At 49.7% G+C, this 115343-nt stretch carries 100 protein-coding genes and 4 tRNA genes (2 of these 104 only partly in view); 36 read left to right on the top strand and 68 right to left on the bottom strand.

All coding sequences use genetic code 11. From position 1 onward, the window contains the following. From SPIBUDDY_RS04605 to SPIBUDDY_RS04595, 3 genes are all read right to left on the bottom strand, one after another. Positions 1 to 564, bottom strand: the 5' portion of a protein-coding gene (locus SPIBUDDY_RS04605) for a DUF6675 family protein (protein WP_155816055.1). It extends 267 nt beyond the left edge of the window; 564 of the gene's 831 nt are visible here — the first part of the coding sequence; its start codon is at positions 562 to 564; its stop codon lies beyond the left edge, outside the window. Positions 565 to 577: 13 nt separating this feature from the next. Further along, positions 578 to 1951, bottom strand: a complete 1374-nt coding sequence (locus tag SPIBUDDY_RS04600) for an undecaprenyl-phosphate glucose phosphotransferase (protein WP_013606592.1) — start codon at positions 1949 to 1951, stop codon at positions 578 to 580. A gap of 91 nt (positions 1952 to 2042) precedes the next feature. After that, positions 2043 to 2330 (bottom strand): Trp family transcriptional regulator, encoded by a 288-nt coding sequence (locus tag SPIBUDDY_RS04595; RefSeq protein ID WP_013606591.1) that lies wholly within the window; start codon positions 2328 to 2330, stop codon positions 2043 to 2045. Positions 2331 to 2440: 110 nt separating this feature from the next. Between SPIBUDDY_RS04595 and SPIBUDDY_RS04590 the strand changes: the two genes are divergently transcribed. From SPIBUDDY_RS04590 to SPIBUDDY_RS04580, 3 genes are all read left to right on the top strand, one after another. After that, positions 2441 to 3319 carry a VIT1/CCC1 transporter family protein gene (locus SPIBUDDY_RS04590; protein WP_013606590.1) on the top strand — a complete coding sequence of 293 codons (879 nt, stop codon included), beginning with the start codon at positions 2441 to 2443 and terminating at the stop codon, positions 3317 to 3319. Continuing rightward, positions 3319 to 4275: an aldo/keto reductase gene (locus SPIBUDDY_RS04585; RefSeq protein ID WP_013606589.1), complete on the top strand. Its 957-nt coding sequence runs from the start codon at positions 3319 to 3321 to the stop codon at positions 4273 to 4275. Before SPIBUDDY_RS04590 ends, SPIBUDDY_RS04585 begins: the two co-directional genes overlap by 1 nt. An 82-nt stretch (positions 4276 to 4357) precedes the next feature. Then, positions 4358 to 5266, top strand: coding sequence for an AEC family transporter (locus SPIBUDDY_RS04580; protein WP_013606588.1), 909 nt, complete (start codon positions 4358 to 4360; stop codon positions 5264 to 5266). Here the strand turns inward: SPIBUDDY_RS04580 and xylA are convergent. After that, positions 5263 to 6591, bottom strand: coding sequence for a xylose isomerase (gene xylA / locus SPIBUDDY_RS04575; protein ID WP_013606587.1), 1329 nt, complete (start codon positions 6589 to 6591; stop codon positions 5263 to 5265). The genes SPIBUDDY_RS04580 and xylA overlap by 4 nt on opposite strands. A gap of 9 nt (positions 6592 to 6600) precedes the next feature. Further along, the gene (xylB, locus tag SPIBUDDY_RS04570; RefSeq protein WP_013606586.1) at positions 6601 to 8079 is read right to left on the bottom strand and encodes a xylulokinase; all 1479 of its coding nucleotides are present in this window, start codon (positions 8077 to 8079) and stop codon (positions 6601 to 6603) included. Between the two features lie 87 nt (positions 8080 to 8166). Between xylB and SPIBUDDY_RS04565 the strand changes: the two genes are divergently transcribed. Together SPIBUDDY_RS04565 and SPIBUDDY_RS04560 are read left to right on the top strand one after the other, a co-directional pair. Further along, positions 8167 to 8958: an AraC family transcriptional regulator gene (locus SPIBUDDY_RS04565; RefSeq protein WP_013606585.1), complete on the top strand. Its 792-nt coding sequence runs from the start codon at positions 8167 to 8169 to the stop codon at positions 8956 to 8958. A 356-nt stretch (positions 8959 to 9314) separates the two neighbouring features. Then, positions 9315 to 9551: a hypothetical protein gene (locus SPIBUDDY_RS04560; protein WP_013606583.1), complete on the top strand. Its 237-nt coding sequence runs from the start codon at positions 9315 to 9317 to the stop codon at positions 9549 to 9551. 115 nt (positions 9552 to 9666) lie between these two features. On the opposite strand, the gene SPIBUDDY_RS04555 is transcribed toward SPIBUDDY_RS04560, so the two are convergent. From SPIBUDDY_RS04555 to SPIBUDDY_RS04545, 3 genes are read right to left on the bottom strand one after another with little or no spacing between them, the layout of a single operon-like run. After that, on the bottom strand, positions 9667 to 10551 hold the full coding sequence (locus tag SPIBUDDY_RS04555; protein WP_013606582.1) for a ribokinase: 885 nt from the start codon (positions 10549 to 10551) through the stop codon (positions 9667 to 9669). Between the two features lie 8 nt (positions 10552 to 10559). Continuing rightward, the gene (cls, locus tag SPIBUDDY_RS04550; protein ID WP_013606581.1) at positions 10560 to 12095 is read right to left on the bottom strand and encodes a cardiolipin synthase; all 1536 of its coding nucleotides are present in this window, start codon (positions 12093 to 12095) and stop codon (positions 10560 to 10562) included. Positions 12096 to 12153: 58 nt separating this feature from the next. Further along, complete coding sequence (locus SPIBUDDY_RS04545) at positions 12154 to 12678, bottom strand: epoxyqueuosine reductase QueH (RefSeq protein ID WP_013606580.1); 525 nt, start codon at positions 12676 to 12678, stop codon at positions 12154 to 12156. 86 nt (positions 12679 to 12764) lie between these two features. Between SPIBUDDY_RS04545 and SPIBUDDY_RS04540 the strand changes: the two genes are divergently transcribed. Next, positions 12765 to 13841, top strand: a complete 1077-nt coding sequence (locus tag SPIBUDDY_RS04540; RefSeq protein WP_013606579.1) for a tetratricopeptide repeat protein — start codon at positions 12765 to 12767, stop codon at positions 13839 to 13841. Here the strand turns inward: SPIBUDDY_RS04540 and SPIBUDDY_RS04535 are convergent. Then, entirely contained in the window at positions 13838 to 15880 is a 2043-nt protein-coding gene (locus SPIBUDDY_RS04535) for a patatin-like phospholipase family protein (protein WP_013606578.1), read from the bottom strand. The two genes, SPIBUDDY_RS04540 and SPIBUDDY_RS04535, sit on opposite strands and share 4 nt — an antisense overlap. A gap of 118 nt (positions 15881 to 15998) precedes the next feature. On the opposite strand from SPIBUDDY_RS04535, the gene SPIBUDDY_RS04530 reads away from it, so the two are divergent. From SPIBUDDY_RS04530 to SPIBUDDY_RS04520, 3 genes are all read left to right on the top strand, one after another. After that, a tRNA-Leu gene (locus tag SPIBUDDY_RS04530) sits at positions 15999 to 16083 on the top strand. Between the two features lie 231 nt (positions 16084 to 16314). Further along, complete coding sequence (locus tag SPIBUDDY_RS04525; RefSeq protein ID WP_013606577.1) at positions 16315 to 16608, top strand: autorepressor SdpR family transcription factor; 294 nt, start codon at positions 16315 to 16317, stop codon at positions 16606 to 16608. Continuing rightward, positions 16583 to 17242, top strand: coding sequence for an SdpI family protein (locus SPIBUDDY_RS04520; protein WP_013606576.1), 660 nt, complete (start codon positions 16583 to 16585; stop codon positions 17240 to 17242). Before SPIBUDDY_RS04525 ends, SPIBUDDY_RS04520 begins: the two co-directional genes overlap by 26 nt. Here the strand turns inward: SPIBUDDY_RS04520 and mltG are convergent. Then, positions 17226 to 18638 carry an endolytic transglycosylase MltG gene (gene mltG / locus SPIBUDDY_RS04515; RefSeq protein WP_013606575.1) on the bottom strand — a complete coding sequence of 471 codons (1413 nt, stop codon included), beginning with the start codon at positions 18636 to 18638 and terminating at the stop codon, positions 17226 to 17228. The two genes, SPIBUDDY_RS04520 and mltG, sit on opposite strands and share 17 nt — an antisense overlap. Next, positions 18631 to 19713, bottom strand: a complete 1083-nt coding sequence (locus SPIBUDDY_RS04505) for a coiled-coil domain-containing protein (protein ID WP_013606574.1) — start codon at positions 19711 to 19713, stop codon at positions 18631 to 18633. Before SPIBUDDY_RS04505 ends, mltG begins: the two co-directional genes overlap by 8 nt. Before the next feature lie 182 nt (positions 19714 to 19895). Here SPIBUDDY_RS04505 and SPIBUDDY_RS04500 point away from each other — a divergent pair, with 182 nt between their 5' ends. Then, entirely contained in the window at positions 19896 to 20702 is an 807-nt protein-coding gene (locus SPIBUDDY_RS04500; RefSeq protein WP_013606573.1) for a DbpA RNA binding domain-containing protein, read from the top strand. Positions 20703 to 20705: 3 nt separating this feature from the next. After that, a complete protein-coding gene (locus SPIBUDDY_RS04495; protein ID WP_013606572.1) occupies positions 20706 to 21353 on the top strand; it encodes an MBL fold metallo-hydrolase in 648 nt (215 codons plus the stop codon). 78 nt (positions 21354 to 21431) lie between these two features. On the opposite strand, the gene SPIBUDDY_RS04490 is transcribed toward SPIBUDDY_RS04495, so the two are convergent. The 10 genes from SPIBUDDY_RS04490 to cobT all read right to left on the bottom strand — a co-directional run bounded on the left by SPIBUDDY_RS04490 (position 21432) and on the right by cobT (position 30166). Continuing rightward, a complete protein-coding gene (locus SPIBUDDY_RS04490; protein WP_013606571.1) occupies positions 21432 to 21794 on the bottom strand; it encodes a TraR/DksA family transcriptional regulator in 363 nt (120 codons plus the stop codon). A gap of 119 nt (positions 21795 to 21913) precedes the next feature. After that, a complete protein-coding gene (locus SPIBUDDY_RS04485) occupies positions 21914 to 24547 on the bottom strand; it encodes an energy-coupling factor transporter ATPase (protein ID WP_013606570.1) in 2634 nt (877 codons plus the stop codon). Between the two features lie 39 nt (positions 24548 to 24586). Next, positions 24587 to 25153, bottom strand: coding sequence for an ECF-type riboflavin transporter substrate-binding protein (locus SPIBUDDY_RS04480; protein WP_013606569.1), 567 nt, complete (start codon positions 25151 to 25153; stop codon positions 24587 to 24589). Positions 25154 to 25181: 28 nt separating this feature from the next. Next, positions 25182 to 26066 (bottom strand): SAM hydrolase/SAM-dependent halogenase family protein, encoded by an 885-nt coding sequence (locus tag SPIBUDDY_RS04475; protein ID WP_013606568.1) that lies wholly within the window; start codon positions 26064 to 26066, stop codon positions 25182 to 25184. After that, positions 26044 to 26265, bottom strand: coding sequence for a hypothetical protein (locus tag SPIBUDDY_RS04470; RefSeq protein WP_013606567.1), 222 nt, complete (start codon positions 26263 to 26265; stop codon positions 26044 to 26046). Before SPIBUDDY_RS04470 ends, SPIBUDDY_RS04475 begins: the two co-directional genes overlap by 23 nt. Beyond that, a complete protein-coding gene (thrH, locus tag SPIBUDDY_RS04465) occupies positions 26262 to 26867 on the bottom strand; it encodes a bifunctional phosphoserine phosphatase/homoserine phosphotransferase ThrH (protein WP_013606566.1) in 606 nt (201 codons plus the stop codon). The genes SPIBUDDY_RS04470 and thrH overlap by 4 nt, the downstream gene beginning before the upstream one ends. Positions 26868 to 26915: 48 nt before the next feature. After that, positions 26916 to 27656: an adenosylcobinamide-GDP ribazoletransferase gene (cobS, locus tag SPIBUDDY_RS04460; protein WP_172634185.1), complete on the bottom strand. Its 741-nt coding sequence runs from the start codon at positions 27654 to 27656 to the stop codon at positions 26916 to 26918. A 2-nt stretch (positions 27657 to 27658) separates the two neighbouring features. After that, entirely contained in the window at positions 27659 to 28306 is a 648-nt protein-coding gene (gene cobU, locus SPIBUDDY_RS04455) for a bifunctional adenosylcobinamide kinase/adenosylcobinamide-phosphate guanylyltransferase (protein ID WP_013606564.1), read from the bottom strand. Positions 28307 to 28322: 16 nt separating this feature from the next. Continuing rightward, the gene (gene cbiR / locus SPIBUDDY_RS04450) at positions 28323 to 29123 is read right to left on the bottom strand and encodes a cobamide remodeling phosphodiesterase CbiR (RefSeq protein ID WP_013606563.1); all 801 of its coding nucleotides are present in this window, start codon (positions 29121 to 29123) and stop codon (positions 28323 to 28325) included. Then, a complete protein-coding gene (cobT, locus tag SPIBUDDY_RS04445; RefSeq protein ID WP_013606562.1) occupies positions 29120 to 30166 on the bottom strand; it encodes a nicotinate-nucleotide--dimethylbenzimidazole phosphoribosyltransferase in 1047 nt (348 codons plus the stop codon). Before cobT ends, cbiR begins: the two co-directional genes overlap by 4 nt. Positions 30167 to 30225: 59 nt before the next feature. On the opposite strand from cobT, the gene SPIBUDDY_RS04440 reads away from it, so the two are divergent. Continuing rightward, complete coding sequence (locus tag SPIBUDDY_RS04440) at positions 30226 to 31131, top strand: DMT family transporter (RefSeq protein WP_155816053.1); 906 nt, start codon at positions 30226 to 30228, stop codon at positions 31129 to 31131. On the opposite strand, the gene SPIBUDDY_RS04435 is transcribed toward SPIBUDDY_RS04440, so the two are convergent. Both SPIBUDDY_RS04435 and SPIBUDDY_RS04430 read right to left on the bottom strand, forming a co-directional pair. Further along, entirely contained in the window at positions 31121 to 31987 is an 867-nt protein-coding gene (locus SPIBUDDY_RS04435; RefSeq protein ID WP_245523809.1) for an HhH-GPD family protein, read from the bottom strand. The two genes, SPIBUDDY_RS04440 and SPIBUDDY_RS04435, sit on opposite strands and share 11 nt — an antisense overlap. Before the next feature lie 14 nt (positions 31988 to 32001). Beyond that, a complete protein-coding gene (locus tag SPIBUDDY_RS04430; protein WP_013606559.1) occupies positions 32002 to 33234 on the bottom strand; it encodes an AI-2E family transporter in 1233 nt (410 codons plus the stop codon). A 55-nt stretch (positions 33235 to 33289) separates the two neighbouring features. Between SPIBUDDY_RS04430 and SPIBUDDY_RS04425 the strand changes: the two genes are divergently transcribed. The 3 genes from SPIBUDDY_RS04425 to SPIBUDDY_RS04415 are packed head-to-tail and all read left to right on the top strand — an operon-like array spanning position 33290 to position 35973. Continuing rightward, positions 33290 to 34033: an RNA methyltransferase gene (locus SPIBUDDY_RS04425; RefSeq protein WP_013606558.1), complete on the top strand. Its 744-nt coding sequence runs from the start codon at positions 33290 to 33292 to the stop codon at positions 34031 to 34033. Beyond that, on the top strand, positions 34026 to 34832 hold the full coding sequence (locus SPIBUDDY_RS04420) for a glycerophosphodiester phosphodiesterase family protein (RefSeq protein ID WP_013606557.1): 807 nt from the start codon (positions 34026 to 34028) through the stop codon (positions 34830 to 34832). The genes SPIBUDDY_RS04425 and SPIBUDDY_RS04420 overlap by 8 nt, the downstream gene beginning before the upstream one ends. A 31-nt stretch (positions 34833 to 34863) precedes the next feature. Next, positions 34864 to 35973, top strand: a complete 1110-nt coding sequence (locus tag SPIBUDDY_RS04415; protein WP_013606556.1) for a DUF362 domain-containing protein — start codon at positions 34864 to 34866, stop codon at positions 35971 to 35973. A gap of 46 nt (positions 35974 to 36019) precedes the next feature. Here the strand turns inward: SPIBUDDY_RS04415 and nagB are convergent, their stop codons facing one another. The 4 genes from nagB to SPIBUDDY_RS04395 all read right to left on the bottom strand — a co-directional run bounded on the left by nagB (position 36020) and on the right by SPIBUDDY_RS04395 (position 38281). Then, positions 36020 to 36832 carry a glucosamine-6-phosphate deaminase gene (gene nagB / locus SPIBUDDY_RS04410; protein ID WP_013606555.1) on the bottom strand — a complete coding sequence of 271 codons (813 nt, stop codon included), beginning with the start codon at positions 36830 to 36832 and terminating at the stop codon, positions 36020 to 36022. 52 nt (positions 36833 to 36884) lie between these two features. Continuing rightward, positions 36885 to 37955 (bottom strand): tRNA 2-thiouridine(34) synthase MnmA, encoded by a 1071-nt coding sequence (gene mnmA / locus SPIBUDDY_RS04405; RefSeq protein WP_013606554.1) that lies wholly within the window; start codon positions 37953 to 37955, stop codon positions 36885 to 36887. 74 nt (positions 37956 to 38029) lie between these two features. Then, positions 38030 to 38103: transfer RNA gene (locus SPIBUDDY_RS04400), tRNA-Asp, on the bottom strand. A 104-nt stretch (positions 38104 to 38207) separates the two neighbouring features. Next, positions 38208 to 38281 (bottom strand) — tRNA-Asp (locus tag SPIBUDDY_RS04395). A gap of 103 nt (positions 38282 to 38384) precedes the next feature. Here SPIBUDDY_RS04395 and SPIBUDDY_RS04390 point away from each other — a divergent pair. Continuing rightward, positions 38385 to 39284 carry a phosphatase PAP2 family protein gene (locus SPIBUDDY_RS04390; protein ID WP_013606553.1) on the top strand — a complete coding sequence of 300 codons (900 nt, stop codon included), beginning with the start codon at positions 38385 to 38387 and terminating at the stop codon, positions 39282 to 39284. Here the strand turns inward: SPIBUDDY_RS04390 and SPIBUDDY_RS04385 are convergent. The 8 genes from SPIBUDDY_RS04385 to SPIBUDDY_RS04350 form a co-directional block, all read right to left on the bottom strand. Beyond that, positions 39244 to 39837, bottom strand: coding sequence for an exonuclease domain-containing protein (locus SPIBUDDY_RS04385; RefSeq protein WP_013606552.1), 594 nt, complete (start codon positions 39835 to 39837; stop codon positions 39244 to 39246). The genes SPIBUDDY_RS04390 and SPIBUDDY_RS04385 overlap by 41 nt on opposite strands. Then, complete coding sequence (locus SPIBUDDY_RS04380; RefSeq protein ID WP_013606551.1) at positions 39834 to 41108, bottom strand: L-cysteine desulfidase family protein; 1275 nt, start codon at positions 41106 to 41108, stop codon at positions 39834 to 39836. Before SPIBUDDY_RS04380 ends, SPIBUDDY_RS04385 begins: the two co-directional genes overlap by 4 nt. 57 nt (positions 41109 to 41165) lie before the next feature. After that, positions 41166 to 42377, bottom strand: a complete 1212-nt coding sequence (gene manA, locus SPIBUDDY_RS04375; protein ID WP_013606550.1) for a mannose-6-phosphate isomerase, class I — start codon at positions 42375 to 42377, stop codon at positions 41166 to 41168. Between the two features lie 94 nt (positions 42378 to 42471). After that, entirely contained in the window at positions 42472 to 44091 is a 1620-nt protein-coding gene (locus tag SPIBUDDY_RS04370; protein WP_013606549.1) for a Na+/H+ antiporter NhaC family protein, read from the bottom strand. Between the two features lie 205 nt (positions 44092 to 44296). Beyond that, the gene (locus tag SPIBUDDY_RS04365; protein ID WP_013606548.1) at positions 44297 to 45559 is read right to left on the bottom strand and encodes a hypothetical protein; all 1263 of its coding nucleotides are present in this window, start codon (positions 45557 to 45559) and stop codon (positions 44297 to 44299) included. 12 nt (positions 45560 to 45571) lie between these two features. After that, on the bottom strand, positions 45572 to 47005 hold the full coding sequence (locus tag SPIBUDDY_RS04360) for a hypothetical protein (RefSeq protein WP_013606547.1): 1434 nt from the start codon (positions 47003 to 47005) through the stop codon (positions 45572 to 45574). A 250-nt stretch (positions 47006 to 47255) separates the two neighbouring features. Then, the gene (locus SPIBUDDY_RS04355) at positions 47256 to 49178 is read right to left on the bottom strand and encodes an AMP-dependent synthetase/ligase (RefSeq protein ID WP_013606546.1); all 1923 of its coding nucleotides are present in this window, start codon (positions 49176 to 49178) and stop codon (positions 47256 to 47258) included. A 115-nt stretch (positions 49179 to 49293) separates the two neighbouring features. Next, the gene (locus tag SPIBUDDY_RS04350; protein WP_013606545.1) at positions 49294 to 50031 is read right to left on the bottom strand and encodes a GntR family transcriptional regulator; all 738 of its coding nucleotides are present in this window, start codon (positions 50029 to 50031) and stop codon (positions 49294 to 49296) included. Between the two features lie 372 nt (positions 50032 to 50403). Between SPIBUDDY_RS04350 and SPIBUDDY_RS04345 the strand changes: the two genes are divergently transcribed. Together SPIBUDDY_RS04345 and SPIBUDDY_RS04340 are read left to right on the top strand one after the other, a co-directional pair. Next, the gene (locus SPIBUDDY_RS04345; RefSeq protein WP_013606544.1) at positions 50404 to 50748 is read left to right on the top strand and encodes an encapsulin-associated ferritin-like protein; all 345 of its coding nucleotides are present in this window, start codon (positions 50404 to 50406) and stop codon (positions 50746 to 50748) included. 19 nt (positions 50749 to 50767) lie between these two features. After that, positions 50768 to 51553: a family 1 encapsulin nanocompartment shell protein gene (locus tag SPIBUDDY_RS04340; protein ID WP_013606543.1), complete on the top strand. Its 786-nt coding sequence runs from the start codon at positions 50768 to 50770 to the stop codon at positions 51551 to 51553. A 102-nt stretch (positions 51554 to 51655) separates the two neighbouring features. Here SPIBUDDY_RS04340 and SPIBUDDY_RS04335 read toward each other — a convergent pair. From SPIBUDDY_RS04335 to SPIBUDDY_RS04305, 7 genes are all read right to left on the bottom strand, one after another. Continuing rightward, positions 51656 to 51727: transfer RNA gene (locus SPIBUDDY_RS04335), tRNA-Gly, on the bottom strand. 58 nt (positions 51728 to 51785) lie between these two features. Then, the gene (locus tag SPIBUDDY_RS04330) at positions 51786 to 52211 is read right to left on the bottom strand and encodes a hypothetical protein (protein ID WP_013606542.1); all 426 of its coding nucleotides are present in this window, start codon (positions 52209 to 52211) and stop codon (positions 51786 to 51788) included. Between the two features lie 63 nt (positions 52212 to 52274). Continuing rightward, on the bottom strand, positions 52275 to 54275 hold the full coding sequence (locus SPIBUDDY_RS04325; protein WP_013606541.1) for an alginate lyase family protein: 2001 nt from the start codon (positions 54273 to 54275) through the stop codon (positions 52275 to 52277). Between the two features lie 9 nt (positions 54276 to 54284). Further along, positions 54285 to 55433 carry a glycoside hydrolase family 88 protein gene (locus SPIBUDDY_RS04320; protein ID WP_013606540.1) on the bottom strand — a complete coding sequence of 383 codons (1149 nt, stop codon included), beginning with the start codon at positions 55431 to 55433 and terminating at the stop codon, positions 54285 to 54287. A gap of 2 nt (positions 55434 to 55435) precedes the next feature. Beyond that, positions 55436 to 56272, bottom strand: a complete 837-nt coding sequence (locus SPIBUDDY_RS04315; RefSeq protein WP_013606539.1) for a carbohydrate ABC transporter permease — start codon at positions 56270 to 56272, stop codon at positions 55436 to 55438. A gap of 11 nt (positions 56273 to 56283) precedes the next feature. Beyond that, entirely contained in the window at positions 56284 to 57162 is an 879-nt protein-coding gene (locus SPIBUDDY_RS04310) for a carbohydrate ABC transporter permease (protein ID WP_013606538.1), read from the bottom strand. A gap of 69 nt (positions 57163 to 57231) precedes the next feature. After that, complete coding sequence (locus tag SPIBUDDY_RS04305) at positions 57232 to 58518, bottom strand: ABC transporter substrate-binding protein (protein WP_013606537.1); 1287 nt, start codon at positions 58516 to 58518, stop codon at positions 57232 to 57234. Positions 58519 to 58763: 245 nt separating this feature from the next. On the opposite strand from SPIBUDDY_RS04305, the gene SPIBUDDY_RS04300 reads away from it, so the two are divergent. The 5 genes from SPIBUDDY_RS04300 to SPIBUDDY_RS04280 all read left to right on the top strand — a co-directional run bounded on the left by SPIBUDDY_RS04300 (position 58764) and on the right by SPIBUDDY_RS04280 (position 66427). Further along, positions 58764 to 60539 carry a sensor histidine kinase gene (locus SPIBUDDY_RS04300; protein WP_013606536.1) on the top strand — a complete coding sequence of 592 codons (1776 nt, stop codon included), beginning with the start codon at positions 58764 to 58766 and terminating at the stop codon, positions 60537 to 60539. Continuing rightward, positions 60524 to 62122, top strand: coding sequence for an AraC family transcriptional regulator (locus SPIBUDDY_RS04295; protein WP_013606535.1), 1599 nt, complete (start codon positions 60524 to 60526; stop codon positions 62120 to 62122). The genes SPIBUDDY_RS04300 and SPIBUDDY_RS04295 overlap by 16 nt, the downstream gene beginning before the upstream one ends. Before the next feature lie 2 nt (positions 62123 to 62124). After that, positions 62125 to 63921, top strand: a complete 1797-nt coding sequence (locus SPIBUDDY_RS04290; RefSeq protein WP_013606534.1) for a heparinase II/III domain-containing protein — start codon at positions 62125 to 62127, stop codon at positions 63919 to 63921. A 161-nt stretch (positions 63922 to 64082) separates the two neighbouring features. After that, a complete protein-coding gene (locus SPIBUDDY_RS04285; protein ID WP_013606063.1) occupies positions 64083 to 65090 on the top strand; it encodes an IS1/IS1595 family N-terminal zinc-binding domain-containing protein in 1008 nt (335 codons plus the stop codon). A 242-nt stretch (positions 65091 to 65332) separates the two neighbouring features. After that, the gene (locus SPIBUDDY_RS04280; protein WP_013606533.1) at positions 65333 to 66427 is read left to right on the top strand and encodes an ABC transporter ATP-binding protein; all 1095 of its coding nucleotides are present in this window, start codon (positions 65333 to 65335) and stop codon (positions 66425 to 66427) included. Between the two features lie 102 nt (positions 66428 to 66529). Here the strand turns inward: SPIBUDDY_RS04280 and mmsB are convergent, their stop codons facing one another. The 5 genes from mmsB to SPIBUDDY_RS04255 form a co-directional block, all read right to left on the bottom strand. Further along, a complete protein-coding gene (mmsB, locus tag SPIBUDDY_RS04275; RefSeq protein WP_013606532.1) occupies positions 66530 to 67717 on the bottom strand; it encodes a multiple monosaccharide ABC transporter permease in 1188 nt (395 codons plus the stop codon). A gap of 67 nt (positions 67718 to 67784) precedes the next feature. Continuing rightward, positions 67785 to 69332, bottom strand: coding sequence for an ATP-binding cassette domain-containing protein (locus tag SPIBUDDY_RS04270; RefSeq protein WP_013606531.1), 1548 nt, complete (start codon positions 69330 to 69332; stop codon positions 67785 to 67787). 117 nt (positions 69333 to 69449) lie between these two features. Continuing rightward, complete coding sequence (locus SPIBUDDY_RS04265) at positions 69450 to 70547, bottom strand: substrate-binding domain-containing protein (protein ID WP_013606530.1); 1098 nt, start codon at positions 70545 to 70547, stop codon at positions 69450 to 69452. 299 nt (positions 70548 to 70846) lie between these two features. After that, positions 70847 to 71356 carry a DUF2179 domain-containing protein gene (locus SPIBUDDY_RS04260; RefSeq protein ID WP_013606529.1) on the bottom strand — a complete coding sequence of 170 codons (510 nt, stop codon included), beginning with the start codon at positions 71354 to 71356 and terminating at the stop codon, positions 70847 to 70849. Positions 71357 to 71565: 209 nt separating this feature from the next. After that, positions 71566 to 72873, bottom strand: coding sequence for an aspartate kinase (locus SPIBUDDY_RS04255; protein ID WP_013606528.1), 1308 nt, complete (start codon positions 72871 to 72873; stop codon positions 71566 to 71568). Between the two features lie 140 nt (positions 72874 to 73013). Between SPIBUDDY_RS04255 and SPIBUDDY_RS04250 the strand changes: the two genes are divergently transcribed. Continuing rightward, complete coding sequence (locus tag SPIBUDDY_RS04250) at positions 73014 to 74294, top strand: MFS transporter (RefSeq protein ID WP_013606527.1); 1281 nt, start codon at positions 73014 to 73016, stop codon at positions 74292 to 74294. Between the two features lie 78 nt (positions 74295 to 74372). Beyond that, a complete protein-coding gene (locus tag SPIBUDDY_RS04245) occupies positions 74373 to 75728 on the top strand; it encodes an MATE family efflux transporter (protein WP_013606526.1) in 1356 nt (451 codons plus the stop codon). 258 nt (positions 75729 to 75986) lie between these two features. Here the strand turns inward: SPIBUDDY_RS04245 and SPIBUDDY_RS04240 are convergent, their stop codons facing one another. From SPIBUDDY_RS04240 to mnmE, 13 genes are all read right to left on the bottom strand, one after another. Continuing rightward, entirely contained in the window at positions 75987 to 76448 is a 462-nt protein-coding gene (locus SPIBUDDY_RS04240) for a VOC family protein (RefSeq protein WP_013606525.1), read from the bottom strand. 173 nt (positions 76449 to 76621) lie between these two features. After that, complete coding sequence (guaA, locus tag SPIBUDDY_RS04235; RefSeq protein ID WP_013606524.1) at positions 76622 to 78175, bottom strand: glutamine-hydrolyzing GMP synthase; 1554 nt, start codon at positions 78173 to 78175, stop codon at positions 76622 to 76624. Positions 78176 to 78233: 58 nt separating this feature from the next. Next, a complete protein-coding gene (locus SPIBUDDY_RS04230; protein WP_013606523.1) occupies positions 78234 to 78755 on the bottom strand; it encodes an ECF transporter S component in 522 nt (173 codons plus the stop codon). 13 nt (positions 78756 to 78768) lie between these two features. Continuing rightward, positions 78769 to 79536, bottom strand: coding sequence for an energy-coupling factor transporter transmembrane component T family protein (locus tag SPIBUDDY_RS04225; RefSeq protein WP_013606522.1), 768 nt, complete (start codon positions 79534 to 79536; stop codon positions 78769 to 78771). After that, entirely contained in the window at positions 79533 to 80957 is a 1425-nt protein-coding gene (locus SPIBUDDY_RS04220) for an ATP-binding cassette domain-containing protein (protein ID WP_013606521.1), read from the bottom strand. The genes SPIBUDDY_RS04225 and SPIBUDDY_RS04220 overlap by 4 nt, the downstream gene beginning before the upstream one ends. A 7-nt stretch (positions 80958 to 80964) precedes the next feature. Next, positions 80965 to 81705, bottom strand: coding sequence for a lysophospholipid acyltransferase family protein (locus tag SPIBUDDY_RS04215; protein ID WP_013606520.1), 741 nt, complete (start codon positions 81703 to 81705; stop codon positions 80965 to 80967). A 15-nt stretch (positions 81706 to 81720) separates the two neighbouring features. Then, positions 81721 to 83439: an ABC transporter ATP-binding protein gene (locus tag SPIBUDDY_RS04210; protein ID WP_013606519.1), complete on the bottom strand. Its 1719-nt coding sequence runs from the start codon at positions 83437 to 83439 to the stop codon at positions 81721 to 81723. A 1-nt stretch (position 83440) separates the two neighbouring features. After that, positions 83441 to 85081 carry a DEAD/DEAH box helicase gene (locus tag SPIBUDDY_RS04205; RefSeq protein ID WP_013606518.1) on the bottom strand — a complete coding sequence of 547 codons (1641 nt, stop codon included), beginning with the start codon at positions 85079 to 85081 and terminating at the stop codon, positions 83441 to 83443. Between the two features lie 128 nt (positions 85082 to 85209). After that, positions 85210 to 86022 (bottom strand): aminotransferase class IV, encoded by an 813-nt coding sequence (locus tag SPIBUDDY_RS04200; protein ID WP_013606517.1) that lies wholly within the window; start codon positions 86020 to 86022, stop codon positions 85210 to 85212. Between the two features lie 12 nt (positions 86023 to 86034). Further along, a complete protein-coding gene (locus tag SPIBUDDY_RS04195; RefSeq protein WP_013606516.1) occupies positions 86035 to 88887 on the bottom strand; it encodes a DNA translocase FtsK in 2853 nt (950 codons plus the stop codon). Between the two features lie 48 nt (positions 88888 to 88935). Further along, complete coding sequence (rsmG, locus tag SPIBUDDY_RS04190) at positions 88936 to 89595, bottom strand: 16S rRNA (guanine(527)-N(7))-methyltransferase RsmG (RefSeq protein ID WP_013606515.1); 660 nt, start codon at positions 89593 to 89595, stop codon at positions 88936 to 88938. Continuing rightward, complete coding sequence (gene mnmG / locus SPIBUDDY_RS04185) at positions 89585 to 91396, bottom strand: tRNA uridine-5-carboxymethylaminomethyl(34) synthesis enzyme MnmG (RefSeq protein WP_013606514.1); 1812 nt, start codon at positions 91394 to 91396, stop codon at positions 89585 to 89587. The genes rsmG and mnmG overlap by 11 nt, the downstream gene beginning before the upstream one ends. A gap of 1 nt (position 91397) precedes the next feature. Then, on the bottom strand, positions 91398 to 92726 hold the full coding sequence (mnmE, locus tag SPIBUDDY_RS04180) for a tRNA uridine-5-carboxymethylaminomethyl(34) synthesis GTPase MnmE (RefSeq protein WP_013606513.1): 1329 nt from the start codon (positions 92724 to 92726) through the stop codon (positions 91398 to 91400). Between the two features lie 67 nt (positions 92727 to 92793). On the opposite strand from mnmE, the gene SPIBUDDY_RS04175 reads away from it, so the two are divergent. The 5 genes from SPIBUDDY_RS04175 to SPIBUDDY_RS04155 all read left to right on the top strand — a co-directional run bounded on the left by SPIBUDDY_RS04175 (position 92794) and on the right by SPIBUDDY_RS04155 (position 97800). Then, complete coding sequence (locus tag SPIBUDDY_RS04175; RefSeq protein WP_013606512.1) at positions 92794 to 93786, top strand: amino acid--tRNA ligase-related protein; 993 nt, start codon at positions 92794 to 92796, stop codon at positions 93784 to 93786. An 18-nt stretch (positions 93787 to 93804) separates the two neighbouring features. Then, entirely contained in the window at positions 93805 to 94368 is a 564-nt protein-coding gene (gene efp / locus SPIBUDDY_RS04170; protein ID WP_013606511.1) for an elongation factor P, read from the top strand. Positions 94369 to 94682: 314 nt separating this feature from the next. Beyond that, the gene (locus SPIBUDDY_RS04165) at positions 94683 to 95960 is read left to right on the top strand and encodes an ABC transporter substrate-binding protein (protein WP_013606510.1); all 1278 of its coding nucleotides are present in this window, start codon (positions 94683 to 94685) and stop codon (positions 95958 to 95960) included. Positions 95961 to 96035: 75 nt separating this feature from the next. Continuing rightward, positions 96036 to 96950, top strand: a complete 915-nt coding sequence (locus SPIBUDDY_RS04160; protein ID WP_013606509.1) for a carbohydrate ABC transporter permease — start codon at positions 96036 to 96038, stop codon at positions 96948 to 96950. 1 nt (position 96951) lies between these two features. Continuing rightward, positions 96952 to 97800, top strand: coding sequence for a carbohydrate ABC transporter permease (locus tag SPIBUDDY_RS04155; protein WP_013606508.1), 849 nt, complete (start codon positions 96952 to 96954; stop codon positions 97798 to 97800). Here SPIBUDDY_RS04155 and SPIBUDDY_RS04150 read toward each other — a convergent pair. Continuing rightward, complete coding sequence (locus tag SPIBUDDY_RS04150) at positions 97797 to 99872, bottom strand: glycoside hydrolase family 88/105 protein (protein ID WP_013606507.1); 2076 nt, start codon at positions 99870 to 99872, stop codon at positions 97797 to 97799. The two genes, SPIBUDDY_RS04155 and SPIBUDDY_RS04150, sit on opposite strands and share 4 nt — an antisense overlap. 126 nt (positions 99873 to 99998) lie before the next feature. On the opposite strand from SPIBUDDY_RS04150, the gene SPIBUDDY_RS15625 reads away from it, so the two are divergent. The 4 genes from SPIBUDDY_RS15625 (at position 99999) to SPIBUDDY_RS04130 (ending at position 105007) form a co-directional block, all read left to right on the top strand. Continuing rightward, positions 99999 to 100580 carry a TetR/AcrR family transcriptional regulator gene (locus SPIBUDDY_RS15625; protein WP_013606506.1) on the top strand — a complete coding sequence of 194 codons (582 nt, stop codon included), beginning with the start codon at positions 99999 to 100001 and terminating at the stop codon, positions 100578 to 100580. Positions 100581 to 100649: 69 nt separating this feature from the next. Further along, positions 100650 to 102959 (top strand): efflux RND transporter permease subunit, encoded by a 2310-nt coding sequence (locus SPIBUDDY_RS04140; RefSeq protein ID WP_013606505.1) that lies wholly within the window; start codon positions 100650 to 100652, stop codon positions 102957 to 102959. Further along, a complete protein-coding gene (locus tag SPIBUDDY_RS04135; RefSeq protein ID WP_013606504.1) occupies positions 102956 to 103744 on the top strand; it encodes an outer membrane lipoprotein-sorting protein in 789 nt (262 codons plus the stop codon). The genes SPIBUDDY_RS04140 and SPIBUDDY_RS04135 overlap by 4 nt, the downstream gene beginning before the upstream one ends. A gap of 3 nt (positions 103745 to 103747) precedes the next feature. Next, positions 103748 to 105007 (top strand): DUF1302 family protein, encoded by a 1260-nt coding sequence (locus tag SPIBUDDY_RS04130; RefSeq protein ID WP_013606503.1) that lies wholly within the window; start codon positions 103748 to 103750, stop codon positions 105005 to 105007. Between the two features lie 82 nt (positions 105008 to 105089). Here SPIBUDDY_RS04130 and hcp read toward each other — a convergent pair whose 3' ends face one another. Further along, on the bottom strand, positions 105090 to 106724 hold the full coding sequence (hcp, locus tag SPIBUDDY_RS04125) for a hydroxylamine reductase (protein WP_013606502.1): 1635 nt from the start codon (positions 106722 to 106724) through the stop codon (positions 105090 to 105092). A gap of 26 nt (positions 106725 to 106750) precedes the next feature. Then, positions 106751 to 107074, bottom strand: a complete 324-nt coding sequence (locus tag SPIBUDDY_RS04120; RefSeq protein ID WP_013606501.1) for a cupin domain-containing protein — start codon at positions 107072 to 107074, stop codon at positions 106751 to 106753. 168 nt (positions 107075 to 107242) lie between these two features. Between SPIBUDDY_RS04120 and SPIBUDDY_RS04115 the strand changes: the two genes are divergently transcribed. After that, positions 107243 to 107818: a manganese efflux pump MntP gene (locus tag SPIBUDDY_RS04115; protein WP_013606500.1), complete on the top strand. Its 576-nt coding sequence runs from the start codon at positions 107243 to 107245 to the stop codon at positions 107816 to 107818. On the opposite strand, the gene SPIBUDDY_RS04110 is transcribed toward SPIBUDDY_RS04115, so the two are convergent. Continuing rightward, a complete protein-coding gene (locus SPIBUDDY_RS04110; RefSeq protein ID WP_013606499.1) occupies positions 107815 to 109113 on the bottom strand; it encodes an MFS transporter in 1299 nt (432 codons plus the stop codon). The two genes, SPIBUDDY_RS04115 and SPIBUDDY_RS04110, sit on opposite strands and share 4 nt — an antisense overlap. Positions 109114 to 109227: 114 nt before the next feature. Here SPIBUDDY_RS04110 and SPIBUDDY_RS04105 point away from each other — a divergent pair, with 114 nt between their 5' ends. Next, the gene (locus SPIBUDDY_RS04105; protein WP_013606498.1) at positions 109228 to 110319 is read left to right on the top strand and encodes a KamA family radical SAM protein; all 1092 of its coding nucleotides are present in this window, start codon (positions 109228 to 109230) and stop codon (positions 110317 to 110319) included. On the opposite strand, the gene SPIBUDDY_RS04100 is transcribed toward SPIBUDDY_RS04105, so the two are convergent. The 4 genes in view from SPIBUDDY_RS04100 to SPIBUDDY_RS04085 are tightly spaced (at most 25 nt apart) and all read right to left on the bottom strand, a layout consistent with a single transcriptional unit that may run on beyond the window. Beyond that, positions 110285 to 111478 (bottom strand): hypothetical protein, encoded by a 1194-nt coding sequence (locus SPIBUDDY_RS04100; protein ID WP_013606497.1) that lies wholly within the window; start codon positions 111476 to 111478, stop codon positions 110285 to 110287. The two genes, SPIBUDDY_RS04105 and SPIBUDDY_RS04100, sit on opposite strands and share 35 nt — an antisense overlap. A gap of 25 nt (positions 111479 to 111503) precedes the next feature. Next, entirely contained in the window at positions 111504 to 112112 is a 609-nt protein-coding gene (gene coaE, locus SPIBUDDY_RS04095) for a dephospho-CoA kinase (RefSeq protein ID WP_013606496.1), read from the bottom strand. After that, complete coding sequence (polA, locus tag SPIBUDDY_RS04090; RefSeq protein WP_013606495.1) at positions 112112 to 114958, bottom strand: DNA polymerase I; 2847 nt, start codon at positions 114956 to 114958, stop codon at positions 112112 to 112114. The genes coaE and polA overlap by 1 nt, the downstream gene beginning before the upstream one ends. Before the next feature lie 2 nt (positions 114959 to 114960). Then, positions 114961 to 115343, bottom strand: partial view of an MBL fold metallo-hydrolase gene (locus SPIBUDDY_RS04085; RefSeq protein WP_013606494.1) — the final stretch only. 391 nt of this gene lie beyond the right edge of the window; the window shows 383 of its 774 coding nt (coding positions 392-774); its start codon lies beyond the right edge, outside the window; the stop codon is at positions 114961 to 114963.

The raw sequence follows: 115343 nt of genomic DNA, 5'->3' as shown, positions 1-115343 counted from the left end.
CTTGTCGGTATTGGTATAGGTGTGAAGATATCGGTTGCCGCCAAAGGAAGAATCCCTCTGATAGACATAGCTTTGTTCTGTAAACGGAAATACCGTTGCCACAGGATCAGTTACCAGCTTATTCAAATTCTTGGAATCTTCCATGTAGGAGGACTTCTCGATGAGAACTTTCTCCTTGTTTCCAGCGCGCCATGAAATATAGGTCAGACCTTCCTGAGTGGAAATAGCCCTGATGGCATTAAAAACTGCCAGTTGACGTTCTGATGGATCCATTGCTTTCAGCTTTGGCCCATAGGGGATGTAGCTGACCGCCCCGATGGAAAATCCACTCTCTTCCTGTTGTGCCAACTCTGCACGTTTGGAAGCCTCTGTACCCTGGACGAAGAATTGGGCGATTTTACCCCCATCGAGGGTACGGCCATAGACCATTTCCCCAGCATCGAGGGCCTGATATTCAGCCTCCGATAAAAGAGGAAGTGCTTCTCGAACCTCAACGGATGAAGCAAAAAGCCCGGCCAAGCTCAGCAAACAGAAAAACAGCACCACGAGAAACCGTTTATTCATCAAATTCTCCACATCAATATGCATTTTCATTAACAAAACCTCTGAAGAACGTATACAGCACAATCTTCAGATCAAAAAGCATGCTCCAGTTTCGGATGTAGAAGAGATCAAACTCAATACGCCTTTCAAGCGATGTGTTGCCTCTCCATCCATTAACCTGGGCCCAGCCGGAAATTCCAGCCTTCACCCGATGGCGCATCCGGTACCCGGGAATCTCAGAATTGAACTGTTCCACCAATTCCGGGCGCTCGGGTCTGGGACCGATCAAGCTCATCGAGCCGCCGATAACATTAAACAATTGGGGAAGCTCGTCAAGACTGGTCTTGCGTAGGAACTTTCCAATTCTCGTCACTCTCGGATCATTCTCTTCCGTCCAATGAGCGGTTCCTTCAGCAATATCGTTGCGCATACTCCTGAATTTGTACATGGTAAAGATTTTCTCGTCCCGCGTCACCCGTTTTTGCTTGTAAATGACAGGACCGGGGGATGAAAGTTTCACCAGTACAGCGAGCAATAGAAGAATCGGAGAAATCAGGGTAATGCCGATACTGCACGTCACGATATCGAACAAGCGTTTGGCGATCCGCTGAAACGCGCCGATATCAGCTGCATTCAAGGTAAACATGGGAATCCAACGGAAGTCAGAAATCTGCGTACCGATATACGACTCCGGCAGAGAGGGAATCAGGACCACTTTCTCGTTGAGCAGGTCCAAACCCTGGGCTACCATGGCTTGCTGTTTCTCATACTCACTGCCCGGGTACGAAATGACCACCAAGTCAGGCTTCGTCTGCTCTACTGCAATACGAAGCGATTCAGCCTCTAGCTGCCTTGCCCCCCCGATTGCAATCCCTTGTCCATCGAACTGACCAGCCAAGTTAATCCCAAGAATACTCTTGCTATGCAGCGCACGTTCATAGTTTTGCAGGTTTTCACCATACCCGACCAAAAGTATCCTTCGGTTATACTTTCCTTTGCGGTAACAGCTCATGATATAGCTAGAGATAATGGTTCTTTCGGTCACTAAAAAGATCACAAGCAGGATGAAATGCAGACCGATAGCTAAACGGCTGACCTTCTGTATAAACACAAAATAGAGCGTAATTACCAACAACAAAAAACCTTCGAACGCGCTTATCATCAGTTTATTGGTTTCTTTGCGCCAGGAGTGCTCTAGGTCCTCTATATACAACCCATTCCGGCTGATGAAAAAAAGCGTGTAGGACACGACTAGGATAGAAACCTGCAAGAACATCGTAAATGAAGCCCGAACACCTCCGGGTATGATAAAAAATCTTAAATATCCTGCAAGCAACCAAGAAAGAAGTATTGCCAAAGCATCACTAATCAATTTTAAAGCTAGCAACGAACGTCTCGAACTCTTCATATCAATATGGAACCTTCTTCATACACGCTTGGAGATATCGTTAACCATGGTATCATATACCACTGGATTGAGGAACTCCTTATTCTGGCTCCTAGATATGGAGATGGTCATCGTAGCGGTCACTGAGCAGCCGCTTGCAATACGAGTCCTTCTGTTTCAAAATCTTGGAGCCCCTGGTAATCTTACACAGTGAAATACCATAGGAAGCGGCAATTTCACGCTGGGGGAGACCGCGATAGAGATCCTTCATCAGGTTCCATCTGAGCAGCAGATCCTTTCTCTCATTCGGAGTCAACATTTCCTCAAGCAGTCTCTGCATATCCTGTACATCCGTAGTAGAAGCAAAAACCTTGATCAAGTCCTCATAATTTGTATCCATGTCTCCTCCCGAGCTCTGCATCAATACTACAAAGAGAACCGAGTGCGGTCAAGCAAAGCTATTTCCAAAACCAAACCCGCTGGGTATACTTGGCTGAGGGAGCAAGTACAATGGAACAAAAAACAATGAGCCGGAAAACCATGCTGATCCTCCTCTATCTACAGCGGGGAGAATTGACTGAACACCTAATCTATAAAAGCCTCGCAAAGCGTGTGAAAGATGAGCATAACAGTGACATACTTCGTCGCATAGGGGAAGAAGAACTTAGGCATGCCAAAATCTGGGAGAAAATGACTGGTAAACAAGTCAAGCCCAATCGGGTGAAAGCATGGTTTTACAGCATGCTTGCCCTCCTGCTCGGCTACACGTTTGTTTTAAAGAAAATGGAAAGGGGTGAAGACAAGGCAACCAAAGGCTATGCCGCCCTGATCGCGGAAGTACCGCAGGCAAAACAAATCTCCGAGGATGAGGACCGACACGAACAACAGCTGCTGGCAATGCTCGATGAGGAGCGCCTGCAATACATTGGTTCGATGGTTCTCGGTCTCAGCGACGCCCTGGTCGAACTTTCCGGCACTTTGGCAGGTCTCACCTTCGCTTTGCAAAACACCAGACTCATCGCACTCTCGGGCCTTATCACCGGTATATCGGCAACACTGTCCATGGCCTCCAGTGAATATCTATCGGCAAAGAACAGCGGCGACAAGAATGCAGCAAAAAGCAGCATGTACACCGGCATCGCCTATCTCTTTACGGTCACCTTCATGGTCCTTCCCTATCTGCTTTTGGAAAGCTATGTACTCGCCTTGATCCTCATGCTGGTCGTTGTGGTAGTCATAATCATGCTGTTCACCTACTACACTTCAGTTGCAAAGGATCTTCCCTTCGGCAAGCGTTTCACGGAAATGGCGCTCATCAGTCTTAGTGTGGCTGCCATCTCGTTTGTGATCGGAATCTTGGTCAAGCGATTCCTGGGAATTGAAATTTAATGAAATACCTCAACTTTTTTGGAAAACAGATCGCCCAGATTTCTCTGGGCTGCGACCACTATGGTGCTGCTGTCAGTGAAGAAACTGCAATGCGGCAGCTTGACATCTATGTACAGCAGGGCGGCAATCTGCTGGACACCGCCCACATCTACGGTCAGGACAAGGCAGGTGGACCTTCCACCAGCGAACAGGTGCTGGGCAAGTGGTTGAGGGCAAACAACCTACACGAAAAAATCACGGTCGCCTCAAAGGGATGTCACCCGTATAAGGAGGATATGAGCCATAGCAGGATCAACGAGAAGGACATGATGCTGGACATCAGCCAAAGTCTGGACCAACTAAAAACCGACTGCCTGGATATCTGGTTCTTCCACCGCGACAATCCATTGATGGGCAGCGATGAGATTATCGACCTTGCGTCCATGCTTATCGACAAGAAGCTGGTCAAACATCTGGGCGTCTCCAACTGGAGAACCGAGCGAATAGAAGCAGCCAACACGTGGGCTAAAGCCCATGGAAAACCAACCTTTGAAATAAGTGAAATCCAATGGAGCCTCGCCCGTTGCACACCTGAAACCTGGGGTGATGACACATTGGTATGCATGACCGAACAGCAACGCCTGTGGTATGAGAAAGAAGCTATGCCGGTAATGTGCTTCGCCCCCCAGGCAAAAGGGTTGTTCTCAAAACTCTTGTCGGGAAATGAGGATAGGCTCAGCTCCAATGCCAAACGCAGATTTCTTACCGAGGAAAATCTTGCCTTGGCTCCCAAAGTGCAAGCATTGAGTCAGCATCTCCGAGTCACCCCGGCCGCCATCGCAATGGCCTATCTGACCAGCCAGAAGAATCCGACCATTGCCATCGCAGGTTCCAGCCGGGTTGAGCAGATCACCGAAACCCTTGGAGGAGCAGACCTCACCCTGACAGAAGAAGAACTTGCATTCCTGCAAAGCTAACCAAGAACTACTCAGGTGAAAAATTGAAGAGTTGACCACCACCCTCTTGCGTTACCACCTTTGTGAAGATAGGATGCACCCTATGGCGCAGTCATTATTGCAAGTTGCACTCTTTCTCTTTCTGATCGCCCTGGCGAATTTTCTTAAACGCATTGGGCTCTTTTCAGAAAAAGAAGGGGCAACCCTCTCAAAAATTACCTTGAACATCACGTTGCCTGCAGCAATTGTAGCCAGCTTCAACACGTTCAAACTCGATTATTCGCTTTTAGTCCTCATATTCTATGGAATCCTTGCCAATGTAGTGATGATGGTGTTGTCCTACATCGCCATGAGGAAGGAGTCAAACAGCCAGAAAGGCTACGCTCTGCTCTGCGGTTCGACGTACAACGTAGGCAATTTCTCCTTCCCGTTCGTCCAAGCCCTTTTTGGCGCCCCCGCTTTGGTAGCCGCTTCCCTGTTCGACCTTGGCAATGCCCTTATGACTACCGGCTTTACCTACTCGCTTGCTTCCAACACCGTAAGTGGAACAAAACCCAATACCAAGGATTTGGTCAAGAAACTCTTTACCTCGGTACCGTTTGTCACCTACCTTGTCATGATCAGCCTCTCATTTGCAAACCTCACCCTGCCCCTCTTCCTGCAGAATTGGATGCAGACCATTGGAAAAGCAAACCCGATCATCGCTATGTTGATGATCGGGTTCATGTTGGATATTCGTTTTCAACCGGGCTGGATCAAAAAATCAGTAGTGCTGCTTTGTATCCGCTATGGCGTGGCAACCGTGTTTGCGTATTACTTCCTCAAACACACCCAGTTCAACCAGGTCATTCGCGTCACCTTGGCTCTGGCGGTGTTCTCCCCGATCTCAAACAGCTCGGTGGCATTCACCGAGAAAATTTCCGATCAGGGAAAACTTGCCTCCTTCACCTCATCGCTGTCGGTGTTGATCAGCGTTCTTTGTTATTTCGTCCTGGCACCGCTTCTCTCTTAGCCGAAGAGGTAGGAATTCAACAGGTTGTTCAGATACTCCTGCTTACCGCTCTTCTTCTCAATCTTGGCATTGCGTCCAAGCTCTGCGAGTTCTGCCAGACTAAGCTTGCCTTCCTCAAACTTCTTGCCGTCTCCCTTATCGAAGGAGCTATAGCGTTCCTTCACAAAGGAATCGATTACGCCGTCGTCCAAAATTTTCTGGGCTACCTCAAGACCAAGAGCAAAACTATCCATGCCACCGATGTGGGCGATGAACAAATCCTCAAGGTCGGTGGAGTTGCGCCGTCTCTTGGCATCGAAGTTAAGACCGCCGTTGCCAAGTCCACCGTTTCTGAGAATGACCAACATTGCCTGCGTGGTTTCATACACATTGCTGGGGAACTCATCGGTGTCCCAACCATTAATCGAGTCGCCCTGGTTGGCATCAACGCTGCCGAGCATGCCATTGTCGGCGCAGACCTGCAAATCATGGCTGAACGTATGACCGGCCAGTGTTGCATGGTTAGCTTCAATATTGCACTTGAAATCCTTCTCCAAGCCCCAGTTCTTCAAGAAACCGATGGTGGTTGCCGCATCGTAGTCATATTGGTGCTTGGTCGGTTCCATCGGCTTGGGTTCGATCAGGAAGGTACCCTTGAAACCGATGCTGCGTCCATAATCCCTGGCCATCGTCAAGAAGCGTGCAAGGTGCTCCTGCTCGCGCTTCATATCCGTATTGAGCAGGCTCATATAGCCCTCACGGCCTCCCCAGAAAACATAGTTGGAACCACCGAGCTTGACGTTCACGTCAAGGCTGTTCTTAACCTGTACAGCAGCGCGTGAAACCACCTTGAAATCAGGATTGGTAGCCGCACCATTCATGTAGTTGGGGTGTGAAAACACATTGGCGGTATTCCACAAAAGCTTGATGCCACTGGCCTTCTGGCGGGCAAGCAGCTCATCGGCAATTTTATGATAGGTCTTCTCGTACTCGGCTGCCACTTCATGATCGGGAGAAGCATCGATGTCATGGAAGCAATAGAACGGAGTACCGAGCTTGGTAAAGAATTCGAATGCAGCATCAGCCTTGGCTACAGCATTCTCATATTTATCCGCCTTGCGGAAGGGAAAGTCGATGGTGGAGTTGCCGAACGGGTCGGTGCCATCAGCGCAGAAGCTATGCCAGTAGGCGGTGGCAAAACGAAGATGTTCTTCCATGGTCTTGCCGGCAATTACCTTCTTAGCATCATAATATCTGAAAGCCAAAGGGTTCTTGCTCCCCTTTCCTTCGAACTGAATTTTACCGATTCCTTTGAAATACTCTTCTTGTCCAACAAAATACTGCATTGTATCCTCCTATGCAAACAGAGGCGTCATGGCCTCTACATACGCTTGATAACGGGCATAGGCTACTTCATACTGCTTGCCCGCTTCCTTATCCGGTGTACATGATTTCGACTCGTCAAAAAGCACGTGCTCCTTGGCAAGATCCACAATACTGGTACCCTTTAGTGTCCATAATGCCTGCAAGGCAGCACCAAAAGCGGCACTTTCTGCAACCATCGGAACTGCTAGCGGCAATTGCATGACATCACAAGCGATCTGCCTCCAGATGGCGCTTTTTGCACCGCCACCGGTGAGAATAATCCGTTGGGGAACAAAACCAAGCTCCCTAAACGCATCCAGGCCGCCTTTCATAGCATAGATGGAACTCTCAAGAGCCGAACGGGCTATGTTCTGCACCTTCATATTGCTCATATCCAGGCCTGCAATCACACCCTTGCCATGGGGCAGGTTGGGAACGCGTTCCCCATTGAAGAATGGCAACATCGTAACACCCTCACATCCGATCGGAGCTTCACCGGCCAACGTGTCAAGCTGTTTGACATCGTAGCCGAACAGAGAGCGGACCGACTCGGTGGTAATGGTACAATTCATCGTGCACAGCAGCGGCATATACCCGCCGGTTGACGAGCAGAAGGCCGCAAGACGTCCCTTAGGATCGGTAATGCAGCTGTCGCTGTATCCGAACAAGGTCCCGCTGGTACCCATGCTCATGGTCAAATCACCCTTGCCGACACACCCGGTCCCTATGGCTCCTGCCATGTTGTCACCCGCTCCACAGGAGACGGGAATACCGAGTGGGATACCCAGTTCCTTAGCCGTAGAGGCTTGCACCTTGCCACAACTCTTGCCCGCTTCCACCAAGGGAGGCAACAGGCTGTACAAGTCGCGATTCTCATCGACAGCCTCAAGAACTTCACGGCTCCACTTCTTATGCTTCACATCGAAGAAGGCGCTACCGGAGGCATCACCCGCCTCGGCGGTATACTCGCCGGTAAGATAGTAGTTGATATAATCGTGCGGCAACAGAATATGTGCAAGCTTGTCATAGGCATCCTTGCGATGTTGCTTGAGGTGTAGAATCTTGGAAAGCGTATAGCCTGGCAAAATCTGGTTTCCCAGCAAGGCAAATACCCGTTCTTCCCCGCCAAGCCTCTCTGTCAGTTCATCGCATTGGGCCTTCGTCGAGGTGTCACACCAGAGTTTCACCGGGGCAAGCACTTCCCCATCCTTTCCAACAGGAACGAAACCATGCTGCTGCGCTGAAACACCGATACCGCTAATCTGACTTTTAATGGCAGGGTCTATTTGATCAAAACAGGACCTGATGGCATCCAAGTACCATACGGCTTCTTGCTCACGGGTCCCGTCATCCGAGCTGAACATCTGGTGAGACGCACTGACGGTCAACAGAACGCTCTTTGTGTCAACGTCATAACAGAGCACCTTGGTACTCTGCGTTCCAGTATCAATTCCTGCAACAACTTGCATATTACTCCGTCTCCTTTGCTACAGCATCCTCCAACAGAAGGGGTATTACCATAGACAAGATTGGAAAAACATATGTATTATTGACTTATGGAACTATTGGACGCAGTTTTTGTCTTTCAGATGCATGAACAACAGGAACTCTTATGGCACCAACGGGTACACAGCCATGAGAAGGGGCAATTTGAGCTCCATTACTTTGTAAGCGGCAGTGGCACGTTTTCCAATGCTCACAACCGCTATAGCATCTCCCCAGGCTCATTGTTCGTCACCACAGGAGAGACCATCCACAGCATTGAAGCGAATGAGGAGGAGAGCCTTACGTACTATGCCACCCTCCTCTTCTGTCCCGAGGAGCTTGAACTTGCCAAAAGATTGGAAACCATGAACCCGATAAAAGTTGGAACCAACTGGCGATTCTTCTTCGAGGAAGTCAGGGATAAAGGATTGAGCCAAACCAGGGAACTGCGCATCAGTGCATGCCATCAAGTACTGGGGCTTCTGTACAACCTTGCTGCTGGAACGAAAATTGAAGAGGTTAAGGGCGAAAACATCCGGCTCGAAAAAGCCATCCGCTACATGCAACGCCATGTCTTCGACAAGGTCGACCTGCAGATGATCGCAAACCATGTACAACTCGATCATTCCTATTTTGTACGCCTTTTCAAGAAGCGCATGAACACCACCCCGATGCAGTACTATTCCAACTTACAACTTGAGGCGGCAAGGGCATTGCTCACCAGTACCAATCTCTCGGTCAAGGAGATTGCAGACAGACTCCAGTTCTGTTCTGAATTCCACTTCTCCAAACGATTCAAGCAGTCTACGGGAACCAGCCCCTCGGCGTATAGGAAAACACACCTGCAACTTCTCGGCTCCTAATTCTGGGAGAAGTTCAGTTCACTTTGCTCACCGCTCTCCTGTCAGAAGCGGTGCAATACTTCGTTCATGTCTCTTGTCACAGCAAAGGATATGCCACAAGCACAAAGGATGCCGTATGTGCGAATGCCTGCAAATTCAGCGTATTGTCTCTGTCACAAGTGAACAATCGCGATTGCTAAACCGGTTAAAACTTGTGCTATGTTATATGTTATTGGTAGATGTTATAGGTCACTTCTTCGTACATATGACATTCGCTAATTTCTTTTATTATAATAAATTATAGTATTTCGTGTATTGACATCTTCTCACATATTCCCTATTCTTCAAGTACAACAACGACAAGAAGGAGAGAGCATATGAAGAAGTTAGCTACCATCGCACTTACCATCATCCTCATGGCATTGCTCTCTTCCTCTCTCTTCGCCGCCGGCATGAACGACACCGTGACTCTCAAGCTGCATGCATACATCCCGGAGAGGACCACCTTCAGCGCCGACGAGTTCGGCTTTACGGTCGCCTCCAATGCCTACAACTTCACCTACTCGGTCGCCGTGCAGGGAATGGACAGGACCTTGTTCGTGGTTGCCAATTGAATTGCTTCTAGATAGCGCGTCCGGACAGACAAGCTTGCAAATAATCAGAAGCCAGTGTTGCGGGAAACATCACTGGCTTCTCTTTTTTATGTGAGAGATACTGCTTGAATCTGGTTTAGGAAAACACCTCGAAAGCAAGGGGGATGGAAGCCATTGCACCGGGCCGTGAAACAGCAAGGCCGGCAGCCTTGCTTGCATATTGCAACGCTTGGCGGATTGAATAGCCGCGGGCGATCGAGGCAAGGTAGAATCCTATGAACGTATCGCCGGCTGCGGTTGTATCGACAACCTGTGTCTCATAAATACCGTGATGGATCCTAAGATCCTTGAAAGCATACCAACAACCCTGCTTACCGATGGTAAGAAGAATCTCGGAATTTGGGTACCGGGTGACCAACCTTTCAAGAATGGTTTTGTAGTCGGCAGTCATTTCCATACCGGCAAGACCTGCACCCTCAATCTCATTGGCAACCAGGATGTCCACCAAATCCAAGGGAAGGGAGAGCAAGGAGGAATCGAAAGGAGCAGTATTCATACAGACTTTCATACCCCGTTGTTTTGCCTTTCTGATCAGATACTCGGTATGCACAATCTCATTCTGCAATACCAGCATATCGCCACTGTTGAATTGTTCAAGGGTACGGTCGATCTCCTCGGTCGTAATGGCCCCATTACCGCCGCTATACAGGATGATGGCATTCTGTTTGTTGGAATCCAATTGGATCAGGGCTTGACCGGTCGCTCCCTCATAGGATTGGATATTCGAGACATCCACACCATACCCAGAGAGCAGCTCAAGTAAAAACGCACCATCGAAGCCGACCTTACCTGCGTGAAATACTGAAGAGCCGGCCTTGGCCAACGCTGCACTCTGATTGGCACCCTTGCCACCTGCACTCCTGGTAAGCGAGGTACTTTGCAGCGTCTCCCCTCCCTTGACGATATGATCGACAGTAAAGACCAAATCGATGTTAACCGATCCATAGTTTAGAAACCTCATCACTCCTCCTACATCAGCGGTGCGGCAATCTTGAGAATCAGGCCTAGCAATCGCTTGTACCATGGCCTTTTTTTATGGAAATCCTGTGCAATACGTTCACTAATCTGTAAAGTATGCTGGATATCCTCATATACTTTGCGAATCACGGAAGAACCATAAAAGGCAACCCCGTTTTCGAAATGCAAATAGAATGAACGATAGTCCATGTTGATCGTTCCAATAATTGCCACCCTATCATCACTGACGAACATTTTCGCATGCAAAAAGCCAGGTGTATACTCATAAATCTTTACCCCTGCTTCCAAAAGCAGACGGTAATTCTCCCTGGTCACCGCAAACACATACCACTTGTCCGGCATATGGGGTGTGATGATTCTCACATCCACACCACTTTGCGAGGCAATCTTGAGGGCAGTAAGCATTTCATTATCCAAAACCAGATAGGGCGTAGTAATCCATACATACCGTTTGGCCATGTTGATAATCTGGATATACGCATTCTCCGCAACATTCTCGTTATCCAAGGGATTATCGGCAAACGGCTGGACGAATCCATCCATCTTGGTGGTAATTGTCGGCCTATGCTTGGCAAAATCTTCGAACTTCCCGGTCGAGAAGGCCCACAGCTGAAGGAACATCTGGGAAAGGCTCCACACAGCATCACCGCGCAGTTTTACCGCCGTGTCTTTCCAATGCCCGAACTTCAGCTTCCGGTTGGCGTACTCGTCAGCGATGTTCATACCGCCTGTGTACCCGATATTGCCATCGATGACCAACACCTTGCGATGGTCACGGCTATTGAGCTTGCTGTTCAGGTGAGCCCTGAGAGGATTGAAAGCGACTACTTCCAACCCAAGCGATCTGAGTCGGCGATCCAGATGGGAGGGAATATCCAAAATTGAGCCGACATCGTCATACATAAGACAGATTCTCACACCCATTTTCTGCTTTTCGAGCAACACTGCGAGGAATGAATCCCAAATCTCGCCTTCGCTGATAATGAAGAATTCCATGAAAATAAAGGATTTTGCTTTCTTCATTTCAGAAAGGACATCGAGAACCCAAGCCTCACCCGAACTGAAATACTCTACCTCGGTATTTCCCCAGACAGGAAACCCGGTAATATTCGCAATGTATTGGGCTTGTCGTGCAAGGGTTGGAGAATAAGAAGCCAACGCTTTCATCGGGAGAAGTTCGCTGTAGGCTCCTCCTTCCACTCCCTTCTGATAGAAAATATTGAGTTGTTCAAGACGTGATCGAAGTCGCGCATTAAGCCGACGATTACCAAAAAACAGGTAGAATATGCCACCGTAGACTGGAATGGACATAAAAATGAGCATCCAGCCGATTTTATAGGCAGGGTTGAGGTCGCGGGAGATTACCACCAACGTCATGAGAATGGAAAGAGCTGAAAGAAACTGTATCCAAAGCGCACTATTTTGGGCAAACGAGAAAATATTGACCAAAATTCCGATTTGCAGAGAAATAAGCACAAAGGAGATGAACAATCTTCCTGTGAAGAACTTCAACAGTTTTCGCAGCATACCCACCTCCTCCAGATTGAAGAGTATAGCATCAGAACAGAATGCAGGCAAAGGGGAGCTAGTGCATGCTGAATTCGCATCCACAATACTGCTGGCGGTAGATTCCCAGCTCTTTGCTCAACTGTACGCTCTTCTCAAAGCCGCCTTTTTTCTTGAAATCGATACACTCAAAGCCCTCAAGCTGCTGGCCGACAGCAAAAATGAGCTTGCTGTTCTTGAACCGACTGACAGTCAACGTTGTGGTGAAGTGGGAGAACCCGAGAGCCTGTGCCTTAGCGGCAGCTTGTGAAAGGTTGTAGGCAAAGCACTTCTCGCACCGCAAGCCGCCTTCTTTTTCCATTTCATGACCCTGGATGGATTGCAGCCAACTCTCATGATCATACCGTTCATGAATTACCTGGAGCTGATAGCTGTGGGCAACCTGCAACAAGGCCTCATACCGGCGCTCGGCTTCCTCTTGGGGGAAAATATTACTATTTGAAAAGTACAATACTGGATTCCAACCATCTTCGAGCAATCGCTCGATGCTGGCGGTGCTGCAGGGGCCGCAACAAGCATGTACGAGAATATCACGTGCTTCCATAGCTATACGATACGGCAAATAAACCCACTCTTGCAACCACCTTCCATTCCTTGTAGAGTACAACCGTACAGGGGAGGCCTTTACGCATGAAACGCACTAAGAATTATGGACTATGGTTGTCTCTTTTGGTTACCATCATTATTTTCACCCTCAAGATTCCCACCTACAGCAAAATGCTTTTGCTCGCAATCTTCATGCTTGGTTTGCTCTACCTCAGACGTAGTATCTATTATTATGTAAAGGCCAACAGGACGATTACCAGCGAGAATCCCCAAGATTGGGAGAAAGCTTGGCCTCTCTATCGCAAAGCCATAAAAGCAGGATTGCAGAAATCGTATGTCGTCACTTCTGCAAGTATGTTCCTACAGCGCGGAGATGCCGCTGAAGGGAAAGCAATACTACAACAGTACCTTAGCGCCTCAAAAGGCAAAGAACCCAATCTGGACAACATTGCCAAGACTATGATCAGCATGGCGTACTGGATGGAGGGAGACCTGGGAAAAGCTTTGGAGGCAGTAGAGCAAGTCTATGAAAGCGGATACCGGGACAAGAATCTCTTCATCAACTACACCACTTATGCCTTGGAAAGCGGCAATCTCGCCAAGGCCAAGGCATTGATCGACGAATCCGGAGAAATGGAGAATACCAGCCCCGGCATCAGGGACAATCGCGGATGGCTTTATCTGCTGCAAGGCAAATGGGAACAAGCCGATGCCCTCTTCGCCGAACTTGTAAAGAAAAGCCCCAGGTTTCCAGAACCGTATGTGCACTATGCACAGGTCCTCATCCACTACGGGGAGGCAAAAGAAGCGATTGACATGCTCAAGACTGCCCTTCAATCCCGTTTTTCCAATACTTCAGGAATGAAACAAGAGCACATTCAGAGCTTGCTTTCACTGTTGGAAGCAGGCGAAACCAGGCTCAAGACAGCCAAGGAAATCGATGCCGACCCAGTGAATGTGGCCTCCGGCAGAATGCCAAAGCCTATAACGGGTGCTTTTGCCGTACACGAGGGAGATACCTTGGAAGGTTTTGCTGTTCGCCCGATTAAGGCTACAACACCCAAGGTTGTTGAAGAGCAAGACGAAGAGCGGCTGCCCAACACCGATTTGACTGAAGAGGATTTGGAATATATCAGAAAGCACAATCTCGAGGAAAACTAGAAACTCATAGTGAAGAAGAATCCCCAGACAATGGTATTCACACTCTGATCCCATCCCCCATAGACGGTCAACGGGAGGGTGCGAATACCTAAGAGGGAGATGTCGGTATGCATTTCCAATCCCAAGGAGAGCGCCGGCTTGAAGCTATTCTGATACCACAACAAATCGGCATACACTGCTACTGAAGAATTTTGGAAGAGGAAAAGCTCAGCCATGGTTGGCCTGAACGAAACGGGTCGGTACCCGATCGTCAGATTCAAACCGACCAAATGATTTGCAGGATTCACCGAGAGACTCAAATCGTGCCCCTGTGCTTTAATCAGGGTATTGGTCGTGCGAAAACCATCAGAAATAAAGAATGGGACATCACCATTGCCATCAGCGGCAAAGCGCGCGTAACTTACCATTGAACCAAACATGTCCCATGCATTCTGTACGAGCTCGGTCTCAAGCCGAGTCGAGAGGAACGACCTGTTGATTGTATAATCACCAAGGATTTGATAGTTGAAAGCCAGCGAAGTATCGCTCAAACTCCATCCCTGCTTCTCCTGTGCTGCAAGCAATCCTTGCAACCGAACAGTATAGAGATAGGTATGCCCGTCCCAAGCATCCGTAAAGGTGCTGTTCTTGGTATTGCTCATCTGTTCTATGGACTGCATTAGACTCAGCCGGAGTTTATTTTGGAAGGTAAAAACCCTACCTTCCAATACTGCACCAAACGAGAAAATCGGAGCGGCATCGGCGAAATCAAAGAGAACCGATGCATATCCGGTCGCTTTCAGATGTTTCAGCATATGATAGTCAACTTGCGTCCTGATCGCAGGAACGGCGGAGAACTGGTCATTCGTCACAAAATTGAAAGCATATCCCACATTGGCCGACAGGGCGAGATTGCCTGTTTTCCACTGATATTTCAACCCTAAGGTTGTATCATCCCTGAGAGCCGAGGTATCAAAGAAGGTGTAGTCGCTGTCCAGGCCTGCTCCAAGCAGGTGCGAAGGGACATTGACCGGTACATGCTTGAATAAATCGTATTGGCTGCTGCTTACCAACAGGTTTTTCTGCAGTTGCACCCGCAACTGGGAAAGTTCCTCGCTGATACCACTCTTATACAAACCAGAAAGGCTTTGTTCCTGCAGTTTTGCAGACTCATACCCTTTTTGGGTGAGGTATTCGGCCTTGGAGAACTCCATGAAGGAGACAGACTCAACATTGTTGCGAATCCAAATGACATCGTCCAGAGCCTGCTTAAGTTCATCCACTCCCCTTCTTCGCTTTCCGATATCCAGTGAGACATTCAGAATAGTCAGGGGATTCTTCAGGTTCAGGGTATCCACATCATAAAACGTAGTAGAAACAATGACCGAGTCGGCAAATTCATACGCAAGATTAACGGGAACAATATTGGTCACACCGCCGTCAAGGAGCAGATGTCCTTGGTACTCGACCGGGGGAAAGTAAACCGGGAGGGCATAACTGGCTCTGAGTACTGTGTAGAAGTCACCCTCGCTGATATGGATCTGGCGTTTGGTTACCAAATCTTCAGCGATGACGATGATGGGTAGTACAAGCGTTTCAACTCGTAGGTCCTCGCCAAGAATTGATGCGACTTTTGCCAGGAAACGTGAGGAATCGAGCATTCCGCCTTGAAGAGGAAGGGTGGTATCGAAAAGGCTCTGCAGGGAGACTCCTGTAACGCAGTCTAGAATCTGATCAGGAGAGAGGCCGGCAGCGTACATAAGGCCGACAATACTTCCCATTGAATTGCTGATGATGAAATCTACAACAATGCCCTGTTCCTCGAGGTACTTAAGCACTCCGATATGGGCAAAAGCACGGGCCGATCCACCGCTGAGCACCAAACCAATAGGAGAACGCTCCCCGTTGGTCCGTTCCAATATACGTTGTCTGAACTGGGCATCACCATAGGCGATAGGAAGGTTGGCACTGAGAATATCATCTGCATCCATGCCTGCCAAATTGGAAACAACCATACAAAACAACAGCAGCATGGCCAGGAATGTCTTAAACCTCTTCACAATTCCCTCCGTGTACGTTCTACTCTAAAGCAATTGAGCTGAAAAGACAATCTGCCTCTAATTTTTTAAAACTGTGTTGCTTTTTCCAACCGGATTTGATAGCATGAAGTTCGCTAATGCCGGCGTGGTGAAATTGGTAGACACGTCAGACTCAAAATCTGATGGATGAGTAATCCGTATCGGTTCGATTCCGATCGCCGGTAAACATAGTATCTGATAATTTGTTTATCAACAACAAATTAAGAATGCACACCGATGTACACAAGTACAAACGTGTGCATTTTTTATGAAAAAAATGAAGAAACCCAATCCCCTACCCGCTTATGGCCCTTACATTGCACTGACTCGGTATTGCGCAGGCTATGGGATATACTTGACGAACTTTTTTGCTACGGATACTATCTATTTAGAAATATTTCGAAATAGGAGCATCCATGGGGTTCTCAGAAACCATGAAAGCCATTTCCGACCCCCAGCGGCGAGAAATGCTCTCACTACTGAAAAAAGGCAAACTGAGTGCGGGAGAAATTGTAACTAATTTCCCCAATCTCTCCGCTGCCACCGTTTCATACCATCTCTCGTTGTTGAAAAAGGCTTCTCTCATAACAGAAAGCAAATTCAAGAATTTCATTTATTACGAACTCAACGCCTCAGTCTTTGAGGAAATCATGCTTTGGTGCGCCCAGTTTACGGGAGGATCTGATGAAACAAAAACGCTCTCTTTTTGATCGTACGCTTATTATTACCACAATTGTATGCCTGCTGCCGCTGGTATTCTCGGTGATGGTCTATCAGGACCTGCCCGACCAAGTGGCAATACACTTCAATGCAGCCGGCGATCCGGACGGCTATGCGTCAAAGGCTTTCGCTGCCTTTATACTTCCCCTTTTACTCACGCTTTTGAATGTCGTACTGCAAGTAGCATTAAAATCCGATCCCAAGCGCGATCCCAGCGAACGGATTTATCACATCTCTCGGTGGATTATCGCACCGCTGAATCTTTTTCTGTGTCCCCTTACCCTCTTGATAGCACTCGGGAAACCCATTCAGGTTGAACGCGTCGTTCCCCTGGCGGTTTCCATTCTCTTTCTGATCATTGGAAACTATTTGCCGAAATGCAAACTCAACTATACCATCGGGTTCAAGCTCCCCTGGACACTTGCCAGCGAATACAACTGGAAAAAAACCCACCGGTTTGCTGGCTGGCTTTGGACAGGGGTAAGCATTGTCTGCATCCTGGGCATGTTGGTTGGCTTGAGTGCGGTACCACTTTTTTTGGTTGGCATCCCGATTATCGCCATCGCTCCGGTACTCTATTCGTTCATCCTCTACAGAACAGAACAAGCTACCGATACTGTTTGATATTTTCTTTGTGCTGTTCGTAGGTAAGAGCAAAATGAATCTGCTTATTCTCATCGTGCAAGTAGTAGAAATAGGGAGTGTCCGCCGGAAAGAACGCTGCATGCACAGCCTCGGGTGAGGGACTGCATATTCCACTCGGCGGCAGCCCCACCTTTCGCCGGGTATTGTAGGGAGTCTTCGTTTCCAAGGCATGGGTGGGAATGGGATTGACCCAGTCATCCAGCTCATAGCGGGTGGTTGCATCGATCCCAAGCGGCTCCTCATTCTTCAACCGATTGAAAATTACCGATGAAATCTCTTGCATTTGGCCGGCTTCCTGGGTTTCGGCCTGAATCATGGAAGCAATGATCAACAACTCCTGGATCGAGTACACCTCCAACTGGGGAGAACTCAGGTGCTTCTGAATCTCGTTGAGCATTGCCTCATACATAGCCAAAGCCAAATCATTGGCAGCTCGCTGCCGGTTTACCGTATAGGTACCGCCAAGCAACCAACCTTCTGCAAATCCGAGACCGTAAGCGGTAGCCAAATCGTGCGCAGATTGGAGGAAAGTTCCCTCTGCAAAACCCAATCGGTTGACCAAGTAATCATCGATAGTCTTGAGTGTAAAAGCTCCCGGAATGGTCAACTGCACCATCTGCGGCTCGGCGGTGAGCATGGTCCCTATTTCCGGAAAACTCAATGCGCTGTGCATCAAATAGGAACCGGTCTTGAGAATTGTCGCAAGATTGTTCTCAACGAAGTAGGAGAGCAATGCCTGAGCATCCTCAACCACCCCCAATTGCTCCAGCAACAAGCTTACTGAGCGGGCAGTCATACCACGCTCGATCGTGAAGGCAATAGCCGGCCTGTCCTCAATGAGCGAACTAGGCTCAACGCGTTGCTCTTGCTGATCGGACAGCACCCACCACAGGATTGCAAAGCAAAACAAAAGGGTTGCCGCAAGCAGCGGAATAAGAAACATGGCAGCTTTTGATGTACGATATCCTTTTCGTTTGCCAATCGGGGGAGGTTGCACCTTCGGTCGCGCAACGGTATTACTTTTTGGCCGTATCACATGTGTTTGCACCAAGTGAGGATTCGGCTGCTCCGCAGTCCTGATCGTCTGTACGGCAGCTTTAGGACGTCGTACAACGGCTGTGCCGCCCTGTTTTGCGGGAGTAGCCTTGGGCTTTTGTGCAGGTTCCTCTGCTTTCTTCGAAGACGATATTTTTACCGTCATGCTGCGGGTTGTCACCGAAGTCTTTTTTCGCACGACTGGACGAGGTGCTTTTGTATCCGGTTCATCCTTCAATACCACTTTGTACGAGGAAGTATTGGCTTTGCTTGGCGCCGCAGTTTTGGTCTCTTCCAAATCCAAGGACAACTGCGTTGGTTCCTTTTGTTTCTCAGCCATCGGTTAGTTGTGCGGGGGGAAGCAAGGTTGCAATGCGTTTATGCTTCCCGTCAATGGAGGCTGCAATTTGGCTGATCTGCCGATTGCAGGTATCAATTTGTGAACGAAGCAATTCAATCTTCTGGTTTTCCAACTCAATCTGAGCCTGTAGCTCCTGCACCTGAATCAGGTTCTCCAGTTGCTTGATTTCGCGTTGCAGACTCTTGGTCCGCTTGCGATGCAACGTTATCTGGTCCATCAATAGGATTGCTTTTTGACCGATTTGATCGGCATGCACATCCTCTGGCAGTGTCTCATACAAGGCCTTTCCATACACCGAGGCCGCCTTCTCAGCAGCTTTCTGGGCCGATTTCATCTCACTTGCCCGTTCTTCCAGGCGGGCCTTGGGGCTTTGCACCTCCTGAGACTGCAGCTTTGCCATGGCACTATGGTGGAGCTCCAGCTCCTGGCCCAGCTCCTGCTGCCGCTCTTTCAGATGCTGTAGCTCATCCAGCAACGATTGTCTGTGTATAACGGGAAGATCTCTCTCACATTCGATGGCCACCAAATGCTGGCCTGCTTTAACCAGCAAGCCCGGTAGAACTTTGCGCTGCAAATCCAGTTGCACGTTGATGATTTGACGACCAACAAACCCGGTATGTACTTGTTTGCGGTTTTCCAGTTTCCGGGTTTTCTTTGCATGGTCCTCAAAGAACGGGAAACAAGCTTGTCTGACATGCTCCCTAAGCGTCTGGGAGATGTAGGCTTCATAGGCTATCGCCCCGAGTTGGGCATACACGCTTGCGAACGGTTTCTCAAGCAAACGAATGTCCTTTTCAATCTCCTTGATCTTCCTTGAACGGTCCTCGATCTGGCTGATGTATCCTAAAAGCTGTTCGTAGGAATGTTTTGCACTCTCATAGCGTTCCAGCTCTGAACAGAATTTTGCATACTCGTTGACGGCATACCTTAGGCTGGAAATCTGCTGAACAAGCGCTACGCTCCTGCCTAAATCGGCATAAAGTGAGAACACATCACTAAAATGTTGCTCTATCTCCTTCTGCTTTTGCTGAATGTCCGCCTGCAAATTACCCATATTCCGATAGTACCACAGCTAGGGCCTTATACGCAAAGAGAGAAAGGAAGAGCAACCGCATTCTTTCGTTCCTTGACAAAGCCGGAAGAGGTTGAGTATTCTGAGGACAAACTGCCCGTGGGATGGGGACCTTTACCTCATGCATAGTATGGTTCTCCCGCAGACAGGGCTGGAGGAAGCCCGTGTATGTGCCAGCATGCACCTTCCTACCTTTGAGTGTGACCGCCTTGCGGTATCCGCTTACTTTCGTCATCCGCCTGTTTCTTGCAGGTGGCGAAGGAGACAGTTCGCCCTTCCTTCCCTCTTCCCTGCCGCGGCCGGCAAAAAGAGGCAGAGGTGCAGCTACGTATCCAGGAAACAAAATGCCCGCCGCTGGCATCCAAAGCGAGGCAAATCACTATCAAGGAGAATTGCTCATGGACAATGAAAACAAGAGCACCCCGAACGAAGAAGACCTGTTGACCGGCACTATCCAACTGCTGGCAGCAAAGGTCAAGGCCGACGCCAGTCCCGATGAATTGGAAAGACTGAAGAGGCTGATCAAGAAAAACGTACCCTTCACCCTGCGCGGCTATTTCATGGCCTACCTCTTGAGGGAAATCCTGCAGGCTAACAATCCCAGAAGGGCCAACAGCCGAGAAACGGCGAGACCGGCAAAAGTAAAGCGCGAGAGCAAAGCCCCTTCCAAGGCCGAGGAACCACAGGCAAAGCCCCAGGAAAAAGTCAGGGAAGAGAAAGCCCTGCCCGAAGGCGCACGAACCCTGTACCTGAACATCGGCAAGATGAAGCGCCTGTATGCAAAAGAGTTGAGCCAACTGCTGCAAACTGAACTTGAAATCACCCGTGATGACATTTACAGCATCCGCATTCACGACAAGTACTCCTTCATCAGCATGAGCGAGGAGAACTGCGAGAAAGCCATCGTCAAGCTCAATGGAATGGACATCAAAGGCAGAACAGCCGCAGTGAGCTATTCCAACAAGGAGTAAAGGATGTTTGTCGAACGACTTGTGGTGGGACCTTACCAGACGAACTGCTATATTTTGGGCGATGAGGAGACCTCAAGCGCCTGGATCATCGATCCGGGTAGTGACGAGAGCGCCATCATCCGCCGCATCGAGAAGCGTAACGTCACACCGGTCGCCATCCTTCTGACCCATACCCATTGGGACCATATCACTGCACTCGGCGCTTTGAAAAACCATTGGCCGGAGCTGGAAATACTGGTCAGCGAAGAGGATTCCCTCTACTTGGGTCCAGACGGATACGACAACCTCAAACAAGTATGTTTCGACAAGAGTTTTTGGGACAAATATGAAGAAGAGCTGAGCAATCTTCCCCAACCTACCGCCTTTTTACATGATGGACAGCTTCTGCAAGACAGCCACCTGAGCGTATTGGTAACTCCCGGACATACCCCTGGAGGCCTTTGTTTTTACCATGAAGAGGGTCAGTTCATGTTCACCGGCGATACCTTGTTCGCCGGAAGCATCGGCCGCACTGACCTACAAGGTGGATCCTATTCACGTATCGTTGAAAGCTGCCAGCGCTTGCTGAAGCTCCCCGAGGAAGTCCAGATACTTCCCGGTCACGGGCCTGCAAGCACCATAGCACGCGAGCAACACAATCCCTATCTCTAACATTCTCAGACAAAAAAAGAACAGAAGGTTGCCCAGCATTTGGATTTCCTTCTGTTCTTTTTTATGCTAAAGCGAGCTTTATCGTCTTCCTGGTACTTCCTCGGCATTCTTGCAATCTACGCACAATACTGCATAGGGAATTGCCCGCAGGCGCTCTTCAGGAATCTTTTTCAAACATTTCAAGCAATGGCCGTACTTGCCGTTATGAATTCGGGCCAGAGCATTCTCAATCGAGCGCAGGCGGTTTGCCTCATGCTTGTTGATTGCTTCCATCTTCTTGAAGGCTATATCATCCGCTGCAACATCGATGCTGTCCTTAATACCCATGGCATTGACCATCTCCCGAAAGTCACTGTTGTCTTCGGTCAACTTGTCCAGCAATTCCTTTCTCATGGCAATAAGCTGCTCTTCCATCTCTAGTACAAACGTATCGGACACCATATGCCTCCTGCAAAAGTCAAACTTCGACCCTTGGATTTTTATTCAATATAAGATGGGGATAACCCGGCCATCTGTCAAGCTCTCTACCACACTTTTTGCATTATTAGTGTCTCTTTGTCCTAGAAAGGATACCAAAACATGACTTTCGTTCCTAACCGCACCCAAAGACTCACAGTCACCAGAAGCACAGCCAGTCCAAGGGCGACATAATCTCGTGCCTTCAGGCAACGACTCATATACCAGGTTCGCCTCTCCATACGTCCAAAACCCCTGAGGATCATGGCATTGGTTATCACCTCTATACGGTCGAGGCTGGAGAGTACCAACGGGGCAAGAATCCTGCTTACCGATGCAATTCGCTTACCCAAGGAGACTGCTTTAGAGATATCCACCCCACGCGCCATCTGGGCGTGAAGAATATGCAGATAGCTGGAGGTGACCTCCGGCAGGTAGCGAAGGGCAAGTCCTACTGCATAACTGATCCTGTAGGAAAGCCCCAGACGATTGAGCGAAGAGGCAAATTCAGAAGGATGGGTGATGCTGACGAACAGAAGCGCCATGGGAAAGAGTGAGAAATACTTGAGGCAGACCACCAACAAGTAGAACAGTGTCTCCTCAGTCAGGGCATACCGCGCACTTTCAGAACCGAAAACTACCGTCCTGGTCCCGAGATAGCGGGTTCCTTGGTCGGGAGAGAAGAGGTAGATAAAGAGGGCATTCAGGGCAATGATGGTGCACATACCCAAAATATAGGGTTTGAATTTGCGTAGCGGAATTTTGGAAGCGAGCAAAAGCGTAAAGGAACAGGCAGTGCCAAAGACTAAAAACCGTAGATCGAAGGTGGTGAGGCTAAAGATGATCCACAGCAGGAACACTCCCAGTTTTGTCACTCCATTGAGAGGATGCAACAAAGAATCGGTACTTTCGTAGGAGAGGGTGAATCCAAACTTTCGTCCCCCCTTTTGCACTCGTTTCTTTGGTTTCTCCTTCTGAACAGACGCAAGCGGAGTCAGGGGTTTCCAAGGAATCTGGGCGACATCGGTAACCACACTCCGTCCCATTGCCTCGGCTTGCACAAACGTATCGATGAACGAGGGGATATCGTCAATGCCACACCGCTTGGCAAGGGTGTAGAGGCTGGTAACCTTCAGATTTGCTGTAGCCAGGAGTGCTTCATCGCTGAAGACTTCCGCGGTGCTCTTGTCGCATAGAAGCGAACCCTCATGCAAAACCAGGGAACGCTGGGTATACTCCAGAGCCAGATGCATGTCGTGCGTTATGAACACAATCGTAAGGCCGATGGTACGATTGAGATGACTCAAAAACTCCATCAAGGCGGTATAGCGTACATAATCCTGTCCGCTGGTCGGCTCATCAAGAATAAGCAGCTTGGGCTGGGTGACTAGAATGGATGCTATGGTTACCCGTTTCTTCTGCCCATAGCTGAGAGCCGAGATCGGCCAATGATGGAAGGGGCGCAAGGCACACAGGCCAAGCACATCCATCACCCGATCGTGTATATCCTGTTCACGGTAACCGCGTTGGCGCAGGGCAAACGCCACCTCATCGTAGACCAAATCGCAGCTGATCATATGATTGGGATTCTGCATCACAAACCCGATCATCGAGGAGCGTTGGCTGGACGAATAGTCGTTGAGCAGCTGGCCTTCAAACAGAATATCCCCACTATCCTGCCTCAGCACTCCCATCAGAAGTTGGGCGAGGGTCGACTTCCCTGCCCCGTTACTTCCAAGGATGCTTACCATTTCTCCCTGATGCAGGGTTGCATTCATCGATTGCAAGGCACCCTTGATGCCATCGTAGGAGTAACAAAGGTCCTTGATCTCCAACTGGACGGGACGGGTCAACGACCGGTGTTCCTTGCGGCTTTTCGTATACCAAGACGCAAGGTTGGGTGCACAGCTCTCCACGGTCATTGCATCGAGACGGCTTGCATCACCAAGGGAGGCAATGTCACAGCCGGCCAACCGCAAAGCAGCCAGATACAGAGGATCGCGGATGCCCATGGAAGGAAGGAGTGCCGAACTGAGCAGCTTCCCTGGAGCGGCATCAACAACGAGGCTGCCCTCCTGCATCACCAATATCCTATCGACTGGGCAGGAAAGCACATCCTCGAGGCGATGTTCGATGATGATAATCGTCGTATCAGTTGTCCTATGGAGCTCGTCGATCAAGGAAATGGCAACCCTGCCGGTTTCAGGATCAAGGTTGGCCAGCGGCTCGTCAAAGAGCAGCACCTGAACATCGTCCACCAAAACACCGGCAAGCGAAACACGTTGTTTCTGTCCACCGGACAAATCCTGCGGACTATGGGTGAGGAAATCCTCCATATCGACAACACGTGCCATATTCCTGACCAAGGTTTGCATACTTTGCTGCCCCATGCACTGGTTTTCCAGAGAAAAGGCAATATCCTCGGCGGTGCTCAAGGCAACAAATTGTGCATCGGTATCCTGCATCACCGTCCCGACTTTCTGGTTGACCGCATAGATATCCGAGCTTTGGATATCCAAGCCGCACACCGTGACACTGCCTTCCATAGTCCCACCGAAGGCGTGGGGAATGAGGGCATTTATACAATAACCAAGCGTGCTTTTCCCACTGCCCGACGGACCAGCTATCAGTATTTTCTCACCTTTCCTAATGCTGAGATTGATATGCTTGAGCGTGGCTTCCGTCTGGGCTTGATAGGTAAAGCTGAAGTCGTTGAACGTGATGAGATCTTCTTGCATGCATGCACCCGGGGCTATAAGAGCCCGTGCGTACTCCTTTTATGCCTCGTTGTCTTTGGCTAGATTCTTGTTGCTTGCATTGCGTCTCACGACGAGCATGAGTAGCAAGGTGCCAAGGATTGCGATGACGATGGTATTGGAGAAGGCGATGATCAACTGCTGGGTGATGACCTTGTCCATGGGTTCGGCAAAGAAAAGGTAGTCAAGCAGGGCGCTGATCATATAGCCGATGAAGTTACCCAAGAAAGAGAGCAGGATGAACAAGCCGATCGAAGACCGGGGAAGCTCTCCCTTATCAATGGTATGGTTGCTCATTTTTCCGAACAGGCCGATGGCAGCACCTACGATTCCGCTACCGAGCACCCAAGTAAGCCAAACACCCCAACCTGCAAACAAATCAGTAAGCAGATGCCCGAGAAAGCCGACCAGAAAGCCGATGACAGGCCCGTAAACTGCGGCAAACAGAGCCAAAATCGCCATTGCCGGCTTAATGGTTGTGTTGGCAAACACCGGGATGCTGATCAGACCGCCGACTCCATAGAGTGCTGCACCGATGGCGATAATCACCACCATTTTTACCGCCTGCATACCTTTTGATGTACTCATAAACAAACCTCCTTGAAAAAAGCTCTAGTCATGATACCACTGAAAAGGTAATTTTCCACCCTTCACCCGTGCCGATTTGATAGGTTGCAGCAAAACTCCCCTGATTGACGGCAATTGCAAGCTTAAGCAGGCTGTTGACATAAATCAACGGCTCCCCTTTGTCCACATCAGTGAACGCCTTGCAGAGGGGCAGATGGTAGCCGTACACGATTCTTCCGTTCTTGGTAATCACCACTTGCAGCTGATCGCCCCAGTCTACGCCCAACTGAGACAAGAATTCATTGCCGATATTCGTCCACAACGAACCGTAGCGGCTATCATGAATATCGATGGAACCAATGAGGGACGTGCTTTCAAGGCGTGCCCGCTCAATCTTCAACTTGACCAGTTTGGGAAGAATCGGACCTAGTTGCTCAAATTCTATGAGTCCGGCAGCAAGACGGGCCCCTGTATATGCATAGACATCGCGACCGAAAAACGTGTAACTCATCTGGCTGCCGCTAAGCCGGTTATCCTCCACGTTGATCGTACGTACTTCCACCAATCCGATGCGGTCGGCAACATGGGTAAGGGTCCCGTTGTCAGGCGTCACCACCACATGCCCACTTTCGGTCAGGGCGGCAATACTCTTGCGGTCTGAACCCACCCCGGGGTCGACCACACACACAAATACGGTACCGGCAGCCCAATACGGCAAAGCTTGGGCAAGCCGGTAGGAAGCTTCCCAGATGTTGAATTGAGGGATGTCGTGGGTCAAGTCGTCCAACCGAATGCTGTTGGAAATGCTGTTGGCCACCCCGTGCATGGCAGAGACAGCTCCATCGCCGGTACCAAAATCACTGAGGAAAACTACGGTCTTCCGTTCTTTCCATGCTTGGTTTGCTATAAGCTCATTTTTGAGTCGACTCTTCATGCGCTTTCTCCCGCCCTCTCATCTGACGGTCGAATTTCACGGCATAGACAAGAAGGGCAACTGCCATACTTAACACTACCAATCCTAGCACGAGCACCATCAATAAGGAAGGCTTGTATACCAAGCCAAGCAGGGAGAACCCAACCAGCATGGAAAGTACAAGCATGACTATGGTGGGAGTCAGACGTTCTCTCTTCATGCTTTCAGGAAATCCTCGATCTCAGAAAGAAACTCTTCGTACGTGTTGGTGATGCGTAGATCGGGACACTGGGTGAGTATGGTTTGGGGTGCACGGAAAAGACAACCGCCATCAGCTTCCCTGATCATATTCAAATCGTTGTAGGAGTCGCCTGCTGCAAAGGTACGATAGTTCAGGACCTTCAGCGCCTGAATTGCCTTTCGCTTGCCGTCATGCAGCCGCATACGGTGGCGCACAATCATATTCTGATCGTCGACCTCAAGGCTGTTGCACCAAATCATAGGATAGTCGAGTTGGCGCATCAGAGGCTGGGCGAACTCGGTAAAGGTGTCACTGAGGATTACCACCTGAGTCATCGACCTAAGAGCCTTGAGGAACTCATAGGCACCTTCAAGCGGTCCCATACCGTCGATTACCTGCTGGATATCGGAAAGATGCAGGTTGTGCTCTTTGAGAATCCTAATGCGGTTGGCCATGAGCTTGTCGTAATCAGGCTCCTCGCGGGTTGTAATCTTCAGCTCTTCAATGCCGGTACGCAAGGCAACATTAATCCAGATTTCCGGTACGAGTACCCCTTCCATATCAAGACAGACAATATCCATCACCCTACCTCTCATGTTGTGTAAGGTAGTATTACCGACACGCCAAATTCATGCAAGAGGGAGAAGGAAGCCGAGAAGCGATGCACTTTCACAAAGTACCTCGATTGCTCCCAATACATCCCCTGTAACCCCGCCAAGACGCTTCTTTGCAACCCGCATGACGACAAGGTTCATCACCAAGGCGCACCCCAGCGAGAGCAAAGCCCTCAAGGCGAATGTTTCATTACAGAAGTAATACAGGAGCACCAACGCGACAACTACTTGGAGCGTAGGTGCAATGCTGTGTTTCCTGGTCGAACGTCGTACCAGAAGAGAAGCTGTGCCTTCGCCTTCTCGTGCATAGGAAAGAAACGAGGCTGCAATAACCTGCATCAATCGCCCGATGGCAGGAGCAAAAATAAGAGCCAACGGCAGCGTTTGGACAAGCTCGGTTATACATGCATACTGCACAAGCAATACGGTGATAAGCACAATCACTGCAAAAGCGCCGCTATGGCTGTCACGCATTATCGCCAAAGCCCGCTCACGACTGTACCCGCCCCCTAAGCCGTCGGCAAAATCAGCAAGACCGTCGAGGTGAAAGCCCCGAGTCAGATAGGCACCTGCTGCAATAATCAAGGCAGCGCAAACGGTATCAGTGAGAGGGAGCAAGGAGATGCCGTATGAGCATAACCCAAGAACGGCCCCCACAAGGGGAAACCAAAATAAACTCTTCTCAGGCTTATCCTCACCGTTGCCGGGTAAGGGGAATCGAGTAAGGGTCCTGAAGGCAAAACTCAGGCTATGCAAGGTCACAACACCTTGCCCTTGAGGGCAAGCGGCAGCCCTGCCACGAGCAGAATGACATTCTGGGCGATCTGGGCGATATCCTGATTCATCCATCCTGCGAGGTCACGGAAGGAACGGCTCTCGGCATCGGCAGGAATCAGACCCAAGCCCGTTTCATTGGTCACCAACAGAATCTCGCAAGGAGGGTTGCGAAGCACCTCATACAGTGCATCCATCTGCACAAACCGCTTGGAAGGTATCCCATAGTGATGCAAGAGATTCCCCAGCCATACAGTCAGGCAATCAACTACGCATACTTCAACTGAGGGTGGAAGGTCCCTGATGGCCTTAGCCAAGTCAAGATTTTCCTCGATGGTGATGAATCGTTCTCCCCGGTCCTGCTGATGGGCGGCAATCCGCTGTTTCATCTCCTCATCAATCGGTTCGGCTGTTGCGATATAGGCTCTCGATTCAGTCCCTTCACAGATATTCAGTGCATAATCCTGGGAATAGGAACTCTTGCCGCTTCGCCCTCCACCTATGATAAGGCTCACTTGGCTCTTGAGACGGGTATGAATTCTCACTCCCCCGGTTGTAGAAACAAGCGTTCCTTTTCCAGGATGAAGCGGATATCCCATTATCTGGGTCTTTTTCAGGTCAATGGTAGCCATGGCGCCCTCCCCAATTTCAGTTCATCATAGCATGGGTTTGACCCAAGAGGGAGAGGGAAGCATGGAACTGTTCCTCGGAAAACACTTCCAACGTAAGAACACGCTCCCTACCGTCGCAGTTTCCTTGCGAAACGAGACGATGCAAAAAATGCTCGATAGCGGCTTGATCCCCCTGGTCCAAACCCAGGTGGTCGGTCTTTTCACGCACTCCATGCAGATGGCAGATGCGAGTCCTTCTAAAAAGGGCATCCATCGCCTTGTCGCTGTCATACCCCATCAGCCAGATATGCCCGATGTCCAGCGTTACCGAAAGATTGTAGCGTTCAACCAAGTCCTGCACAGAGGAAAACGGATAGCTGAGCGTTTCAATGCAGAACATGCTTGGATCCACATCCGTACGTTTCAGCAACGTCTGCAAGGTCTCATCCACACAAACGTGCCAACGTCCGACATCCAAGGAAGGCAGTGGCCCATACAGTTCAGGAGTGAGATGCAGTACATACCCGAAAGGTTTGAGGCTTCGAGTCAGTTCGATGATGGAAAGAAGGGAGGAAACACACGCTGACCGAAGAGAGGGATCACTGCTGCCGGGATATAGGTCCAAAGGGAAATGCACCGTATAGGTAAGGTCATGCTGCGTAGCAAGAGCTGCCAATTCATCAATGACCTGCTTGGATGGTAGATTACTCATCCCTTCGCTTTCGAACAGGACCAGTTCAATATCATCGACTAGGGGGGCGAGGTAGCGGACATTGGGAAGAATGTCGTCAGCCAGAATATAGCTGGTGGTCCCGATACGGAGATTTGGAGTTTTCATAGTACCCCCAACTCTTGCAGGAGCGCGGTGCTGTTCGTAACCCTACCCTGTTCGAAGCTGGTCATCTCAAAGAGAATATGGCTTGCAAGCCGAACCAGCGGCCAGGCCGCCAAGGCTCCTGTTCCTTCTCCCAGCTGCATTCCCAGGTCAAGAAGTGCCGCTTTGCACCCGATGGCATCCAGTATTGCCTGATGACCCTGCATTGCAGAGCGATGGCAGGCAATCAGGTAGTCAGCCAAGGCTGGCTCCATTCGTACCGCCACCAAGGCTGCACTGCTTACCACAAACCCATCAAGCAGGATGGGCAGGCCCAGCCGGGCCGCCTGCCACATGCCACCACAGATGGCTGCCATCTCATATCCCCCAAGGTTGCAAAGCACCTCAAAGGGTTCGCGCTGGGAATGCAACGAAAGGGCTCTCTTAATTACGGCTATCTTATGCATGAGCTCCTCATCGCTTAAGCCCGAACCTTTACCGGTGAGCGAGGCCACAGGCAAGCCGGTGAGGGCTGCAGCCACGCTGGAAGCACTGGTGGTATTCCCTACTCCCATCTCACCGAAGGCAATGGCATCAAAGCCTTGCGTAAAAGCATTTGAAACGGCCTTTTGTCCCGCTTCAATTGCCTGCAAGCAAGCCTCTTTATCAAGAGCCTTTTCATACAGGAAATTCCTGCTTCCCCAAGCAACTTTCTCATCCAACACGCCGTCAGAGGGAGAGAACGTATGCTTGACTGCTACATCGATGACACAAAGCGAAACATTGTTCAGACCTGCAAACAGGGAACATGCACCACCACTGGCGGCAAAATTGCAGCACTGCTGATAGGTAATCTCAGGAGGGCTGTGCGTAACCCCTTCCTCAACAATACCATGATCTGCAGCAAAGAGAATAAGTGCAAGATGCTTCAGCGGACGGGACCTGATCAGGGCGAGGTCCAGGGCAAGGTCGGAGAGCCTTCCCAGGCTGTGGGGGGGCATCGCTTTACCAAGCAACATCTGCTGGTACATACAAAGGGAACTTCGGTCGACTGGGGGTATGGACATATCGCCATTGTAGGAAGGTTATGCTGGCATGACAAGGCATGAAAGGATACAATACCCTCATGAACCTCGCACTGTATCTCATTTTGGATGTCATCACCGGCATGGTCATTTCAATCATGGTTGTTGCAAACACCCTGTACGGGCAAGCAACGACCATGGGCGTCTCGCTGATCGTCAATCATACCATTGGATTGACTATTCTTTCGCTTATCCTGATAGTCGGAAGAAACAAGCCTGCAATCAGGGGGCCCGGGCTGAAAGCTCCATGGTATCTCTATTTCAATGGTTTGTTCGGTTTGGCCATTTTGAATCTGAATTACTATACGGTCATCAACACCGGAGCATCGCTGGCTATGGCTTCCACCGTCTTCGGTCAGAGCCTCTGCTCGCTTGTATTTGATCTTACCGGCTGGATGGGTATGCAAAAACGTTCCTTGAACAAGGCCAAGGCCCTCAGTCTGGGAGTCAGTCTGGTCGGCATTATCATTATGGCCGGCAGCGGTGAAGGGACGTTCGCCTTGCTCTTCATTGCACTGGGCATTCTTGCAGGCGCCCTTACCATGACGCAAATGGTGCTCAACAGCACGCTTGCCATCTACAAAGGAGCCATCAGGGCCAGCCATCAGAATTTCATCGGGGGCCTGGCTGCTGGTCTGGTTTTTTACTTCCTCTTGCAGGGAAAGGAGACACTTGCAGGTCTCATCACCACACCAAGCCTCCCCTTGTTGCTGTTCTTCTCCGGCGGTACGCTTGCGGTATTTGTGGTGGTAAGCACCAGTTACGTCATCGTGAAGATTCCTGCGGTCTATTCAGCTTTATTGCTCTCTTCCGCCCAGATTCTCATGAGCCTGGCTATCGATACCCTATTCTTTGACAGCTTCTCGCTGCCGCTGTTAGTTGGTTCGCTGTTGATGCTTGCCGGTATGGCCGGAAATTTGTTCGTAGATAAGAAGGCTAATCCTTAGCAATACGGTATATGCCGTCCATCTCCTCGACAAACCCCTCGCTTTGCAACTGTCCAAGGCATGCATAAATGCGATTTTCCTCAAAACTTGCGAGCATCGTAGCTATCTGGTCGCGCTCTTTGGGTCCGGTATCGGAGAGCAGGTGGATCAGGGCCCCGCGGATCTGGCGGTTTGAATTCTCAAAGGTGCTCTGCTTTGCATAGTGGGCGCTGCGAACGTTTGCGTTGGGAAGCAACTGCTTGAGCAACACCCCATAATCCATCAGGGCGTAGTACCAGCTCTTCATATCCTGTACCCCGTCGGCCAGTGAGGCAAGCAGGTTTTCCAGTTGCCTGTCTTTCACCGCTTCCTCTTCTGCAAAGAAACAGGTTAGCAGAACCCTACGTATGTTTGTTTCCAGGTAAATTGACTTGTGATGGTAGCAAAACGCAAGTAAAGCTGCCGCGGTTGACTTCCCCACCCCGGGAAGCGATGCAATCAAGAGAGGGTCATCAGGAATGGTCCAGTTCCAGGCTTCGGTCATTTTTGCACTTTTTCTGAGGTTCAATGCCCTTCGGTTATATCCCAAACCTTTCCAGTGAAAGAGCAGCTCATCCAGCGAACTGCCAGCCAAATCGGCGAAAGTAGGCCATAGAGAGAGGAATAGCTCGTATTTAGGCTCGACTCTGGAAGTCTGTGTTTGCTGAAGCATCACTTCTGAAAGCAGGATATGGTACGGGTCGCTGGTCTGTCGCCACGAAAAATGACGACCATGCCGTTCGTAGAAGGAGAGAATCCGCGAGCGAAACTCCTCTAGTGAGGAGCTTTCAAGCGAAAAGGCCGGCCAAAGATAGGTAGCCGCCTCTTGTTCTGTCAAGAAAGGGAAACCGTTCATTTTTTGTCGCCGAAACTCTCAGGCAACACAAAATCGCCCTTATGGTAATCGTTGGTCGCTTCGGCATTCTCCGCCTCAGCCATGTGGGCCGCCGTAGGATGCTCGCCGCGCTTGAGCTTATCCTGCTTTCTCAGATATCGTTCCAAGGTCCGTTGTTTGGTACTCTCCCGTTGGTAACTCTTGCCGCTTGAAATGAGGATTGCCACAGGCCTCAGACTCTTGATATTGGCGCAAAGGATTTGCAGGACGCTGGTCAGCGGAACGGAGATGAACATCCCAGGAATACCCCAGATAAATCCCCACAATGACAAGGAAACCAGAATAACAAAAGGAGAGAGGTTGAGCTGTCCTCCCTGAAGGCGAGGATCGATGATGTTGCCCAATATCATCTGGGTGCTGATGGTAAGGATGCCCACGTACATTACGTTAGTCCAGTCAGGGGCAAATTGGATCAGGGCCATAAAGATGGTCAATGTAGTGACAATGACCGATCCGACAGAGGGGATGAAATTGAAAACAAAGGCCAACACACCCCACAGGATGGGTAAGTCGAGCCCGGTAACTATGGCAGCCAAAAAGAAAAACAGTCCGGTGAAAGCACTGATCACAGCCTTAAGAAGCAGATATTTGGATATCTGGCGGGTGATGCGTTCAAACATCACGGCAATTTTCATACCTTTGCTCTTGGGTATAGCTGCAAGCAACTTGGGAATGACGCTCTGTCGCTCCAAGAGCAAAAAGAGAAAGAATATGTAGACCAGGGTCGCTACCTTGGTTATGTCCAGGAACTTGTTTGAAATGGAAGTAAGACTGCTGATCGCAAGACTCGACCAGTTTACCGGCAGAAGGGAGAGGAAACTTGTTCCTAAAGGAAGATCGACGAAGGTAGAAACCCTGCTGGAGATCAGCCGATCCAGCGACACCACTTTCTCGGCATAGAAGGGTATCAAGCGAACCAAGGTGTCCACGGTCATGATTACAAACCAACCGGCCAGCACAAATATGAAAAGCAAAAGAGCCATCACAAAGGTTACTGAAAAAATCTTGGGGATGTGCAATTTATCGAGCCGACGCAATAAAGGACTGAATAATAGGAAACAAAAGAAAGAGAGGACCAAGGGGATGGTAACATCCTTGGAGACTTTCAGTACTGCAAGAATGGCCAAAACTGCGAGTATTCCAAGAAAGATATGTGAATACTTGTTGTTGCCGGACGATGTTTCTGTCATGGAACAACTATAGACTAGCTTGGAAAAACCTTCAATATCTGGTACTACTGGATTTATGGACCAACAAAGCAATCTCGCCAGGATTCAAATTGTACTTGTGGACACACAGGATGGAGCCAATATCGGCTCGACGTGTCGCGCTATGAAGACGATGGGAATCACCCGTCTCGTCCTAGTAGGAGAGCGTGAGTATGATGAGAATCGCGTACGAACACTTGCCCTGCACGCCAGCGATGTGTGGGACAATGCAAAGCGATTTCCAACCCTCAAGGAGGCACTTGCGCAAAGTGTACTCTCAGTTGCTGCCACCCGAAGACGTGGCAAGTTTCGCAAGAATAGTGCACTCAGCCCCCTGCAACTTGCATCCACCATACAACAGACTGGACAGGGTTTGGTCTCCATTGTCTTTGGCAGGGAATCGGACGGATTGACCGACGACGAGGTCGCCCAATGCTCGCAGGTGGTTACCATTCCCACCAGCGACCAATTCCCTTCCCTCAACCTCTCCCAAGCTGTCCAAATTGTCACATTCACTCTGTTCGACACCATCAAGACATATCCTGTCGAGGCCAATCCGGTAACTCAGGACCGATGTGAAAAAGCAGCCCTCGCCTCTTGTGAGGCACTCGATGAAATCGGGTATTTCAAGCTCGCCCAGGAAAAGCTTTGGACATTCAGATTCCTTAGGGACACCTTTGTTCGTGCAGGGTTGACTGAAAGCGAAATCCAGAAAATGGTGAAGGTCTTTGTGAAAATGTCCCGCATCAAGGCTCATAAGGAGACGGAGGACGATGTTTAAGTCTTTTTTTGATCCAATTCCCCGCGTAGTCGCCCATCGGGGTGACAGCGCCCACTTTCCTGAGAATACTTTGCCGGCCTTCGAAAGCGCCTGTAAAATGGGTGTGGATGTAATCGAGACCGATGTACATTTGAGCAAGGACGGCTACTTGGTAATTTGGCACGACCCAACGCTGGAACGCAATACCAACGGCAGCGGCAGTGTCGAAGATCACACCCTTAGGGAACTGAAACAACTGGATGCCGGGTACACATTCACCCCCGATGGAGGAAAAACCTTTCCTTTCCGAGGCAAGGGAGTACAGTTATGCACCCTTCAGGAGGCACTGAAAACCTGTCCAGCGATGCGTTTCAATGTCGATTTGAAAAGCGAGGGCCCCGACACTGTGGATGCCTTCATTAGGGTAATCGAAGAGGAGCAGGCAACCAAGCGCGTTGTGGCAGCGTCATTCAATCTTGCGAATCTACAGTTGCTTAGGAAAAAAGAGCCAAGAATCCAGACCAGTATCACCACAAAGGAAGTGGCTCCCTTGCTTGCATTGCAAAAACTGCATCTTCTGCCTACGTGGACAACTGCAAGGTCAAAGGTGATTTTTCAGGTTCCTGTCCGCCAATGGGGGATTGAAATCATAACCAAGCAGTTTGTAGAGGTAATGCACAGGCGGGGATCCATTATCCAGGTATGGACCATCAACGAGGAAGCAGAGATGCGCCGCCTTTTAGGGTTGGGTGTTGACTCGATCATGACAGACAGACCACAGCTGGCTATCAAGGTAGTCAGTGAGATGGGACTACGATAACAAATAAAAATCAAAAACCGGGGTATTTTCCGTGAACACTTCCAAAGTCTACTACACAAATCTTCGTTGCCATAATGGAGACTCACGCCTTATCAAACTTGAAAGACTGATCAAGCAAGCCGGCATTGCTTCCATCGATTTCAAGAATAAGTTCACCGCCATCAAAATGCATTTCGGCGAGCCGGGGAACTTGGCTTTTCTCCGACCTAATTACGCAGCAACCGTGGTCGATGTAGTCAAGCAGCTGGGAGGAAGACCCTTCCTGACTGATTGCAACACCCTGTACGTAGGAGGGAGAAAGCACGCCCTGGACCACTTGGACAGTGCATACAAGAACGGGTTCATGCCGTATGCCACCGGTTGTCACCTCATTATCGCCGACGGATTGAAAGGAACCGATGAAGTCCTGGTTCCCGTCGTTGGCGGGGAGTATGTGAAGGAGGCAAAGATTGGAAGGGCCCTGATGGATGCCGACGTTCTGATCAGCCTTACCCACTTCAAGGGACATGAAAGCACAGGCTTTGGCGGGGCTCTGAAAAACATCGGGATGGGTGGAGGATCACGGGCTGGTAAAATGGAGATGCACTGTGATGGAAAACCCCAGGTGGACCAGAGTTTGTGCATCGGTTGCGGCAACTGCGTGGACATTTGCGCCCACGATGCCCCGATGATCACAGAGGGACTTTCCTGGATCGACCAAAACAAGTGTGTCGGTTGCGGCCGCTGTATCGGTGTCTGTCCCACTGATGCCATTTCCAACAACGACAACAGCTCCAACGACAAGCTGAATTGCAAGATTGCTGAGTATACCCATGCAATCTGTTATACCAGACCTTGTTTTCACATCAGTATCGTCATCGAGGTCTCCCCCGACTGTGATTGCCACAGCGAGAATGATCTGGCTATTGTCCCGGATGTCGGGTTCTTTGCCTCATTCGACCCGGTAGCCTTGGACCAAGCCTGCGTGGATGCAGTAAACAACATGCCCCCCATTCCTACTGCCAAGCTGGGCCAAGTGAGTCAGAAACAGTGCGACAACCTTACAACCAGCCATCCGACCACCGATTGGCGGGTAGGACTGGAACATGCAGAAAAAATTGGATTGGGGAGCACCAAATACCAGTTGATCGAAGTGAAATAAGATGATTCAGGCTCAGCAAAAAATGCTGAGCCTGCTTTTCTTTAGGTTACTTGAGCATCGCTGCAACTGAAAGATTATCGCCTTCAATATCCTTGAAGTACTTGTAGGTATCCACCTTCAGTTCTCCGCAGGCAGCTTCATCGCAGACGATGAGAGCCTTGGGGTGCAGTTGCAATGCACTGCAGGTCCAACTCTGGCTGACGCCCCCTTCGATGGTCGCCTGCAAGGCCCGTGCCTTGTTATGGCCATTGACCAGAATGATGACCTCGCGGCTGTCAGAGACTGTCTTGACACCGACGGTCAGGGCCTGGGAAGGAACCTTGCTCATATCGTGGTCGAAGAACCGGCTGTTCATAACCTTGGTGTCGTAGGTAAGACTCTTGATGCGCGTCCGGCTGGAAAGGCTGGAGAACGGTTCGTTGAATGCGAGATGTCCATCGGCTCCTATGCCACCGAGAAACAGCTCGATACCACCAAAGGCGGCAATGGCATCCTCATAGGAGCGGCATTCCTCTTCGAGGTCTTTGGCTGTCCCGTCCAGGATGTGCACATTTTCGGCTTTGATATCGATATGGTTGAAGAAATTCTTCCACATGAATGTGTAGTAGCTCTGCTCGTGGTCCCGAGCAAGTCCGACATACTCATCCATGTTGAAGGTAACAACATTGGCAAAGGAGACATACCCTTCCCTATTCAGCCTGATCAACTCAGCATAGGTTCCCAGCGGGGAGGATCCAGTAGGGAGGCCAAGGACAAATGGCCGATTTGCATTTGGTTCAAACGCCCTGATTCTGTTGGCAATATACCGTGCTGCCCAGAGGGACAGATTCTCATAATCGTTTTGGATAATGACTCGCATTGATCGCTCCTTGTCATTTCATCATAAACCGAAAGCAGGAGGTGAGCAACACTCAACAGGCTTGGACGATAATGCCTCCGCAAAGAATGACAGGCCCATCATAGAGGACCAACGACTGTCCGACGGTGGCGGCTTTCACTTCATCACTGAAGATTGCAGTAATGCTCCCATCGGGATTCTGATGCGCTTTTGCCTCGGTAGCAAAGCCGGTTGAGCGGATTTTTGCCTGAACCATGACCTCCTGCTGAAGCGTTTGGACGCTCGACCAAACAACATCGCCAGCTGTTACGGTGCTTTGCAGAGTATCCTCTACAAAACCGACCACTACTTCATTGGTATCAGAGCGCAATGCAAGCACATAGAGAGGCCTTTCTGCTGCAATACCCAAGCCCTTGCGTTGGCCGATGGTATAATGCCAAATACCTTCATGCCGACCCAACACACGGCCTTGCCTGTTTACAATGTTGCCGGGGCGGGACGTAATGTCCAACAGGTCCGTGTAATCACCATCGTAGAAGTCCTGGCTTTCTTCTTGATATACCTTGTGAAACCCTTGGGCAACATCGATGCGCCGGACTTCTTCCTTGGTCATTGCACCAAGAGGGAACAGGGTACGGGCAAGCTGTTGCTGGTTGAGCCGATAGAGGAAGTACGACTGGTCCTTTTTCAAGTCTACAGCCTTTGCAACTGCATAGCGGCCATTCTCTTCAACAATTCTTGCATAGTGACCGGTAGCGAACCGATCAAAGTCCAGTCCGCTTTCCTTGGCGTACTCCACCATGGCTCCGAACTTAATCTTGGAATTGCACCAGACACAGGGATTGGGAGTCCTTCCATCCATGTATTCCGTCTTGAAATTGGCTAGCACAATTTCTTCAAAGAGGTCACTGAGTTCAAGCACCTGGTGCTCGATTCCAATTTTCTCACAGATTTTCTTGATGGCGATAATATCTTCAGTCTTATCGGGAGCAAAGCAACTGGTGGAGTTCAAGGGACGAGTCAGATGGGAGCGTTTATTCCAGATGGTCATCGTAACGCCCATCACCTCATGCCCCTGCTGCTTCAATAAGTAAGCAGCGACTGAAGAGTCAATCCCACCGCTCATGCCGACCAGTACCTTCATCGTTCCTCCAAAATCAGGATATACCTGCATATAATAAATGAAACCGCCCTGGAATCCAAGGCGGTTTCTGAAAGCGAGAGTGACGGGACTCGAACCCGCGATCTACGGCGTGACAGGCCGTCGCGATAACCAGCTTCGCTACACCCTCATAGCAAGAGTGAAACTACACTATCCTTGTAGTTTTGTCAACAACCCACAAAGCGTTTTCAAAAAAGTACAGCCACCTTGGAAGTCCCAAAGCGGCTGCAGAAACGAGAGTGACGGGACTCGAACCCGCGATCTACGGCGTGACAGGCCGTCGCGATAACCAGCTTCGCTACACCCTCAAAAAGCACTCTTGGAAACTACACGAAACGCATTTTTTTGTCAACTACATTGCTGGTTGTCAGAGATATTTTCCTCCCGTATACTGGCTCCAAGGAGTTATCCATGCAAGAAGCCATCATGCTGTTCTTTCTCAATATTGCAAACCCAGTCCTCGATTTCTTGGCGAACATTGCTTCAGCGGTAGGCGAGCAGACTTTCGTCATAGCAGTCATTCTCTATGTCTTCTACAACTATGACAAGAAGAAGGGCTTTGCGCTCTTCACCTCGGTCCTGTTTGCTGTTCTTGGCATGGGGATCCTCAAGGCCATAGTCCGTGCACCAAGGCCTTTCCAGGTACTCCAGTCCATCGATGGGAAGCGATTGGAAACGGCAACAGGCTACTCGTTCCCCAGCGGTCATACCACCACCGGAGCGGCCTTTTATACCGCATTGGCTCTCACCTTCAAAAAAAGGCCTCTGAGCATCCTATGTGCCGTGATGATGGCTCTCGTAGGACTGAGCAGGCTCTATTTGGGAGTTCACTGGCCTATAGATGTTTTTGCTGGCTTGTTGTTGGGTGTGGCCATCAGCTTCGTGGTGAGCCACTATCTGAATGCTCTCTACGACGACAAGCAAAAGCGTATCCGTCTCAGCATATGGATCGGAACCCTTTCCTTCATTGCAGGGACCATCACGGCTATCCTGCTCAATTTGGGCCTGATCGATGAAGTTGCCTTCACCGACCTCATGAAAGTCTTTGCCCTGGGCGGCGGTGGCTACTTGGGCTTTGCCCTGGAGAATGTGAAAGTCAACTTCGTTGTCCAAGAGAAGCGAAGCAAGCAAATCCTTCGCTACGTAATCGGGCTTATCGGCATTCTGCTGTTCATGGGAGCCAAGGCAATTATTCCTGAATCGCTGTACGCAGTTGGAGCTTTTATGCGCTATACGCTGGTAGGATTCTGGGCAACCGGACTCTATCCACTTATAGGAAAAAATCTGCGTCTTTTCGCTGGTTCTCGATAAATTTCGGCTCAATGCCCTTGGTGATCAAAAAGCGGCGTAGGTCGAGCATCTCGTACAGGTGCCCGTAACAAAGCTTGTGCATCATTTTCCCGCACATGATTGCATCATCAAGGGCATAATGCGCCTGATATTCCATTCCATAGTAGTCCACCAAGTAGCTTAGTTTGTAGCTGAGCATCTTCGGCCAGACTTTCCTTGCAATAGTCAGCGTACAGAGATAGGTCATTTGCCGTGCTTCCAGGTCATACACCTCAAAGCATCCTTTGAGTACGCCCATATCGAAGACTGCGTTGTGGGCCACCAACAAATCTTTTCCGATGAAGTCCCGCATCTGCGGCCAAATCACATCGAATTCGGGAGCGGCAAGGCATTCTTCGTCCTTGAGTTGGTGCACCGCTGTCATGCTTGGATCGAAATACGGGTGCTTTGGATGAATAAGTGAATAATACGTGTCCAGCAACATCCCTTCTTCATCAAATCGAGCCAAAGCGACCGAGCAAGCGCCGCCCGGATATCCATTCGCCGTTTCAAAATCTATTGCAACATAGTTCATGCTTGTTTTCCCAACATGATGGAAAGAATCGTTTTATCCGTTTCTTCCATACCTTCATGGCTGATTCTCGATAGGAAATCCATACTCTCTTTACTGGTCTTTCCAACAATACCGCTCTCATTTCCCGGAGACATTCCCCTGAAAGCAAGCTTGCACGCGAGGTTTGCAGCTTCTACACAGCTGTAAATCTTCAGCGCACACGTCATTTTCGCCCCATCGCAAATAATACCGGTAAGGTTGCCCACCATGGTATTGAATGCCCTATCCATTTCCAACAGAGTGCCGTCGAGCAGGTACACCAGTCCGCAGGCAGTACCGATGGCTGCGGTAAAGGCCCCACACAAGGCACTGAGTCTATTCTTTTTCGCCGTCAAGGCAAGGCCAATCAGTTGACTGAGCAATAAAGCCCTACCCAGTTTCTCATCACTGCACTTCAAATAGGAACCAACAACCCCCAGAGGAACCGTAAGGGTAATCCCCTGGTTGCCGCTGCCGCTGTTGATAATAACCGGAAGCGGACAACCAGCCATTCTTGCATCACTGGCTGCAGCAGCCATAGCCGAAGCAAGACTGAACGCTTCAGACAGGCTTGAAGGTTCCTTACCAATGGGTTCAGAAGCAATCCTCCCCACAGAAAGCCCATAGGAATGCTCCATGGCATGCTTGGCTATCGCCATATTGGTTTCTTTCGCTTCCAGGACCAAATCCAGAGCTTCTTGTGGTGCACTCTGTACCCATGCAAGCAATTCAGACAAGGAAGTATTTCCCAGAAACTGGGCATCCTCCTCTTCCAAGGAAGAGCCACAGGCATCGACAGCCAAACTGAGCAAGACCTGTCCATGCTGCTCAAGATAACTAAAACGGTCATGCTCACCGCTGATGACAGCAATCGCATACCCTTCATCATTCTTGGCGATCACTTTGATATAGAGTGAAGGAACCTCTGTTTCGATGGAAAGCAAAACAGGCAACGCACTTGCCCGCTGAATTTGCTCTGGGCAAAGATCACTGAGAATACTCAAACCTTTCTCGACATCCCCACCGGAGGCACCGAGTGCAACAGCAGCTTGAATACCTTTGAGTGAGCAATTGGGCAGTCCTACTCCCATGGCATTCTTTACCATGTCCCTACTGGTAATTACTTCCAGGGATGTAGGATAACCAGTCAACAGCTGTGCAGCCTTAGCACCGGCAAGGGCTGAGGCTGCAGGTTCTGTGCAGCCCATCGCAGGGCGCATTTCTTTGCGTAATACCTTCAGATACTTATCCATACAAGGACTATAGCATTCTAATAACAGGCTATCCAAGCCTAAATTGAGAAAAGTTCTCTAGCGCGGAACATCGGCGATAAAGAGCGTTCCCTCAACCTTCAAGGTATAGGAAGCAAGAGATGCAGCGACTACATGGCAACTTCCCTTTTCCAACGTACGAGTCTCCGTTTCCGACTCAAAGGAAGCCTGTCCTTCGGTAACAAACAACATCTCGATACTTCTTCTCTCATTGATATGATAGGTTCCTGACTTGAGGACCATAAGGTGGAACTCTTCCGTGGGGGTAAGTACATGAAGTCGTCCTGAACGGCCGATGAGCATCGGCGCTTTTTCAACTTCTCTGCCCTTGATCTCCAAAATTTTCATCAGCTCTTTCACATCAACTTTCTTGTTGGTAAGCCCCCCGCGCAACACATTGTCCGAGGCACTCATCAACTCAATGCCGTTGCCCAGTACGTAGGCGTGCAATGTCCTCGGTTCGAGATAGAGGGCTTCACCCGGATACAGATGCTTCACGTGCAGCAGGAAGGGGCAGAAAAGCCCCGGGTCTTTTGGATAGGCCCCATAGCAAGAGAGCACAATCCCTTTGCTTTCCAAGAAAGCACCATCGCCGGTGGCAAACGGAAGGTCCTCATGAACTTTCAACGAAGCAATGTACTCTTCTATCAGGACAGAGAGATCTTCCATCTTCATCGTATAGAGCTCTTCAAAGAGTCTTGCCAAAAGCTTGTCTGAGGATTCTTTCTCTGTTTCCAAATAGGAAAAGTGCAGAGCAAACCCATCTGGAATAAGGAGTTTCAACATAGGAATTATCTGAGCAAGCGGTCTGAACCCACACATGGCAGTAATGGGGGTAAGGGCATAAATAACTTCGGCCTTTCGGTTGGGATCCTTATAGTTCCACAGGTCCTTGCTCAGATGGGCTCTGATGGCCTCTTCCTTGGCCCACCCATCCTCGGCTTGTGCCTTGGTGGGATGCACCTGTATGGATAGGGGGCGATCGATGGCCAGGACCTTCAACAAAAGAGGAAGTTGATCACCGAAACAATCCAGATGTTCCTGGCCGAACCAATGAAGACTGTCCTGTGAAAGGAATGTAGAAAGGGCTTCACCATTCTCAACGACTTTGGCATCACCACTGGGATGAGTCCCGAACCAAAGCTCTGCTTTACTCTTTGTATCCTCTTCCTGGGAGAGAAGTGCGGGAATGAACGAGCTGTTGCCCCACTCGTACTCCTTGATGTGTCCTTGAATCTGTACTATATCCATGCCGTCCTCCCCATACATATAAGTATAAGTGGCTTGCGGCCTCAGGGCAAGACAAAGCCCGCCAAACGGCGGGCTAAGCAGCAGAAACGGTCCCTTACTTCTTGTAGTAACGGGGCAGGAACACCATTGCTGCGGCGAAGCAAATGAGTGTTGCCAACCAAGCTACGAAGACATTGAGGGTTATACCACCGAAAATGAAACCTACCAACGTACAGATTGCTGCAGTAACTGCATAGGGCATCTGGGTTGCTACGTGCTCAAGGTGAGGGCATCCTGCACCGGTTGAGGAGAGAATGGTAGTGTCGGAGATCGGGGATGCGTGGTCACCGAAGACCGCGCCGCCAAGCACCGCACTGACGCTGATCATAGCTGCATTGAGCAGTGAGGAATCAGCAAGACCCTTTGCTTGGGCAAGACCAACGGCGATGGGCATTACAATCGGGATCATGATGGCGAATGTGCCCCATGAGGTTCCGGTTGAGAAGGCGATCAGGGCAGATAGGGCGAAAGCGATTACCGGCACCAAGGCAATGGGGAAACCACCGCCGACAACGACATCACTGAGGAAGGAGGCAAGGCCGAGGCCGCCGTCTTCGGGGCTGCTCTTGATAACCGTTCCGATAGTCCATGCCATCGTCAGGATGATCAGGGCGGGCACCATCGATTTGATACCATCACCAATGGCTTCGCTTGCAGACTTTATGGAGAAAAGCTTGCGGACCATGTAGTAAATATAGGAAATGACCAACGTAAAGATGACAGCATAGAAGAGGGCCATGGATGCGTCGGTGTTGTTAAAGGCATCACCAACGGACATGGAGGCGGCTGCTGCACCCAAGCTGGTAATAGTCTCTCCATCGATGGCACCAAGGTAGGTGGTAACCGGAAAGAATGTGACTGCGGTAATAATGAGAACAATGATGGGGAAGAGCATGTCCAGGGGTCTGGCTTTGGCCGCATTCTCGTTGCCATCGATGTCGACTTCACCAGGAGCGGGCCCATACGCCTCGTTGTAGAGCTTTCCGGTTTCCTTTGCATAGGCGATACTGCCGGCCATCGGACCAAAGTTTCTCCCTGACAATACGATGAACAGTACCATGAATACCGTAAGCAATGCATAGATATTATAGGGTACCGACCGCATGAAGAAGGAGAATTCACTTACTCCAAGTACTTCAAAACCTTCAGAGCCTTTTACAATCGACATGACCGTGATCACCCAGCTGGAGATGGGTACGAGGATACACACAGGAGCTGCCGTGGAGTCGAGAATATAGGCCAGCTGAGCACGGGACACCTTGTTCTTGTCGGTAATGGGGCGCATGACCGTTCCGACGGCAAGACTGTTGAAATAATCGTCGATGAAAATCAAGAGGCCGCAGACCCAAGTCATCAAAAGCGTGCTTTTCTGCGTGTGAAGCTTCTCTGCAGCCCACCGGCCAAAGGCGTGGGCGGACCCGGTCTTGCTGAGCATGCCGACCAAGCCGCCGAGCAATGCACAGAAGAGGAAGATGCGGATGTTCCAACCATCGTTGAGGGAACCTGCAATCATGTCGGTAAGGTTGATGATTGCAACCAGGGGATTCCCGCCGGCTACAATGATTGCTCCGGAGAAAATGCCGAGAAACAGAGAGACCATTACATCCTTGGTAATAAATGCAAGGGTAATGGTGAGAACGGGAGGAATGAGTCCCCAAATTCCAAAACTTGTCATGTTGACCTCTCTCAAATAGGGTGAAAGACCCTGTATGTGTGATATAGCGAGACTATAACACGGGTTTCGTTACAAAGTATAGGTCGAAACATGCACAATTATGGAAATTTACACAGAATGTTACTTAGATAACAACACCAATCCCTAGACGTGGAAATGCCCTCCTTTGCAGGGAGGGCATTCCAGTTGAGTAGAGGAAACGATACTAGCGAGAGAAAAGCGAGAACCGGAGGGAGAGTGCATCGATGGGCTTGTCTCCGATACTCGGACCATACTCTTGGGTGTAGTATGCAGCATCGATATGGAAGACCAAAAGGTCAAACCCAACACCAAGCGACTGATACCCCTTATTCAAACCATAGCGGAAATCAAACAAGCTGAGCAGTCTCACAGAAGCTCCAAGGCGGGTCTGTTCAAAGAAGGCTCGGGTAAGATCCTCGCCTGTCTTTCCAGACATCGCCAAGACGTCAACAACATCAACTGCGACAATCGGTCTGAGCAAGGAACCAATGTTCGGAGCCCATGTAAGACCGGCATCGAGTCTCCAAGGAACTTCAATAGTCCACTCGGGTTCAATGGCAGCTGTACTTGCATCGTCGTCAGCATCTTCAGTCAACCGTTGCCCAAGAACTTCTTCTGCCCAGTCGTTCATGGAATCATAGGTGTTCATGGTGTAGTTGCCATTGAAATTCTTAGCAACGACAGAGACGGTCAGTCCTACCGGCAGGTTCACATTGACACCAGCGGAGAGAGGTAGTGCATACCCAGCCATCAACGGGGTCTCATTCATGAAGGTCTTGGCTGGATCAAAGTTCTCATCCGCTACAGCAGACGTGATGGTCGATGCGCTCTGAGCCTTGAGATACGCTTTATACACTGCCTTTGCTGATACACCAAGGTCGATACTCATCGTTTCAGCAAGGTTAATCCTGAATCCATATCCGACGGTTGCAGCAGTTGTTACTTGAGCAATCAAATTCAAGGAAGAACTGTCTGCAGTCTTCTGGAAACTCATCAAGCGTTCTTGAGCCTCAAGAGAGAGTGCAAAGCTACCAAATGACATACCCATTGAAAGATCGGTGGTGAGAATATCACCATAACCTTGCGTAATGGTCTTCAGGAATTCAGCAGCTGCACCAGCAGGATCATCATCCTCAATTTTGTCAAACATCTGGCTTTCAAGAATCTTGACCGGGTTGTAGGCAGTTACCGTCACAGCCGGGAATGAAAACTTGAAACCAGCTTTCGCAGCATTGGCAGGGTTCATCAACCAGCTATCGTAGTACCCACGAACACCCAAGCCTGCTCCGCCCATGCTCAAGACCCTTACGCTGGTACCTTGGAACGATTCTCCAGCAGCCTTATATCGTTCGACGGTAGCAGGATCATATACACTGACCGCAGCAAATGCGCCAGACAGCCCAACCAACAGCAATAACACAACCAGGAGTATTGTAATCTTTTTCATTCTGTTTTCCTCCTACTCTTCGAACCATTCGTCAATGGTAGTCGGTAGGTCATCGAGCATTTTATCCAAATCTGCGTTTTCAAATCCAGTCATCTCAACAAGCGTCTTTGCCCTGTTGGCCAAATTGGTAAGTATTTGATCATTTGTTTGCTTACTACTCAAATAGGTGCCCATTGCTGTGAAAATCTTCTTGAAATCACCAGGAATAGTCATAGTCCCGGGAGTTGTCTCATCCAAGGTCCCTGAAGCCATTGCCTTATTAGCATTTACAAACGCCAAGAAGGTTTCTGGCTTCGTCAAACTCGGAGTTGTTGACTCCGCGTCGTAGAAATCGTCGAAGGTAGTAACCATGAATGCAATCAGATACTTAATCAGCGTACCTACATCCATCCTATCATCTTCAAAGTTGCTTATGTTACCGGCCTCATAGAATGCAATCGCATGATTCATGGATGCCAGATATGCTCTCTGATTCAGCAGGAATTTCTTATATTGCTCTGCGGTATACGTAAAGGTGTCTTCAGACTTCTGAATGCCAAACATCCCAACAATCTGGGGCATGAGAGTATTGACCACCTTAACCCCGATGGAATCTTTCAGATCATCCAAAGGAACAGTATCATCACCTCCATTTCTTGAGCTCTTATCTCCGCTGTCATCCATCAAACCCGTGAGGCCTGTGATCAGGTCCCCTGAGAAGTTGATGGTTGAAGCTCCGGAGAGCTGCTCTGCAACCTGGGCGGTGAACAAGGCATCGCCGAGAATTGCCAGGGCTGTGTCAGAGTCTACAGTCGCAGCATCAATACCACCCGACCCATCGGACAATTGCGTGATGGTATTGTTGACCAGGTTCGTCATCATCTGAAGGATGAGGATATCACCCTGGGTAATATCATCAGTTGCACTGAAATCAGGAAGCGAAAGCTCTGCAATAGCTGCTCCAAGCGTTGGGTTGTCTGTTGTGACTTGGGCTGCCAATGAGGTTATCACAGCATTAAAGACGGCAGTCGTGCCAGCTGCAGCAGTTTTCTGTTCAGCAGTTGCCGGTTTACTGAGTTCTACAATCAGTGTAGCGGTCTGTGTCGGAGAAGTCAGCGCCGATGCAACTGAATTCTTCAACGCATTTTGATCATCAACTGACTGGGGTGCCAAGATTGTGGCTCCAGATGTCAATCCGCTAAGATCAACTCCATTTATCCCAAATACCGTTTCAGCTGCAGTGTTTGATGTTGTTGCAGTTGACCCTGCAGTACCGAGCGAGGCAATTGCGGTAACCGCCGCCTCAGCATCAGCTTTATTGGGCTGCACCCATTCGTTGTCGATATAGACGTTTCCACCGAAGCCGCCCATGAGACCGGCTATGTCGGAACGTATATCAGCGTCACATGAAATCATTGCAATTGTTAGAATCGGTACTAACAAAACCAGTACGACCACTCTCTTCATGATGCCCTCCTCTGTGGGGGAACCCATTCGTTATCTTCCCACTCCCTCACCCATACAAGTAAAGGATATCTCTCGATAGCAATCAGGCGATATGCTTAGGTATGTCATATCGTCGTACTTAGAAAACTAACTCACAGCTAAAGCGTTACACATTTTTTTAGTAATGTCTACTATTGACCACCAAGAGAACAAGCGGAGACTCTCGTCCCCGCTTGTATACCGGTTTTACTTCCTTTGCGAGGATTCTTTCTTACTTGAAGAACAGGTGCTTAATTACTTCAATATTGGCTTTCTTATTCGCCGCTTCACTTTCGTACAGTTCTGCAATCCTGTCTTTGTAGAATTCGGTAGTCTTGTAGCGAACCAGCTTCATCGTCGAATTGACCAAACCATCAGCTTCACTGAACGGTTTTTCGATGATGGCAAACCGGGAAGGAAGCCATATGTTGGGAATGGACGTAGCCTGGGATTCATAGGACTTCAGTTCTGTCACAAGCATATCCAAAGTCTCTTCAGCAGTCTTGCAGCCTTTTTCCTCAATGAGATGGGTAACTACATCCTCCTGCAACGTAACCAAGGCAGTAGTAATCATCTTATGATCATTGTACACCATCAGCTGGTTCAGGACCGAAAGGCTGTTGACCATTACTTCCTCAACTTCCTCAGGACTGTACTTCTCGCCATCCTTGTTGATCAAAAGCGCCTTCGCACGGCCGGTTACGACCAAGAACCCATCCTCATCATAGTACCCGAGGTCGCCGGTCCAAAGCCAACCATCCCGCAGAACCTCGGCACTGGCAGAGGGGTTCTTGAAATAGCCTTTCATGACATTCTCGCCCTTTATGACCAATTCGCCTCTCTGCCCTACCTTTGCCTCGGTAGTCTCATCGACCATGATTTTACAGATTTCACTCTTGGCAACCATGCCGCTGGTACCGAACTTATAGCGATGGGGAGTATTGCTGCTGATGATAGGAGCGGCTTCAGTAAGCCCGTAGCCTTGGAACACAGGGATGCCGATAGCAGCAAAGAAACGCTGTTGCTTGGCCTCAAGCAACGCACCACCACCTACACAATAGAGCATTCTGTCACCAAAAATCTTGCGCAACTTGGGGAATACCAGCAAGTTGGCCAAGGTATACGGCAGCCATGTCTTGATGCGGATCCACGTCCCACCCTTATGAAAGCCATCACCATTGCGAAGCATGCCTGCTTCGAGCCCTCTGTTGAAAATCCCTTCGACAAAGGCACCCTTTTGATGGATACCCTGAATCATTTTCTTCATGAAGTTTCCGGTAATGGAGGGAACCGTCATCAAGAACACGGGGTTCAATTCCACGAGGTTCTTGGGGAAGTTGCGGATAATTGCAGCATTGGCACCGCGGGAATCGACAAAATGGAGGGTAATGCCCCGAAGCAAAGCCGTATAAATACCCACGGTATGCGCAAAACTATGATCAACTGGGAGCACAACCAATGTCTCAAACTGAGCATCGGGGAGCTGGAACAGATCAATGGCATCATGCACATTGGTGTAGTAGTTGACATGGGTGAGCATGATTCCCTTCGGATTGCCTGTTGTACCACTGGTATAACAGATGTTGATAGTATCCTGCTCGCTGATTTGTGCCTCTACATCCTTTACAAGATTCGGCTGCTTTACCAACAGGGCCTCACCATCCATCTGCATGGTGGAGTAGGGAACGTAATCCACATCCTGCTTCCAGTTTGCTTGGCTGATCTGGCTTTCCAGGCGGTCATCCTGCTCATCGAGGTAGACGAACATCACATGATGGTCGAAGAACGGCAGAGCCTTAGCAGCATTGCCCAACGTATTGGCAGAAACCGCCAGGATGACTGCCTCGCTATGGTTGATGCGAAAAGCAATCTCCTCAGGTGTCAGCTTTATGGACAAAGGGACGCTGATCATTCTTGCCTTAATGACGCCATGTTCAAATGTAACCCAGGAATTCTTGCCTTCACTGAGAATACCGACCGCTTGCTCGGCTTTGAATCCATGATTGAGCAAGTATGCAGCAACATAATCCGACTGAATGTCCGTTTGCTTGAATGAGCTGGGCTGCCAGCCTGAATCAGCTCTTGAATTGGTGTATGCCCGGTCCCCGTATTTCTGAGCTGCATCGTGCAGCATCTGAACAATAGTTCTTTGCATGCTAAGCCTCTTTATGATGTACAAGTGTCTTATACTTACACGTATACTCCAGTTGTCAAAAAAACACAAGGAAATCAAAGAGGCTTATCGTGAATTAACAGGTATTCGTCAATTGTTACACTCTTGCAATATTGAAATTTCCCCCACTCTCTACTGCAAACTCGTACATCAGTCCATTGAAAACCTTTGTACTGCGACCGACAACAGTCCCATCGTCGAGTACGCACATACCCCTACACCAGAGGCTTGCAGATTTACAATCGATACCAAGCTGATTGCAGATTTCCTCATTGGGATTTATCGCAGCCACCTTGCCGTTTACAAAGTGACACCGTTGGCCGGATCGCTTACTCACCACCTCAAAGAAGGATTCATTACCCATCTCATCCAGCGCGGCTATCTGAGCCCCGAATCGGGGAGCAACATAAAAGTCACTGAGTACCGACGGCTTGCCATCGACAATATGCAGGCTCTTGAAGTGCCATACCATGCTGTCTTCAGGACGGTCGGAAAGATTGAATTGCACTTTGTCGGTTTGTGATGCTACCACTTGTTCTTTAAGCAGAAGCTTGTAGATGCCCTTTGGGGCAACCTCTGTTTCGGATTCAATAATCTGGGGATAGCCCAATCCAACCACTGATCGCTTGAACAATACAAATGAACCACGACCCCTTGTACGGGAGATATACCCTTGAGTCACCAAACCATCGAGAGCCCTTCGAATGGTAACCCTCGAGACTCCATATTGGTCACACAACTCCATTTCTGTTGGAATTCTATAGCCCTCGGGCCATTCGCCAAAAATGATCTTCATCTGAAGCTGGGTAAAAACTGATTTGAATTTCAATGCCATAAAAAGCCTCCGTTTAGTGCAAGTTTAGGAGTAGGTTTGTATGAAAAGTATAATACAAATTTTGTATTTAATCAGTAAGGATTTTGTCTTAATTAGGATACGTTTTACACACCTTTAAGAATATATTTATTACTTTTAGTACACTATTTGAAATACTAATATTTCATTACACTGCCAAAGATGGTACTTTCCCATGAGTTTCAATACACATGGCTCGTCATTTTTTCCTGTGCTATCCACCTGGACTTACATACAAGGAAGATGGAGACGACGAATCTATTTCCCTTTGGAAAACTGCTATCCAGCATCTTTCTTTCTCACAAAAATATGAGTATTATAGATATTGATACATTGTCTTAACAGGAGGATAGCATGGCTTACACTGAACCGTTTGATGCAATAGACGAAAAAACGAGAGATATCTCTCGTGCAATCACCAGTCTCAGGGAAGAACTTGAAGCGGTTGACTGGTACAACCAGAGAGTTAACACATCCAAGGATTTTGAACTCAAAGGAATCATGGCCCATAACCGCGACGAAGAGATTGAACACGCCGTGATGACCTTGGAATGGCTCAGAAGGAATATGGATGGATGGGATCATGAACTGAAAACCTATCTGTTTACCGAAGGTTCGGTACTGGATGTCGAAGAAGGCGGTGCAGAAGACGCTTTAAGCCAATCTTCCACATTATCGATCGGCGACCTGAAGCAATAACATTGGAGGATAATTGACTATGGATATGTTTAAACGAGAACTTGCCCCGCTCTCTGCACAAGCATGGAGTGAAATAGAAAAACGAGCAAAGGAAGTATTGCTCTCCCGTCTTACCGCCCGCAAGGTCGTTGATGTCGATGGCCCGAAAGGCATTGACTTCACAGTTATCAGTGAAGGCAGGCTTACCTTGGTCGATGACGGCGAAGTAAAGGCCGGTACCTATACCGCCAAGCCGCTCACCGAAGCAAGAATCCGTTTCTCTCTTAATAAGTGGGAACTGGACAACCTTGCCCGTGGTGCAAAGGACATCGATTACGATAACCTCGATGCCGCGTTGGAAAAGCTCGCTCTCTTTGAAGAAAACGCCGTGTATAACGGCTATGCAAAGGGTGGCATCAAGGGTTTGAAAGAGTCGTCCGAGCATAAAGTGCTCACATTGGGAAGTGAGCCCAACGATGTTCTGACCTCGATCGCCGAAGGCGTTCTGCTGCTCAAGAAGGGATTCATCCACGGACCCTACACCCTGGTAGTAAGCAAACAGGTCTGGCTGATGCTCAGTCGGGATTCATACGGAAAAAGCCTTTTGGACAGGGTGGAGAAAATGCTTGGCTCCAAGGTTGTCCTGGCTCCCAGCATTGAAGGTGCCCTCTTGGTTCCCTATAACAATGAGAATCTCGAGCTGACCATCGGACAGGATTTCGCCATTGGCTATGAAACCCATGACACCAAGGAAGTCACCCTCTTTGCAACCGAGTCCTTCACCTTCAGGGTGTTGGAGCCGAAAGCCATCGTAGTATTCAAATAAGCTGGTTCCACGAGTATGTGCTCTCGAAGGCCGGGTCTTGCATCCGGCCTTCGTCTTTCTATATACAACAAACCCCCTCAGTCCGAAGACCAAGGGGGTAAGAGCGCCAGAGGGGAATCGAACCCCCGTCTCATGCTTGGGAAGCACGAGCACTAACCATTGTGCTACTAGCGCAACTGTCTAGGCATCATAGCAAAATCGCAAGGGGTTGTAAATAACTCCTTTTCACTTCTTACCGAATATGCAGGAGGATGGTTTCAGATCTATTCACATCAGTGCCGTTCGTAGTGCCTACCAAGGTGTAGTCCCTTCCTCTAATAAGGGGGCCGGTGGCATACTCCTGGACCACGTGCCAATACGCATCAAGTTTGGCTACCGACTTGGTTCCATCCGTTGCAAGAGCCACGCCATCCAAAGTCAAGGAAAAATCTGTCAACACAATTTGACTTTGCGCCTCAGACTGGGTATACCCTGTACCTTCCCTTCCCTTGCTCATGAAAATTGTGTATCCGCTGGAAGTAGAACGCAATTCGAATTCATAGGGTGGGTCCTCAGTTCCATCAAACATACTATAAAAATAATAGGTGTCCTGCAAAAAGAGAGAACAGCCGGACAGAACCAGCAATACCAGGATAATCGCTGTTGTAATTCGCCTCATTGCTACCTTCGAATCATGCGGTATCCAAAGGTATTGTTGCATGGGAGAACAGAGTTGTGAACCCTAGCAGAACAATCTCGTCCCGATCTCCTTCTCCCCTGCTGCAGTATCAAAGACTACAACCGAACCGAATCCGGTGCAACCATCGGCGTTGAAGGTATCGGTGGGGGTCGCCCACTCCTGATGGGCAACAACGACGGTGAAGGACTGCTTGCCACGCTCGACCTTGACAGCCTCAATCCAATCATCACCGAAGCGGATTTTCTTGAAATTGCTCATCACCCGAACCTTTGAGAGTTTAGCCGGAACAAACCGGTCCGCTTTGTCAACGGAAATCAGGGTGAACAAGGAGCCGAATCCAACCGTCTCTATTTCACTTACCAACGTCTTATTATCAGAAAGTTGGTTGTAATGCCATGACATCCTGGTAGCCTTGACAAACTGGGTGACCCCACCTCCCGAGCAGACTAGCACCTGCACCTTGGAATTCGGGCTTTCAAAGAACGTACCATCATCTGTTAATTTCACCTTGCCACTGGCATTGAAATGCAAATAACTCTGATAGGTATGCTCTGTCACACTCAAGAAGGCATCACTAAGGAGAATCAAGCCCTCACCAAGGGTGATAATGGTTCGTTTGGGCAGTACCCCAACATCCAAGTATCCCTGATGACTACCCTGTAGAGCACAATAGGGCCCCTTCTGCACCGCCCTAAAACCAAGGGGAGCAGAGAGCTTGGAACACTCCCAGCTATCCTTACAGACGGTAAAATTCTTTCTATCTACGGTGGTAGTATTGTGGGCGGTACTGTCCTTGAACTCATATCGCTCAGCCTTCGGGACATAGGTGAACCTACCTGCGTCGACGAAAATATCCTCTCCATTGGCATACAGGTCGAAATGAAGCTTGTCACTATGTCCGTGTCCTGCTCCCAAGGTGCCGCAGTGGAACCTCAAGTACGTATCGTTATCCCTGACGATTGCATTCCCGCTTTCTGTGAGGACTGTCAATGTTTGCTGCATTCTGGTGCTGGGAAGCCGGTCGTACGCTTCTATCGCCTTGGCACCCAAATCCCAGACGCAATCGAAATCCAGATGAGGATAGCCTGCTGCCTTGAGACGCCCGTCACCAAACAGATAGGCACCTTTACTTACGATATCCCGCTGATCGATTCGATCGCTGTCCCCCATGCAGGGTTCAGTCCCATCGGGTTTCTGCCAAGCCATGCTGGCAAGGCACATCAGGTGAGTCTTCTCCACAATAGCGTCATCGATGGGAAGCGAGAGCCGCTTGGCCATCAGCACCACATCCAGAAAATCATGTGCGACCTCATTGTGGTACATCGGGGATTGCTCCCACTGCACCCCGTCGTCATAGACCTGTATTTGGATCTCCAAGGCAAGGCGCCTGAGCGCTTCCTTGGTATAGGAATCACTTGTTTGACTCTTCGGCATGGCAAGGGAAGCAAGAAAAAGTCCATGGTTCTCCAGTACTCCCCAGTTGCTCATCAGATGGTAACTGTCCCACACCGAATAGAGAAATTGGGCATGTTCAGTAATTGAACAAAGAAATACATCAACAACTTCTTCCGTAATTGAAGGACTATCCAAAAAGTACTGCATGGCTTTGGTCCAGTATTCCATGCGTAAGCCTGCCTCGATGGACCTCCAGGCCTTTGCACACAAGGGATCGGTGCGCTTCACCCGTTTGACCCAGTCGCACATTTGGTGCGCAAAGGTTCTGGCATACTTTTCATCCTTGGTGCAGGCATACGCCTGTCCCAGACAAATCCAGAATCGCATCCGGTTGAATGCAAACACCCACTCGCTGTCGTCACCGGGCTGATGAAGCCAATCGATTTCATCGGTAAATACCACAGGTTCAAAGGTCCGTTCCATATCCCATCGCAGATTGAAAAGAAATGATTGGTTGACTACATCATCGGCGACGGTGAGAATTTTCTTCAGCTCAGCTTGCTCACACGTTTTCACATAGTGGGCAACTGCATCCCGGTCATCCAGAAAGCAGATTCTTGTCTGCTTTGCATATTCGCTTCTTGTCATCCAATCCCCCTACCAGTAGGAAACCCAATCACCGCCTAGGCGGGTCAGAGCTTCCATGTAGAAATAATCACCCCACGAGACGCATTCATCAACCCCTTCGGGAGTACAGGTATTATAGGGTGATTTCTTAGAATACGTACCATGTAATACCAAGCCATTGGAAAGACCGGGATCGGTGACGCGATAGGAATCATACAGGCTTTGCATCAAGGCCTTGGCCCAGGCGATGTAAAACTGCGCTTCTTTCTCATCGTCAAGCAACGATGCCATCTCCAAAAACCCGCAGGCGACAATGGAGGCTGAGGATGAGTCGCGGGGCTCATCCCCTTCGGTGAAGATAAGGTCCCAGTAGGGGATCAAATCTGAAGGAAGCTTGGAAAGATAGTAGGCGGCAGCCTTTCTAAACTGAGCGACGCACACCGAATCGGCAGTATAGCGATAACTCATTGCAAGGCCGTATATTCCCCATGCCTGACCGCGGGCCCAGGATGAGTCGGCCCGATAGCCTTGGCACGTCTCACCTCGTACCGGCTCACCCGTCACGGGATCCATGAAGAAGGTATGAAATGTCGAACCGTCGGGGCGGAAAGAGTTAGCGAGACAGGTTTGGGTATGCCTGAGGGCGATCGATCGGTACGTTCCATCCCCAGTCTGCTCACTAGCCCAGTAAAGCAACGGCAGGTTCATCAGACAGTCGATGATGAAGCGGTAGTTTTCCCGTGCCCCCATCGGTCCCCAAGCCTGCAGGAAGGAGCCCTTTTCCTGAAATCGGGTAAGCAATTGGTCGGCAGCAAGCAGGGCTGCCTTGCGTGCCCTGAGACTTGTATCAAGCTTGTACAAGGAAACACAAGAGGGCGTATAGAGAAAGCCCATATCGTGATGGTCCACCTCAATTTTTCGCTCGATTCTTGAGAGAAAACTTTCACTCAGAATATGCGCTGCATGCAAAAACACCGGGTCCTGTGTATGCTCATAGGCAAGACAGACTTCCCCCGGCCAGAATCCGCAGGTCCACTGGTTGTTTTCAACTGCAGGATACCAATTGTTGACCGATGAGTGATTCTGGCATTGATAGGTGAACGAAGGCAGGTTCCTTCTGACTTGGCATGCAGCTTCATCGAGAGCCTTCTTTACTGTCTGTTCTGTGATTTCTCTCATTGCTACCCCTTCAACCCTGCCGTTGCAACACCCTGGACGAAGAACTTCTGCAAGGTAAGAAACACAATGACTACAGGAATGAGAGCGACAACACTAGCCGCCATAATGAGGCCATACTCGCTTGAGTACTGGCTGATGAACATTCTCAACCCGATTTGGATGGTCTTCAACTCCATCCTCGTCAAATACAACAAGGGACCGAGAAAGTCATTCCATGTATTGACGAAGGTAAAAATCGTCAAGGTGGAGAGAGCCGGCTTGGAGAGAGGAAGCATGATCTGAGCCCAGATCCGATACTCGCTCATACCATCGATTCTTGCAGCCTCACACAGCTCATCAGGCACACTCATGTAAAACTGCTTCATCAAGAAAACACCGAAAGCGCTGAAGGCCTGCAGGCAGATGATTGCCAAATGGGTATTGTTCAAGCCAAACGAGCGTATCATCATGAACTGGGGGACCATATAGACCTGCCAAGGCATGGCGATGGTAGCTATATATCCCAAGAAGAGAAAATCACGACCCTTGAACTGCAACTTAGCAAAAGCATAGGCTGCAAAGGAAGAAGTCAACAACTGCAAGAAGGTGACAATAAGGGTGAGCTTCACCGTGTTCTTGAGAAATTGCCCCAAAGGGATGGTAGTCCAAATTTCTGCATAGTTAATCCAGCGTGGATTGGAAGGAATCCATTCTATGGGGAAGGTAAAAACATCCTTGTCAAGCTTGAGCGAGGAGCTGAGCATCCAGATGAATGGTACCAGCATCGCCAATGAGCAAAGAACCAAGAGTGTGTACAAAAGAGCCATCGTTACTTTTTGTTTGTTGGAATGTACTTGCATGCCTTACCTCCCTACCGAATCCGCTTCTCAGCCCTGAATTGGATCAGGGTGACAGCAAGGACGAGGGCGAAGAGCACCATGGCTACTGCACTTGCGGAGCCAAGATTCCAACTGACGAACGCTTTATTATAGATGTCGTAGACCAGAACCAGCGTAGCCGTTCCCGGACCCGCCTGGGTTACCATGTAGACGATATCATAGACTTTGAAGCACTGGATGGTGAGCATCACCAGAATAAAGAAGGTCGTTGCACTGAGCTGAGGGACAGTCACATAGCGAAATCGTTGCCAGGTGTTTGTTCCATCAAGGTTTGCAGCCTCGTAGAGTTCCGGATTAATTCCCTGCAGTCCAGCAAGGTAAATAATCATGTAATATCCCATATATTTCCAGACACTGAAAAGGATGATGGTAATCATCGCCCAATCCTTGTCTGCAGCCCATCCGGGGACATTTTCAAAACCAAGAGAATACAAAAGCATGTTGACCGGTCCTTTGGAGGGATTGAAAATCATATTCCAAACAGCGGCAACCGCAACCAGCGATGCAATATAGGGGAAAAAACTTACCGTTCGAAAAAAATTGCGGGCTTTGATTCCCTGATTGAGAATAACCGCAAGAAATAAGCTGGCCAGCAAGGTAAAGGGAACCGTACCAGCGGTGTAGACAATAGTATTTTTCAGTGCTGCCTTGAACTGGTCGTCATCGAACAGTTCGGTAAAGTTGGATAAGCCTGCCCATTCAATGGGGTTTGCACCATCCCAGCGAAGAAAAGCCAAGACAACGGCAAACACAATGGGAACCAGTGTAAAAATGGCAAAACCGATGAAGTTGGGAGCTAAAAAACTATACGCCACCAACTGTTTTTTGAAGTTAGCTTTCTTTGAGGCCATGAAACCATCCTCTCGTAACCATGAGGGTACAGGGAGCACAAGCCCCCTGTACCTGATACTGCATAAAACTTATTTGGCCAGAATCTTCTGAACCTGCTCGTTCAACTTTGCAAGACCTGCATCAACACTGATGTTGTTGGTCATGATCTCATCATGGACCTGATTGAGAACAACCTCGATTTCGCCGGCTCTCTCGTGCAAGGGCATCTCGAGATAGGTCTTTGCAACCTGCAAGGCGTCCTTGCTATTCTGGTCAGCGGGGAAGCCAGGCTTGGAAGCGATGATCTTTACGACTTCAGCATCCTTGATGGAGGGAATCGTTCCGGTCTTGGCGATGATCTGAGCACCTTCGGGACCAGTGACGAACTTCACAAAATCAAATGCTGCATCCTTTTTCTTGGAAGCATTGCTGACGCCAAGGCTGGTAATGGTTCCCAGTGTGGTTCCGGCAGGAACACCTTCAGCATGAGGATACTTGACCAGACCCCAGTTCTTAACCTCGGTCTTGCCCTGGTCGATCTGATTGATGAGGGTGGCGATGAACCAGGAGCCCATGTTCATCATGGCGACGCTATTGTTGTAGAAGACACCGCTATAGTGGGTGGAAGAGGTCCTGAGGGTGGCATAATTCTGTACAATGCCGTCCTTCTGCTGGCTGAGGATCATCTCATAGTAGGGCTTGAGGAAGTTATAGGTGCCATCGACGATGGTGTTCTTGCCATCGAGGATACCGAAGAGCTGGACTGCAGATCTCCAGGTATGATAATGGGCGCCATATACCTTGCCGGCTCCGGTTCCGCTGGTCATTTTGCGAGCAAGGGCATCGTACTCAGCAAACGTCATATCATTGTCCGGATATGCTACGCCGGCCTTGTCAAAGACATCCTTGTTGTAGAAAACAACCCAGAAGTCACTGCGGAACGGAATGCCGTAGAGCTTGCTGTCGACAGAAATCTGGTCGGTGGTGCCGCCATAGAGGGAGAGGTCGACGTTCTCACTCTTGATTTTGTCGTTCAGGTTCATCAAGAGATTGCCCTTGACCAAATTGTTGTATCCAGGGATGTCCTTGATGGTGACTACGTCGATCGAAGAGTCTCCACCGGAAAGCTGAGTCCTCAACATGGTCATAAAGTCGGCAGAGCCGAGGTCAAGCATCTCAATCTTGACGTTCGGGTTCTTTGCTTCGTAGGCCTTGATCAACGGTTCATAATAGGTAGTGGATGCGATATCCCACAATGCCCACTTAAGAGTGGTCGTGCCTACTGCTGTGGTTGCTGCTTCTTCCTTGGTTCCCTGTGCGAACACAGAACTGAACACAAGGCAGAGTACCAGAATGATTGTAAGTGCCTTTTTCATGAATAAACCTCCTTACGGTTCATACAAGCTGAGGATATTCCTCGCTTCTATCATCAAGGGTACGGCCCATTTTTGCACAACGCTATGCAATTCGCTTCACAAAATATCGACAATTTTCCGCAAGAGGGGAAAATACTGCACTTTTATCCTCAAACCTGTAGAATTTTCCGAAGATAATCCTGTCCATCTGCTTTCTGGTTGCGGAAACCAAGACTCTGGTCTCATACTCTAGCAAGGAGGAGCCTATGCGACTGAAAACCCTGAAGGGGAAAATTACACTGATCACTGTAACATTCACCCTGACCCTTGCCATACTGGTGGCAACCTTCAGTTTTTTCCTCTTTCGGTCGTTTGCTCTGCAAAGTCAGATTTCCTCCACCGAATTCAACCTGCAGTTCATCGGGGCGAAGGCCCGGGAGAGCATGATCGCCATCGACTCACTGGTACGCTGGAGTACTACCAACACCCAAGTCCTTGCCTATCTGGAAACCGAGGGAACCCAGAATGCCCTGGTCACCTATGAACGGGTCAAGGAGGAGGTGATGAACAACCTTGCCCAAAGCTATGTGAGCAGGATCATCATCACTGACATACACCATACCAAGCTCATCCATACCGGACTTTCCATGAGTGACAGCAAACCGGTAACGGTTTCAAACGTGCAACAGGTCCTTCCCCTTTCCTATACAGAGAATGCCGGTTGGAGCCCCATCGGTGAAGACCCCTTCCTGCTCAAGGATGAGCAAGTACTGCCGATCAGACGGGTGATCAACCGCTCATCCTCAACACAAGTGACCGGTCAGCTCTATCTGGCCGTTTCAGCATCCCTTATTCTTGATTTGATCAAGGATTATACCCTCAGTGAGGATTCATCACTCTACCTGACCATCGGGGAATATTTCTATGAAATCAGGGACAACAAATTTCATCGCATCACGACTCCACAGCTTGACCAGCAGAATTTCGATACTGCAGGGGAACAAACCACGGTCAATGCGGTACGGATGGAGGGCGGAAAACACTTGTTGGTAACATGTCCCACGGGGTTCCAGGATATTTCGCTCTCCCAAAGCCTGCCTTCAGGCAAGGTCCGCTTCGAACGCACGCTGTACTTTGGCCTGCTTGCCATTATTATGGTTGTAGTTTTGATGTTCGGTTTGTTGCTGACACTATTGCTCAACCGTCTATTCAACCGCCCCATCGCAAAAATCCAGGAAAGAGTCAAAGCTATTGCCCATAGCGACTTCTCCAGCGACCCATCCATCGAGTGGGACGACGAATTGGGAGATATCGGCAAAGGAATCAATGATCTGGCATTACGAATCGACTCACTGCTGGAGCGCCGCATCGCCGATGAGAAGAAGAAACAAGAGTTGGAATATCGGATGCTCCAAAGCCAGATCAATCCCCATTTCCTGTACAACACCCTGAACTCCATCAAGTGGATGGCAACGTTGCAGAAGGCTCCCGGCATTGCAGAAATGACAACAAGCCTTTCGAGACTTATGAAAAACGTAAGTAAGGCGGACGAGCCGATCATCAGCTTGGAAGCGGAACTTGCACTGCTTGACGACTACTTCGTCATCCAGAAGTATCGGTACGGGGGAACCTTGGTTCTGCAGAATCTTATCGAGGGAAGGTTCCTTAGTGTTGGTATACCTCGTTTCACCCTGCAACCCTTGGTGGAGAATGCCATTTTCCATGGCATCGAACCCAAGGGAGGAGCGGGCACGGTTACCCTTACTGCATATGAGGAGAATGAGCATTCCGTTACATTGGTCATCAAGGACGACGGGGTGGGTATGAATGAGAAGACCATCGCAGAAGTTTTTAGTACTTCAAGCTCTCCTGCCAAAGGCATGTTCCGTGAAATCGGCATCCGAAATGTCGCAAAACGTATTGAGTACACCTATGGAAGTGACTTTGGACTATCCATCGAAAGTGAGGTGGGTTTGTACACTAAGGCAGTAATTCGTTTGCCGAAACGCACCAAGGAGGGCCGGCCATGGCCACAAAACTGATCATTGCCGACGATGAGCCGTTGGTATTGGTAGGTCTGCAATCCATGCTCTCATGGAATGAACTGGGCATAGAGATTGTAGCCGTAGCCCGTAACGGCAAACAATTGGAAGATGCCATCGCCAAAGAGAGGCCGGACCTTGTCATCACCGATATAAAAATGCCGATCAAAAGCGGTCTGGAAGTCCTGAAAGCGAGCTCTAAGACGTATGGAAGAATCCCATTGTTCATATTGTTGACAAGCTATGAGGAATTCAGCTTTGTGAAAGAAGCCTTGACCTACCAGGCGGTAGACTATTTGGTTAAGCTTGAGCTGACTGAACAGAGTCTTCGTTCGAGTGTAACAAAGGCGCTGCAGTTGCTTGAGACCTTGCAAGCAGAAAGCGGCCATACATTTCCCCTGCTCGAACGCAGTGCCATGCAATCCTTCCGAGACAAGTTCTTCGTTCGCCTCTTCAATGGCCTGATCGACTCCCGCCAAAGCTTTGAGAAACAGAAGCAGGAGTTGCAAATCTCCTTCGACGAAAGCTGGTATGCAGTCTGCTATGTCGAGATCAAATCCAAGCAGGAAGAAGCGGAAGTCAATTTGTATTACAGTACGGTAGGAATGCTCAAGGAAACCCTTGGCCGGTATTTAACCACCTACATTACCAGTCTCGACCTGCATCACTTGGCCATCACCTTCTGCTTGACATCTGAGCAAGCGGAACATTACAGAACCATCATCCGCCAAGTGCTCGAGAAAACCTTGCAGGTCATCTACAACTATTTCTCAGTGCAGTTGGTCTGCTCCGTGGGGCTTACGGTGCAAGATCCCTACCATATCAATGAATCCTTCCTTTCGGCACGGCAGTTGCTGGCATCCTCAAGCGATGGACACACCATCCTGATGGCGGAACGAAAGAATACTGAAGGTTCTAGCTTCGACCTCGGTCCATTCAAGGTCCGTCTGACCCGTGCCTTTGAAGAGTTGGATGCCGACCAATTGGCGAAGGTCATCGAGGATATTGCCAAGGAAATGCAGGACCAATGTATCTCAGCCTTGCAAGCAGTTGAGACTGCGAGCAACATACTCTACATGGCCATTACGTTGCTGCCGGACGGCCAGAATCTGGTCCAAAGCGCTTTTGCGGACGAGAGCGGGGGATATCGGCAGATTTACAGCTCTGCAACCACCGCCCAATGCAGCACTTACCTGAGGCAGCTGGCTCACGGACTGGTAGAACAGCTGCAGTCACGCAAGCAGGATTATCGGGCCAAGGTGGTTGCCAACATCCAACAGTACATAAAGGAGAATGTAGCTCGAAAGCTCAACCTAGGAGAGGTCGCACTCCTGTTTGGGTTCAGTCAGAACTACCTCAGCAGCCTCTTTTCCCGGTACGGTGGTTGCAGTTTCGTGGAATATACTACCAGTGCCAAAATTGCTGCCGCCAAGGAAATGATGGCAAAGGGCGATTTGAAAATATATGAAGTCGCCGATAAACTTGGTTTTGAGAGTTCTTTTTACTTCAGTAAAGTGTTCAAGAAGGTTGAAGGTATATCACCACGCCAATACTTGCAGCACCTACAGCGCAAACGGAGTTAATCATGCTTACCAGCTTACTTAAAAACCTTCCTCCTTATCTCGATACGTATGTCATCGCCCCCGTGGCTGGCGATAGGGCTTATTGGCTATCACTCAACCAAACCCTGTCAGAGCAGGTAGTCAAGCGGGCGCAATCAGCACAAAAACAAGCCTTCCCTCCCCTTTTAGCTACCGATTACCTTGCCTTCAGCCGCAGGGGAAATAGGGTTGTCTATGAGACTGCTTACTTTAAGCGTCGGGTACTGCTTGCCTCTTTGGTTTTGGGATACTGCATCAAAAGGGATGAGGAGCTGCTTACTACAATAATCGATGGACTATGGGCTATTTGCGAGGAGACGACATGGTGCCTTCCCGCACACAACAGCTATATCCGTGATACCGAGCAACTTCCTCTAGCCGATGTGAGCCGGCCGGTGATCGATCTGTTCAGCGCCGAGACCGGCGCGTTGCTCTCACAGACCTATGCCCTCATTGCCGGTGACTTGGAACAGGTTTCTCCCTTGATCACCAAGCGTATCATCAATGAAATTGGGAAGCGAATATTCTCCCCCTACCTTTCAGAGCATTTTTGGTGGATGGGCAACGGTGAGGAGCCGATGAACAATTGGACTGTTTGGTGTACCCAGAACGTGCTGCTGTGCACGTTCCTGCTCCCGACCGACCAAGATTTCCGTCTGAAGGTTGCCACCAAGGCATGTACCAGCATCGATTGTTTTCTCAAGGACTACGGCGACGATGGATGCTGCAGCGAGGGAGCCCAGTATTATAGACATGCCGGGTTGTGCTTGTACTTGGGCCTGGAAATTCTTAACAAAGTAAGCAACAATACCTTCCAAGAAATCTTCAAAGAACCGAAAATCAGAAATATTGCCTCCTATATCCGTCATATGCATGCCCAGGGTCCCTACTACTTCAACTTCTCTGATTGCTCATCCCTTGCCGGCAGCTGCACTATCCGAGAATATCTGTTTGCAAAGGCCGTCGGGGACGAAAGGCTTGCGCAGTTTGCCCTTGCCTCAAGCAATTTACGAGAGAAGGGAGAGAGGGACCTCCCCGAACAGATCAATCTCACCTATCGCCTTTTGGAGCTTGTGCATGCATCAGAGAAGCCGGTTACCCCATCCTTCCCCCAGGAAAGTGACCATTTTTATCCGAGTGTCGGCGTTTTCATCAGTCGTGATGAAACCTATGCCCTAGCGGTAAAAGCCGGCGGCAATGACGATAGCCACAACCATAACGATACCGGCAGCTTCACGCTGTTCAAGAACAACAAGCCTGTATTGATTGATGTCGGGGTGGAAACATACACCAAGCAGACGTTCTCCAAGGACCGGTATGGAATTTGGACGATGCGCTCGATCTATCACAACCTTACCAATTTTCCTCCCTATGAACAGCTTGCAGGAAGGGAGTATAGAAGCGAGATTATCCAGCGTGTACAGACAAAGGGGTATGCTTCAATCTCTCTTCAGCTCGCTGAGGCATATGACAAGGTAGCAGGGATTCAGTCCTACCAACGTACGGTAACGCATAGAAAAGGAAAGGACATTGTCATTGAGGAGCGTGTTGAAAGTACCCATAAGCCTGTGCTTTCTTTGATGTGCCTGCAGAAGCCCGAGGTGCAAGAGACAACAATCATGCTGGGAGAAGAGTCAATCCTGATCTTCGAAACTCCTGTCCAGAGTATCGACATTGAGGAAATTCCCATCACTGATGCAAGGTTGCGAACAGTCTGGCCCGAGAAGCTGTATAGGATTCTGATACGCTATGAGACGAATTTGATGTTTCGGATACAATAAGTTTTTTGCGTTTTTCCTTAAAACCCTCTTTTGCACAGTGTTGGTAAACTGTTAGCAAAATATTGAAATTAGTGGTAAGGTAATAAGGCATTGAGAGGGCGATGGAGCAGAAGATGTGGTAGTCCCTGCCCATTGTTCTCCCAATGCTTAGGACTACCACAATGCCCAAGCATATCACTTCATCCAGGAAGGAGACACCCTGGACCGGCAAGGACGATGCGACCCCGTTGCAATCATTCATTGATGCAATCAATCTGTCCAACTACAAGAAGAAGCATCCCTCAATTTCGGACACCGAAGAAAGTGAGCTTCTCAACTCCTATGCACCCCAGGAGTGCCGGTATTGCCAGAGCCTCAAGATCCAGAAATACGGATTCACGAGCAACCATGTCAGACGTTACCGGTGTTCGGATTGCGAAAGGACTTTCACGGTCACAACGGGCACCATATTCGACAACCACAAGATACCCATAAGCGAATGGGTGGATTATCTGCTCGGCTTGTTCAGGATGCAGAGCTTCAACTCAGTATCGAAATCAAACAGAAACAGCGACACAACAACGAATTACTGGACATCCAAACTCTGCCTTACACTCAGGGGATACCAAGATACTATTGTTCTCAGGGGAAAAGCTTACATCGATGAGACCTTCTACAAGCTGAGGAAAGAAGATATCCAGATGAAGGAGGATGGGCTGCAGTATCGTGGTCTATCACGAAACCAGATCTGCATGGGGATAGGATGCGATCTCTCCGGCCATGTTTTCTGTACCATCGAGGGGAACGGAAAGACATCCTCCAAGAAAACGTTGGAGGCATTCCTTCATCATATCGAGCCAGGGACAACCCTTGTCCATGATAGAGAGAAAAGCCATGACAGTCTGGTGAAAGACCTGCACTTGGTGAGTGAAGCTCATAGCTCGAAGTCGCTCAAAGGCTTGCCTGACAAGGAAAATCCAATGAACGAAATCAACCAGCGCTGTCGACAGCTCAAGCAGTTCCTGAACTCGCATTCCGGTTTTGACAGAGCCAATCTCTCTGATTACTTGAACCTCTTTGCTTTTATTGTCAATCCTCCCAACGACCCGTACAAAAAGATTGAAACTCTACTCAACAGGGTTTTCGAAAACCCTATTTCGCTCAGTTACAGAGAGAAATACTCAAACTAACGCTCTATTTGCAGTTGGCGACCAACACTGTGCAAAAGAGGGTTTTTTCCTTAAAAGAATCGGATAGAAAAAATACGGTGATATTGAGTAGTCAACAATGCTTTTTACTTCTCAATATCACCATTATTTCTTTCTTTTATAACTATTTATTACGTTGTATAAAAAACTTTTCTCATTTTTTGTTTGACAGCTGGCATCCCCTAGGGTAAAGTGAACGGTAGATAAAATAAATTGGAGGCATTATGGCCACAGTACAACTCAAGAATCTTTGCAAAGTGTACGATGGTGGAGTAAAGGCCGTCGACAATGTCAACATTGACATTCAGGACAGACAGTTTGTCGTCCTCGTCGGACCTTCCGGTTGTGGTAAGTCCACAACACTCCGCATGGTAGCAGGTTTGGAAGACATCACCAGTGGTGAGCTCTACATCGATGGGAAACTCGTAAATGACGTTCCCCCGAAGGATAGGGACATCGCCATGGTATTCCAGAACTATGCTCTGTATCCCCACATGACCGTGTATGATAACATGGCATTCGGTCTGAAAATCCGCAAGTTCCCCAAGGAAGAGATTGACCAGCGTGTACGTGAAGCAGCAAAGATCCTCGAGATCGAAGAACTGCTTGACAGAAAGCCCAAGGCTCTCTCCGGTGGACAGAGACAGCGTGTTGCAGTAGGACGCGCCATTGTCCGCAAGCCCAAGGTATTCCTCTTTGACGAACCACTCTCCAACCTCGACGCCAAACTTCGTGTCCAGATGCGCGCAGAGATTTCCTCCCTGCACAACCGCCTCCAGGCCACGATGATTTACGTCACCCACGACCAGGTTGAAGCTCTGACCATGGCAGACGTAATCGTCGTCATGAAGTTCGGCATCATCCAGCAGATTGGTGGACCTCTCGACCTCTACAACAACCCGCAGAACAAGTTCGTTGCAGGTTTCATTGGATCTCCTCCGATGAACTTCCTCGAGACTGCCGTTGAAGCTGATGGTTCTGACATTTATGTTAATGAAGGTTCCTTCCGTCTCAAGGTTACTGCAGAGCAGAAAAAGATGTTGACTCCGTATGTCGGTAAATCTGTCACCTTCGGTATCCGCCCTGAAGATGTAGTCTTCAGCAATACCCCCAAGGACGGCGAGACCATCAACGGTTCTGTCAGTGTTGTTGAACCTCTCGGAAGTGAGACCCACGTATTCGTGGCTACTTCCAGAAGCCAGGTTGTTGGTAAGATTGAACCTACCCTTGTTCCTAAGCCGGATACCAAGATTTCCTTGATCCCCGACATGGTAAAGGCAAAGTTCTTCGATCTTGAAACCGAACTGGTAATCAAATAAGGTAGCTTTTCATAATCGCCGGCTCAGCAATGAGCCGGTTTTTATTTGACCCCTGTGAACTGAAAATCCACAGGGGTCAAAATTAGGCTCAGCTAGGTACTATTATGCTATCTTCGATGACCTTGATTTTGAATACAGGTCGAATGCAACGGCTGAAAGAAGGACAAAACCCTTGATCGCTTGTTGCCAGTCTGTACTGATGCCGATAATTGACATACCGTTGTTCAGCACTCCGATGAACAAGCCCCCTACGACTGCTCCAATTACCGTCCCTATTCCTCCCGATACAGCAGACCCGCCGACATAACAAGCGGCAATGGCGTCCATCTCAAAGTTCTGTCCGGCCTTCGGAGTGGCGGAGTTCAAGCGTGCTGTGAATACCATCGCAGCTACCGCAGCCAAAATCGCCATATTGGTATAAATCCAGAACATCACCCACTTAACCTTGACACCCGATAGTTCTGCAGCTTTTCTATTTCCACCGAGTGCGTAAATATGGCGGCCTTGGACAGTCTTGGATGCAACAAACTGGTACCCTATTACAAGGATGCCCAGCAGAATCAAGATATTGGGAAACCCTTTGTATATCGCGAAAACAACGGTGAAAGCGACAAGCACGGTTGCTATGAAAACCACCTTTGCAAGCCAGATTCCCTGAGGAAGTAGGTCAAAGTCATATTTCTTCTGTTTTTTCCGTTTCTGTATCTCACTGAAAATAATCAATGCGACAATGAGAAGACCGATCAGCAAGGTAAAGATATGAAAATGGACAGTTCCAATCTTCATTCCCCCAAACGGATCGGGGATGTATCCGGATGACATCAACTGGAATTCCCTGGGGAATGGAGCCTTTGTCTGCCCTTTCATAATAACCTGTCCCAAACCACGGAAAACCAACATACCAGCCAACGTGGCTATGAAGGGAGGAACATTCACGAATGCAATCCAGAACCCTTGCCACATTCCGATCAGCGCTCCTACAAGCAGTGCAAGCAACATCGCTACATACGGATTCCACTGCAGGTCCACCATCATGACTCCGCAGAGTGCACCGATGAAACAGACGATGGAGCCGACTGAGAGGTCGACGTTTCCCGTCAGCGTACACAGCAACATGCCAACGGCAAGAATCAGGACATAGCTGTTCTGAAGTACCAAATTCGTCAGATTTACCGGTCTGAAAAAGATACCATCCGTCAAGAGTCCAAAAGCGACCATCGCCACAGCCAAGGCGATGACCATCATGTACTGCCTCACATTCTTTTTCAAAATCGCAATCAAGCCATTCATCCCACACTCCTTATCAAATGCTCATCAAGTTCTCTGTCACACCAACACCGGGGCAATCAACACTGCCTTAATTATTCAGGATATTGCGCATGATCTCTTCCTGGGTCGCGGTCTTTCCCGACAGTTCAGCGGTAATCCTGCCCTCGCTCATTACATATATCCTATCGCACATCCCGATAATCTCCGGCATCTCACTGGAAATCAGAAGACATGCCATTCCTTGGTTGGCAAGCGAGTTGATGATTGTATAAATTTCATGTTTAGCACCAACGTCGATTCCGCGGGTGGGTTCATCCAGGAGCAAGACCCTTGGGTCGGTGAACAACCATTTTGAAAGAACGACTTTTTGTTGGTTGCCTCCTGAAAGATTTCCTGCCATCTGCAGTATTGTCGGCGTCTTCGTGTTGAGCCGCTTGCAAAAATCTTCCGCCACGACATTCTCATCATGCTCATTGATCACCGACATATTGGAAATTTTCTTCAGCTTCGCGATTGTCGTATTCTCTTTGACGTTCTGAATCATCACAAGTCCCAATTCCTTGCGGTCTTCAGGCACATAGGCAACACCGTGTGCAATAGCCTTGGGAATTGTGCTGATATCGACTTCTGCGCCTTCAATCAACGTTTTTCCCGTGATGTTCTCACCGTACGCCCGCCCGAACACACTCATGGCAAGTTCAGTTCGTCCAGCTCCTACCAATCCAGCCAGACCGACGACCTCCCCGGCCCGCACATTGATATTCACGCCATCGAGTTTCTTTCTCTCCGGGTTATCGGGATTTTGCACCGTCCAATCCTTGATCTCGAACAGGATATCCCCGATGAGATTGTCTCGCTTGGGGAACATTTCAGTAATTTCCCGTCCGACCATCCCCTTGATAATCCGCTCTTCACTGATGGACACCAAGCTTTCCTTCGTTCTGGCTACCTCAAGCGTCTCAATTGTTCTGCCGTCCCTGAGAATCGTAATGGAGTCAGCAACAGCGGCGACTTCATTAAGCTTATGGGAAATCAACACGGAAGAAATATAACTCTTGTCACGGAGTTCCTTGAGAATCTCAAGCAGATGCTTGCTGTCCTTCTCATTGAGTGCGGAAGTGGGCTCGTCAAGAATCAGCAATTTTGCGTGTTTTGCCAAGGCTTTGGCAATCTCAACCATTTGCTGCTTCCCCACCCCCAGCCTGTTCACCGGAAGATTGGGATTCTCGTTCAGTCCAACGCGCTCCATATATTTCATAGCATCTTCACGGGTCTTGTCCCAGTTGATGATATTGAATTTCGCACGTTCGTCGCCGATGAACATATTCTCAGCGATGGAAAGATAGGGACTCAACGCCAATTCCTGATGGATGATGACGATTCCAGCTTGCTCACTCTGCTTGATATTGGAGAACGTGCAACGCTTGCCCTCAAAAAAGATGTCTCCATCGTATGTACCATAGGGATATACACCCGACAGTACTTTCATCAATGTAGACTTTCCGGCACCATTCTCTCCAACCAAGGCATGAATTTCACACTCTTTTACATCCAGACTTACATCATCAAGCGCTCTCACACCTGGGAAAGTCTTGGTGATATGCTTCATGGACAGCAGAATAGAATTGTTTGGCATACAGGTCCCCCACAATACAGACCGGAACCCGATTCCAATTCAGCCGCAGGCAGATGGCATCGGGTTCGCGATCATGTGATACAATTCCGGCTTCCGTAATGAAGCCGGATACGCTAGTTACAGTCCAACCTCAGCGGCAGTGTGGTAGCCGGTGTCGACTACTTCAGCCTTCAAGTTATCCTTGGTAACAATAACGGACTTCAACAGTACGGAAGGTACGATATACGGCTTGCCGTTCTTGATGGAGTCATTATTATAACTGGTGGTATCCAGGCCCTGGGGAACTTCACCACGCATGATCGTGTCTACCAGAACAACGGTAGCCTGACCAAGTACGCGGGTATCTTTCAGGACGGTTGCATATTGGTCGCCTGCGAGAATTGACTTGCAGGAAGCAACAATACAATCCTGTCCGCCGACAACCGGCAGCGGTTTGCCAGCTGTACCATACCCGACGGCTTTGCAAGCTTCCAGTGTGGAAAGACTGATCGGATCATAGGGAGAAAGAATTCCATCGAGCGTCTGGTTGGTGTAATGTGCAGAGAGAAGATTCTCCATTCTGGACATTGCCAATTCATTGCTCCAGCGCAACGTTCCAACCGTATCCATGCCCTGTTGGCCTGAACCGATCTTGAGAGTGCCATTGGCAAAATAGGGCTTAAGCCTATCCATGGCGCCGTCATAGAACTTATAAGCGTTGTTGTCATCGGGAGATCCACCGAACAGCTCGATCAAGAGCGGCTTTTTCTTAGGATTGTCCAGATTCATCCCCTTGATGAGGATATCGCCCATCTGCTGGCCGACCGCATAGTTGTCGAATGACAAATAGTAATCTACGTTCGGTGACTTCATAATCAGGCGGTCATACGCGATTACAGGAATTTTTGCTTCCGCTGCTTTCGCAAGAACATCGCTCAAAGCAACACCATCAATTGAAGCGATGACGAGTACTTTCGCATCCTTGGTAATCAAATCCTCAATCTGACGAACCTGGGTAGGAATATCGTCGTCCGAGAACTGCAAGTCAACCTTGTAACCAAGCTTTTCCAAACCGCTCTTGACTGCCGCGCCATCCTTATTCCAGCGTTCTTCCGACCTGGTAGGCATCACAACACCGATCATTCCTTTACTTGACGAACTTTCGGCAGCACCTGCTGCAAAAACCATGGTCATTGCGTATAACAGGACCATTCCTACTACGAGCAACTTTTTCATACTCAGCCTCCTTCTAGTTTTTTGCGTTAACGATAACGCACCAACGTAAACAAAACCACCAAAAAAGGTGTCTACGTAACTCTAGCACCGGTAAAATGTGCCGTCAAGCTTTTTTAGGAAGGCGATTCTCTGAGAAAAGAAGACAACCGCCGGCCAAGAACCTGCGGTAACGTTACTTCTAAATTTTAATCTACAAAAACCTCAGCCACAAGGTCATTTACCGATACATCGAATCTCCTTGCAAAAAACCTGTAAGGATTCGGGGCTTAAAAGCCCCAATTCCCTTGCTCATGTCCCTATTACAACAATGCGTTCTGTCTCCAGCGAATATCCTCTATGACTAAATAGCAGTTCTTATCGATACTGCGGGCAAGCTGCGACACTTTCTTGGCATCTCTTCTTCGTACCTGTACAAACAAGAGAATCACCTGCCCGTCCCTTCCGCGCCCTTCAAACTCAGTAACCCGAAAGCCTGCATCCCTGAGCATGGAAGCAACTTGCTTCCCATTGGTTGAGAATACCTTGACCACCTGGTCCCCTATCTTCAGCAGGTTTTCTATGGTCATACCCACAAAGGTACCGGATGCAAAACCCAAGGCGAACGAAAAAGCCGTCAGAGGGTCTGAAAGATCGCTGAGTACCTTGGATACGGCGAATACCCAGACCAAGGATTCCAAGAAGGCGATGCAAAACGTAATGAAACGCTTTCCCCGAATAATCATGGCATGACGAATCGTACCGAGCGATACGTCAACCACCCTGGCGATAAAAATGACCAAGGCCAACATAAGCGATGCATTGGTAAACACAGGCCTACCCTCTCTCTGTATTGGGAATGGAACAGCTGTCCATGTACCCATACCATATGCGAGAACGCAGAAAGAAACAATTGCTATCTATTCCTTTCTAATATTCCTAAATAGGTATGGTTTTTATAATTCTTTTTATTTGTGATTGTATACCGAAAAGAGCAGCCTTCCTGTAAAAGGAAGGCTGCTTGGCTCTCCGAGAGGGAGTATCAGGCAAACAAGGCTTGATACAGACACTTCACAGCATCTTGAGCCTGATCGGCATTCACTCCCAGTAGAATAGAGGTATCTGATGATCCGTAGTTGAAGAAATTGAGCTTGATGCGGGCATCGGCCAAGGCAATCGTACTCTTGGCAATCACGTCAGTTTCGCTCATCACACCAGCTCCTACTATGCCGACTACCGCATGTCCGTGATCCACGGCGATAAAGTCAAGCTGGAATTCACTCTTTATACGAACGCACATGGCATTGAGGACGCTATCGCTTGCCTGCGTTGATTCAAAAAACCATACGATGCTGTCTACACCGAACAAAGAGAATGCAGGCCGAATTCCAAAAATATGGAGCATGGTCAACAGGGCGTGCCTGATACCGGTACTCTTGAACAGCATCAGCTTGCGTAGGGTGAGACGGCTGTAGCCGCTCTTCTGCGATACGCCTGCAAGGGGATGCCCGTCAATTTCACGATCTTTTACAATCATCGTCCCGCTATCCAACGGGGCATTGGTATTTTTTACATTGATGGGAATCTTGGCTGCGATAACGGGAGCAATGGCCTCTTCGTGAAAAACCCCAGCCCCAACACCGGCAAGTTCGCGAACTTCCCGGTAGGTCATCGTCTTGATGACCTTTGCATCCTTCACCAACCGAGGGTCAACACTGAATACGCCACTGACGTCGGTCCAGTTCTCATACACCCGGGCCTCGGAAGCCTGACTCAGGATTGCTCCCGTGATGTCCGAGCCACCTCTACTGAAGGTCTTCACTTTCCCTTCGGTACTGCAACCATAAAAACCGGGGACGATATATTTCTCGCCTTTCTTCAGAACCTTTTTCAGATTTGTGTAGGTGTCCTCATGCACGGTCCCGTCATCCTTGATGACGATAAGCGGATCGGTATCGAGAAACGTCCATCCAAAATACGCGGCAACCAAGCGGGCGCAGAGGTACTCGCCGCGGCTCGCAGCATACTCGGCACCATGTCCCGCATCAATCATCTGCCGCACTTCGTCAAGAACGGGAAGGAAGGGTTTTTGATCCATTCCCAAATCACTGAGGATGCTGGTATAGCGATTTGCGACCTTCTTGAACAGCTCACGACAGGACTGGCCCTGCTGCACCATCAAGTTGCAGTTGTAGAGCATGTCAGTAACCTTCTCATCGTCCTTATTACGCTTGCCGGGGGCCGAAACTATCACTATTTGCCTGGCTGGGTCTGCATCAATAATTGATTTAACTTTCTGTATTTGTTTGGCATCAGCAACCGAGCTTCCACCGAATTTGCACACGATCATGGGGGTAACCTCCCACCTTATAAGAGATATCTAAGTGCGTATTGTATTGAAGGATAGCCTGTTGTGCAAGTGAACGTGTCTACAGAGAAAATACATGACAGAAAGCCTGTTCACTGCTACTCTACGTACAAGAGGATTTCATGCAGGACTCAAAACGATCGATTTTTGCGTGGGCTTTTTACGACTGGGCCAACAGTGCATTTGCAACGACAGTCATGGCGGGCTTCTTCCCTGTTTTCTTCAGTGCCTATTGGGCGGTTGGGTCCAGCAGCCAGCAAGGCACATTTTACTTGGGTGTTGCCAATTCACTGGGGTCGCTCATCGTAGCCCTTCTGGCTCCTTTTCTTGGTGCCATCGCAGATTGGGGAAGCTATAAAAAACGGTTGCTCGCTTTCTTTGCCCTCTTGGGCTCGGTGATGACGGCAAGCCTGTATGTCCTGCAACTTGGTAATTGGCCCATGGCCGTTCTCTTTTACTCACTGGCCGTGGTAGGTTTCAGTGGAGCCAACACATTCTACGATGCGTTGCTTCCCTTTGTTGCCTCGGAGAAAAAAGTCGATTATGTCTCATCCCTTGGGTACAGCCTTGGATATATCGGAGGGGGATTGCTGTTCTTGGTCAATGTACTGATGTACCTCAATCCTTCATGGTTTGGTTTTTCCAATCAGGAGAGCGCCATCAAGGCGTGTTTTGTCATCGTAGGTATCTGGTGGGTCGTATTCACCCTTCCGTTGCTCCTATTTGTGAAAGAAGAAAAACCACAACAGGCTTTGCGTGTCGGTCAGGCAGTGCGCAAAGGTTTGCGTATAACCATAAAAACGGTACGCAGCTTCAAGCAACTAAAAACCATTGCTCTTTTTCTGGTTGCCTATTGGCTCTACATCGATGGTGTGGATACCATCATCAGAATGGCTGTGAACTATGGAACCAGTCTCAACTTTCCCAGCGAATCGCTGATAATTGCACTGTTGATCACTCAGTTTGTTGCCTTTCCTTCCGCACTTCTCTACTCGGCTTTCGGCCACAAAATTGGTGTAAAGAAAGCCCTGTTGGTTGCCATCGGTGCCTACACCGTCATAGCAATTCTTGGGTATTTCATGACCAAGCCCCTCCATTTCTATCTACTGGCGGTAATCATCGGCCTGTTTCAGGGAGGCATACAAGCACTATCACGATCCTATTACACCCGTCTCATTCCCAAGCAGCGTTCTGCAGAGTTCTTTGGTTTCTTCAATATGCTCGGAAAGTTTGCAGCCATCATCGGACCGCTTTTGATGGGTGTTGTCACCCTGCTTACCGGGAATGTCCGTTCAGGCATTGTGAGTCTGGTAGCCCTCTTTGCGATAGGATTCATTCTGCTCAGGCGTGTCGATGAGCAAAAGGGACAAAAAGAGATTGAGGCATTCCTGAAGCAACAGTAAAACCCGGGGATGCTTTACTATATATAAATGCTGTGGTATTACTACACTCTCTGATACATCAGTGAATAAGGAAAACCCATGCAAGCCTTGCAAGAAAATAAAATGGGGGTCAAACCAGTCCCCTCTCTCATTCTGTCCATGTCCTTTCCCATCATGCTCAGCATGCTCGTACAAGCGTTCTACAACATTGTGGACAGCATGTTCGTATCCCACTACAGCCAGACAGCCTTGACGGCAGTCACCTTGGCCTTTCCTCTACAGAACCTTCTTATCTCAGTCAGTGTCGGGACCTCGATAGGAGTCAACTCCCTGCTCTCAAGAAAACTAGGATCCCGAGACCTCGCTGCAGCCAAAAAGGCTGCAGGGAACGGGCTCACCCTTTCGGTACTCAGCTGGATTTTCTTTGCCCTGATCGGTCTTTTCCTTACCAAGCCTTTCATAAGCTTCTTTTCCAGCGATCCTGAATTAATTCTGATGGGAACCCAATACAGTACCGTCTGCCTATTCTTCTCCCTTGCCATTTTCATCGATATTACGTGCGAGCGCATTATGCAGGGCACCGGAGACACCTTCCACCCGATGATCATCCAAGGCACCGGGGCTATCGTGAACATCATACTCGATCCGATTCTCATCTTCGGCCTCTTCGGCTTCCCCCGTTTGGGTGTATTGGGTGCTGCGATTGCAACCGTGTTCGCCCAGCATGTATCGGCAGCCCTTGCCATCTACTATGTGAAGAAAAACAAGGAAATCAAACTGGACCGACCTTCGTTCCGCCTCGAAAAGCAGACGGTAAAGGATATTTACGCAGTCGGGCTTCCTTCCATCATCATGCAGGCGATAGGGACCATCCTGAACACCAGCCTGAATAAGATTCTCATTGGTTTCGGCACCGCTGCCGTGGCAGTTTTCGGTATCTATTTCCGTCTCCAATCGTTCATTTTTATGCCGATATTCGGTCTGAACAGCGGCATGATTCCGGTCATCGGCTACAACTATGGTGCAAGAAGGCCCAAACGCATCATCAGCGCAGTCAAAGTCGGCATCATTGTATCGCTATCGATCATGAGCGTCGGGTTTGCCGTTTTCACCTTCATTCCCCATATCCTGCTCGGGCTTTTCAATGCTACCGATGAGATGATGGCCATCGGGGTGGTTGCCATGCAGCGCATCAGCCTGTGCTTCATTTCTGCAGGCTTCTGCATCGTACTCGGCGCCTTGTTCCAGGGAACCGGTGATGGATATATCTCCATGATCATCAGCGTGACACGACAGCTCATATTCTTACTGCCTGCCGCCTACTTGCTCGGTCATTTCGTCGGCTTGGATGCCCTGTGGTACTCATTCATCATTGCCGAGACATCCTCGCTTGCCCTCACCATTTTCTTCTTCAGAAGGGTGTATGTGAAGAAAATCAAGACATTATCTGCATAAGGATGCGTTGACATCCAAACCCTGGATGTCAACGTACGTTTTGCAGTATCTTTCTGGAATTAATACTATGTCTTTGCTCGAGTTCTCATCGCTGTAATGATGGACTGGGGTGTTGGTGGTAATTAAAGATTGATTTGCCGAAACTAAAAAATCCATCTGTTGCGAGGTTCATTGTGTGTCAGATGAAACAACTAGCTACCAGAGCAACCGGTAATGAGAGAGCTTATAGTACGTTGATTGCTGTTGATTCCCACACACTTATTTTTTCAAATATTTCTTAATATACTCTATCGGCACTTCCATCCGGATGGCAGTCTCTTCTTCAGTCATACCACGTTCAATGAACCGCCTGACAACCATCCCTATTTCCTCAGCAACTTCAATAATATGGTTATCTACATCATAAAATCTGACAACACGCTGGCCCCAAGTATGTACCAACGGTTCATGTATGTAAGAAATGTCACATGTTGCCAGATGCTCCAAAAAAGCATCCATATCATTCTCTTCAAAATAGAGTTCATATGCATTATTCGATAAAACCACGTGTTCCTTTCTGATAAAATCTTTCCAAGTATCGAGTGTCTGTAAAAATATGCCCTGTTCCAACATAACATTAGCTCCAAAATCACCGATGACTTTCAAGCCCAGAACATGCAAATAAAATTCCTTACTCGTATCCATGTCCGAAACAGCGATGAGTGTACCTGAATATTTCATGCATTTCCCCTTTTCAATAGCAAGATAATCTTACTCCAGGAAATGCAAAATGACCAGAATCCAAATAAGGAGCAGGCATCTGATCGACACCTACTCCTTCTCGTGATCAAGAATCATCAACAGTGATTCGTATCTGGAAACCCTGAAAATCAAGGGATTCTCACTCTATCATGTTACTCCCACTCAATCGTCCCGGGAGGCTTGCTCGTTATATCGTAGAGCACCCTGTTGACTCCGGAAACTTCGTTGCAGATCCTGCTTGCAGCACGCTGCAGCACATCCGCAGGGAACCGGAACCAGTCGGCAGTCATGGCATCCTCACTGGTAACAGCTCGGAGAGAACATACTTCCTCGTACGTGCGTTCATCGCCCTGCACGCCTACACTCTTGACAGGCAAAAGACATGCAAGCGCCTGCCAGATATCATGGTACAAACCTGCCTTGCGAATCTCATCGATGAAAATGGCATCGACATCCCGCAGGGTATCAAGGCGCTCTTTGGTAACTTCACCTACACAACGGACACCCAAGCCGGGACCCGGGAACGGATGGCGGGTGACCAGAACCTCAGGCAGCCCAAGTTCCCGACCCAAGGCCCTCACTTCATCCTTGAACAATTCACGCAAAGGCTCAAGCAGGTCCCACTTCAAATCCTCGGGAAGGCCACCGACATTGTGGTGGCTCTTGATCGTGGCCGAAGGACCACCTGAGGGACTCTTACTCTCAATTACATCCGGATACAGCGTTCCCTGGGCAAGGAAGGAAATCTCCCCAGCCTTGCGGGCTTCACTGTAGAAGGTATCGATGAAGACCTTGCCGATAATCTTACGTTTGGCTTCCGGCTCGGATACACCCGCCAAAGCAGAGAGGAAAGCCTCCTCTGCATTAGCATACTGCAACCTGATCTTGTAGTTGTCCCGAAAGAGCTTGAGCACCATCTCAGCCTCACCCTTGCGAAGCAGACCATTGTTTACAAATACGCAAACCAACTGATCGCCGATAGCCTTGTGGATCAAAACTGCCGCCACAGCGGAGTCGACACCACCGGAGAGACCGCAAAGCACTTGCTTGTCCCCTACCTTGGTACGAATTTCCTCAATGGCATTCGCAATGAATGAACCCATATCCCAATTCGGTTGCGCCTTGCAGATGCCTAGTACGAAATTCTCCAGGAAAGTCTTGCCTTCGGTAGTGTGTACCACCTCAGGGTGAAATTGCACTCCGTAGAATTGCTTCTCTTTGTTCTCGATAACCGTATAGGAGCAGTTCTCGGTACTGCCTGTGTGCTCAAACCCAGCAGGAAGTGCACTTACAGAATCACCATGACTCATCCAAAGCCTAGAATTCTGTCCTATCCCCTTGAGCAATGCAGATGCAGGATTCAAAACATTCAGATCGGCAAATCCGTACTCTCGTTTATCCGGCCGTTCGACACTGCCGCCGTTCTGGATGCTCATAACTTGCAGTCCATAGCAAATACCCAAAATGGGAATACCCAGTGAGTACACCCCCTGGTCGGGGCGTGGCGAACCTTCAGCTCTCACTGAAGCAGGACCACCGGAGAAAATTATGCCTTTGGGTTGCATAGCCTTAAGAGCTTCGGCACTGGTCGTATAGGGGACTATCTGGCTATAGACGTGCATCTCCCTCACCCTGCGCGCGATCAATTGGCTGTATTGGGCTCCAAAGTCGAGCACTACGATGGTATCATGGGGGAATTGTTGCATGCTGCGTTCCTCTTTGTTCAAGATTTGTTGCGATTATAGCGAAATTGGAAGCGAATTGCTACCAAGCAAGCGAACGTACCGGAGGATATGCACGCTTAACCGCACTGGCCACACCCAAACCGAGCACAAACCCTACTGCACTTTGAGCGATGTTGCCTGGAATTTCGGCGGCTGCAACACTGGCTGTGCTGATAAACAGGGAAGAGAGTGCAAAGTAGCCGAGCGACACGGTAGCAATACAGACAAAGCCTGCAAGCAACTTACGGATCAGCGAAGCTTCCTTGTCACCCTTCTGCCGTACGATGAGAGCGATTAAAAGAGCCTCTATCCCATGCACCACAAAGGAAATAGGCGCCCACTGGGCATACCCGCTGATCAGATCAGCCAAGGCAGTTCCCAAGCCAGCTGCAATGAAAGCAGACCAGGGACCGAAGGTAAAGGCGATGAAGCAGATTGCTACATCACAAAGGTTGAGATACCCCTTTGCTGTCGGGATACGAACGACCATGGTAAACACGACGACCACTGCAGTAAGTACAGCGACGACGGCTACCTTCAAAGCATTCCTGTTCTGTTGCATGTTGATTCACTCCTCAAGCTTTGCATAGCAACCAAAGCACTACTGGGATGATAGCTGAAAGCAGAAAGTGGGTAAAGGGATGTCGGTAGGAAGCAAGGTTGTGATACTGACTGCGTCGATTCGATAGCCCGAATCCACGCATTTCCAGACTCATAGCCAGATTGGGGATGGAGCGCAAGGCTACCACCAAGGCACTAGTCAAGGTCGGCACCAAATCCTTCAGTCGTTGCAAGAGTCTGCGACCTTGCTCGGCTTCAGCCTCACGCAAGCGGTGTGACTCAGCTATCTGGCTGAAACTGTCGGCGATGAAAGGAATGTAGGTGAAAGCCAACGTCACCACCAAACCTGCTTTGTACGGTAGGCGATACCACCTGAGGGCCAGCATAACCTCGTTCATGATGGTGGTGGCAAACAGCAGCGTACATACATAGGAAATGCCGATGAACCGTCCTGCAAGCCGACCAGCCTGCAAAAGCCCTTCCTTGGTCACTACGGTAAACGAGCCGAATTGCACCAGAGCCTGCCCATCGCGGACATTGAAAGGCATGAACAACACCATGAACAGAAGCATGGGAAGTATCGACCGAAAGGTCTTCCATGCATGGGAGAAACCCGTATTGCACGCTGTTGTCAGGATTATGAGCGCCACGGCTACATACAACCCCACCAAGTGTACGGGGAGAAAGAACCATACACACAAAAGAAGCATCAAAAGAATTTTTGCCCGCGGATCGAAGCGGTAGAGCCAGCCGTTTCCTGCGACAAAGGTACTGGTGGTCATAGGCTAGCCATCCTTCCATCCCCGATGCCGTAGCCGCGTTGGGCGATACCTCTGGCGAATTGACGGTCGTGGGTGATAAGCAACAAGCCCGCACCCTTCTGGCGCAGCCTAGCAATTATGGAAAGCGCGCTGTTATACGTCAGCGAGCTATCGAGTTCATCCAGCACATAGAACGGCCGGTCAAGGAGAAAGTAGACAGCTGCCTGCAGAGCTTTTCTGAGTGGATAGCTCATGGTAGTGGGGGTATCACCGAGCTTGAGGCCGAACAGGTCGGCGCACTCTGAGACTCGGCTTCTCATTTCCTCGGGCTTCAAGTCCTTGCGCCGTTTCAACGACCAGGAGAGTTCCTCCTCAACAGTCGGGAGGAATATTTGGAGGTCAGGGTTCTGGAATAAATACCCCACCTTCTTGGAGAGCTCCTTGGAGGTGAAAGGCTGCCCATCGATACAGACAGCACCGCTTATTGGATCGTCCAAGCCGCAAAGCAGGCGAGAAAACGAACTCTTTCCGCTGCCGTTCGGTCCTACCAATGTAACGAGTTCCCCACTATCCAGATGGAAATTCGGAACGCTCAGGCTGAACATTTGGCCTTGCAGAGTACTCAACCTTTTTCGCTGAGCTTGTAAATCGATGCATGATAGCGTGTGTTTTTTACAGGAATCCAGTACCTGCCCATCCAAAGGGCTGGGAAGGTCGTCCCCACAGAGACGGGAAAACCGGGGAAGCAATGCATCAAAAGCCGGGGTATGGATGCGCTTTTGGTCAAGAAGCACCACTTGATCAAAAAGATCCGAGAATTCCTGGAGGTAGCGGCTGGCAAGTACCAAAATGGTATTGTCCGACTCCTGGATGGTCTTTCTCAGTTGGTCACGCCATGTTTGGTCCAGATCATCAAACGCCTCATCCAGAATCCACAGGCGTGCCTGAAGCACTTCCTGGACTGCAAGCAATACTCGCTTGCGCTCCCCCCCACTGAGTTCCTGTTGACTTGAGGTTCGAAGCGACTCCAGTCCCCAATGCCCGAGCGCCGCATCAATGCGTTCTTTCATTTCGCTGCGACTCAGTCCCAGAGACTCCAACCCGAATGCAAGCTCCTCCTCAACCGAGGTGGCTACAAACTGTTCTTGAGGATTTTGGGATACATAGGAACAAGACGTAAGCAGGTCCCAGGGTTCGAGCGTGGAAAGATTGCGGCCGAACAGGCTGATGGTTCCACGCAAGTTGCCTGGAAAATATTTCGGGCACACCCCGCAGATAATTTTTGCCAAGGTGGTCTTGCCCTTGTTGAATGGGGCAAGCAGCAATGTTTTACTCCCCTCGCCCAGCTTGAGGGAGAGATTGCTGAACAAACTGTCACATTCCTCTTCTTTCCAGGAGCGGTAGGTGAATTCGAGATTGGAAATATGAAGGGCGTGTTGCATACGCAGCCTAAACTTGGCCGGGAAGCTCGTCAAACCGTTTGGCGATGGTCCCATAGACCACTTCGTGGAGTGTTGCAATTTCCTCATTGCTCAGGCCGGCGGTAGGAATGGGCTTTCCAACGGATACATAGGCATGCACCCTTTTGCATCCTTTCAAATGCTCGAACCCTGCGCGCAGACCCTTGATGGTGATGGGTACTATATCGGTTTTGGACCGGGTAGCAAGTTTAAGACTCCCATTTTTCAGTTCCCCGATACGACCGCTCTTGCTTCTCGTCCCCTCAGGAAAAACGAGCATGCTCCGCCCTTGCTTGAGCTGCTCAACACCCTTGAGGATGGCCTTGATGGCGTCGTGGGGGCTTTTACGGTCAATGAAGATGCAGCCGAGGGCATAGCACCAAAGATTGATGATGGGTATTTTCTTCACTTCAGCCTTTGCAAGAATGGTAGCCCACAAATGTGCAGGACCAACAAAGGCGACAATATCGAGCAGACTCTGGTGATTGGCCACAAAACAGATGGTACCGGTAGGCGGAAGGTTCTCCTTGCCGTCCACATGCACCGTCACCCCTAAAAAGAAGAGGATGCTGTTGCCGATGAAATGACCGCACCGCGCAAGATGGCGATTTTCTGCATCCTTGAGCTTAAAAAGTCGGAGAAAAAGAGCCGGTAGGAAGGCATATACCAAGGAGAGAATTAAAATTGGAATGATGAACAATGCTGCAAATACAATGCGTATTTTTCTCATGCGATCTCCTCCACGTTAGGAAAAGTCCTGTGTTTTATAGAGTTTTGCGTACTGGCCATTCATTTCCAACAGCTCGGCATGCGTTCCAGACTCAACCAGTGTACCCTCATCGAGGACCAAGATGCAATCGGCATTCTTCACCGTTGTCAGCCGATGGGCAATGACAATAGCTGTCCTTCCGACCGAAAGACGGGCAAAGGCTTCGGTTATAAGCTCTTCACTTTCGGTATCAAGGCTGCTGGTAGCCTCGTCAAAAATTAGAATGGAAGGATTCTTCAAGAACACACGGGCGATGGAGATGCGTTGCTTCTGTCCACCGCTGAGCAGCGTCCCCCGTTCCCCCACCTGAGTATCCAAGGCGAGAGGAAGAGAACGAACAAAATTGCCGAGGTTGGCGGCATCCAGGGCTGCCCAGAGCTGTTCATCGGTTGCATCCACTTTTCCGTACTTCAGATTCTCCCGGATTGTGTCATCAAAGAGAAAAATATTCTGCTGTACAAAACCAATATGCTGACGCAGTGAATTTTGCCTGATTTGCTTGATATCCTGACCATCGATAAGAATTCTGCCCATCTTGGGTTCATAGAATCGCGGAAGCAGGGAAGCAAAGGTGCTCTTGCCGGCACCCGACTCTCCCACCAAGGCAATGGTGGAGCCACCGGGAATGGAAACATCGATATCCTTGAGGATAAGCTCCGGTGAGTTTTCATAGGCAAACGAGACATGCTCGAAGCGCACCGTCCCCTCTTTTACCTTCAAATCCTTGGCATCCTTCACATCGGTAATGCCAGGATGCTCATCCATGACCTGGGTAAAGCGTTCAAAGCTGGCCATGCCCTGCTGCAGTTGTTCAGTGAAGTTGATCAGCCGGTCTATGGGAGGGAGCACCACCCCTACATACAGAATGAAAGTTACCAGATCGTAGGATTCGACCTTGCCCATGAAAATCAGGACGGCCCCGCCGGCAATGGTGCAGAAGTAGTAGAGATCCCTAAAGAAACCGATAACCGAGTGATAGCGGCCCATAACCTTGTACTGCTCCATTTTGCTGTCGCGCAGTACATCGTTTACCTGATTGAACTTTTGTTCCTGGTAGGACTCCCTTGCAAAGGATTTGACTTCACGGATTCCCATCAATGAGTTTTCGACATTGCTGTTCACGTCGGCAACCGTGGTACGTACCTTGCGGAATGTGGCCTTCATTCTCCGACCGTAATACACCCCGTAAAAGACTATGATAGGAAACGGGATGAGTGAGATGAAAGCCAGGGGAACACTGTAACTGAACATCAGGATGTATGAACCTACAATCGTTGCCACGCTGATGATCAAATCCTCAGGGGCATGATGGGCCATCTCGGTAATCTGAAAAAGGTCGTTGGTGATGCGGCTCATCATATGTCCGGTCTTGGTCCTGTCGAAGTAGCCGAAGGAGAGTTTCTGCAAATGGGCAAACAACTCACTGCGCATATCCGTCTCCATCCTCACACCCAGGATGTGACCCCAGGTGACTCGGATGTATTGGCAGACGGCCTGCAACATGTAGATGATCAGCATCAGGGCAAAAATTATGAGCATGTGCTCAAGATTCTTCTGGGGAATTTCGACGCGAAGCAATTGTCTGGTCAGGCTCGGAAACAGAATGGACAGAGCAGATGCAAGGATTGCCACCCCGATATCCAGAAAGAAAAGCCCCTTGTAGGGGCGATAGTAGGCAGCAAACCGTTTGAGCATCCTACTTCTTCCTCCTGAACAATCGAGCAAAAAATCCAAGTTTCTTCTGTGGACTCTTACTCTGATCCTGCTCCTTCGCTACTGTCATGGCAGCAACCTTCTTCACCGGTGTCCTAGGAACCTGTGTAGTAGCCTGAGAAGGTCCACTTTGACCTCCCTCATTCTGATACTGCTGCTTATAGTAGGCCAATCTCTCTTCCAGGGAGAGATTCTGAATCTCTGCATAGCTCTTGGAACCAGGACGCCTGCGCCTGGTCTCGGTCGGTCTGGCCTGCTCTTGCTCAGCTCTTCTGGGTCTGCTTGCAACAGTTTCGTCAGCCCGTCTTGGAGGACGGGGACGATCGGGGCGATCGGAACGTTGTTCAGAACCTCTTCGTAGCGGAAGCGGACCTTTTCTACCTCTCGGGGCGGCCCCATTTCTCGGTCGAGCTGATGAAGGTGCGTACTCGTCATTGCTAACCAGATCACGGAACGAATAGGAAGCACTGGCATCCACGACCTCAGGGAGTTCACCTTCCTCGGGCCAGATAACCGGAATTTTCATCTGGATGTAGTTTTCGATGGGTTCAAGATTGAATACATACTCTTCGTCTGCCAATGTGATGGACTTCCCGCTTTTACCAGCCCTGGCTGTTCGGCCGATACGGTGCACATAGCTCTCAAAGTCATCGGGGATGTCATAGTTGACTACCAGCTGCAAGTCATCGATTTGCAGACCACGGGCGGCAACGTCGGTGGCAACAAGGAACTTGATCTTGCCATCCTTCATCCGTTCGATGGTCTGAAGGCGCTTTGTCTGGGGAAGGTCACCCATCAGGTATTTGGTGGGATAGCCGTTGAGCGAAAGGCGCTTGGCAACTTCGATGCAGCGGGCCTTGGTGTTGGTAAAAATCAGGCAGTTCTCAGGATTCTCTTTTTTCATCAACTTCAGAAAGAGACCGAACTTTTGGTCCTTGGAGATGTGAAAAAGTTCCTGGGTAATGGCTTTTACTGTAATTTCTTCGGGTTGCACTTCAAGTTCGACCGGCTCGTTCATAAAGGACCAAGCAAGATTGCGGACTTTGGTACCCAAAGTGGCGGAGAAAAGCATGGTCTGTCGATCGGTGCAGGCTCTGAGGAGGCTGAACATTTTCTGGATATCGGGATAGAAACCCATATCGAAGAGACGGTCGGCCTCATCCACGATGAAGATATCAAACTGGCGGAAGTCAATTTTGTGCATTTTCTGGTAGTCGAGGATACGACCCGGGGTGCAAACAAAAATGTCACAGCCTTTTTCCAGAATCTCATCCTGCTTGCCGTAGCCTACCCCGCCAAAAAAACACCCTACCGAAACGTCGTCCATTCCAGAAGCGAGTTTGAGGGTATCTTCCTCGATCTGTACGGCAAGTTCTCTGGTAGGGGCAACGATCAGGGCTTTGGGCTTGCTTTTGCCCTGGTTCTGGGCTTCTACGAATGACTGAAGGATGGTCAGCACATACACTGCGGTTTTACCGCTTCCAGTCTTGGACTGGGCCATGACATCACGATGGGAAAGACTGATAGGAAGCACCTTTTCTTGTACTTCCGTACAATCGGTGAAACCCGCAGCCTCAATGCCTTTGAGCACTTGCTCACTTAAGGGTAATTCAATAAATTTCATTGGTACTATATATCGCCTTTACTAGAAATAGCTGTGTAACACAGATAAAGAGAGACCTCGCGGGAGGACCCTTCTCTTTAAAGATAGAGGAAATTACTACAATTGTCCACCTCAGTGGATGTAGTTTATCAATCGTCGAGTTCCCAGCCCCTGACAAGCTTGGTTATCGCCAGAGTCTTTTCAAAGGGTCCAGGGAACAGGCGGTCATCCACCCGGCTTAGCGGCATTGCAGCCATACTGGTGGAACTGATGAAGACTTCATCATAGAGGCCACCGGCGATATCCTCTTTTGCAGGCGCATCGAAAATCACGGAGAAACCCAACTGACGGGCAGCCTTGATCACCCGATCGCGGGTAATGCCCAGAAGTACCTGCTCGTCTGCTGCTGTATAAAGATTCTTTTCCTTGAATGCAAAGAAATTGCTTCTCGTCCCCTCCAACACCTTTTGGTGACGGTCGACCAAGAGGGCTTCAAAACAACCCTGGCTGCGGGCTTCTTCAAGTGCCATGTAATTGAGCAACAGATTGCCGGTTTTGCAGGAAGGATAGAGGCGCTCCCCCAAAAAAGTAATGGCTTTGACACCCTGGGTATAATGGGTATCGGGATAGGAGAGCAAAGCACTAGCCAACACAAACAATTGCGGCTGTGTACCCCCGTAGAGCTGGATACGCAAGGACGCCTCTTGGATGGCATCCTTTTCAATCAGGTCATACACCCATGTACTGATTTGCTGTTTTGTAAAAGGGTGGACCAGTTTGATGCCCAAGCAGGAATTCTCCAATCGGGTCAGATGGTCCTCAAGGTGCACGGCGTGGCCTTTGATGACCCGTAGTGCCTCATAGGTAGAGAATCCAAACTGGACTTCCCGTTGGGTCACCTCGACAACAGCATCCTTGGCAAGAATGACCGTCCCATTGTATATGGCGTGAACACCTACCATCGCTTTCTCCTATCAGGGATACTTGATCAACTCGCGGGGCTTGCTTCCATTCGGAGGTCCCACATATCCCATCTCTTCCATCTGTTCTACCAGACGTGCAGCCCGGTTGTACCCTATCTTCAATCTTCTCTGCAAGTAGGATGCCGAGGCACACTTACGCTCCACAATAATGGATAGGGCACGCTGCATGAGCTCGTCGTCATCATTCGCATCGATTCCATCCTCACTTTCCGACTCTGAAGCTTTCTGTTCCTCATCCTCGAAGAAGGATTCGTCGATGAAATCCGGCACCCCTTGGGTTGAGACGAACTTCACCACTTCCTCGACCTCATGGTCGCTGAGGAAGGAACCCTGGATGCGCTCAGCTGCCGGGTTACTGCTGGACATATAGAGCATATCGCCTTTTCCAAGGAGTTTGTCAGCTCCCTGCTCATCAAGAATGATGCGGCTGTCCGTAGAACTGGTGACCGCGAAAGCAATACGGGTGGGGATGTTGTTCTTGATAACACCGGTGATGACATCCACCGAAGGACGCTGGGTAGCCAGAACCAAATGGATTCCCACTGCTCGGCTCATGGCTGCAAGGCGGCTGACCTTGCTCTCCATGTCCTTGCCGACAAGGTGCATCAGGTCGGCAAACTCATCGATGACTACCAAAATGTACGGGAGTTTCTCCCTGGCGATCCGACTGGTCTCAATCTTTTCATTGTATCCGATGATATTTCGTACATTGATGCCCTGCAGCAATTTGTAGCGCCTATCCATCTCATACAGACAGAAATCAAGAGCCTTGAGGGTTCTCTTTGCATCGGTGATGACCGGAGTCAACAGATGGGGAATACCGTTGTAGATATTCAATTCAACGATTTTCGGATCTACAAGAATCATGCGCACCTGTTTGGGACTGCGCCTGAAGAGCACTGAACAGATCAGGGAGTTTACGCAGACACTCTTTCCGCTCCCAGTTGATCCAGCGATCAGAAGGTGGGGTGCCTTGATTACATCAACGACAATGGGCTCACCCATCAGATTGCGTCCCAGCACCATCGGAATGCCAAAACCATCGGGAAGCGAGCTAAGCATTTCCCGAAATCCGATAATATCACGCTTAAGGTTTGGTATTTCCACACCAACGGCGGACTTGCCGGGAATAGGGGCAACGATACGTACCTGGGTGGCAGCCAAAGCGAGAGCAATATTATCCGCAAGGTTGACAATGGAATTCACTCTCACCCCCGGGGCGGGGAGCAACTCAAACATTGTTACCGTAGGACCGCGCACAATATTGACCAGCTCAACGTTGACGTTGAATTGCATCAAGGTTGAAACAAGCACTTCCCCTCGTTTAAGGGTGGTCTCGTCGATCACATCCGAAACCTTTGGATAGGTAACCAGCATGGAATCTGAAGGAAACTGATAGGTTAAGCGGCCCTTATTGATCAAAGCACTACCACTCAGGCCTCCAACACCGCTGGTTGGTTCGAGCAGGTCTTCCTCATCCTCGAGTACTTCAACTGGTTGTGGAATGTCATCGCTGAAACCACCATTAATCGGTTTGGCTGTACTCTGACTGGCAAAGAAGGTAGGTTGCACAAAGGTAGGCTTCTCCACTAAAGGAGGCGTAACAGGCTTCAAAGCTTCCACCGGGCTGGGATTTTCAGGGGCGAAGAGAGGCTGTGAGGGTTTTTCCTCATACTGCACCGAGAGAATCCGCTCCCGAATGCTAAGGTGGCTATCATCCGGCTCGCCAACAGGAGCATCGGGTTCATCCTGCCTCGTTTGTTGTTGCTCTACAGCCTCTGCAAGCATGCCTTTGGCTTTGCCCCGTGGTTCGGCATTCCTGCCGAGTTTCTTTTGGGGAGCCTTCCCTACCGCTTCCAGAGCTCCCTGCAGAAAGCCTGACAGTTGCACCTGCTCCTTCGGCTGGGGTTTCTCTTCTTTCCTTGCCTGCTCAAGTTCAAGTTGCTTGCGTTCAAGGTATGAGAGCCCGTTGTTTCGTTTTCTCTCTTCGGTAAGGGTATGGAGTGCCCCGATGCTGACTTTGCCTGTAACGTGGATTTCATCAACCTCGATTACTTCCCTCTCCGAAGGTTTGGAAATTGCAGGTCTACGCCTGGAAAGGCTGCCCAAGGAAGGCACTTCAGCGATGGGTGGGAAATTGACCTGCTGTTGTCCCAGTTCATTGCCCTCCTCCACCGTTTCAACTGCCACCGGCTTTTTCACCAGTGTGACACTATCTTCCTCTTCGCCCTGATCCTTTGCTTCCTTCTTATGGTTCTTGAATGTTCCGAACAATGATCTCTTTTTTGCCTTTTCCTGCTGTTTTTGTGCAGCCTGCTCATTCTTCTGCTGCAAAGCCTGCTCTCGGCGCTCCTGCCGCTCAAGCTTGGCTAGGCGATACCGATCCAATGCATCGCTGAGCAAGGTGAAGAGTACAAACAGGGCTGTTTCAGCCAAAAAGGCCAGTACAACCTTGAAGGAGGCGCTTCTCAGATCACTCGAGGAGGCTTGCAGAAAAGAAGAAAAGAGCGGTCTGTTGCTTCCCTGCAGAAGATGGGAAAGGGTGTACAAGGTGTACGTCATTACGGCTGTGAGGGGTATAAGGATATAGGAGAACTTTTTTTTGGAACGAAAGCTGAAAATCATGATGGTCCATACAAGCAGAAGCAGGCCAAGGGGGACCAGGCCGAATCGTGAAGGCTCTACCGTAAAGGAAAAGAAGCGACTTAAAAGTACATGGGTTCTTACCAACAATGCATTCGTTACTCCAAAGAGAGGAAGTACGACCAAAGCGGCCACCAAAAGGGTACCGATCAGACACAGAATTCCGATGAGCAACGATATACGACCCTTTTTTCCCTTCACAAGCACAACCTCCCAATCATCAGTAAACACCCCAATTGGACAATGGTATCAAATTTTTTGCATGAGGCAAAGCATACGACTTGCTTCCAGGTGGGGCACTTCCAAGGGAACAAACCTTGCTTTCCATGTACTTTTGCAGGTTCTCTCTACCTGGACAAGCTCCTCTTCCACTTGTTCTTTGAGCGCCTTGTAGGCACACACATACCCACCTTCTCCAAGCAAGGGAGCGACGAGATCGAGAATATCGGCGAGGGGATGGAAAGCTCGGAAGGTAATTACGTCGAACTGGTCCTTCACTTCCTTCAAATCCTTGTCTATAACCCGCACCCGATCCTGCAATGAAGCTCGAAGTAAGGCATTACGTAAAAAGTCGACCCTCCTGCCCATCCGCTCCACGAGCGTAAAGGAGTACGAGGGCAACGCTATGGCAAGAGGAATACCGGGAAGCCCTGCCCCGGATCCAAAGTCTGCAATCCTACAGGAAGCAAATGTTGCGCAAAGCGAGGCAAGCGTCGGTGCACCGCTGAGGCTGTCCAGAATGTGGCGAATCACCAGGTCTTCACCGCTGGCAGCCACCAACTTGTAGACTGGATTGAATAACTCAAATTCAGCGATATAGGCATCCAACTGGTCTCTCTGACCTTGGTCCAGATGCAGAGACAGGGAAGAAAGGCCCTCGTCGAGCAGCTTCTGATACTTACCTGTCATGCCTTCCTCCTCGGTCGAGATGCACAATGAGCACTGCTATGTCGCCGTTGCGCACCCCGTTTATCCTGGTCGCCTGCCCAACTGAAAGAGGACGAACCTTTTTAAGCTTTTCCTTGCCCTCTGCACTCAAGCCGTCAATGGCATCATAATTCAGATTCTCGTCGATCAAAAGACTTTCCAGTTTCTCAAACCGGCTGACCTGTCGATCCTGCCGGTTGATGTACCCTTCGTACTTCACATCGAGCTCCACCTGATAGAGAATGGGTTCCTCATATGCCTTGAGTTCCGGAATGTATGCAACCAAGTCACTCATGGTCAGATCAGGCATCCGCAAGGCTTGCAGTGCACTCTTTTCCTGTAGCCTTCGTGCACGCAATAGATCCTTGACCGCATCCATCTTCGCAAGCTTTTCTTGGAGGCGCTCCAGGTTTTCCTGCTTTTGCAGCCCAACGGCAAAACCCTTGGCGGTGAGCCTTTGGTCGCAACTGTCATGGCGCAGGTTGAGCCGATATTCGGCACGGCTGGTGAACATTCGATAGGGTTCCTGGGTTCCCATGGTGACCAGGTCATCGATGAGTACACCGGTATAGGCTTCGTTGCGGCTGAGCACCAAAGGTTTCTCACCCTTGAGCTTTTGGGCTGCATTAATGCCGGCCATCAAGCCCTGGCATGCCGCCTCCTCATACCCGCTGGTGCCGTTGGTCTGCCCTGCAATGAATAGATTCTCCACCAGCTTGCTTTCCAAGGAAGGAAAGAGTGCCTGCGGATCGATGAAATCGTACTCGACAGCATAGGCGGGACGCATAATCTGGGCATGTTCAAGACCTGCAATACTATGAATGAACGCATGCTGAACATCCTCGGGAAGCGAAGAAGAAATCCCATTCAGATACATTTCCTCTGTTCCCACCCCTTCGGGCTCCACAAAGATCTGATGGCGGTCGCGGTCGGGAAACCGAACCACCTTGTCTTCGATGGAAGGGCAATATCGTGGCCCCTTGCCGACGATCTTCCCACCGTACAGCGGGGAACGGTGGATGTTTTGCCTGATGATCTGGTGGGTATTCTCATTAGTCCAGGTGATGTAACAAGGAAGAGCGGGGCGATCCACGCTGTTGTAATCGAAGCTGAAGGGCATCATGTGCTCTTCGCCATCCTGGACTTCCATCGTATCGAAATCCAGACTCGAGCGTCTCACCCGTGCAGGGGTTCCGGTCTTCATTCTTCCTACCGGAAAACCCTTTCTGCGTAATGCACTGCCAAGTCCTATGGCTGCAGGCTCATCGAGGCGACCGTTTGAGGCATCGTACTCGCCGATGAAAATCCGTCCTTCCATGAAGGTTCCCGTTGTCAGGACCATCACCTTGCAGGTAATGGTATGACGCCTGTCGGTCACCACCCCGACCAGGCGGTTGTGATCATCGAGCAGGATATCAACTACCGTATCCATGAACAAGGCGAGATTATGCTCTGCTTCCAGCGTTTCCTTTGCCAGACGGGCATAGGTAAACTTGTCCGCCTGGGCACGGGGAGCCTGCACTGCAGGCCCGCGACGCCGGTTGAGGATCCGGTATTGAATCATGGAGTGGTCAATCAGGTGAGCCATCTCCCCGCCAAGGGCATCGACTTCACGCACCAGATTCCCCTTGCTCAAGCCTCCGATGGCTGGATTGCAGGAGAGCTTACCGATGGTGTCGAGATTCTGGGTGATCAACAAGGTCGAAAACCCAATTCTGGAAAGGGCAAGGCCCGCCTCAATACCGGCATGCCCTCCCCCAACAACTATTGCATCATAATCCATGTTATTTTCCTACACAAAAACCGCTGAATATCTTTTGCAGAATGTCAGCCGGTGTTACTTCACCCGTCAGCTCTCCGAGGTTCTGAAGAGCTTCTCCCAATTCAACAGCGGTTATATCCAGTGGTATATCCTGATCAACAAGGACCAAGCATCGCTGGAGTGCCTGGGCGGCGTTCTCAAGCAGCGTATGCTGCCGTTCTGATTCTATGACCACTTGTTCATCCCCACTGGACACACTTCCCTTGGCCAATCGTTTGGCTATCTCAGCCAACAAATTCGGCACCCCTTCGCCAGTCTGTGCACTGATGGCCATCCTGCCTTTGGGTGGCTTGACAAGGTCGCTCTTGTTATAGACGACCAAGGTGCGCTCATCTTCCTTTGGAACATGACCGAGTTCGGTACTGTCCACCAGATAGACTACCAGGTCGGCCTGGCCGATGAGCCGCTCGGTCCTTCTGATACCTTCGCTTTCAATGGCATCGTCACTTTCTCGCAATCCTGCGGTATCATAAAGCCGAATCGGAATACCTTGGACATCCAAATCTGCTTCAATGTAGTCGCGTGTCGTTCCCCGTACCGGGCTAACAATGGAACGCTCCTGCTTGAGCAGGAGGTTGAACAACGAGCTCTTGCCTGCATTGGTGGAGCCTGCGAGTACAATGCGAGCCCCCATCCTGTACAATCGGCCGATTTGGTAGGTTGCACTGAGATCCTTGACCTGTTTGATAAGGTCAACCAACCCAGAACGAGGGAAAACAAATTCATCCAGCTCATCCTCAGCATAGTCGAGCTGGACTTCCACCGCTGCAACAATGCCAAGCAGCTGCTCTTTCATTGCAGCTATCCGTCCACGGAGGCTTCCTTCCAGCCGGCCCAAGGCCAAGGAACGTGAAATCTGGCTTTGGCTGGAGACCAACTCACCGACGGCTTCGGCCTGGGTCAGGTCAAGTCTGCCATGCAGGAAGGCTCGGAACGTGAATTCACCGCCCTCTGCGCTGCGCATGCCCAGGTGGTTGAAAAGGGCGAGAATTTCCTTGATCACTGCAAGCGAGCCATGACACGAAAATTCCACGGACTCTTCTTTTGTGTATCCGTGTCCGTCTGTATATACAGCAGCAACGACTTCATCAATGGCAGAACCATTCCCATCGCGGAGGTAGCCATGCACCAAGGTTGCATTTGCCGCCTCAATCAAGGCTTTAGGCCGTGAAAACCGGGTACTAAGCAGGTTTCTGCACCCCTGGCCACTGACCCTGACCACCGCAAGGGCACTCTGCGCCCAGGCGGTTGCAAGGGCATAGATGATGTCATCAGTAACATATCCTTTCATAAGCGCGATTATACCGTAGCGATAGCGATACTTGCAACACAGGAGGCGGTTTGGCTATGATTCGGCCATGAAAGCAGCAGCAAAATTCCGCAGTATCCTCTACCGAAATATCCGATCCTTTTTCGATGAACGCGACTACACCGAGGTCGACACCCCGATTTTAAGCACCACCCTCATTCCCGAGTCCACTATCGAAAACTTTTCTACGCGTTTCCAAAATCCGTTTCTCCCCTCCACCGAGTTGTATCTGGTTCCCTCACCGGAAATTTTCATGAAACAACTTATCGCCCGAGGCTTGGGCAGTGTGTATCAGATCGGCCACTGTTTCCGCAACAGCGAGCAGCTGGGACATATCCATAATCCTGAGTTCTCCATGCTTGAGTATTATACGGTGGGAGCCGATGAGGAAGAATCAATTCGTATCACCGAAGAGTTGTTCGCTTCCCTGCTTCCCAAAGACAGTCCAAAATACCTACGCCCACCATTTGCCAGGCTCAGCGTCGCCGAGGCGATGCAGCAGTATGCCGGCGTCGACCTTGACAAACACCAAAAACAAGCCACACTTGCCCAAGAAGCAAAAAGGCTGGGACTGACCCTGCCAGATGAACCTGAAAGTTGGGAGGAAACCTTCAACCGAATTTTCTTAACCTTCGTCGAACCCAACCTTCCACAAGAAAGCCCTTTGGTACTTGAACGCTATCCCAAACAGATTGAGTGCCTGGCCCAGCAGGATGGTGCCTACAGGCGGCGCTGGGAGTTGTATGTAAAGGGAGTGGAAGTTGCAAACTGTTATGATGAGGACCGGGACCAGGCAACAATCCAAGCATACTACCGTGATGAGTATGCACGCCTTGTCCAAAAGCGGGAAGAAAGCGGCACGGTGATTCCTGATGTAGACCCTTCCTTGGCCTCAGTTTTCTCTGCCATGCCCCCTTGTTCGGGCGTTGCCATGGGACTTGACCGGCTGCAGATGTTGCTCATGGGAAAAAGCGACCTTGAGGGGGTGATTCTTTTTCCCCTTTCTGGTATGCTGACCAGTGGAAATACGCGCAATTTGTAACTATACGAGGTAATTAGCATGATTAAAGCAGGTCAAATCGATAAGGGAACCGCCTTGTTGATCAAAGGACAGCCCTTTGTGTGCATCGACCGTGAATTTGTAAACCCCGGAAAAGGCTCTGCTTTCGTACGCCTGAAGCTGAAAAGCCCTTCCACCGGCCAGACGCTGCAAGAGACAATGAAGAGCCAGGACAATGCCGAGGATATCACCGTAGTCGATCGAGACTGTCAGTATCTGTACAACGATGGGGAGAACTTCCACCTGATGTTGACTGACAATTTCGAGCAGATAGAAGTGCCGATGGGCAACTTCCCCGACTACCAGTATCTGATGAAGGACGGAGAAACCTACCGCTGTACTTTCTGGGAAGCCCAGCTGTTGGAAATCCAAGTACCCCCCAAGGTAGTCTTTTTTGTGGCAGAGGCTGAGGAAGCCGTCAAGGGTGACACCGTACAGGGTGCAACCAAGTACGTCACCACCGAAACCGGACTGAAGGTTCGCGTTCCCATCTTCATCAAGCAAGGTGAGAGAATCCGCGTGAATACGGAAACCAAGGAATACCTAGAGCGTGTAAACAACTAACAGTATTCTTTCATGGATTCAAGAACCTCCGAACATATCGTTTGGAGGTTCTTTTTATGCGTTGTGTCACATCCGTAATCTGACACCAACAACTACCTATGTAGTTTATGCCTTTTCCTTGCAAGAAAATACTTAATTGAATCACAATCCTGACAAAATCGTGCTAAAAATTGACTATACAGTTATTGCGGAATCAGAAAAACCTGTCAAACTATAGAGTAAGGGTACTGTTACACGTATGTCTTAAGCGCATTTGATTCTGGTTCAACCAGATGAAAATAGAGTCAGAAACGATTCAAAAGGAGAGTTAGAACATGAAAAGGAACCTTCTCATCATCGCCCTCGTATGCATGCTTCTGGTGCCGAGTTTTATCTTCGCCCAGCCAGCTGTCGAAGAGAGCACAAGTTCAACCATGCGCCTCGCTTGGTGGGGAAACCCTACCCGTGATGAGCGCACCCTGAAAGCAGTAGATCTGTTCATGGCCAAGTACCCAGAAATCACGATTGAAACCGAGACTACCGGTTGGGGTGGATACTGGGACAAAATGAACACCCAGGCCGCGGCAGGGAGCCTTCCCGATCTGATGCAGCACGACTATGCATACATGCTGCAATGGGTATCCCGCAATCAGCTCGCAGACCTCACCCCGTATGTACAGAAAGGCATCATCAACCTGTCCAAGGTAAATGAATCCTTCCTCTCAGGCGGAAGGGTGAACGGCAAGCTCTACGGTATCAGTCTCGGCACCAACGCTGTCTGTCTGGCCTACGACCCGGCAGTACTTGCTAAGGCCGGCATTGCCGAACCCGATAGTGCTACTTGGACTTGGGAAGATTTTGAGCGCATCGCTCTCGAAATCTATCGCAAGACCGGTGTAAAAACCCTCCCCTTCTTCACTACCGATCCCAAAGTGGGATTCGACAACATGATCCGCCAAACCGGTGCCTCAACCTACGGAAAGACCGGCTTGGGCTTCACCGACACCACTGTCCTGCGCGAGTTCTATGCAATCCAGCTCAGACTGCTCGAAGCCGGTGCGTTGGTCGCTCCTGAAGTAGCCTTTGTCAGCGTTACTCCTGAAGAAGGTGAATTCGCAAAAGGCCGCTCATGGGTAGAGTACATTTGGTCCAACCAGTTCGTATCACAACAGGCTGCTGCCAAGCGCCCGCTCAAGTTGGCCTTACTGCCCAACATCAAGAATGCCAAGGCCAAGGGAACCTTCCTCAAGCCTTCGATGTTCTTCTCAATCCCCGCTTCTGCTGAGAATCCGGAAGCTGCTGCCAAGTTCCTCAACTACTTCCTCAATGACACGTCTGTCAATGATGTGTTGATGGGTGAACGCGGCGTTCCCATTCCCGATGATGTACGCGAGCATATGTCTACCAAGGTCGATGCAATCAACAAGCAGATTTTTGATTACATCAGCCTTGCTTCCAAGAATGCTGGTCCGATTGATCCTCCCGATCCTGCCGGATCCGGTGAATTTTTGAAGATGGTCCGTGACGTCACCCAGGAAATCCTGTACAAGCGCGTCAGCTTGGACGCTGGTGTTTCCAAGATCATGACCCAGGGAAACCAGATTCTCAAATAACTACCCCTCACTATGGATGGGAGGCCTGCAAACGCAGGTCTCCCTGTATACCTTGCCACTGTTCAAGGAGTTTCCATGAAGCATATCAACAAACGCACCCGAGCTTTGATGGAAGATGCTGCAGGGTACGCATTCATCAGCCCTTGGTTGCTTGGATTCGTAGCTTTTTCCATCATACCGATCCTCTTCTCTCTCTATTATTCATTCACAGACTATGACATCCTCGGAGAGCCGGTCTTCAACGGTTTGGAAAACTTCAGGAGAATGGCAGGTGACCACCTCTTTTGGCAATCCTTGAAAGTCACCTTCTTCTATGCGTTTGTATCCGTCCCTCTTCGTCTGATTTTCGCATTCTTTGTCGCAATGCTCTTCAACCGCGGCACGCGTGCCATACGTTTCTATCAGGCAATCTACTATGTGCCCTCCCTCGTGGGTGGTTCGATTGCAATAGCGGTGATGTGGCGCAGGCTCTTTATGGCCGATGGGGCGCTGAACGCAGCCCTTGCAAAAATCGGTATCATCACCCAGAGTTCGTGGATCGGCAACCCCGATACCGCAATCTGGACGCTCATCATCCTTGCAATCTGGCAATTTGGTTCGTCCATGCTGATTTTCCTGGCTGGACTGCGTCAGATTCCCAGGGAACTGTATGAAGCTGCATCCATTGATGGAGCCGGCTCTTTCAGGAAGTTCCTCAATATCACCGTTCCCCAAATCACTCCGGTTCTCTTCTTCAACCTGGTCATGCAGCTGATCAACGGCTTTACCGTCTTCACCCAGGCCTTCGTGGTCTCCGGTGGTACGGGAGACCCGCTGAACTCAACGCTGGTATATGCACTGTATCTCTACCAGCGGGCTTTCAAGTACTACAACATGGGCTACAGCAGCGCCATGGCATGGGTCTTGGTACTCATCATCGGCGTGATGACCGGCATCGTCTTCAAGACCTCCAGCTCCTGGGTCTTCTATGAAGCAAAGGAGGGCAAATAAGATGACGAACTATAAAATCAAACACATGCTCGGGCAGGTGGTTTTCCACATCGTGGTGATTCTGCTGGGCTTCATCATGCTCTATCCAATCCTCTGGATGGTCTCCAACTCATTCAAGGACAATGCAGAGATTTTCAACTCCACTTCACTGATCCCAAAAACATTCCACTTTGAGAACTATGCCCGTGGATGGAAGTTCAACAACTCAGTAACCTTCACCACCTTTTTCTATAACTCATTCTACTACACCATCCTCTCTACCATTGGATCTGTGATCGCTTCTTCCCTGGTTGCCTACGGCTTTGCCCGGGTGCCCTTCAGAGGACGCACATTCTGGTATGGTTGCATGTTCATGACCATGATGGTTCCGTATCAGGTGGTCATGGTCCCTCAGTTCATCATTTTCCACAAGCTCGGATGGATCAACAGCTTCAAGCCCTTGATCATCCCCCAGTTTGCAGGACTGCCCTTCTTCATTTTCCTCATGGTGCAGTTCATACGCCAGATTCCCTATGAGCTGGACGATTCAGCAAAAATCGACGGCTGCAACCGCTTCATGATCTATTCCAGGATTTTGTTCCCCCTGATCAAACCTGCGGTCATCACCAGTACGATTTTCAGTTTCTATTGGCGTTGGGATGATTTTTTGGGTCCGTTGCTCTTTTTGAACAAGCCCCGGTTGTTTACCGTCTCGCTTGCTCTTCGCATGTTCAGCGACCCCATGAATTCCACCGACTGGTCGGCCATCTTTGCCATGGGGACGCTTACCCTGCTTCCGGTTCTCGTCATTTTCCTGATTTTCCAGAAGTATATTGTCCAGGGCTTGGTAACTACCGGACTGAAAGGCTAGTCGAGCTTCATCCGATCGCACAAAGCGAGCAGGATGATGCCGATTCCGTGGGTATCATCCAGGCGGGGCAACAGCTCCTGGGCATAATAGTGCTTGGAGCAGGAGAACTCAGAACCTCTGCACACACCCCAGACGTGGCCATCGGTATCGATGGCCATCTCTTTGAGCCCTTCACAGGCTTTGATGCATCCATCCCGGTACGGCTGGGGATCCTCATACCAACCATGTCGAACACCCCGGGAGAAGGCACAAGCAAACATTGCCGTACAACTGCTCTCCTGATAGCTCTCTTTCATATTCAACACCTGATGGAACATACCCTTATCATCCTGCAGACGCAGATAGCCGGCGCTGAGATTTCTGAACAGAGCGATAAGCTGGGTCCGTTTCGGATGCGTCACAGGCAGCACCATCAGAAGCTCCGAAAGGCTGAAGAGGGCCCAACCGTTTCCCCTGCCCCAGGGGATGCCTGTGGCAATATTGCGGTCAAAGTCATAGACATGACTCATCAGCTGCTGCTCGCTCATGTAGAGGTACTTGGCAAAACCAAAGAACTGGCGGGCGGCATCATCGAGGTGTTCCGCGTTGGCTGCATAGCGGGCATAACGGCAGAGAAATGGCACGGACATGTACAGGTCATCGACCCACAGGGTGTTCTCATGGAACTCATGCATCAGGCCGGTTCGAAAGAACGTCCCATCGGCCAAGCGGGGCTGGGTCCTACAGATATGATCACCCACCACCGCAATGAGCTTCTCATACGATGAGAGCTCATGGTCTTTGGCAATTTCCAGCACCGTCGAACCAAAACTGCCGCAGTCATCGAGGCTGTCGAGGCTGGTCATCAAATGATGAACCGCCGTAGCACCGCCAAGCGTATCCTTATCCCACATCGCATAGTCATAGGTATCGATGCTTGCTTGGATATGCCGTTTCAGATAGGCATGAATCTGTACTGACAATTCCGGGTCAAAATCCTTGAACATGCGCTCCGTTTCCACCAGACCGTACAACGTGACTCCCAATGGATAGTTCCAATGACCAAACAAAGGATTGTCGTTGTACATCCTCAGATAGGTATCGCCACCCTCCAAGTGCCAGAAATCGAGGCCGGTCATGGTGGAAAATGGCTTGGTGAACTGCATTGCAAAACCCTGCGGGCGTACCGCAAAGGGTCCACAAATGGCATAGCGGTAGGAAGCCTCTGAACCAAGAACCGGATGATGAATAGAAATGGGAGTTCCTTTTTGGGCTTGCGTGATACTCATGCTCACGCCCTTCCCTATCCTTGCATACAGCACCAACGTATGTTCGCCGGATGAGACTTCCACCGAGCTTCCAACCAACTGCCCATCCAAGGAGAGCTCTGCATCACATTCGAGGTTGCACCATGTGTCCTTGTCAACAGAAAATGATGTGGCCACCACAGCCCAGTCATCGTGTGAGGCTTGGGGGAAAACTTCCTGCAGGTCCAGATGCTCAGAGGCGAAATCAGGAAGATGAGGCAGCCAGGAAAGCTGGTTCAACGTATCGCTCGTAATTTTTTCAAGCGGGACTTCCTGCGGCTCGGAATACCAGAGACCTTCCATACAGGGATTACGTGAGGGCATGAGGAAGTAGTAATCGAGTTTACCCACCCAGGTACCAAACTCACAGCCGAACCCTCCGCTGGTGTTCTCACACACCAACAGCAGGTCATTCAATCCTTTATGCAGAGGAAGGTCAAAAATTTGCTTGGAGCGGTAGCGCTCACTGAAGATGTCACTTCGAGCGGCAAGCGTATTGTTTACATAGATTCTCACCGGACCGTAGGGAATGAGGGCAAAACGCAGACTCATCTGGTCTGCTGCTTCATAGGTACCCCAAATATACGAAAAAGTCCCCAGCGCAGCCTGCGGCAGCAATGCTTTCAGATCTGCATGATAGCGGTAATCCTTGCCTCGGTAGATACCTTTCTTCATGAAGGGGCGATAAGTATAGGACCCTTCTGCATGCAGCGAGAGATAGCGCTCCACAATAACCTTTGCACTCTGAAATTCACTGGCTTTTGCCATACTTTTTGCACTGTCCATAGTACTAGTATCCCTTGTCGGGGACGGCATGGCAAGCAAAATTCTCCAAGAAACGTCCGATGGCTACTTGTCAAAGATATGGAAAAGAGGTACGTTAGTCATCGTTAACTTACAGAGGAGAGTGCCATGCAAACACCAAGGCAACTGGAATTGATTGAGGCTGCTATCAAACTCACCGCTACAGAGGGCATCCAAAAACTTACCATCAGGAATGTTGCATCGGCAATCGGCGTCAGTGAGGCAGCAGTGTACCGCCATTTCGAAAGCAAACATGAACTTCTCAAAGCCATCCTCACGCATCTCAATGAGATACTCTCCCCCAGATTTGAAACATTGCTCAATGCGGATGCATCCTTTTCCGAATCATTGCTTTCGTTTCTTTCAGGACTCTTCAGCTTATTGGAGCATAATTCCGCCTTCACCCTTATGCTATTCGCGGAAGAAACCTTTAACGTGGATCCACAGTTGCAAAGCGAACTGCTCGCCCTTATGGAGGGTAATCTGTCTCGTCTTGTCCTGTTTTATCAGAAAGCGATCAAATCTGGATCCTGCCGAGCTGATCTTGAACCCCAGCAACTTGCAATCATCACGTTTGGCTCCATTCGTCTTTCCGTCTCCAGGTGGCACTTGCAAAAAGCGCATACCAGTCTCATCAACCAAGCTACCCCGATTGCGAACAGTCTGGTCATTCTGTTCAATTTGAGTTAATCGAACAGTGCACGAGGAATCAATTCTTTGTCTGCAATAAGTAAGTAAACGTTAACTTTTGGAGGATACATGAAATTCATCTTAGCTCTGGCAAAGCGCCCCTATGCTTTGCTTCTGGGACTTCTTATGCTTTCGATCCTGTTTGCTGTCTCAATCTTCAATTCAGCAAGTCTGGAAACCGACCTTACCGAGTACATGCCAAAGACTCATCCTGCATTCGTTGCAAGCGATGACTCCGAGCAACTTTTTGGTATTGGAGATGCGATTCTCATCGTGCTTGAAGACAAACGGGGAATTTACAACGCAGCCACGATTGAGAAGATTGAGGCCATCACAAACGGCTTGCAACAGGACTTCGATGCTTTTGAAAACGTAATCTCTCTGACTACCGCCAACAATATCCAGAGTGCCGACGGATTCCTGGAAGTTGAACCGTTCTTTACAGGAAGCACGAGTGAGAAAGCACTCAGCACGCTGGAGGCCGATGTAGAAGCCAATCCCATGATCTACGGTCGCAATGTGAGCAAGGATGGTACCGCTACACTCATTATTGCCGAGCTGACCAAAGACGCTGACACGAAAACCTTGCAAAAAGACTTGCTCACTTGGATTGGTCAGTGGGAAGGCCCACAGACCTTGAGAATTGCAGGAAGACCGATTATTGAGGGCTCCCTGGCAGAACTAGGGCCGAAAGACATGGCCATCATGTTTCCCCTGGTCATTCTTACCATGATCCTTCTGCTCTATTTCTTGCTCCGCTCTATCAGGGACACGGTACTGAACATGGTCATTGTCCTTTTTGGGACATTGCTCGCATTTGGCACCATGACACTCTTTCACATACCCATTTACGCAGTGGATACCATGATTCCAGTCATGTTGATAGCAATTGGAGTTGCCTATGGCATCCACATGCACAACACGATCCATCACCTGAGCACTGACTTTCCAAATATCGGCAAGGATGAGCTTGCAAGAGAAGCAGTAAGGCAGATGATCAGACCCATTTTCATGACTGCACTCACCACCGCCATCGGCTTTGTTGCCCTGATGAGCAGCCAAGTTCTCCCCGTACGGTATTTTGGACTCTTTGCCGCCATCGGAGTACTGGGTGAAATGGTCCTCTCACTCTTGCTGTTTCCAGCTTCCATTCATCTTTTGGGCATACCCAAGTACAAGCAGAAACAACAGAACCTGACAAAACCTTCTGCGATGACCAGACTCAATGGTGTAATCATGCAACGGCCGAAATTCATTGTGGTACTGTCTGTAATCATTCTTGTCGTTGGCATCTGGGGAACCAGCAAAGTCTGGATCGACACAAGCTTTCTGGCAAATTTTGAAAAGGACAGTCCCATCGTAGAGACTGACCAGTATGTGAATGCAAAGTTTGGCGGCACCTCCACCTTGAATATCATACTTTCCTCCGAACGAGAGGACATCTTCAAGGACCCAACCGTGTTGCAAACCATGGACAGGATGCAAGCCGAACTGGAATCAGACTCCATCGTAGGCAATACCCTTTCTTTGGCAACGTTTATAAAGCAAATGAATCAAGTCATGGAGGAGGACACTGAAAACGGGTATAGCATTCCTGACTCCCAAGAACTTATCAGCCAATATCTCTTGCTCTACGAATTCTCCGGTGACCCACAAACGCTCGAACAAGTCATAGACTATACCTACTCCAAGGCAAACATCACGGTGCAACTAAAAAGTGACAGCTCCGCTGTTCTCAAGGGTGTACTTGCTACCGTCGAATCCTATCAAGCGGCCTTCACAGCGCTTGACATCACCATTGGGTATGCAGGAACCGGGTACAAGACCTTTGTCTTCAGTGAGCTGCTGTTGGAAGGGCAAATCATCAGTCTGATCATCTCATTCGGCATTATCTTTGTCCTCTTGGCCCTGCTGTTTCGTAATGTACGTGTCGGCATTGTCGGTACTGTGCCCATTGCAATCACGGCAGTAGTCAACTTTGCTGTCATGGGAATTCTCAATATTCCCCTGAGCAGCGCCACCGCGTTGATCACCAGCATCGCCATCGGTATCGGAGTCGATTACGCCATCCACTTTCTTGAGCACTACACAAATACCCGTCTTGCGGGGAAAAACCTTGAGGAAGCAACCATGGAGACGTTGGTATATACCGGTCGAGCCATTATCTTTAATGCCATTGCCGTCATGGGAGGCTTCGCCATCCTGCTGTTCAGCGTATTCCCTCCCAATAGGCAGGTAGGAGCTTTAATCATCCTGAATATGGCAACCAGTGCCATAGGCACGCTTACCGTCTTGGTTGTCCTGGTTCACTATCTCGATCGTTCAAATCATCTCTTTCCGAAACGCATCAATCAAATTTCACAGAGGAGCATCACATGAGAAAACAAAAACGGCACCAAAGCATTGTACTGGTCATCGCGCTGGTACTTGGGATATCGGGACTGTACGCCACAAGCTATACGGGTGAACAGGTTATGCAGGAAGTGTATTACCGCGACAGCGGTGATACCATGCGGGCAAATCTGGTTATGACGCTGACCAATGCAAAGGGATCAGTTCGTGAACGGAGTATTGTCCAATATAGGATGGACAGCGAGGGTGTAGAGAGCAAGCTGATGTTTTTTTTATCGCCTAGCGATGTCCGCAACACCAGTTTTTTGAGTCTAAGCTACGAGGATGGCCGCTCTGATGCACAATATATCTACCTGCCTGCACTGAAACGGGTCAAGCGCATCGCTTCGGACAGCAAGAATGACTCGTTCATGGGATCGGACTTCACCTATGATGACATGGGTAGCCGCCACCCGGATCTCGATACCCATACAGTACTGAGAACGGAACTGATACAGGGAACATCCACACTAGTAGTTCAAAGCATTGCAAAAGGGGATGAAGACTATCCTCGTACCCTCTCGTGGGTTGTGGAAGGAGAATGGTTTGGGTTGAAAAAAGAGTTCTACACCCAAGATGGTACGTTAGGAAAGACACTGAGCATCGAAGCGTTTGAGAAAGTCGACGGCATCTATGTAATCACCGATATGACCATGAAAGATTGGAAAAAACAGACTTCAACCCGCATCCAGATGAAGGAGGTTGCATTCAATCAAGACTTTGGTGACAACTTTTTCACTGAACGACAAATGAAAATGGGACCACGGGGGTAAATCATGAGAAACAAACAAAAAATACTCATCGCCTATCTGTTGCTTATCCTGGCCAGCCTCTCTGCCCTCGTTGCTGACGGTACATTCAGCGGGATGCTTCGTGACTATGCTGTAGTGCGCTTGGAGAACATGGATATGCCGGTTCATGAACAAACGGTGAACATAGTGTATGAACACACTTCTGATCTGGGTCGGCTGACGCTCCACCCGGTGTTGTACAGTAATCCCAACAAAGCCCTGCAATTTGATTTGTCGGAGGCCTATTTTGATTTCTATCTGGATTCAGCGGATGTACGAATTGGCAAGCAGAAAATAATCTGGGGAGAGGCTGAAGGTGCGTTTATCACCGATGTGGTAAGCCCGAGGGACATGCGGTCCTTTATTCTTGCCGACTTCAGTGAAATTCGTAAGGCTGTGCCTGCCATCAAGGTGGACTACTATGCCGGGTCGTACACGATGCAAGGTATCTGGGTTACCCACTTCATCCCGACATCCCTTCCATCGTCTGACTCCATGTGGGCGCAATCACCTTCCTTTCCCTTCCCTCCTTCAATCACCTCCACAACAATCTTCGAGCCCACCATGCCGGTTGCAAGCTTCGAAAACAGTGAGATATTCCTATCCTTCGGCCATTTCGGCAATGCTGTCAACTGGAAACTCAATACAGGGTATGTGTTCACTGATGAGCCGTTGGTGCAATCGGTAACAGCTCCCACCCCTTCTACTCGAGAGATTTCCCAAAGCTATGAGCGTTACGGTTTTGTAGGCGGCAGCTTCAATACTACCGTAGCAAGCATAGTGCTACGAGGCGAGGGAGCCTTGGCACTGGATAAACCAATAAACAGTCTTGATACATCCCAAAACCCTCCCATTACGATTGAGAGACATTCCCAACTACAAGGTTTGGTCGGACTTGACTGGAATATGTTGGGAGCCCAATGGTCAAGCCAGTACCTGATGGTATATACCCACGACCATACCGATACGCTGGTTTCCCAGATGAAACCAGTCAAGGAGTTTGCTCATACGTTCACCTTCAGGGTGCAGGACACATTTTTCGATGAGCAGTTGACCGTACGACTATTCGCCTACCTTGAAACCGAACCGCTCAATGGCCTCCTGCGTCCGTCGGTCTCGTACAACTTTGGGAATGGGGTACTTCTGGAAGGAGGGTTCGATGTATTCTTGGGTGACAAGGAGGGAACGTTCGGGACCTATGGTCCCAACTCCTTGGCCTGGGCCGCATTGCGGTGGTATTTCTAGCAAAAGCTAGATACACAAGGTATGTATCGAAAAAGGGAGCTCCCACACAACGGGAGCTCCCTTCTCAAATTAGACCAAACGATTAGCCGATCAAGGCTTTCAGGTCGTCCTCAACAGAAGAGATGCCGGCAATGCCGAAGTTCTCAACCAGTACGTTTGCTACATTCGGTGAGAGGAATGCAGGCAATGTGGGTCCGAGATGAATATTCTTCACTCCGAGGTACAGCAGTGCAAGCAAGACGATAACAGCTTTCTGCTCATACCAGGCAATATTGTAGGCGATCGGCAGATCGTTGATGTCGTCCAAGCCGAAAACTTCCTTCAGTTTCAAGGCGATGAGGGCCAAGGAATACGAGTCATTGCACTGACCGGCGTCGAGCACGCGGGGAATACCACCGATGTCACCGAGGTTGAGCTTGATGTACTTGTACTTGGCACAACCTGCAGTCAGAATCACGGTATCCTTGGGCAGGGCCTTCGCAAACTCAGTATAGTAGTCACGGCTCTTGGATCGGCCGTCACAGCCACCCATGACCACGAACTTCTTAATGGCTCCGCTCTTCACAGCGTCGACAACCTTGTCGGCAAGGGCGAAAACCTGCTCGTGGGCGAAACCACCCACCAGTTCACCATCCTCGATTTGGGTCGGGGGCGGACAGGTCTTTGCAAGGGCGATAATCTCACTGAAATCCTTGTACTCACCGATGCTGCCGCTGATATGCTTGCAGCCCGGGAACCCCGTTGCACCGGTGGTGAACAAGCGTGCCTTGTACGATGCAGCCGGAGGAACGATACAGTTGGTGGTCATCAGGATGGGACCATTGAACGATTCAAATTCCTTCTTCTGCATCCACCAGGCGTTGCCGTAGTTGCCATAGAAGTTGGGGTACTTCTTGAATGCGGGATAGTAGTGGGCGGGAAGCATCTCAGAGTGGGTATAGACATCAACACCGCTTCCTTGAGTCTGCTCGAGCAACATCTCCAGGTCGCGAAGGTCGTGACCGCTGATCAGGATGCCCGGGTTCTTGCCGACGCCGAGTTTTACTCTAGTAATCTCAGGATTACCGTATGCACCGGTATTGGCACCATCCAGCAGAGCCATGCCTGCAACACCCCACTTACCGGTCTCCAGGGTAAGGGCTACCAATTCATCGACGGTCTTCTTTGCAAGAAGGTCGGAGAGAGCGCTCTGGATGAATGCATCCAGTTCTTCATTTTCCTTGATCAGGTTGTTGGCATGCTTGGTATAAGCGCATACACCCTTCAAGCCGGTCATGATCAGTTCCTTGAGACTGCGCACATCCTCATTGGTCTCGACAAGAACACCGACCGTCTTGGCAAGTTCTGCATAGGTGGTAGTATCAACGTTGTTGAAACGTGCAGCTTCGCTGAGGTTCTTCGTATCCGAAAGGGAAGCAAGCAACTTCTCCTTTGCAGCAATGGTAAGCAGAATGCGTTCAACTACCTTATCATCATCAAAGTTCGCATTGGTTATTGTCTGGAAGAGATTGTACGTAACGATGTGATTGACATCCTTGTCCACGGGCTTGCCTTCGGAGCGCAGTCTAGTGGTAACCTGACTGAGGCCTTTGGTAACCCAGAGCATAAGGTCCATCAAATTCGAAGTGGCTGGCTGCTTGCCACAGACGCCGACTTGTGTACACCCAAAATTGCGGGCAGCTTCCTGACACTGAAAACAGAACATCTTATTGTCCATTCGTTCTTTCTCCTTACGTACTATTCTTAAAAACTGACTACCAGAAACATCTTGAAACGCTCTGGTGCATATACGGAATGTGCTACATTGCTGGGCATGAGAATCGATTCTCCGGCACCTAAGCTAAACTTGCGGCCGTCAATCGTCACTTCTCCTACTCCATCCAAGGCGATGACCAACGCATCCCCGCCACTTGCGTGGGTGCTGATCTCCTCCCCTTTCTCGAAGGCAAACAAAGTAAGGCTGTGATGCTTGTCCTGTGCGAACGTCTTGCTGACCACCTGGCCTTCTTGATAGTGGACCAGATCGGCAAACATTTGCACTTCGGACGCTTTGAAATTCTTGAACATGGATTTCTTACTCCTTCTTGTTTGGAACACCCGTACTGTAAGGCATTATTCTCGATGGGTATGTTGTATTTCCAACACTACGACTTTTTTATCTTTTGTTCCCTGAATCTTGTCCTAGTCCGCTAAACCTCCTATACTCAGCCCTATGAATTGCGGGGGAAATCAGGTTTGGGAGTCTTAGAACTACTGTTGATCGCTTGCGGCCTTGCCATGGATGCCTTTGCTGTATCCTTATGCAAAGGCCTAAGAATGAGGCGGATCAACTACGGACAAGCCGTAATTATCGCCCTCTTCTTTGGCTTCTTCCAAGCCGTGATGCCTCTTTTGGGATGGACGCTGGGCATCCAATTTGAACACTATATTACCAGTGTCGACCATTGGATAACCTTCATCCTGCTTTCTATCATCGGCTCGAAAATGCTGTACGATTCCCTTACTGAAGATCCTACCTGCCCGGTTCAAACGGTCGATCGACTCGATATGAAGGAGCTGCTGTTACTCGCCATTGCCACCAGCATCGATGCACTGGCGGTAGGGATAACGCTGGCGTTCCTCAACACCGATATCCTTTTCTCAGTAACGCTGATCGGGATCGTCACCTTTCTGCTCTCCTTGCTCGCGGTGGCAATCGGAAACAGGTTCGGCAACCGCCTGCAAAGCAAAGCAGGTATTGCAGGCGGTGTGGTGCTCATCCTCATCGGTTTGAAGATTCTGCTGGAGCACCTGGGTATTATCGCTTTCTAGTTCTGCCCTTCATCATCCTGCGGTTCCCCACGCGTTACCTTTCCCATCAAGAAGAAAGCAATCAGCATGGAGACTGAACCGTAGAGGAAAATTGCCCTGAACCCAAAGAAATCAATGAACGCTCCGGTGATCGGAGGAGAAATGATCGAAGCAAGCTGGCTGAAGAAGTAGTACAGTCCCGTGTAAATACCGACGGTTTGGTAGGTTGACATCTGCCAAAGCATGGGGAAGCTGTTGGTCACTACCGATACCCAGAAAATGCCGAAGCAGAACAGCAAAGCCCAGAAGGTATATTGGCGCAGCGCTGCACTGAGGTGCGAAGTAAGCGGGTCATGGAAGAAAATTCCCGCCAGGAGTACCACCAAAACGGCAAGGGAGATGCGAATGGTTTTCTTTCGTCCGATGCGATGGGCTACGATTCCCGAAGGAATGGCAAAGATTGCATAGGCAATGCCGACCATACCGGCAGCCAGGCTTGCTGTGCCGCTGCTGGTCTGAAGAATATCCTTTGAGTACAGGCCGACGAACGGCAATATCCCCTGATACCCGATAAACCAGAAAAGCAAGGAGAATAGGATGAAGAGCGCACTCTTATCCTGCTCGCCGAAGATCACCTTCAGGGAAGCAAGAATCGGCTCCTTCTTCTCACTTGCTCCATGCTCGATCGCCTTCTTCTCTTTCACAAAGAAGAAAAGCAGAATGACTGCAAATACAACCAACACCGAAGAGATGGGGAACGCAAGGATTTCCTTGGTTGGACCGTACCCGGGCAGATTGATCGGGATGTCCATCAGACGGGCAAGCCCCACGGTACCCACAATGGTAGCGATGCCACCCATGGTATTGATCACCCCGTTTGCTTCACTGCGAAGGTTTCCAGGAATCATATCGGGCATCAGGGCGACGACGGGGCCCCTGACTGCCTGTTTGAACAGGTTGAGCACAAAGACCAACAGGATAAGCAACCACAGGCTCGTGAGAGCCGAGAAAGGAATAAGGCCGAATGCTACGGCGGTTACCGGCAGGCAAATGACGATGAACGGCATTCTCCGACCGATTCTTGTATGCGTCCGATCGCTGATGGCGCTGAATACGGGAATCAGAAAAATGGCCAGCATATTGTCAAAGGTCATGATGGAGCCGATCAAAGCTTTGGATTCAACGAATCGTGCCAAAAAAATCGGCACGTACGTGTCATACAAAGGGTCCATAAGTCCCATGGTGAAGAATCCAAGCCCGATAAGGAAGGTGGTCAGATAATACCCCTTCAGACCCTTTTTTTGCTGTTTGGCCATACAACTACTCCTTTGTACGTGCAGTTGGTCTTAGTGTACCATGAAACCGAGACAATGCGATAAGGATTGCACCATGTACTGGACGAAATTCAGACTTTAGGGTACACAATCCTCATGCTTACACAACAACAATCAACCATCATCACATCCAAAGAAACGCTGGGCCAATACCTTGCGCTCGCCGAGGATGAATGGTTGTTTGACGCGGATCTTACAAACACCCTACCCTTGAAAATTCCCATGTACTTTCTGAATCTCATCGATCCGAACGACCCCGACGATCCCATACGCCGTCAAGTTGTTCCGAGGTGGCAGGAACAGCGGATTCTTGATGAGGAGCAACTCGACCCGTTATGCGAGGTCAACTACAGCGTCACCGAGCGCCTCATACACCGCTATCAGAGCAGAGTCGCCTTTTTGACCACTGATGTCTGCCCCCTCTATTGCCGACACTGTTTCCGAAGGCGCTTTACAGGAACCTTCCAAGGACCTGCTTCCAAGGAACAGATTGAGAAAGCGGCAGAATATGTTGCCGTGCATCCAGCAGTCAAAGAAATCCTGTTCACCGGCGGTGATGTATTCACCCTATCCACCAAAGCCCTCGAAGCGATGATACAAACATTTCGGGACAAGCGGCCGGATTTGGTAATCCGCCTTTGCTCCAGAATGCCTGCCTCCTATCCTATGCGCATCGATGCCGACTTGATCGCCATGCTCAAGCAATTCAACACCGCACCTTTTTATCTGATGACCCAATTCAACCACCGACGGGAGTTGACGGAGCAAGCAATTCAAGCGGTACGTATGTTTGTGGATGCAGGTATTCCGGCCATGAACCAAACCGTTCTTCTTAAAGGGGTGAATGACGACGTCTGTGTCCTCGAAGAACTCTGCAATACCTTGGTATTCAACCGCATCAAGCCGTATTATCTTTTCCAGGGCGATCTGGTATCGGGAACTGCACACTTTCGCGTACCACTCAAAGAGGGCTTGGCGATCGAGGCGGAGCTCAGAAAGCGCCTCAGCGGCCTGGCCATGCCGCTGTATGCCATCGACTTGCCCCAAGGAGGAGGAAAGGTACCCTTGATGCAAGGATACCTTTCTGAACAGTCCGGCTGCGGGCTTTGGTCCTTCAGGACCGTAGAGGGGGAGATTCGGACGTATCCCGACGTCAGGGAGCAATCCGCTTCAGGACGTCCTCAATAGCCTTGGTCCTTATTTCCTGACGTTTGAGTTCGTATTCCTCAGGCTCCAAGAAAACCACGGTTGTCTTTTCCTCAAAGGTCGGAACGGTGATAACCGGTTGACCTTGTTTGGGAACCGGAGGAGCCTCCACTTTGACAACCGGCTGGATAGTCTTGGGAACCATTGGAGCAAGGGGTGATGTGGGTTCGGCTACCGGCAGAGCGGTAACTGCGACAGGCTCTGTCTTTGGCTGGACAACCATGGGCTGAGCCGGGACTGCTACAGGTTCAACAGGTTCTGCTTGTATCACAGAAGGTTGGGCTACAACTACTTCTATAGGCATAGGTTCAGGTTCAGCAACCACTTTCACCGATGGACTACTTACGGTGGGAGCAGCCGGAACCCGAACCAAGGGCATGGCTGAGACATAGGCATCTACTTCCGTCTTGACAGTCTCTTCAATACCATCAAGCAACTGTGGCACCAAATCTAGAACAATCTGATCCCGATATGAGTCGTAAAGAGCGAGCAAATCTGCTTCCTGCAAGGAAGGAGTTAGGCTCTCCCGCATTATTGCCAGATAGCTGTCCTTGTTTGCTTCCAACTGGGCGACGACCTGCTCGACCACCTGAGGAATCTTGGCATCGACGAGTTGCGGCAACAGGCCCAGCAATTCAGCCTTGTTAGTACCAAGTTGTTGGGATACATCGGATTGGATTTTAGACCCATAGGCAATCGCTTCTGTTTGCAAACGATCATTGAGAGCCTGCAATTCAGACATCGTTGCGCTTTGCATTTCCAGACGGAAAGAGGAGAGTGAAGCTTCAAGCTGTGTTTGCAGACTAGCAGTAAGCAAACCTTCCACTGACTTTGACAATTGATCGACCAAAGCTTGGTCGGACAGGAGCTGGGAACGAATGGAAGCAGTCAAGGAACCTTCGAGTTCCTGCTTGAGGGTGGGAAGCAGTTCCTTAGCCAACGCTTGGGTGTTAGAAACCTCTTGCACAGCAGGCTTCTTAACGGGAGGCTGGACTTCCATCAAGGGTACGGTCTGGCGCTGCCTAGCTTGTTCCAGGATTTCATTGGGTACACCGGGACGCATGAACCACAGTCCTAAGAATACAAACAATGTCACCACAACCGTGATGACCAGTACATTGATCCGAACCGCTTTACTCATTTCAAACCCTCATATTGCCACGATTTCACCCCAATGATGAAATCGATAACCCTATCGTAGCACAATAGGTTGCGACTTGTCGATGAATTACCGTCCGTGAGCGGTTATTGTGCAGTACCTTCACCGGCTTTTTCTTGGCCATAGCAACTACTTCTATGTCCTTTTGGGCACGGTCGCGCGCAAGAAATCGCTTCCAAGAAAGTCGCTCCCGTTTTTTGGCACGAAGATACCGGACCAAAAAGGGAGCTTGTATGAACACGATATGATCGCAAAGCGCATCCAAGCCCATTCGGGTCAGAAGCGCTGCATTTAGAATAATGGCCGCCTTGCCTTGCAATCTCGCCTCTTGTATCAAACGCTTACAGGACTCAATCATCCTTGGATGGGTAATTCCTTCCAGAAGTGTAAGTTTTTGGGGGTCTGAGAACACCAAGGAACCCAGCTTTTTTCGGTCGATGGATTGTTCGGTCAGAATACCAGTTCCAAAGGTTTCGACAAGCTCTGCCTTGCTTTCTGTGAGCACAGCATGGCCTAAGGTATCAACATCCACCACAGGATACCCAAACGATGCGAAAACCGAGGCATAGACGTTCTTTCCCGCACAGGCTTTCCCTGTGATTCCAATTACCAACATCAGTGGATATCTCCCCAGTTGCTGCCTACCTCAATGCTCGTACGCAGAGGAACACTGAGTTTGACTGCATGTTCCAAAGCCTCTTTGACAACGGCTTTCGTTTCTTCAATTTCCGCTTCTGGAACCTCAAAGATAAGTTCATCATGAATCTGCAACAACAACCGTGCTCCCAGCTTTTTCTGCTTCAGCAGGGAATCAACACGAAGCATGGCAAGCTTCACAATATCGGCTGCACTTCCTTGGATGACGGTATTGACAGCAATGCGTTCGGCTTTAGCCCGTTCAACGGCACTTCGGCTGTTGATCTCAGTGATGGTCCTCACATGACCGAGCAATGTCGAAACCGAGCCGACTTGCTGGGACATAGTCTTGGTCGCTTCCACAAACGAACGTACGGAGCTGTACCGCTCAAAGTACTGGTCGATGAACTGTTTCGCCTCGGAGTGGGGAATTTTCAGGTCCATCGCCAGACTATGGGTTCCCATGCCGTACATAACCCCGAAATTGATTGTCTTGGCGATTCTGCGTTGCACGGGGGTGACCTGATCAAGAGGAACATCGAAAATGAGGCTGGCAGTGGAGCTGTGTACATCGATACCGGCGGCGAATGCTCCTTTCAGGCCTGGGTCATCGGCCATATGGGCCAGAACAACCAACTCAATCTGGGAGTAGTCGGCAGAGAGGAACACATGTCCCGCCTGCGGTACGAAGGCGGAGCGAATACGCCTACCCTCCTCGGTTCGTACCGGAATATTCTGCAAGTTGGGATCCTTACAGGAAAGCCTTCCTGTTTCTGTGCCGGTCTGGGCAAAAGAAGGATGAATCCGATGTGTCTTCTCATTGATTTGCAGCGGCAGCTTGTCTATATAGGTAGTCTTGAGCTTGTTCAGCGTCCGGTACTGCAGGATGAGCTCAACCTCGGGATAGTCATCCCTCAGGGGTTCCAGTACATCGGTGGAGGTGGAAAACCCGGAACGGGTCTTTGCCCCGGTGGGGATGTTCCGCTCTACGAAGAGCACCTCCTGCAACTGCTGAGGCGAATTAAGGTTGAAAGCGTGACCGCAGATGGCGAAAATCTGGTTTCTTATTGCGTCTATACGCCCTTCGAACTCCGCCGATAGCGGCTCGATGAGCTTGCGTTCCAAATAAATTCCTGCAAGTTCCATGTTCGCGATGATTACAAGCAGAGGCATTTCTACCTCATCAAGCAACGAACGGAGATTACGGGCACCAAGCAATTCGGAAAAGAGCTTGTAAAGCCGGAAGGTAACGTCAGCATCCTCGGCTCCGTAGAAGACAGCCTGCTCGAGGGGAATGTCGGATAACAGTTTGTCCTTGGGCACGATGTCCGTGTAGTGTACGGTCTTGTAATCCAAGTACTTCTCAGCGAGATAGTCCATGTTGAAAACCGAAGTACTGTCCAGAAGCCAGGCCGCCACCATGGTATCGAAATAGATATTCTTTGGCATGATTCCCCATTGGCGAAGCACCTTGTAGTCGTACTTGATATTCTGCCCAACCAATGAAAGTCTGCCTGAGCCAAGATATTCCTCGAGCAGGGAACGCACCTGTTCTCTGTCTACAAGCTCCTTAGTCTCATGCACAAGCGGTACATAGTAGGATTTGCCTTCCTCCCAGCAGAAAGAGAACCCGATCACCTGTGCAAGCATTTCATCCAAACCGGTGGTCTCAAGGTCGAAAGCCATGACACCCCCCGCCTTGATCGCCTGCTCAAACAGGTTCTTAATCTGCGTTACATCGGTTACAGCTTCGTAAACAGCCTGTTTGGTCTCGCTCTTGGCTTCAACCTTTGCGGGAATCGGCGAGGAGGACTCACCAGAGGAAACCCTTCCAAGCTCCTTGATGATGCTGCGCATTCCTATCTCCTGAAACAAAGGAATTGCCGCATCGTAGTCCACATCGCTTACCAGGTATTGTTCGGTATCGAAGGTGTCGACGGTGAACAAATCCCTTTTCAACTCAACAAGACGCTTGCTCAACTTTGCGTTTTCCACACCTTCTGCAAGTTTTTTCTGCAGCCCCGGTGCCACGAGCTTGAGGTTGGAATAGATACCCTCCAACGAGCCGAACTGTTGCAACAGCTTTGCCGCACCCTTCTCACCAATTCCCTTCACACCGGGCACATTGTCCGAAGAGTCTCCAAGCAAGGATAGATAATCAACAATCTGAGACGGCTTTATCCCGTACTCCTCCTCAACTTCCTTACATCCCATGAGGCGATAAAACTTCTCATTCTTCTTTGCCGGGCGAAGGGCAAAGGTATGTTCATCAACCAGCTGCAGAAGATCCTTGTCTCCGGTGAACATGATGGTGTCTATCTGATGGCGGGTAGCCTCCTCACTGAGGGTTGCAATGATATCGTCGGCCTCGAAGCCCGGCATGGCTATGGTGGGAACCTTCAAGGCTGTCAGAATGTTCTGGATAAGAGGGACCTGTGTGTGCAGTTCCTCAGGGGCTGCATCACGATTGGCCTTATATGGTTCATACATGGTATGGCGGAATGTCGGACCCATGCTGTCCAGCGCGACTACCAAGTAGTCGGGATTATTCTCGCGGATCAACTTGAGCAAGGTGGAAAAGAATCCATAGACAGCCGATACATTATTGCCTTGGGTATCACGGATGGGGTTGGCGAAAAAGCCGAAAAACGAACGATAGATCAAGCTATAGCCGTCAATGATGTATAGCTTTTTCTGGCTGCTGAGTTTCGTGGGAGGGACGACCTTCGGTTCCTGCGGTTTGGGAGGTACGGACAATACCCGATCCTTGGCTTCGGAGGCAAGTTTCTCCTGGTCAAAATCCTGATTTGAAAACAATTCATCCATAGTTAGTTCCCTACTGCTATATGTAGCATATCATAGGCTACCAGATACCCTGGTGGCAGCTCACTAGACAGAGTCATATGACTCAGACCATGACTTAAATGGGTGAAATACACCCGCTTGGCTCCAACCTTGCGTGCAAAGGCAGTTGCTTCAAACACACTGTAATGGGTGGGATGGGGCCAATACCGCAAGGCTCCTACAACCAAGGTGTCCAATCCCTCGAAATACGGGAGACTTTGTATAGGAACCTCACTGCAGTCGGTGGCATAGGCAAACGAGCCTATACGAAAGGCAAATATTTCCCGCTTCCCATGCAGGATGGGGATGGGAAGAACAGTGCATGAACCGATTTGGACCGGCTCATACGCTTTGAGAATCTTCAATT

Origin of the sequence: Sphaerochaeta globosa str. Buddy (assembly GCF_000190435.1) — a bacterium.
Taxonomy (GTDB): domain Bacteria; phylum Spirochaetota; class Spirochaetia; order Sphaerochaetales; family Sphaerochaetaceae; genus Sphaerochaeta; species Sphaerochaeta globosa.
The sequence above is the reverse complement of the archived record's forward strand: the minus strand, read 5'-3'. Positions and strand labels throughout refer to the sequence as shown.

Bases quoted from the DNA above. Each gene is read 5' to 3' on its own strand.
- SPIBUDDY_RS04240 (WP_013606525.1), bottom strand. From the start codon at position 76,448: ATGAAATATTCAGGTACACTCATCGCTGTTTCGGACATGGATACGAGT.
- xylB (WP_013606586.1), bottom strand. From the start codon at position 8,079: ATGCAAGTTGTTGCAGGAATTGATACTGGAACGCAGAGTACCAAGGTG.
- SPIBUDDY_RS04210 (WP_013606519.1), bottom strand. From the start codon at position 83,439: ATGCTCAAACGGTTTGCTGCCTACTATCGCCCCTACAAGGGGCTTTTC.
- SPIBUDDY_RS04360 (WP_013606547.1), bottom strand. From the start codon at position 47,005: ATGAAGAGAGTGGTCGTACTGGTTTTGTTAGTACCGATTCTAACAATT.
- SPIBUDDY_RS04255 (WP_013606528.1), bottom strand. From the start codon at position 72,873: ATGATCGTGTGCAAATTCGGTGGAAGCTCGGTTGCTGATGCCAAACAA.
- SPIBUDDY_RS04215 (WP_013606520.1), bottom strand. From the start codon at position 81,705: ATGAGAAAAATACGCATTGTATTTGCAGCATTGTTCATCATTCCAATT.
- SPIBUDDY_RS04320 (WP_013606540.1), bottom strand. From the start codon at position 55,433: ATGAGAGAAATCACAGAACAGACAGTAAAGAAGGCTCTCGATGAAGCT.
- polA (WP_013606495.1), bottom strand. From the start codon at position 114,958: ATGGATGAATTGTTTTCAAATCAGGATTTTGACCAGGAGAAACTTGCC.
- SPIBUDDY_RS04385 (WP_013606552.1), bottom strand. From the start codon at position 39,837: ATGAACTATGTTGCAATAGATTTTGAAACGGCGAATGGATATCCGGGC.
- cobT (WP_013606562.1), bottom strand. From the start codon at position 30,166: ATGTCCATACCCCCAGTCGACCGAAGTTCCCTTTGTATGTACCAGCAG.
- SPIBUDDY_RS04555 (WP_013606582.1), bottom strand. From the start codon at position 10,551: ATGAGGTTTCTAAACTATGGATCGGTTAACATCGATTTGGTCTTTACT.
- SPIBUDDY_RS15625 (WP_013606506.1), top strand. From the start codon at position 99,999: ATGCAAACACCAAGGCAACTGGAATTGATTGAGGCTGCTATCAAACTC.
- mnmA (WP_013606554.1), bottom strand. From the start codon at position 37,955: ATGAAGGTACTGGTCGGCATGAGCGGTGGGATTGACTCTTCAGTCGCT.
- thrH (WP_013606566.1), bottom strand. From the start codon at position 26,867: ATGGATATTGTCTGTCTTGATATGGAAGGGGTACTCGTACCGGAAATC.
- SPIBUDDY_RS04220 (WP_013606521.1), bottom strand. From the start codon at position 80,957: ATGCAACACGCCCTTCATATTTCCAATCTCGAATTCACCTACCGCTCC.
- manA (WP_013606550.1), bottom strand. From the start codon at position 42,377: ATGGATATAGTACAGATTCAAGGACACATCAAGGAGTACGAGTGGGGC.
- SPIBUDDY_RS04560 (WP_013606583.1), top strand. From the start codon at position 9,315: ATGAAGAAGTTAGCTACCATCGCACTTACCATCATCCTCATGGCATTG.
- SPIBUDDY_RS04265 (WP_013606530.1), bottom strand. From the start codon at position 70,547: ATGAAAAAGTTGCTCGTAGTAGGAATGGTCCTGTTATACGCAATGACC.
- SPIBUDDY_RS04440 (WP_155816053.1), top strand. From the start codon at position 30,226: ATGAACCTCGCACTGTATCTCATTTTGGATGTCATCACCGGCATGGTC.
- rsmG (WP_013606515.1), bottom strand. From the start codon at position 89,595: ATGACAGGTAAGTATCAGAAGCTGCTCGACGAGGGCCTTTCTTCCCTG.
- SPIBUDDY_RS04595 (WP_013606591.1), bottom strand. From the start codon at position 2,330: ATGGATACAAATTATGAGGACTTGATCAAGGTTTTTGCTTCTACTACG.
- SPIBUDDY_RS04430 (WP_013606559.1), bottom strand. From the start codon at position 33,234: ATGACAGAAACATCGTCCGGCAACAACAAGTATTCACATATCTTTCTT.
- SPIBUDDY_RS04485 (WP_013606570.1), bottom strand. From the start codon at position 24,547: ATGCAAGAAGATCTCATCACGTTCAACGACTTCAGCTTTACCTATCAA.
- SPIBUDDY_RS04305 (WP_013606537.1), bottom strand. From the start codon at position 58,518: ATGAAAAAGGCACTTACAATCATTCTGGTACTCTGCCTTGTGTTCAGT.
- mnmG (WP_013606514.1), bottom strand. From the start codon at position 91,396: ATGGATTATGATGCAATAGTTGTTGGGGGAGGGCATGCCGGTATTGAG.
- SPIBUDDY_RS04540 (WP_013606579.1), top strand. From the start codon at position 12,765: ATGAAACGCACTAAGAATTATGGACTATGGTTGTCTCTTTTGGTTACC.
- SPIBUDDY_RS04475 (WP_013606568.1), bottom strand. From the start codon at position 26,066: ATGAAGAGTCGACTCAAAAATGAGCTTATAGCAAACCAAGCATGGAAA.
- SPIBUDDY_RS04585 (WP_013606589.1), top strand. From the start codon at position 3,319: ATGAAATACCTCAACTTTTTTGGAAAACAGATCGCCCAGATTTCTCTG.
- SPIBUDDY_RS04590 (WP_013606590.1), top strand. From the start codon at position 2,441: ATGGAACAAAAAACAATGAGCCGGAAAACCATGCTGATCCTCCTCTAT.
- guaA (WP_013606524.1), bottom strand. From the start codon at position 78,175: ATGCAACAATTCCCCCATGATACCATCGTAGTGCTCGACTTTGGAGCC.
- SPIBUDDY_RS04365 (WP_013606548.1), bottom strand. From the start codon at position 45,559: ATGAAAAAGATTACAATACTCCTGGTTGTGTTATTGCTGTTGGTTGGG.
- SPIBUDDY_RS04580 (WP_013606588.1), top strand. From the start codon at position 4,358: ATGGCGCAGTCATTATTGCAAGTTGCACTCTTTCTCTTTCTGATCGCC.
- SPIBUDDY_RS04490 (WP_013606571.1), bottom strand. From the start codon at position 21,794: ATGGTGTCCGATACGTTTGTACTAGAGATGGAAGAGCAGCTTATTGCC.
- SPIBUDDY_RS04545 (WP_013606580.1), bottom strand. From the start codon at position 12,678: ATGGAAGCACGTGATATTCTCGTACATGCTTGTTGCGGCCCCTGCAGC.
- SPIBUDDY_RS04120 (WP_013606501.1), bottom strand. From the start codon at position 107,074: ATGTTCAAGAATTTCAAAGCGTCCGAAGTGCAAATGTTTGCCGATCTG.
- SPIBUDDY_RS04100 (WP_013606497.1), bottom strand. From the start codon at position 111,478: ATGAGTAAAGCGGTTCGGATCAATGTACTGGTCATCACGGTTGTGGTG.
- SPIBUDDY_RS04345 (WP_013606544.1), top strand. From the start codon at position 50,404: ATGGCTTACACTGAACCGTTTGATGCAATAGACGAAAAAACGAGAGAT.
- efp (WP_013606511.1), top strand. From the start codon at position 93,805: ATGATTAAAGCAGGTCAAATCGATAAGGGAACCGCCTTGTTGATCAAA.
- SPIBUDDY_RS04370 (WP_013606549.1), bottom strand. From the start codon at position 44,091: ATGACAAGTTTTGGAATTTGGGGACTCATTCCTCCCGTTCTCACCATT.
- hcp (WP_013606502.1), bottom strand. From the start codon at position 106,724: ATGGACAATAAGATGTTCTGTTTTCAGTGTCAGGAAGCTGCCCGCAAT.
- SPIBUDDY_RS04325 (WP_013606541.1), bottom strand. From the start codon at position 54,275: ATGACAAGAAGCGAATATGCAAAGCAGACAAGAATCTGCTTTCTGGAT.
- SPIBUDDY_RS04130 (WP_013606503.1), top strand. From the start codon at position 103,748: ATGAGAAACAAACAAAAAATACTCATCGCCTATCTGTTGCTTATCCTG.
- coaE (WP_013606496.1), bottom strand. From the start codon at position 112,112: ATGTTGGTAATTGGAATCACAGGGAAAGCCTGTGCGGGAAAGAACGTC.
- SPIBUDDY_RS04470 (WP_013606567.1), bottom strand. From the start codon at position 26,265: ATGAAGAGAGAACGTCTGACTCCCACCATAGTCATGCTTGTACTTTCC.
- cls (WP_013606581.1), bottom strand. From the start codon at position 12,095: ATGCTGCGAAAACTGTTGAAGTTCTTCACAGGAAGATTGTTCATCTCC.
- SPIBUDDY_RS04110 (WP_013606499.1), bottom strand. From the start codon at position 109,113: ATGGCCAAACAGCAAAAAAAGGGTCTGAAGGGGTATTATCTGACCACC.
- SPIBUDDY_RS04300 (WP_013606536.1), top strand. From the start codon at position 58,764: ATGCGACTGAAAACCCTGAAGGGGAAAATTACACTGATCACTGTAACA.
- SPIBUDDY_RS04280 (WP_013606533.1), top strand. From the start codon at position 65,333: ATGGCCACAGTACAACTCAAGAATCTTTGCAAAGTGTACGATGGTGGA.
- SPIBUDDY_RS04140 (WP_013606505.1), top strand. From the start codon at position 100,650: ATGAAATTCATCTTAGCTCTGGCAAAGCGCCCCTATGCTTTGCTTCTG.
- SPIBUDDY_RS04310 (WP_013606538.1), bottom strand. From the start codon at position 57,162: ATGGCCTCAAAGAAAGCTAACTTCAAAAAACAGTTGGTGGCGTATAGT.
- SPIBUDDY_RS04330 (WP_013606542.1), bottom strand. From the start codon at position 52,211: ATGAGGCGAATTACAACAGCGATTATCCTGGTATTGCTGGTTCTGTCC.
- SPIBUDDY_RS04230 (WP_013606523.1), bottom strand. From the start codon at position 78,755: ATGCAACAGAACAGGAATGCTTTGAAGGTAGCCGTCGTCGCTGTACTT.
- SPIBUDDY_RS04295 (WP_013606535.1), top strand. From the start codon at position 60,524: ATGGCCACAAAACTGATCATTGCCGACGATGAGCCGTTGGTATTGGTA.
- SPIBUDDY_RS04285 (WP_013606063.1), top strand. From the start codon at position 64,083: ATGCCCAAGCATATCACTTCATCCAGGAAGGAGACACCCTGGACCGGC.
- SPIBUDDY_RS04160 (WP_013606509.1), top strand. From the start codon at position 96,036: ATGAAGCATATCAACAAACGCACCCGAGCTTTGATGGAAGATGCTGCA.
- xylA (WP_013606587.1), bottom strand. From the start codon at position 6,591: ATGCAGTATTTTGTTGGACAAGAAGAGTATTTCAAAGGAATCGGTAAA.
- SPIBUDDY_RS04105 (WP_013606498.1), top strand. From the start codon at position 109,228: ATGCTTACACAACAACAATCAACCATCATCACATCCAAAGAAACGCTG.
- SPIBUDDY_RS04350 (WP_013606545.1), bottom strand. From the start codon at position 50,031: ATGGCATTGAAATTCAAATCAGTTTTTACCCAGCTTCAGATGAAGATC.
- SPIBUDDY_RS04600 (WP_013606592.1), bottom strand. From the start codon at position 1,951: ATGAAGAGTTCGAGACGTTCGTTGCTAGCTTTAAAATTGATTAGTGAT.
- mnmE (WP_013606513.1), bottom strand. From the start codon at position 92,726: ATGAAAGGATATGTTACTGATGACATCATCTATGCCCTTGCAACCGCC.
- SPIBUDDY_RS04525 (WP_013606577.1), top strand. From the start codon at position 16,315: ATGGGGTTCTCAGAAACCATGAAAGCCATTTCCGACCCCCAGCGGCGA.
- SPIBUDDY_RS04150 (WP_013606507.1), bottom strand. From the start codon at position 99,872: ATGGACAGTGCAAAAAGTATGGCAAAAGCCAGTGAATTTCAGAGTGCA.
- SPIBUDDY_RS04205 (WP_013606518.1), bottom strand. From the start codon at position 85,081: ATGAAATTTATTGAATTACCCTTAAGTGAGCAAGTGCTCAAAGGCATT.
- SPIBUDDY_RS04175 (WP_013606512.1), top strand. From the start codon at position 92,794: ATGAAAGCAGCAGCAAAATTCCGCAGTATCCTCTACCGAAATATCCGA.
- SPIBUDDY_RS04380 (WP_013606551.1), bottom strand. From the start codon at position 41,108: ATGGATAAGTATCTGAAGGTATTACGCAAAGAAATGCGCCCTGCGATG.
- SPIBUDDY_RS04270 (WP_013606531.1), bottom strand. From the start codon at position 69,332: ATGCCAAACAATTCTATTCTGCTGTCCATGAAGCATATCACCAAGACT.
- cbiR (WP_013606563.1), bottom strand. From the start codon at position 29,123: ATGAAAACTCCAAATCTCCGTATCGGGACCACCAGCTATATTCTGGCT.
- SPIBUDDY_RS04480 (WP_013606569.1), bottom strand. From the start codon at position 25,153: ATGAGTACATCAAAAGGTATGCAGGCGGTAAAAATGGTGGTGATTATC.
- nagB (WP_013606555.1), bottom strand. From the start codon at position 36,832: ATGCGAGTCATTATCCAAAACGATTATGAGAATCTGTCCCTCTGGGCA.
- SPIBUDDY_RS04495 (WP_013606572.1), top strand. From the start codon at position 20,706: ATGTTTGTCGAACGACTTGTGGTGGGACCTTACCAGACGAACTGCTAT.
- cobU (WP_013606564.1), bottom strand. From the start codon at position 28,306: ATGGCTACCATTGACCTGAAAAAGACCCAGATAATGGGATATCCGCTT.
- mmsB (WP_013606532.1), bottom strand. From the start codon at position 67,717: ATGAATGGCTTGATTGCGATTTTGAAAAAGAATGTGAGGCAGTACATG.
- SPIBUDDY_RS04390 (WP_013606553.1), top strand. From the start codon at position 38,385: ATGCAAGAAGCCATCATGCTGTTCTTTCTCAATATTGCAAACCCAGTC.
- SPIBUDDY_RS04340 (WP_013606543.1), top strand. From the start codon at position 50,768: ATGGATATGTTTAAACGAGAACTTGCCCCGCTCTCTGCACAAGCATGG.
- SPIBUDDY_RS04505 (WP_013606574.1), bottom strand. From the start codon at position 19,713: ATGGGTAATTTGCAGGCGGACATTCAGCAAAAGCAGAAGGAGATAGAG.
- SPIBUDDY_RS04315 (WP_013606539.1), bottom strand. From the start codon at position 56,272: ATGCAAGTACATTCCAACAAACAAAAAGTAACGATGGCTCTTTTGTAC.
- SPIBUDDY_RS04225 (WP_013606522.1), bottom strand. From the start codon at position 79,536: ATGACCACCAGTACCTTTGTCGCAGGAAACGGCTGGCTCTACCGCTTC.
- SPIBUDDY_RS04250 (WP_013606527.1), top strand. From the start codon at position 73,014: ATGCAGGACTCAAAACGATCGATTTTTGCGTGGGCTTTTTACGACTGG.
- SPIBUDDY_RS04355 (WP_013606546.1), bottom strand. From the start codon at position 49,178: ATGCAAAGAACTATTGTTCAGATGCTGCACGATGCAGCTCAGAAATAC.
- SPIBUDDY_RS04565 (WP_013606585.1), top strand. From the start codon at position 8,167: ATGGAACTATTGGACGCAGTTTTTGTCTTTCAGATGCATGAACAACAG.
- SPIBUDDY_RS04165 (WP_013606510.1), top strand. From the start codon at position 94,683: ATGAAAAGGAACCTTCTCATCATCGCCCTCGTATGCATGCTTCTGGTG.
- SPIBUDDY_RS04290 (WP_013606534.1), top strand. From the start codon at position 62,125: ATGCTTACCAGCTTACTTAAAAACCTTCCTCCTTATCTCGATACGTAT.
- mltG (WP_013606575.1), bottom strand. From the start codon at position 18,638: ATGGCTGAGAAACAAAAGGAACCAACGCAGTTGTCCTTGGATTTGGAA.
- SPIBUDDY_RS04520 (WP_013606576.1), top strand. From the start codon at position 16,583: ATGAAACAAAAACGCTCTCTTTTTGATCGTACGCTTATTATTACCACA.
- SPIBUDDY_RS04420 (WP_013606557.1), top strand. From the start codon at position 34,026: ATGTTTAAGTCTTTTTTTGATCCAATTCCCCGCGTAGTCGCCCATCGG.
- SPIBUDDY_RS04135 (WP_013606504.1), top strand. From the start codon at position 102,956: ATGAGAAAACAAAAACGGCACCAAAGCATTGTACTGGTCATCGCGCTG.
- SPIBUDDY_RS04200 (WP_013606517.1), bottom strand. From the start codon at position 86,022: ATGGTAGGTGTTCACGCCATATACAATGGGACGGTCATTCTTGCCAAG.
- SPIBUDDY_RS04245 (WP_013606526.1), top strand. From the start codon at position 74,373: ATGCAAGCCTTGCAAGAAAATAAAATGGGGGTCAAACCAGTCCCCTCT.
- SPIBUDDY_RS04155 (WP_013606508.1), top strand. From the start codon at position 96,952: ATGACGAACTATAAAATCAAACACATGCTCGGGCAGGTGGTTTTCCAC.
- SPIBUDDY_RS04425 (WP_013606558.1), top strand. From the start codon at position 33,290: ATGGACCAACAAAGCAATCTCGCCAGGATTCAAATTGTACTTGTGGAC.